Below are 112,200 nucleotides of genomic sequence, written 5' to 3'. Positions count from 1 at the left end.
AGCGGCAGGACGTCCGTGAACGCGTCGGTGGGCACGCCCGTGAGCCAGGCGTCCACGAGGCCGAGCAGCCGTTCGTCGTGGAGCAGCAGCATGCCGCCACCGGACGCGCCGCCGACGAAGCCCTCGATCCAGGCGGCGGCGTCGGCGGGCGGGGTGCCGGGCGACAGGGCGAGGCTCATCAGGGCGGCGGTCTCGTCCTCGGCGAGGCGCCCGTCGTCGAGCAGCAGGCGGGCGGCCCGGCCGCGGACGACGCCGGCGACGGTGTCCCGGGCGGCCAGCCGGTGCAGCACGGCGCCCCAGCGGTCGGCCAGCTCTTCGGCCGTCGGCAGCAGGCCCATCGCGCTGTGCACGGCGTCCAGGTGCACGCGCATGACGGCGGCGCCGTCCGCGTCCAGCCCCGTGCACGCGGGGGGCAGCCCGACGCAGATCCGCTCGGCCAGCCCGGATGCGACCTCCGTGAGGGCGGCCGTGTCGGTGGACCGCACGTCCCCGTACCGCAGCGAGCGGGCGAGGGCGGGCAGGGCCTGGGCGAGGTGGCTGACGTCCGTGTCGAGCGCGGCCCGGTCGGCGAGGGTGCGCATCACCACGGGCAGGGCGTCGGCCAGCCCGGCGAGGAGGCAGTCCTCGGCCAGCTCGGTGACCTCGACGAGCGCGGTGGCGGTGAGGGCTCCGTGTTCGGCCTTGGCCGTGGCGGCGGAGGGCACGGTGGTGCCCCAGACGCCGGCTTCGGCGACCCTCACGTACAGCTCGGGCTCCCAGCGCAGCCGCCAGGTCTCGCGGAAGGTGCCGGTGCTGCCGCGGCCGGTGACGGGCTCGCCCCAGCCGACGCCGAGCAGCCGCAGCCGGTGCAGCAGGCGGCTCTTCTCGGCGTCGGTGTCCTTGCGCAGGTCCAGCTCCAGCTCGCGCTCCAGGGCCTCCGGCTTCAGACGCAGGCTGCGCTGACGGCGGTTCAGGTCACGCTGGAGCGGGACGGCGGGGGCCGCGTCCGGCACCTCCCCCAGCACGTCACCCACCACGAGCCGGTCCCTGACCAGGGCGAGCTGGACGTCGGAGCCGTCGCACATCACGGACCTGACGGCGTCGGTGGTCTCCGTCAGTCCGGCGAGCGGGCGCCCGCGCATCACGGCCAGCGCCTCCGCCAGCCGTACGGCCTCGATGACGTGAGCCGGTGACACGGGCACGTCCTCGTCCCGGAGCAGTCCCGCGACCTTGGTCAGCCACCGCTCCACCGGCCGGTCCGGCGCCGTGAAGAGGTGTCCGTACCAGCCGGGCGAGTCGATGCCGGCGCCGTACCCGCTGCGGCGGGCCAGCCTCCGGTGCGTCCAGGGCACCCAGGTCGTCTCGACCTTGAGTTTGGGCAGCCCCTTCAACTGCGCCCGGTCGGCGGCGAGCGTGGTCCGCTCCCCCAGCGCCGGCACGTGCCAGGCGCCGCAGACCACGACCACGTCGTCGCGGAACTCCTTGCGGGCGGCGCGCAGTTGCAGTCGCATGTGGGCCTCGCGGGCCAGGTCCCGCTCGTGGCCCCCGTGCCCGTACGCCTCGCGCAGCGCCGTCATGGCCTCGGCGAGCGCGGCGAAGGCGGCGAACGGGTCGGCCGCGCCGCGCAGTTCGACGGCGTCCTCCCACCAGCGCTCGGGGTCGTCGTACCCCGCGGCCTCGGCGAGCACGGCGATCGGGTCGACCCGCATCCGCGCCGGATCGGCGACGGGCTCCACGGGTGCGGGCGCGGGCGTGCCGGCCGCGGAGCCGCGCGGTGCGGTGTCCCACCCCGGATCCCCGACCCGCGCCCGGGCCGGGGCGGCGCCCTGCCCGGGCACGACGTCCCATCCGGGGTCGACGACGGCTGCCGGGACCGCGTCCCACTCGGGGTCGGCACTACTGACGGCCGGCGCACCGGGCTCGGTGCCGCCCGTGGGATCGAGCGCCGGAGCCGTGGCCACGGCCTGCGTCGGGGCGACGTCCCACTCCGGATCGACGGCCGCCGCGGGGCGGGACGCGCCGGTGCGGGATGCGGATCCCCCCGGAACCACATCCGACACCGGCCCGTCCTCACCCGCACCGCTGCCCTCCGTGGCTTCGTCCTCGGCCGCGAGGGCGAGCGAATGGGCCGCGGGGAGGTCGATGAACCGCACCGGCACCCCCTCGGCGAGCGCCCAGCGGACCGCCACCCACTCGGGGGAGAACTCCGCGAAGGGCCAGAACGCGGCCCGCCCCGGGTCGTCCACCGCATGGGCGAGCAGGGCGACGGGCGGTCGCATCCCGTCGTCGGCGGCCAGGTGCAGCAGGGCGTCCCCCTCGGGCGGCCCTTCGACGAGCACGACACTCGGGCGCCTTGCCTCCAGCGCGGCGCGTACGGCACGGGCTGAGCCCGGTCCGTGGTGCCGCACTCCGAGGAACAGGGGCCCTGCGGGCGGAGCGGTGCTCATGCGCTCACCTCGCGGCAGGCGCGGTAGAAGTCCTTCCACCCGTCGCGCTCGCGGACGACCGTCTCCAGGTACTCCTGCCAGACGACCCGGTCCGCTGCCGGGTCGCGGACGACCGCGCCGAGGATGCCGGCCGCGACGTCGGCGGGGCGCAGCACCCCGTCCCCGAAGTGCGCGGCGAGGGCGAGGCCACCGGTGACCACGGAGATCGCCTCGGCCGTGGAGAGCGTGCCGGAGGGGGACTTGAGCTTGGTGCGGCCGTCGAGCGAGACGCCGCCGCGCAGTTCGCGGAAGACGGTGACGACGCGGCGGATCTCCTCCAGCCCTTCGGGGGCGGCGGGCAGCTCCAGGGAGCGGCCGATCTGGTCGACGCGGCGGGAAACGATGTCCACTTCGTCGTCGGCGGTCGCGGGCAGCGGCAGGACGACGGTGTTGAACCGGCGGCGCAGCGCGCTGGAGAGGTCGTTGACCCCGCGGTCGCGGTCGTTGGCGGTGGCGATGAGGTTGAAGCCGCGGACGGCCTGGACCTCCTCGCCCAGCTCGGGGATCGGCAGGGTCTTCTCGGACAGGATCGTGATCAGGGTGTCCTGGACGTCGGCGGGGATCCGGGTCAGCTCCTCCACCCGCGCCGTCATCCCCTCCGACATGGCGCGCATCACGGGGCTCGGCACGAGCGCGTCCCGGCTCGGGCCGTGGGCCAGCAGCCGTGCGTAGTTCCATCCGTAGCGGATGGCTTCCTCGGGGGTGCCCGCGGTGCCCTGGACGAGCAGGGTCGAGTCGCCGCTGACGGCGGCGGCGAGGTGCTCGGACACCCAGGTCTTCGCGGTGCCGGGCACGCCGAGCAGCAGCAGGGCGCGGTCGGTGGCGAGGGTGGTGACGGCGACCTCGACGATGCGGCGCGGCCCCACGTACTTGGGGGTGATCACGGTGCCGTCGTCGTGGGTCCCGCCGAGGAGATAGCGGGACACGGCCCACGGGGACAGGCGCCAGCCGGCCGGGCGGGGGCGGTCGTCCGCCGCGGCGAGCGCGGCGAGCTCGTGGGCGAAGGCGTCCTCCGCGTGGGGACGGAGCACTTCGACGCCGTCACTGACGGTGTCGACAGCGCTGACGGGAGCGTCATGTGTGGTGGTTTCGGGCACGGTGCAGCATCCCCCTCCAGGTCGTTGCGACCGATGCGGTCCGACGTGGTTCCCAGCCTGCACCACCCCACTGACAATCGACCGTTTCCCCAGCTCAGGTCCGGTGTTGGGGCCGTTGTCAGTGGTGGGCCGTACGGTCGGATGCATGACTGGACCGGGGGTACGTTGGACGGCGGAGCAGGTGCTCGCGCTGGCTCCTGACGCTGCGTCACGCAAGGCGGGCGGCCGGCTCGCCGCGGCCGGGCCGTGGTCGGCGGCGGGCAGCAGCGGCGGGGGCGCCGTGTGGGGCCTGTGCAAGGGCAGCGGCTCGAAGCCGTATCAGACCGTGGTCGACACGACGGGGCCGGCTTACGCGTGCAGTTGCCCCAGTCGCAAGTTCCCCTGCAAGCACGCGCTGGGGCTGCTGCTGCTCTGGGCGTCCGAGACGGACGCGGTGCGTGACGGCACCGCGCCCGAGTGGGCCGAGGAGTGGCTCGCGGGGCGGCGCGGGCGTGCGGAGCAGGAGCGGTCGCCGGAGGGCCGGGGTCGGCCCGAGGGGACGGCCGCGCCCGATGCGGCCCGGCGCAGGGCGGAGCGCCGGGCCGCTCGGATCACTTCCGGGGCGCTGGAGTTGGAGCAGCGCCTCGCGGATCTGCTGCGCGGCGGCCTCGCCTCCGCCGAGCAGGCGGGGTACGGCCTGTGGGAGGAGACCGCGGCCCGCATGGTCGACGCCCAGGCGCCGGGCCTGGCCGCGCGGGTGCGGGAGTTGGGGGCGATTCCCGGGACGGGGCCGGGGTGGCCGGTGCGGCTGCTGGAGGAGTGCGCCCTGCTCCATCTGCTGGACTCGGCCTGGCTGGGGCGGGAGCTGCTGCCGGCCCCGTTGGCCGCCACGGTGCGCACCCGCGTGGGCCTCACCGCCCCCGCCGACGGCGCTCCCGTACGGGACCGGTGGCTGGTCCTCGCGCAGTACGACTCGTTCGACGGCAAGGTCACCACCCGCCGTGCGTGGGTGTACGGGCAGGGGTCGGGGCGCTTCGCGCTGCTGTTGTCGTACGGGGCCGCGGGGCGTGCCCCGCAGTTGGCGCTGCCGGTGGGCGCGGCCGTCGAGGCGGAGCTGGTGCCGTACGGGGGCGCGGGCCAGTTGCGGGCGGAGCTGCGGGAGGGTTCGTGGGCGCCGGCGCCGGTCGAGGGGCCGCCGCGGGGCGGCCCGGTCGCCGCGGCCCTCGATGCGTACGGACGCGCCCTGGCCGGGGATCCGTGGCTGGGCTCCTGGCCGGTGACGCTCACGGACGTCGTGCCGGTGCCGGTGTCGACCCCGGACGGCGACGGTTGGCAGTTGGCCGACGCGAGGGGGCATTCCGCGCTGCCGCTGACGCCGGTCGCGCTGACCCGGCCGGGGCTGTGGAAGCTCGTGGCCCTCTCCGGCGGCGGGCCGGTCACCGTCTTCGCCGAGTGCGGCCAGGCCGGGGTGACGCCGCTCGCCGCGTGGTCGGCCGCGACCGGAGCGGAGACGGTGCCCCTGATATGACCGCCCGCCCCCTGGGGCCTGTCTTACGGATCAGGCTGGATCAGTGGGGGCGCCCTCCGGGCGTAGGGGGAGGGGTCTGGTGTCGTGGATCGCAAGGCGGAGGACGGGGGTACTCCCCCACCGCTTCGCGTGGGGGTACCCCACCCGTGCCCGCAGGGCACAGGGGGCCATTGGCGACCGACGACAACGCGGCGTGGGGGCACCTTCCCCGGGCCGAAGGCCCAGGGGGAGCGGCACCAGGGCACGCGAGCCCAGCAAGATCCGAAAGACAGGCCCTACGCCCAGAGGGCGTGGGGGACCCCCAGCGCCTGACGGTCCGTCTCCAGGGGAGGACGCGATGACCCACACCGATGCCGACCACGCCGACGCCGGGCACACCAGCTCCGGGCACACCGGCTCCGAGCAAGCCGACGAGGCCGCCCGCTGGCAGGAGCTGGTCACCTCCGCCCTGCTCGGGACCGACCGCCGTACGCCGCCCGCGGAGTTCACGGCGCCGGGCAAGGAAGCGCCCGCCGCGCTGTTGGACGCCGCGGCCCTGCACACGGTTCGCCGTCGGGCCGGGCTGCTGCCGGCGCGGGCGGCAGCGCGACCGGAGCCCGCGCCCGAGGACGACCGCCCCCGGCTGCCCGCCGCCGCGCGCCGCCGGCTCGCGCTGCTGCTGGCCGACCGCAGCGCGCCGTCGTCGTCGGGCCGGCGGGGCGCGACGCCGGATCTGACGGAGCTGTTGCCGCAGTGGCTCGCCACCGCCAATGAACGGGGCTATCAGGCGCCGTCCGCGCAGTTGCCCGCCCTTTTGGACGCGGCCCGCGCCCGGACGGACCTCAGGCCGCAGGCGCTCGCCTTCGCCGGGGCGCGCGGGCTGTGGCTGGCCCGGTTCAATCCGGAGTGGAAGTTCGCCCTGCGGGGCTCGGCCGGCAGCGGCGTGCTGCTGCCGGACCCGGCGGACGAGGCGGCGGTGCACCGGCTGTGGGACGAGGGGCTGTTCGCCGAGCGCGTCGCCCTGCTCGGCGCCGTACGAGAGGACGACCCGGCCCGCGCCCTCTCCCTGCTCTCCGGGACCTGGGCGACGGAACGCGCCGAGGACCGGCTGATGTTCCTGGACTCCTTGCGCACGGGCCTGTCGGACGCGGACGAGCCGTTCTTGGAGCGTGCGCTCGCGGACCGCAGTCGCAACGTCCGGGCGACGGCCGCGGAGCTGCTGTCCGCGCTGCCCCGCTCCGCCCTCGCGGGCCGCATGGCGAAGCGGGCGGCGGCCTGCGTACGCCTCGCGCGGGCGGGCAGCGGGGAGCCGGCGATCATGGTGGCGGCACCCGAGGAGTGCGACGCGGCGATGCAGCGCGACGGCGTTGCGCCCACGCCGCCCACCGGCCGGGGCAAGCGGTCCTGGTGGCTGGGCCAGCTCGTGGAGGCGGCACCGCTCGCCGTGTGGTCCCGCGCGCTCGGTGGCCGCACGCCCAAGGAAGTCGTCGCGCTCCCCGCGGCGGACGACTGGGCCGGTGAGCTGCACGCGGCGTGGTGCCGGGCCGCGGTCCGCCAACGCGACGCGAACTGGGCCCGCGCCCTCCTCGGCGCCCCCGGCGCGCCCCCCGAGGTGGGCCCCGGCACGGCCTCCCTGGCCGAGCGGGCGAAGCTGCTGGCGACCCTCCCCGAGGGCGAACGAGCCCTCTGGGTCGCCGACTTCATCTCCGCCCACGGCCTCTCGGACGCCTTCCAGCTCCTCGGAGTCTGCACGGTCCCCTGGGCGGAGCCCCTGGGCCACGCGGTGGTCGACGCCCTGGAGATAGCCCGCGAGGCCGGTAGCTACCCGTGGAGCTTCAGCGGCGTCATGGGCCTGGCGGAGCGGTGCCTGGATCCGGCGGAGGCGGGGCGGTTGGCGCTGCTGACGTCGCACGGCGAGGACCCCGCGAATGCGTCGCCGGGGGCCTCGGCGTACTGGTCCGAGGCGTTCCAACGCCTCGTCTCCACGCTGCGCCTCCGCGCGTCCATGCACGAAGAACTCACCCCTGACACCACGTGACCCCCACGCCCCCTGCGGACGGGCTACTCCCTGCGCCCCGCCTGCGGCTGCTCACTCAGCTCCGAGGCCATGACCCCGGCGCCACCTGGCGTACCCGCCGTAGCCCCTTGGGAGCACCGGTCCCTGCGGGTGCACTGCGGCTGTTCGCGCAGTTCCCCGCGCCCCTCAAGACCCTCGTTCGTCCACAGGACGTGCTTGGTCGCTCGCGCAGTTCCGCCCCTCCACCCAGCGGGCGCGGGGAACTGCGCGCCAAGCCACCACGCACCCGCAGGGATCAGCGTTGCCGCAGGGCCACGGCGGGTACGTCACGTGGCGCTGGAGTTCAGGCGGGCCGAGCTGGGCGAGCGCGTGAGCCTCACCCGGTCGAGCCTGCCCGCAGGGCGCGGCGCGGTGCAGCCGGGCAGGAGGCGGCTCGGAAGCGCGGGGCCCAGGGGGCTCAGGTGCCGGCGGGCTCGCGGACGTTCGCGCGGACCCAGTCGACGATCGCCGTCGTCGTCGCGCCCGGGGTGAAGATCTCCGCCACCCCGAGCCCCTTCAGCGGTGCGATGTCCTCCTCCGGGATGATCCCGCCGCCGAAGACCACGATGTCCTCCGCGTCCCGCTCCTTCAACAGCTCGATGACCTTCGCGAACAGGGTGTTGTGCGCGCCGGAGAGGATGGAGAGGCCGATCGCGTGCGCGTCCTCCTGGATCGCGGTGGCGACGATCTGTTCCGGGGTCTGGTGGAGGCCCGTGTAGATCACCTCCATGCCCGCGTCCCGCAGCGCCCGCGCGATCACCTTCGCGCCCCGGTCGTGGCCGTCGAGACCCGGCTTCGCCACCACTACGCGGATCGGACCGGTCACACCCATCGCTGCCTCCAGACACAGACTCCGCCGCCGAGTGAACGAGCGTTATCTACAGCATCCCGCACGGCACCGTTTCGCGGTGGACCGGGAGGGGGAAATCACATGGTGGGACACGCAAAAAGGGCGTTGCCGCCCGACCGGGTCATGCCGGGCCCGGTTCGGGGCCCGTGGCGTCCGAGGAGCCGCAGCAGCGCCGGGCCGCGGGCCCGCGCCTGCGCGGCTCCACAAGGGCGCACGGGAGACAGCGTCGCCTCCCGGTGCCGGACGGAGGTGGGCCATGCAGGTCCTGCCCTGCTTCCCCCGAAGCCTCGGGCATCTCGGGCCGCTGCTCACCCGAGGACTCTCCGTCGACCAGCTGCGCGACCTCTGTGACCTGCCGCGCGACCTGCGGCTACCGTCCGTGACCCTGCCCGTTCCGCTGCGGGCCACCGCCTTCGAGCTGGCGATCCTCGCCGGACACCTGCTGCTGTACCCCTCGGGGCTCACCGCCGAGCACGCCGCGCCCAAAGCGCCCGCCGCCCGGAGCGGCAGCGACGAGCCGAAGGCAACCGTGGCGACCGGCCCCCGACCCGTGATCATGCTGCACGGCTTCGTGGACAACCGCTCCGTCTTCGTCCTGCTCCGCCGCTTCCTCTCCCGGCACGGCTGGAGCCATCTGGAGTGCCTGAACTACTCCCCCCTGACCTGCGACATCCGGGCCGCCGCCGATCTGCTGGGGAGGCACGTCGAGGAGATCGCCGCCCGGACCGGCCGGGACGACGTCGACATCGTCGGACACAGCCTCGGCGGCCTGATAGCGCGGTACTACGTCCAGCGCCTCGGCGGCGACCGCCGGGTGCGGACCCTCGTGACGCTCGGGACGCCGCACTCCGGCACCACCGTCGCGGCCCTGGCCAGCGCGCACCCGATCGTGCGGCAGATGCGACCGGACTCCCCCGTGATCGCCGAGTTGGGCGAGCCGACGCCGGGCTGCCGCACCCGTTTCGTCTCCGTCTGGAGCGAGTTGGACCAGCTGATGGCCCCGGTGGAGACGGCCCGGCTGGACCACCCCGACCTCGTCGTGGAGAACGTCCGGGTCAGCGGCATCGGCCATCTCGCCCTGCTGGTCCATCCCGCCGTCGCCGCCTGCGTCCGTCAGGCGCTCCAGGGCCCGGAGGTCGACGGCGGTCAGCAGGAGCACGGGACGACACGCCCCGACGACGCCGGCCGCGAGGACGGCACACCGACCGACCCGACGACCAGCCCAAGGCCCGACACGACGCCCGGCACCGACGTCATCTCGGTCGCCTGACCTCCTCGGTTCGGCCCGTTTCCCCTCGCCGGTTCGCCCCAAAGGCTCACGCCAGGTGACGATCCATCGAACGAATTTCGAACGTACGGCCAAAGCTGTCCCCCCGGCCCACCGAAAGGCGCTCGAATGCCCGTTTCCTGACCGCGCAAAACCAGCGGAAGATTGTCGACGTCGCGTACTGCCGGGTACAGTCGCCGCCACTGGTTCCCCTCTGGGTCCCGCCCGCTCTTCCGGCCCCAGAATCCAGCGGTCCTGTTGCCGAGGCGAGAGAGAAGTTGGTGAACGACCAGCACGCCCACGCCGGGTACGGCCACGACACCTACCCCACGGGCAGCTTTGACACCGACCCGCTCTTCGGTGCACTCCCCGGAACAGCGAATCCGACCCCGGCCGCCGACTACGACGCAGGCCACAGCGGTCAGTACGACGCCTCCGCATGGGACACCGGTTCCCATCACACCACTTCGGCCACCCCGACCGCCACGGGTTATGGCGGCTACGACCCCTACGCGTCGGCCCAGCACGGCGCCGCGGACGGGTACGACACCACCGGCCAGTGGGACGCCGCCGCGTGGAACCAGTCAGGGCAGACCGGCCAGTTCGAGAACGCCGCAGCCGCCTTCACCTACGACACCACCGGCACCTGGACGGGCCCGACCTTCGACTCCGGCAGCTACGACGCCACCGCCTGGAACGGCGCCGGCGAGGCCGAGCCCCTCCCGCTCGTACCGCCGCAGTACGCGCCGGAGCAGGAGTTCCCCGGCGCCGCACCGGAGTTCGCGCCCGAGGCGATGGAGGAGCTCGCGCCGCAGTTCGGCGCCGACCCGTCCGCCCTCGGCGGCGTCGACACCGCGGACGCCGTGAACGCCACGGCCGTCATCGACGTCACCGACCCCACCAGCGCAGCCGACGCCGCGGACCGCCTCGACGCCTCGTACGCCGACTCTCCGTACGCCCTCGACGAGGGCATCGGCACCGAGCCCGCCCGGACGCACGACACCGGCGCGACGCGCACGGCCCGCCGCAGCTCCGGCGGCGGCAGCCGCGGCCGACGCCGTACGCCCGCCAAGCGCTCCGCACTGCTCACCGTCGCCGTGCCCTCCGCCTGCGTCATGGGCGTGGCCGGCATCGCCGCCGCGTCCGTCGGCGGCCTCGGCGGCGCCGAGCAGAAGAAGGACGACACCACCACGCTGGCCGCCGCCGACACCACGCCCGTCGAGAACGTGGCGGCGAACAGCAAGATGGACACCCAGCTCGCCGCGCTCAGCGCCGACGCCCGCGACTTCGGCGACCGCGCCTCCCGCACCCAGGAGCGCATCGACCTGAAGGCCCGCCAGGAGGCGGAGCGGCAGAAGCGCGCGGAAGAGGCCAAGCGCAAGGAGGCGCTGCGACCCAAGTTCGCCCTCCCCGTGGCGCAGAAGGGTCTGAGCACCTACTACGGCGAGTCCGGCGTCAACTGGATGGCGCTGCACACGGGCATCGACTTCCCCGTGCCGTACGGCGCCGAGGTGATGGCCGCGACCGACGGCACCGTCCGCACGCAGATCAACCCGGCGTACGGGAACATGGTCATCGTCACCGCCCCCGACGGCACCGAGACCTGGTACTGCCACCTCGCGAGCGCCAAGATCCGCTCCGGCAAGGTGAAGGCCGGCGACGTCATCGGCTACGCGGGCGACTCCGGCAACTCCACCGGCCCGCACCTCCACTTCGAGGTGCGCCCCGGCGGCGGCTCGCACATCAACCCGCTGACCTGGCTGCAGAGCAAGGGCCTCAACCCCCTCTGACGACCGCCCCCGCATCTCGGAAGGCCGGGCGTCCCAGCCGCCCGGCCGTCACGGCGGATGCCTCCTACAGCTTCTCGACGGGTGCGTAACGCAGCAGCAGGCGCTTGGGCTTGGCGTCCCCGAAGTCGATCGTCGCCTGGGCTTCCGAGCCCGTCCCCTTGACCTCGACGACGGTCCCGAGGCCGAACTGGTCGTGCGTGACGCGGTCGCCGATCGCCAGCGCGATCACCGGCTTCTCGGACGCCCCGCGCCCGGTGGCGAACCGGGTCTGCGCGGCGCGCCGCGACGAACCGCCCGACGCCATCGACGGCATGGACGGCATGGACGGCAGACGCGACCCCGACCCGGACGTCGCCCCGGCGGGCGCACCCATCGGACCGGTGCGCTTCCACTCCAGGTGCTGGCCCGGGATCTCCTCCAGGAAGCGCGACGGGGGGTTGTACGACGGCTGGCCCCAGGCGCTGCGCATCGACGAACGCGTCAGGTACAGCCGCTCGCGGGCGCGCGTGATGCCCACGTACGCCAGGCGCCGCTCCTCCTCCAGCTCCTTCGTCTGGCCGAGGGCGCGCATGTGCGGGAAGACGCCGTCCTCCATGCCGGTCAGGAACACCACCGGGAACTCCAGGCCCTTCGCGGTGTGCAGCGTCATCAGGGTGATGACGCCCGCGCCCTCCTCGTCCTCGTCCGGGATCTGGTCGGAGTCGGCGACGAGGGCGACCTGCTCCAGGAACTCGGCGAGCGTGCCGGCGCCCTCCTCGTCCGTACGGGCCTGCTCGAACTCCAGGGCGACGGCGGCCAGCTCCTGGAGGTTCTCGATGCGGGTCTCGTCCTGGGGGTCGGTGGACGCCTGGAGTTCGGCGAGGTAGCCGGTGCGCTCCAGGACGGCTTCGAGGACGACGGCCGGGCCGGCGCCGGAGTCCACGATCGTGCGCAACTCCTCCATCAGCGCGTTGAACCGCTTGACCGCGTTCGCCGAGCGGGCGGCCATGCCGTACGCCTCGTCCACGCGCCGCAGCGCCTGCGGGAAGGTGATCTTCTCGCGGAGGGAGAGGGCGTCGATCATCGCTTCAGCGCGCTCGCCGATGCCGCGCTTGGGGACGTTGAGGATGCGGCGCAGGGGGACGTTGTCCTCGGGGTTGGCGAGGACCCGCAGATAGGCGAGGACGTCCCGGACCTCCTTGCGCTCGTAGAAGCGGACGCCGCCGACGACCTTGTACGGCAGGCCGACGCGGATGAAGATCTCCTCGAAGACGCGGGACTGGGCGTTCGTCCGGTAGAAGACGGCGACGTCGCCGGCCTTGGCGTCGCCCGCGTCGGTGAGCCGGTCGATCTCGTCGGCGACGAACTGCGCTTCGTCGTGCTCGGTGTCGGCGACGTAGCCGGTGATCCGGGCGCCCTCGCCGGCGTTCGTCCACAGGTTCTTGGGGCGACGGCTCTCGTTGCGCTCGATGACGGCGTTGGCGGCGGAGAGGATCGTCTGCGTGGAGCGGTAGTTCTGCTCCAGCAGGATCGTGGTGGCGTCGGGGTAGTCCTCCTCGAACTGGAGGATGTTGCGGATCGTGGCGCCGCGGAAGGCGTAGATCGACTGGTCGGCGTCGCCGACGACGCACAGCTCGGCGGGGGCCAGGTCCTCGTGGCCGGTGCCCACCAGCTCGCGCACCAGGGTGTACTGGGCGTGGTTCGTGTCCTGGTACTCGTCGACGAGGACGTGGCGGAAGCGCCGCTGGTAGTGCTCGGCGACGTCGGGGAACGCCTGGAGGAGGTGGACCGTCGTCATGATGATGTCGTCGAAGTCCAGGGCGTTGGCCTCGCGCAGCCGCGCCTGGTACATCCGGTACGCCTCGGCCAGCGTCTTCTCGAAACCTCCCCCAGAGCCTTCGGCCTGGGAGGTGCCCCCAAGCCTGTCCGCGAACGTCTCCTCGTCGACGAGTTCGTTCTTCAGGTTCGAGACCTGGGCGCTGAAGGACTTCGGCGGGAACTTCTTCGGGTCCAGGTCGAGGTCGCGGCAGACCAGGGCCATCAGCCGCTTGGAGTCGGCTGCGTCGTAGATCGAGAACGACGAGGTGAAGCCGAGCTTCTTGGACTCGCGGCGCAGGATGCGGACGCAGGCGCTGTGGAAGGTGGAGACCCACATCGCGTTGGCCCGGGGGCCGACGAGCTGCTCGACGCGCTCCTTCATCTCGCCGGCGGCCTTGTTGGTGAAGGTGATCGCGAGGATCTGGCCGGGGTGGACCCGGCGGGTGCCGAGGAGGTGGGCGATGCGGTGGGTGAGCACCCGCGTCTTGCCGGAGCCGGCACCGGCGACGATGAGCAGCGGGGAGCCGGTGTGGACGACGGCGGCGCGCTGCTGCTCGTTCAACCCCTCCAGCAGGGCGTCGGGATCCACGACGGGGCGGGCGGCGCCGTCGCGGTAGTACGCGTCGCGGGCGGGCGGCACGTCGTAGGCGCCCTGGAAGAGGTCGTCCGGGACCTCCTCCCGGGCGTGGCCCTCCGGGTCCTCGGGCGGCGGCGGGGGCTCCTCCGCGGAGGGCTGGAGGTTCGCCAGGAAGTCTTCGTCAAAGAGGCTGCTCATCGCTCTCTGAGTCTATGCCTCGGCACTGACAGTCCGCGGCCCCCTGGCGAAAGGGGCCGCACCGCCCGTCCGGCGTCACCGGAGGGCGGTCTTCCGATTCACGGGGTGACCAGCGCGTCTCAGGTCCCGGGGTGTGCCCCGGGCCGATCGGGCGCGGCTCAGGTCTGCTCGGGTCCGCTCACGTCCACAGGGTGGCGATGAAGATGTTCGCCGTGGTGAGGCCGCCGACCGCGCCGAAGACGGCCTTGTCCACCTGCTCGTCCTCCCGCTTGACGTACACCAGCGCGAGGATCACCACCAGGACGGCCATCTTGATGCCGATCTTGACGTTGTTCACCGCCTGGTCGTCGGCCTGGTTGAGCCCGACCAGGGCGACGCCGGTGATCAGCATCGTCAGCGCGCCGTGCAGCATCGCCGGGTTGAAGCGGGCGGTGCCCGCGCCTATCGCCTTCATCTGGGTGAGGAACCCGCCCAGCAGGGAGGCGATGCCGATGACGTGCAGCGCCACGAAGACATTGATGAGTACGTCCATGAGCGGAGCCTAACCAGCGCCATATCACCCCCTTCAGGTCAGGTGGACCTCATTCGCCGCATCGGTCACTCCGGCACACGTGACGCACACCCATGGTGACCGACCGTTCACCGAACGTGCCAGAGGTTGGCCACCTTCGGACAGAACCGGTCGTTCCGCCTCCGGTCCGTTACCTCCCGCCTAGCGTCCTGCCCCGGACGCACCCGGGCGTCCAAGACCTCATCCGTCAACCAACCGCTCAACCGATCGATCGCCCGACCCCGGAAGGACGTGGACGCCGCCGTGGCAGCGCACCGCAAACCCAGGCAGCAGCGGCGGTACCCGTTCGCCGCGCGCCCCGCCGCCAGGACCGCCACCACCCTGGCGCTCGCGGGCGCGGCGACCGCCACGGCGTTCAACGGCACCGGAGCGGCCGACACCGCGCCCACACCCGCGCAGATCAAGGCCAGGGTCGACAAGCTCTACCAGGAGGCGGAGGCCGCGACCGAGGAGTTCAACGGCGCCAAGGAGCAGGCCGACCGGGCGCGCCGGGAGCTCGACCGGCTGCGCGACGAGGCGGCCCGCAGGACGGACCGGCTCAACGCGACCCGCAACGCCCTCGGCTCGATGGCCACCGCCCAGTACCGCGCCGGCACCATGGACGCCGGGCTCCGCATCGCCCTGACCTCCGACCCCGACGAGTACCTGGAGCGGGCCGCGCTCGCCCAGCGCGTCGGCGACCGGCAGGCGACGGCGGTCTCCCAGGTGCGGCAGCAACTCGTCGGGATCGACCAGCTCAAGGAGACGGCGGACCGCCGGGCCGCCGAACTCAAGGCGCGCCAGGGCGAGCTGGCCGGTCACAAGAGCGTGGTGCAGCGCAAGCTGGCCGCCGCCGAGCGCCTGTTGGCCAAGCTCACGGCGGAGCAGCGCGCGGCCTACGACGCGCCGCGGGACGACCCTTCAGCGGCGCGACCGGCGGCTCCGGCCGCGGCCGGGGCGACGAGCCAGCGGGCGGGCCGGGCCGTGGCGTACGCGTACGGGGCGCTCGGCAAGCCGTACGTGTGGGGCGCGACGGGGCCCGCTTCGTACGACTGCTCCGGGCTGACCCAGGCGGCGTGGCGGGCGGCGGGCATCTCGCTGCCGCGGACGACGTACACGCAGATCAACGCGGGCAAGCGGGTGTCGCGGTCCGAACTCGCCCCCGGTGACCTGGTCTTCTTCTATCCCGGGATCAGCCACGTCGGGCTGTACGTCGGGGGCGGTCGGATGGTCCACGCGCCCCGGCCGGGCGCGCCGGTGCGGATCGCGTCGATCGACGCGATGCCCTTCGCGGGCGCGGCCCGCCCGGCGTGAACCCAGGAGTCCCGCGCCTGCGCTGCTTCTGGACAGGCCCGCCACCGGGCCGCAGACGCCGACACCGCACACCCCCGCGGCGGCACCGCGCCCGGCTGGATGACCGCGTCAGACGAGGCGGCGTGCGGTCGCCCAGCGGGTCAGTTCGTGGCGGTTGGAGAGCTGGAGCTTGCGCAGGACCGCGGAGACGTGGGACTCGACCGTCTTCACGGAGATGAAGAGCTGCTTGGCGATCTCCTTGTACGCGTACCCGCGGGCGATCAGCCGCAGCACCTCGCGCTCGCGCTGGGTGAGCCGGTCGAGGTCCTCGTCGACGGGCGGGGCGTCGGTGGAGGCGAAGGCGTCGAGGACGAAGCCGGCGAGCCGCGGCGAGAAGACGGCGTCCCCCTCCTGGACGCGGAAGACCGAGTCCACCAGGTCCGTGCCGGTGATCGTCTTGGTGACGTAGCCGCGGGCGCCGCCGCGGATCACGCCGATGACGTCCTCGGCGGCGTCGGACACCGACAGCGCCAGGAAGCGCACCGGGTGCTCGGACGCCGCCATGAGGGGCGCGCAACGGCGCAGCACCTCGACGCCGCCGCCGCCCGGCAGGTGCACGTCCAGCAGGACGACCTCGGGGCGGGTGGCGGTGATCACGGTGACGGCCTGGTCCACGTCCGCGGCCTCGCCGACGACCTCGACGCCGGTGCGCTCGGTCTGTCCGATCTCGGCCTGGACGCCGGTGCGGAACATGCGGTGGTCGTCGACGAGGACGACCCGCACCCGGCGGCCCGCGCCCCCGTCCGTCGCCCCGCCGGGGCCCGTCGCGTCCGTCGCGCCTGTCTTGGGGTGCGTCATCCGTCCGCCCTCTCCATGCTCAGCTCCACTTCGGTGCCCTCCCCGGGCGCCGAGGTGAGCCGGGCCGTCCCGCCGTTGCGCTGCATCCGGCCGATGATCGATTCCCTGACGCCCATTCTGTCGTCCGGCACGGAGTCCAGGTCGAAGCCCGGTCCCCGGTCCCGTACGGAGACGAACACCGTACGCCCCTCGACCTCCGCGAAGACCTGGACGGCGCCGCCCTCGCCACCGTACTTGGCCGCATTGACCATCGCCTCGCGCGCGGCCTGCATGCACGCGGACAGCTTGTCGTCGAGGGGGCAGTCGCCGACGACGACGACCTCCAGCGGGACGCCGTGCTTGTCCTCGACCTCGGCCGCGGCCCGCTTGACGGCCTCCGCCAGGGTCTCGGGCTCCTCGGCCTCCTCCTTGCCGGTGCCCTCCGGCTTGTACAGCCAGTTCCGCAGCTCGCGCTCCTGGGCGCGGGCGAGCCGGCGGACCTCGCCGGGGTCCTCGGCCCTGCGCTGTATCAGGGTGAGCGTGTGCAGTACGGAGTCGTGGACGTGGGCGGCGACCTCCGCCCGCTCCTGGGCCCGGATGCGCATGGTCCGCTCCTCGGAGAGGTCCTGCGTCATCCGCACCAGCCAGGGGCCGGCCAGCAGGGCGATCCCGGCGACGACGGCGACGGCGGCCGTCAGGACGTTCCCCAGCTGGGCCGCGGAGCCGCGGACGACCATGAAGACGGTCAGGCCCATGCCGACGAGCGCCACCCCGGCCAGCGCCCGGACGACCTGGAACAGCCGGCGGCGGCGGGAGGCCGCGGCCGTCCAGCTCGCGCGCCGGGCGTTGTCCGCCTGTCGCCACACCAGCACCACGCCGGCGCCGATCAGCAGCGTCGGCCAGACGTAGCGGTTGGCGCGGCTGGTGTTGTTCAGGTCGCCGATGAAGATCAGACAGCCGACGGCGAGGGCCATCAGCGCGAACACCTGCCCCCGGTCCGGTTTGCGGAGCCGGCGCCGGCCGTCGTCGGCGACCTCGAAGAGGGAGCGCGGCTCGACGGTGCGCCCGCCGACGCCGAGCGGGACGACGACCCAGAACGCCGCGTACAGCAGTATCCCGAGGCCGTCCGCCATGAGCAGGGCGAGGAAGACCAGCCGCACCCAGACCACCGGCACGCCGAGGTGTCCGGCCAGCCCGCGGGCCACGCCGCCCAACAGCCGCCCGTCGGCGCTGCGGTAGAGCCGGCGCAGCGGCACGTCTTCGGGCGCGGTGGCGCGGGAGGACGCGGGGGGCGTGCGGGGCGGGGCGACGGGCATGCGTCGATCGTCACACGGAAGGGCCCGGGACCGGTATCAGGGGCGCCCCGGAGAACGACCCTGAGGTGGGGCGGGGGGACGCCCTGAGCCGTCGGGGGTCGTCGGGGTCCGGATATCAGGGACGGGCCAGGGTCGCCCCCGCTCCCGCCGGCGGCCCGCGGCCGTCACCATGGACGTATGAACCAGCAGACCAGCGCCGCCCCTCCCGGGGCGCAGGACGACACGGCTGCCGCGGTGCCCCCGGCCGAGCAGCCCGGCGGCCTCCGCCAGCTGCGCCGCGACCCGGACCACAAGGTCATCGGCGGTGTCTGCGGCGGTCTCGGGCGGTACTGCGACGTGGATCCGGTCATCTTCCGGGTCGTGATCGGCGTGCTCGCGGTGACCGGCGGCATCGGTCTGATCTTCTACGGGTTCGCGTGGCTGCTGGTCCCGATGCTGGGCGAGGAGGAGAGCGAGGGCCGTCGGCTGCTGGGCGGGCGGGTCGACGGGGCCGCGCTGACGGCCGTGTTCCTCGCCCTCATCGGCTGCGGCCTGTTCCTCACGATGCTGAACAGCCGGGGGACGCTCGCCTTCGCCGCCCAGCTGGCGGTGGCCGCCGTCGGGGTCGCCGTGTGGTCCCGGCGCCGTACGGCCCCGCCCGACGGCGCCCCGCTCGACGCGGCGACGGCGCACGCGGTGTCGGACGCCCCGCCGGAGACGAAGGCGCCGCCCGTGCCGGAGAGCCCGTCCTGGTGGCGGGACCCGGTCGCCAAGGCCGGGGTGGCGCCGCCGGGCACGCCGACGGCGTACCTGTGGGGCCCGGAGGAGGAGGCCGACGCCCGGACGCGCAAACCGCTGTGGGGCGGGGGGACCCGCAAGTGGAGCCCCCGGATCTCCCGAGGCCCCCAGTCGATCGGCGGCGCGGTCGCCAATCTCGCGATCGTGGCCTGCGTGCTCGGCATCGCGCTGAGCTGGGACCACCATCCGCTGGGGACGAGCTTGCAGTTCGGCTTCACGGCCGCGCTGGCCGTCCTCGGCCTCGGTCTGGCCCTCAGCTCCTTCCTGGGGCGCACCGGCTTCGGCACGGTCCTGCTGACCGTCGTCACCGCCCTGCTGCTGGCGGCCTCCGCCGCCCTGCCCAAGGACATCAGCACGAACTGGCGGGAGACGTCCTGGAAGCCCGCGTCCTCGACCGCCCTCCAGCCGCGGTACGAGTTGGGCTCGGGCGTCGGCACGCTCGATCTGTCCGCCCTGGTCGTGCCGCCCGGTCAGACCCTGTCGACGACGGGCCAGGTCGGCCTGGGGAAGCTGAGGATCGTGCTCCCCGCGGACGCCCCGGTGAAGCTGAACGCCGAGGCCGGCGTGGGTGACATCACCTTCCCCGACGACCCGAGGAACGACATCGACGTCTCCCCGGGCCAGCAGCGGTCACAGACCCTGGCGGCGCCGAAGGGGGCCAAGGAGTCCGGGAGCGTGGAGCTCCACCTCCAGGTGGGCATCGGACAGGTGGAGGTGACCCGTGCACCGCGCTGACGTGGCGTTCGACGCGACGGTCGACGGTCGACCCCCGGGGGGCGGGCCGGGCGGCGACCGGCCGCGCCGTACGTATCTGCACCCCTTCCGGCTGGGGAAGGCGCTGGCGGGTCAGTCGGTGCTGGCCGCGGCGGTGCTGTTCGCGGGCGACGCGGCCGACGTCTGGCACACCCCCTGGTTCGTGGTCTTCCCGGTGGTCTTCGGCGGGCTGGCCCTGGCCGGCACGGTGGGCACCGTGCACTACGTGATGCGCCGCCGCCGGTCCGCGATCAGCGCGTCCACCGACAGCACCGAGGCTCCGGCGAGCAGCAGCGGCAGCCAGGCCATCAGATAGACCAGGTCGTTTCCGTAGTAGTACGGCTCGACCTGCCAGCTGACGGTCAGCCACAGGCTCAGCGAGATCAGCGCTCCGCCGAGCGCGGCGATCCGGGCCAGCAGGCCGATGAGGGTGCCGATGCCGACGGCGAGTTCCCCGAGGGCGATGGCGTAGCCGAAGCCCTCGGGGTTCTTGAGCGCCAGGTCCACCAGCCAGGGCACGGCCGAGGTGTCGCGCACGCCGCGCATCAGGTCGCCGACGGAGCCGGCTCCGCTGGCGGCGAAGAACTTGCTGTCGGTGAGCTTGTCGAGCCCGGCGTAGACGAAGGTGACGCCGAGGAAGATCCGCAGCGGCAGCAGGGCGTACCGTGCGGCCTGGTCCTTCGCTCCGCGGACGCCGCCCGGCCCGCCGTATCCGGACGTCGGCGTGTGAAACGTGTGTGTCATCGCTGGTCCTGCCTTTGATGGGCGCGTCCGAGCCGTCGGACTCGCTGTCGACCTATACGTATCCCTGTTGGACCGGTCTCTGTTGACCCATACGTACGGCGGCGCCGTACGGATCGATGGTGGTACGGGGTTTTTCCCCGGGTGGCCGATTCACCGGGGAGGGACGTCAGTGCGGACCTTCGGGAGCGCCCCAGCGGCGCCACAGGGGTTGGTAGCTGATCCAGGCGACGAGGTCGGTGCCGAGCTGGTCACGAGTGGCCACCGCGTCCCGGTGCTGGATGGGGGTGGGCTTGCCGGCGGCCCGGGCGGTGAGCTGCACCCGGGCGCAGCGCTCCATGGTGATGAACCACCAGGCCGCCGCGTCCACGGAGGTGCCGACGGTCAGCAGTCCGTGGTTGCGCAGCACGAGTCCTTTGTGCGGGCCGAGCGCGTCGGCGACGCGGCGGCCCTCCAGTGCGTCCACGGCGACCCCGGTGTACGCGTCGACCAGGGCGTGGTCCTCGTAGAAGGCGCACGCCTCCTGGGTGAGGGGCTCGACGAGTTCGCCGAGGGCGGCGAGGGCGCGCCCGTGGACGGTGTGGGTGTGGGCGACGGCGACCACGTCCGGGCGGGCGAGGTGGACCTGGGCGTGCACGGTGAACGCGGCCTGGTTGACGTGGTGGCCGCCCTCGACGACCTGCCCCCGTTCGTTGACCAGCAGCAGGTCGTCCGCCGTGACCAGGGCGAAGGGCATGCCGAACGGGTTGGTCCAGAAGCAGTCCCGGTACACCGGGTCCCGTGCGGTGACATGGCCGGACACCCCGTCCTCGTACCCCAGGCGCGCGAAGATCCGGAGTGCTCCGGCGAGGCGTTCCTTGCGGTGGGCGCGTTCGTCCTCGGGACGGTCGTGGCTCGGCGGGAGGGCGAAGGCGAGCCGTTCGACGGGCACGGGCACGGGGGCGGGCAGCGGGGCGGACGAAGCGTGCGGGGACGGGGGCGGAGTACGGGCGGGCGTCTGCGTCATGCGCGGAAGTTAGCGCGCGTCCCCGCGGGTGAACAGAGACGTGCGCGGCCCCTGCCGGAGCCGCGCACGCGCGTACGTCTCAGTGGGCCCGAAGGCTCACTCCCATTCGATGGTGCCCGGCGGCTTGCTGGTGACGTCCAGCACGACCCGGTTGACGTCGGCGACCTCGTTCGTGATCCGCGTCGAGATCCGGGCGAGCACGTCGTACGGCATCCGCGTCCAGTCCGCCGTCATCGCGTCCTCGGAGGAGACGGGCCGGAGCACGATCGGGTGGCCGTACGTGCGGCCGTCGCCCTGGACGCCGACGCTGCGGACGTCGGCGAGCAGCACCACCGGGCACTGCCAGATGTCCCGGTCGAGACCGGCCGCCGTCAGCTCCTCGCGGGCGATGGCGTCGGCCTCGCGCAGCAGGTCGAGCCGGTCGCGGGTGACCTCGCCGACGATGCGGATGCCGAGGCCGGGGCCGGGGAAGGGCTGCCGCTGGACGATCTCGTCCGGCAGGCCCAGCTCCTGGCCGACCATCCGGACCTCGTCCTTGAACAGCTGGCGCAGCGGCTCGACGAGCTGGAACTCCAGGTCCTCCGGGAGCCCGCCCACGTTGTGGTGGGACTTGATGTTCGCGGTGCCGGTGCCGCCGCCGGACTCGACGACGTCCGGGTAGAGCGTGCCCTGGACGAGGAAGGCGACCTCCTCGCCGTCGGCCGCGCCCTCGGCGACGATCTCGGCCTGCGCGTTCTCGAAGACGCGGATGAACTCCCGGCCGATGATCTTCCGCTTCTGCTCGGGGTCGGAGACCCCGGCGAGGGCGGACAGGAAGCGCTCCTGGGCGTCGACGACCTTCAGCTGCACGCCGGTGGCCGCGACGAAGTCCTTCTCGACCTGCTCGGTCTCGCCCTTGCGCATCAGCCCGTGGTCGACGTACACGCAGGTCAGCTGGGAGCCGATGGCCTTCTGCACCAGGGCGGCGGCCACGGCGGAGTCCACGCCGCCGGAGAGCGCGCAGATGACGCGCTTGGTGCCGACCTGCTCGCGGATGGCCGCGACCTGCTCCTCGATGACGTTGCCGGTGGTCCAGGTGGGCTGGATGCCGGCGCCCCGGTAGAGGAAGTGCTCCAGGACCTGCTGGCCGTAGGTGGAGTGCATCACCTCGGGGTGGTGCTGGACGCCGTACAGCCGCTTCTCGTCGTTCTCGAAGGCGGCGACGGGCACCAGGTCCGTGGAGGCGGTGACGGTGAAGCCCTCGGGCGCGGCGGAGCAGGCGTCGCCGTGCGACATCCACACCTCCTGCTCGGCCGGGGTGCCCTCGAAGAGCGTCGAGCCGGTCTTGGAGACGTGCAGGCCGGTGCGGCCGTACTCGCGCGCGCCGGTGTTGTCGACGGTGCCGCCGAGGGTGGTGGCCATCAGCTGGAAGCCGTAGCACATGCCGAAGACGGGGACCCCGGCCTCGAAGAGCGCGCGGTCGAGGGTGGGCGCCTGGTCCGCGTACACGGACGAGGGCCCGCCGGAGAGGATGATCGCCTTGGGGTTCTTGGCCAGCATCTCGGCCACGGGCATCGTGGACGGGACGATCTCGCTGTAGACCCGTGCCTCACGGACGCGGCGGGCGATGAGCTGGGCGTACTGCGCACCGAAGTCGACGACGAGAACGACATCGGCGACGGTGGGCACGGCAGCGGGGGACGCTGATGACACTGGCGGCCTTCCGGCGGGGGCTGGGCGGGGGTCGGTGTAGCCGATTCTACCGGCCCCCGCGTTGTCCCCGGCCGGAGACCGGGGCCATACTGTCCCCCATGCGTCACCACACGACCTCCGTCTTTACCTATGGCAACCGGCCCGTCCGGCTGCCACGGTCGTGCTGTGTGATCCGCTGACACACGACGTCCCAGGCGCCCCGGGCCGGCTTCGGCCCGGGGCGCCCGTCGTTTCCGGACCGCAGTGACCGGCCCGGGTGCTCCAGGGAGACCGCGACGTCGCGACCGATTCGCGACGAACCCCGAGGAGCCACACCATGACCACGAGCACCACCACCGAAGTGACGGAGACCACGGGCGCCCGCACCCCCGAGGCCGCGGAGCTGATCGACTCCGCCCGGCAGCGCATCGACGCCCTCGACGACCGCATCATCGGCCTCGTCCAGGAACGGATGGCGGTCTCCGCGGTGATCCAGGACGCCCGGATCGCCTCCGGTGGCCGCCGGGTGAACCTCTCCCGCGAGATGGAGGTCCTCGGTCACTTCCGCGACGCCCTCGGCAAGCCCGGCACGGCGCTCGCGATGACGCTGCTGGAGCTGTGCCGGGGCCGCATCTGAGTTCGGGTCCGCTCTCACCCGTACGGCGCGTGACCGTCGGCGACGGGGCTTCGTTGGTACCGGTGTCCGTGCCAGCCAGGGGCGGCCCGAAAGGGAAATCCACGCGTGGCTCGCTGGAGCGTGTGACGTACTCAGTACGTCGTGGGACCTCGCACCAGCGCGCGTGACCGGACGGCAGGGGACAGCAGCCCGGTCACCCCCGCGGCCGGTTCCGGGGACGCCCGGAACCGGCCGCAATCCGGTCCCCCCGGTTGCGCGGCGCACCGCCGCACCCCCACGATGCCTCCACGTCCGGCACGGTCCAGGCCGGGCGGGGCACCGGATCGACCGGCCCCTCCAGACCATTTCCGTCGCGGCGCAACCCCCCGGTGCCGCGCCTCGGCACCGACGACGCCCTGACGTCGGTGCTGACCACCAAGGGCCCCGCGGTGCGCGCACCCCGCGGGGCCCTTGTCGTGCGCCGCCGGCGGGCAGCGACGCACGGAGCCGGAAGTCCGGCGACCCGGAGTCCAGTGACCCAGACCACATAAAGTTTTTGTCAGTTCAACTGCAACCGTTTCGGCGGGACAGGGGTCGTAGAGGTCATCCACCGCGCACCAACAGCCACGTCCGTGTGCTCGCACCACGCGCGGGTCGTGGGGGCCGCTGCACTCGGAGGGGGGTGCAGCGGCCTCCTCCTTTCCGGGCCGCCCTTCCGGGCCGGGCCGCACCGCGCTCAGGGCCCGCTCGGGGGTCACCGGGGGTCAGGCGTCGATTTCCGGCCGCGTGCGTCCGGCGCCCTCGGCTCCGCTTCCCGTTCCGGTCCCGTCTTCCGGGGGGCGTACGGACCCCGCGGGCGGCATCGCCGGCATCCCGAGGTCCGGCAGCCGCAGCGCGCCGAAAGCGTCGGCGGGCACCGCCGGCGAGCGGGGCGCCACCGCTGCCAGCCGCCGGTACGGCTCCCCCGGCGCGGGCCGCGCGTCCGCCTCGCCCCGGTTCGGCCACAGCGCCATCGCCCGCTCCGCCTGCGCGGTGATCGTCAGGGACGGGTTGACGCCGAGGTTCGCGGTGACGGCCGAGCCGTCGACGACCGAGATGCCCGGGTGCCCGTACAGCCGGTGGTACGGGTCGATGACGCCCGACTCCGGGCCCGCGCCGATCGGGCAGCCGCCCAGGAAGTGGGCCGTCAGCGGGGTGCCCATCAGCTCCCCGACGTTCGAGCCGGCGAAGCCGTTGATCTCCTCGGCCAGCGCGGTCGCCGCCCGCGTCGCCGCCGGGATCTGGGTCGGGTTGGGCGCGCCGTGGCCCTGGCGGGCGGTCAGCAGGCCCTTCCCGATGCCCGCCGGCTTGCGGTACGTGGTCAGGGAGTTGTCCAGCGACTGCATGACGAGTTGGATCAGGGTCTTCTCCGACCAGCGGCGCTGCGAGAGGGTGCGCAGCGCGAGCACCGGATGGCGGACCATGCCGCCGAGCCAGCCGGTGACCCGGCCGCGGGCGGTGGTGCGGTACGGGACCTGGAGGGTCGTCAGCAGCCCCATGGCGTTGGAGCCCCTGCCGTAGCGCACCGGCTCGATGTGGGTGTCGGCGTCGGGGTGGATGGAGGAGGTGATGGCCACCCCGCGCGTGAAGTCCACCCGGGGCGCGCCGTGGCGCTTGCGGTAGCGCCGGTCCTCGGTCTGCGCCCCCACCAGGGCCTCGGAGTTCGTCCGGGTCAGTTCGCCGAGGCGGGGCGAGATCCGGGGCAGCAGCCCGGTGTCCCTCATCCGGTGCAGCAGGCTCTGGGTGCCGTACGTGCCGGCGGCGACCACCACCCGCCGGGCGCGCAGCACACGCCCCCTGCCCTTCCTGCGGTCGTCGGTGGGCAGGGTGCCGACGGCGTAGCCGCCGCGGGAGTCCTCGGTGAGGGTGACCGCGGTCGTCATCGGATGGACGACGGCGCCCGCGCGTTCGGCGAGGTGGAGGTAGTTCTCGTTCAGGGTGTTCTTGGCGCCGTGGCGGCAGCCGGTCATGCACTCGCCGCACTGGACGCAGGCGCGGCGTTCGGGGCCGGCGCCGCCGAAGTACGGGTCGGGGGCGCCGGCCCCGGGGGCCGCCGTGACGCCGCAGCCGTCGGCGCCGTCGCCGAAGAAGACGCCGACGGGCGCCAGGTGGAAGGTGTCGCCGATGCCCATCGCCTCGGCGGTCGCCTTCAGGTGCACGTCGGACGGGGTCGTCGTCGGGTTGAGCCGGACGCCGAGCATGCGCCGCGCCTGGTCGTAGTACGGGGCGAGTTCGCCCTGCCAGTCGGTGACGTCCTTCCACTGCGGGTCCTGGAAGAAGGCGGCGGGGGGTACGTAGAGGGTGTTGGCGTAGTTGAGGGAGCCGCCGCCCACGCCGGCGCCCGCCAGCACCATCACGTTGCCGAGCAGGTGGATGCGCTGGATGCCGTAGAGGCCGAGCGCCGGGGCCCACAGGAAGTTCTTCAGGTCCCAGGAGTTCTTGGGCAGGGTGGCGCGGGTGAAGCGGCGGCCGGCTTCGAGGACGCCGACGCGGTAGCCCTTCTCGGTGAGCCGCAGGGCCGAGACGGAGCCGCCGAAACCGGACCCGATGACGATGACGTCGTAGTCGAAGTCGAAGTCACCGTCGCCGTCGTGCTGCTCCTCGTTCGTGGCGTCGGTCCCGTCGTGCTCGTCCGCTGCCGGCTCCCCGGGGTGTTTTCGGGCAGGGGGTACCTCGGGCATGGCTCTCCTCCGTACGAAAAGGGGCGGCTGGGGCGAGCTGCGGAGCGGACGGTCCGTTCCGTCGGGAGGTCAGCGCAGCCGGAGGGTCTTCATCAACCGCAGCGAACGGCTCATCAGCTCCGCGTACTTCTCGTCGTCCATCCCGAACGCCGGCCCCATCGGCACCAGCCGCTGCTGGGACACCGTCTGCGCCTCGGTGAACTTGAGGATCCCCTCCGAGCCGTGGCGCCGGCCCAGGCCGGAGTCCTTCATGCCGCCCATCGGGGACTGGACGCTGCCGTACGCCGGGGCGTACCCCTCGTTGATGTTGACCGTCCCGGTGCGCAGCCGGGCCGCGATCGCGTGGCCCCGCTTGCCGTCGCGGGTCCAGACGCTCGCGTTCAGCCCGTACGACGTCGCGTTGGCGCGCTCGACGGCGTCGTCCTCGTCGGTGAAGCGGTAGATCGACACGACGGGACCGAAGGTCTCCTCGGTGCACACCGCCATCGGCGGCTCGACCCCTTCGAGGATCGTCGGCTCGAAGAAGAGGGGGCCGACGTCGGGGCGGGCGACGCCGCCGGTGACGACGGTCGCGCCCTTGGCCACGGCCTCCTCGACGTGCCGGGTGACGGTCTCCAACTGCCGCTCGCCCACCAGGGAGCCCATGTCGGCCCCGTACGCGAGGGAGGTGCCGAGGCGCATCGCCCGGGTGCGCGCCGCGAACCGCTCCACGAAGTCGTCGGCGATCGACTCGTGGACGTACAGCCGCTCGATGGAGATGCAGAGCTGTCCCGCGGAGGAGAAGCAGGCGCGGACCGCGCCCGCCGCGGCGTTCTCCACGTCGGCGTCGTGCAGCACGAGCATGGCGTTCTTGCCGCCCAGTTCCAGGGAGACGCCGACGAGCCGGGCGGCGGCGGCCTGGGCCACCTCGCGGCCGGTGCGGGTGGAACCGGTGAACGAGACGTAGTCGGCGTGCTGGACGACCGCGGGGCCCACGACCGGGCCCTCGCCGAGGACGACCTGGAAGACCTCCGGCGGAAGTCCGGCCTCGATCAGCAGGTCACGCGCCCACAGGGCGGTCAGCGCGGTCTCCGTGTCGGGCTTCATCACGACGGCGTTGCCGGCGACGAAAGCGGGCAGCGCGTCGCCGACGGACAGCTCCAGCGGGTAGTTCCAGGGGGCGATCTGGCCGACGACGCCGCGCGGCTGGCGCAGCTCGGTGGTCTTCGTCAGCACGGGGACGACGCCGGCGTGCCGCTTGGGGCGCAGATAGGCGGCGGCGCGGCGGCCGTAGTGCCGGGCGGCGACGGCGACGGCCTGGATCTCCTCGTGGGCGTGCATCCGGGCCTTGCCAGTCTCCAGCTGGATGAGGTCGAGGACCTCGGCCTGCCGCTGGAGCATCAGGTCGTGGAAGCGCAGCAGGACGGCGGCGCGGGTGCGCACCGGGGTGGCGGCCCAGACGGGTTGGGCGGTACGGGCCCGGGCGAACGCCTCGGCGACGTCGTCGGGCGTGGACTCGGGCAGGTCGGCCAGCTTGGCGCCGGTGAAGGGCGTGTGGTTGGCCGTACGGCCGGAACCGACGACCCCGCGGGTCAGCTGGGCCACCACCTCGGGCGTCACCACGTCGGCCGCGGTGCGCACACCGGGCGGTGCGGGGGCCGTGGGGTTGCTGCCGGGGGTGGCGCGGTCGGCGTCCTTGCCTTCGTCGCCGTCGAGGGTGGTCGGGGCCTTCGAGTCCGTCATGTGACCGAGCGTATGCCCCGACCGACCCTTTGGGTACCCGTCGGTAACAGCATTTGGCCGAACCCTGGACCACGCCAGCGTTCACTGGCCGGATAAGCCCTGATCAGGGGCGTCGTCGCGGGCGGGCGGGCGCCGACGAGGACGGCGGGCCGGTGTGGAGATGGTGTGGCGACGGCGCGGACGCACCCGCACGGCGCCGACCGGCACGGCCCGGTCCTACGCCGTCCACCGCAGTCCGCCCCCTAGAGGTCCTCGATCTTCAGGTTCTCCACCATGGTGTCGAAGATCCGTTCGCCCTCCTCGGCCGCCCACCCGTCGGCGGGCCCGGCGACCCGCAGCCGCCAGTAGACCTCCTTGCCCTCCGCACCGGTGGAGACCAGGCGCTCCATCCAGCGGTCGCGGGTCTCGGACTCCTTCGCCGTGGCGTTGTACGGCACGTGCTCGACGACCGTGTCGAAGGCGGGCGTGCCCTGGTGCCGGGTGTCCTCGATCGTGACGTCCACGCTCTCGATCTCCCGGCCGTCCACCCCGCCCCTCTCGTAGTGCCGCTGCCACGCCTCCTTGGTGGGGGCGAGTTCGTCGTCGAAGGCGGTGGTGTCGACCTCCTCCACGAAGACGGAGAACACGCCGCTGGGGTCGCGGTAGGTGACGGTGAAGCCGTCGTCGTCCTGCTCGCGGCGGTAGTCGGAGGGCACGGCGACGCTCGCGGAGACCACCTCGCGGTCGTTGCGCACCTCCCAGCCCTCGGGCAGCCCCTCCTTCGCGAACGGGTTCACGAAGACCAGCGTGAGCGCCGCGGCCAGCGCCAGCACCCCGCCGCCGATGCCGTACCGCGCCTTCTTGTTGCCGTGCAGCACCGGCGGCACCCAGCGGCTGCCGCGCCCCCGCGGACCCTGCCCGCCGGCGCGGCCGACCTGCGTCAGCTCGTGCATCGACGTCTGCGGCCGGGCCAGGGACTCCAGCGTCTGCCGGACCTCCGCCACGTCCGGCCGCATCGTGGGCTCCTTGCGCAACAGGCGCATCACGAGCGTGCCGAACGCACCGGCACCGCGCGACGGCGGCGGCGGTTCGGCGGAGACGACCGCCTGGAGCGTCGCGTGGATGTTGCTGCGCAGGTACGGCGAGACGCCCTCGACCGCCGCGTACAGCACCACGCCCAGGGACCACAGGTCCGCCTCCGGGCCGGGGGCCTGGCCGAGCGCCCGCTCCGGGGCGATGAACTCCGCCGTGCCGACGAACCCGCCCGTCTCCGTGAGCCGCTGCTCCCCCTCGACGTGCGCGATGCCGAAGTCGGTCAGTACGACCCGGTCGGCGCGGCCCAGCAGGATGTTGTCCGGCTTGACGTCGCGGTGGAGCACCCCGGCCGCGTGGGCGGCGGCCAGCGCGCCGAGCACGTCGGCCCCGACCCGGGCGGCCTCGCTGACGTCGAGCGTGCCGTCCTTCAAGCGGGTGGCCAGCGATTGGCCCTGGACCAGCTCCATCACGATCCACGGCTGCCCGCCCTCGACCACGACGTCGTGGATGGTGACGACGCTGGGGTGGTCGATCCGGGCGGCGGCGCGCGCCTCGCGCTGCATCCGCAGATGGGCCGTCTCGCGTTCGAGCTGGCTCAAGTGGTCGGGCAGCCGGGGCTCCTTGACGGCGACCTGCCGGTCCACGACCTCGTCGCGGGCCTGCCACACCGTGCCCATGCCGCCCTGGCCGAGCCGGCTCAGCAGGCGGTAGCGCCCGCCGATCAGCCGTCCGGAGCCGGAGGCGTCCGACGCGCGGGGCGTACGGGCGGCACTCTCAGACGGAGCGGACGGAGCGGACGGAGCGGACGGAGCGGCGTCGGGCGCGGCGCGGTGGTCCGTCGACAGCGTCGGCGAAGGCCCGTCGGGCGGCGGCACCGGGGCGGGCTGCGCGGCCGGTGCCTGCGGAGGGGCGGGGGTCCCGGTCGCCTGCGCCGGCACCTGCGACGCGTTCGGCGGCTTGAGTACGTAGCTGGTGGGCTCGGGTGCCCGTCCTCCGTCGTTCGTCATGTTCACCATCCTCGTGACCTCGTGCAGGCGGATGCTACCCACGGCGGACAGCGGATGCAGAGCCGTGACAGTGGCGGACCGGGGACCGGCCGTACGCCCGCCGCACGACCGCCGCGAGCGCGCCGTCCGTGCGCCGCCCCGCGCCGGGCTCACTCCGCGTCGGGCGCCCGCCAGCCCTCCAGCATCGTGTCGAAGTCGCCCCGGGTCTTCGCCCACGTGGCCGCCGGCCCCGACAGGTACAGCGCGTACTCCGTGCCGTCCGCGGTCTGGTACAGCTGGTCCACGCCGTGGCGGTCACCGGGGAACGCCTGCCGCTCGGTCCAACTGAACTCCCACAGCGCGGCCTTCTCGCGCCCCTGGAAGGTGTTCCGTTCGAGCTCGGTCCGCTCGTAGTTCGGCAACCGGCGCAGCTCGCGCTCCAGCTGGAGGGCGAGGTCGTACGGATCGTCGTGCTCGGGCTCCTCGTTGACCCCGATGCGCAGCAGGTGCTTGCCGCCGTCGGGCGAGTAGTCCGCCTGGCCGTTCTTGGCCGCGATGCGCCGCCAGCCCTCGGGGACGACGACCGAGAAGCCCAACGGGTCCTTGAGGCGCTGCCAGCCCTCCGGCACGGCCTCTCCGCCGTTGGGTCCGCCGGACGACGCTCCTGCGGAGGGTCCGGCGGGGGCGGGCGCCCCGTCGGAGCCGGTTGCTCCCTCGGTGGAGGCGCCCGTACGGGTCTGTTCCTTGCCGTCGCCGGAGTCCGCGTACTTCATCGCCGCGAAGCCGGCGCCGCCGCCCACGACGGCGGAGAGCAGGACGACGATCGCGGCGCGGCGCAGCCGACCGCCGCGGCGCTTCTTCGGCTGCCCGGCCGGGAGCTCAGGGGATGCCGGCTGCGGGGGCACGGCGGGCGGTGCGGCGCCCCGGTCCGGCTCGCCGGCGGGGAGCGGGGTGGTCGGGACCCGCGCATCGGGCGGGGTGGCGGCCGTGGAGGCGTCTCCGGCGTCGGAGTGCGGGACGGCCCGGGTGGGGGCCGAGGTGTCGTGGCCGGCAGGGGCGACGACGGGCGCGGCAGCGGCGGAAGCGGCGACGGCGGGCGCGGGCTCCGGCCGCGTGCGTATCGCGGCGGTCTGCGCGGGCGCGAGCCGTACCGTGCCCTCCAGCTCCGCCACCACCGCCCTGAGCATCCGCTCCACCTCGGACCCGACCGGTCGGGCCTCCGGGTCCTTGGCCAGCAGCGCCATGATCACCGGCTCCAGCGGCCCCGCGTGCGCCGGCCTGGCCGGCTCCTCGCTGACCACGGCCTGCATGCTCGACAGCGGTGACGTGCGCCGGAACGGCGACTGGCCTTCCAGGGCCGCATACAGCGTCGCCCCCAGGGACCACAGGTCGGACGCCGGCCCCGGATCGGCGCCCCGGACGCGCTCGGGCGCCAGGTAGTCGATGGAGCCGATGATCTCCCCGGTGCGGGTGATGGTCGAGTCGCCTTCGATGGCCGCGATGCCGAAGTCGGTGAGCAGGACGTTGCCGTCGCGGGCCAGCAGCACGTTCGCCGGTTTGACGTCGCGGTGCAGCACCCCGGCCGCGTGCGCGGCGCCGAGCGCACGCAGCACCCGCAGACCGATCCGGGCGGCCTCCAGCGCGGACAGCCCCTCGGCCTCCTTGGCCGCCTCGGCGAGCGAGGGGCCGTCGACGTACTGCATCACGATCCAGGGGCGCTGGTCGTGTTCGAGCACGTCGTGGACGGTGACGACGCCGGGGTGGGTGATCCGGGCGGCGGCCCGCGCCTCCTTCTGCGTACGCGCGTGGAGCACGATCCGGTCCGCGTCGGAGGCGTACTTGCCGGCCGTCAACTCCTTGACGGCGACGACCCGGTGCAGCACCTCGTCCCGGGCGCGCCACACGCGGCCCATGCCGCCGCGGCCGATGGACTCCACGAGCCGGTAGCGGCCCGCGAGCAGCACTCCGGCGCCGACCTGCACGCCCTGTTCGTTCTCCACGTCCGCGAAGTCCCCCTGCCCCATTCCTTGGTGCCCAGACTACGGAAGGGGTCCGTGAGTCGGAAACGCCGGTGTGCTCCGTGGTGCGCCGGCGCGCTCAGCCGTTCTTCCGGTAGGCGTCGACGGCCAGTTCGTACGCCTCCGTGACCTTGTCCTGGCGGTCGCTCGGGCCGATCACCTGGAGGACGTGGTACCGGCCCTCGATGACGATGACCCGGTTGCGGACGAAGACCTCGCGTCCGCTGCCGTCCTGCCAGGTGTACTGCCCCTCGGCCATGACGCGGCGCCCGACCTCGATCCGGCGCAGTCCGCTCGACGACGACCACGACGAGTCGCGGAACGGCTGGAGTTCGCGTTCGCGTTCGCGTTGGTAGACCAGCGGGTCCTCGTCCGGGGTGCGGACGGTGTCCCGGCCGGGGACGATGATCAGGACGAAGTCGTCGTCGGCGTAGCGGACCTGGCCGGCGTCGTTCATGGGGCGGCGCTGCCAGGTGCGGTCGACCGCGACGCTGAAGCCCTCGGGGTCGCTGCGCAGTTCGTACCCCTTCGGCAGCTTGCCGGCGGAACCGGCCGCGGGCGCGGAGGTCTGCGCCTGCTCGGAGCCGGGGCTGCTGCTCGGGGCCTTGGTACCGGTCCGGCCGCCCTTCGCCCCGGGATCGGGGGTGCCGCCGGGCGTGGCGCGGGGGTCGCCCTGGGAGGCGGTGCGGTCCCCGGACTCGCCCGACTTCGGCATGAACAGCACGGCGTACGCCACGGCGGCGGCGAGGAGCACCAGCACCAGCACCAGCAGCCGGCGGCCGAGGGACTTCGGGCCGCGCTCGCGCCGGGGCTTCTCGGCCCGGCTCTGCTGCCGGGTCTTGCGGTGCCGATGGCGGCCGTGCTCCACCTCGGCGGGCGCGCTGCGGCGGCGCCGGCGCACCAACTCGCCCTTGCGGCGCAGGATGGGCAGCCGTTCGCCGCCGACCGCGGCACCGGCGCCGGACGGCAGCGCCACGACGTCCGTGCCGGCTTCGGGCTCGGGCGCCGAGCGGACGAGCGAACGCAGCCAGCCGCGCAGCTCCTCGACGTCCGGGCGCTCGGTGGGGTCCTGGCGCAGCAGCGACTCGACGACCGGGCGCAGCGGACCGCACTCCTCCGCGAAGGCGGGCGGTTCGGAGCACACGAGCTGGACGAGCTCGGCGGCGTTCTCCTCGGGGTAGGGCGCGTGGCCCTGGACGGCCCGGTAGAGCAGAGCGCCGAGGGCCCAGAGGTCGGTGGCGGGGCCGACGGGGGCGGCCAGCTGCCAGTTCTCGTGGACGGGGCCGGCCTGCTCGGGCGCCCAGCGCTCGGTGACCGCGCCGACGATCGCGATCCGGGCCTGGCGTGCGCGCTCGGCCGCGAGCGGGGTCGTGGGGCCCTGGTAGGCGGGCGGGCCGTCGTCGTCCGACGGCACGTCCCAGCCGGCGGCGGACCGGGGCTGCCGGCTCGACGGCACGGCGGGCGGCGCGGGCGTGGCGGGGACCGGCGGGGTCGGGGGAGGCTGGCGCCGTGCGTCCGCGCCGAGCGCGCCGGCGCCCGTACGGTCCTGCCAACTGGACTCGGCGCTGCGGTGCGGTGCGTACGGCTCCCCTGCCTGCGGCTCGCCGGCCGGTGGCGGTGCAACCCCGGAGGCTGCGGGGCCGGCCGGCGGTGTCGGTCCGGGCGCCGGCGCACCGCCCGGTCTGCCCGCGCGGGCCACCGGCAGGGCGGGCAGCCCGCCGGACGCGGGCGGCAGGGCCCGTACGCCGTAGGGGTCGCTGTCACGCTGCGGACGACGGGTCGACGCACCGTCGTCGGGAGCCACGGGGCCGGGCGGTCCGCCGCCCGCGCTGAGGGGGCGCGGGCCGTCGTGGCCGGGCAGCGGGGCGTCGTGCCAGGTGCCGGCGAGGCGGGCGTGGCCGGGGGCGGCGGAGTCGCCGTCCTGGTCCGGGCGGTCTTCGGGGCCGGGGGTGACGTGGTCGTGGTAGCGCGGGCCGGCGGGCCCGGGGTCCTGCGGGCCCTCGCCGGGCTTGCGCGCCCACCAGTCGGGGTCGGAGCCGGTCTGCACCGGTGGGTCGTCGGCCCGGTGCTGCTCGTCGTTGACGCGGGCCGCGGCCCGGGCGCCGGCGCGGTACGCGGCGATGGCGCCGGCTCTCGCGGCCCGTACGTCCGGCACGGCGGGCGGGGCCGCGTCGTCGTACGGGTCCGCCGACTGCTCGCCGCCGTCCTCCGCGCCGCCGCCGTCGCCTTCCACGTCGACGTACGCGCCGGAGTCCTCGCCCGGGTCCTCGTCGGACCAGCCCTGGTCGTCGACGGGCCCCTCGACGAAGGGGTCGTGATCGGGGTCGTGCGCGGTCGGCACCGTGGCATAGCCGCACAGGGCCTCCTCGGCGGCGCCGGACGCGAGGCCGGTGAGCACCACCCGCCCGTCGTCGCAGACGAGGACCGTACGGGCGGAGATGTTGCGGTGGATCCAGCCCTGGGCGTGCAGCACGCGCAGCGCGGTGAGCACGTCGGAGGCGATCTCGGCGGCCCGGTAGGGGGTGAGCGGCTTCTCCGCGAGGAGCGCGGCGAGCGGGCGGGAGGCCACGCGCTCGCTGACTATCCACAGCGAGCCGTCTTCGGCGAAGACGTCGAAGACCTGGTCGAGCCGGGGGTGGTCGGGGACCTGCGCCGCGGCGCGGGCCGCCTCGATGGCGCGCACGACGGCCGGGTCCGTGGCCCGTCGGGCCGCCCGACTGGCGGCGTAGCCGAGGTGTCGCCCGGATCCGGGGGCGCCGGGCGGGACGTCCGGATCGACCACTTCCGCGTCCACGACCTCCGGCAGCGGCACCTGGCGCACCAGGACTTCCTGGCCGCTGTACGTGTCGAAGGCCCGGGTCTCGATCAGCTCGTACTCGTCGGACGGGAGCAGCGGAAGGCGGTAGCGGTCGGCCAGCACCCTGCCCGCGTAGTCCTGCATGTCGCCTCCCCTCCTGCCAGGCTCCTCGGCCCCGCGCATCCGACGGCTGGTCATGCCCGGTCGGTCAGGGGCGCGGTGTGGTCGTGGCCCGCCCGCGACCTCTCACGATACGTGTACCCACTCAGTCCTTGGGCTTGAATGTCGCGAACGCGGTCTCCCGCAGCGTCTTGCACTCCGCGGCGTCCCACTCGCCCGCCTTGCAGGAGACCATGATCGAGTAGCCCCGCTTGGCGTCGACCTTGAAGCCGCGGTTCAGGACGCGTATGCGCTCGCCGCCCTGGTTGCGCTCGAACTCCCAGTCCGCGACGGTCGGGTAGCCGTTGTACTCGACCGCCTTGATGCCTATGTGCCGGTAGCCGTTGCTGGCGCCCTTGGTCGCGGCGACCGCGGCGGACCAGGCGGCAGCGGCGTCGTCCTTGGGACTGTTGTTGAAGTCGACCTGGACGCGGGGGAAGGCGCCTTCGGCGCTGTTGAAGATGCCGCCCGAGTTCCGTCCGGCGATGTCCGTCATGCGGAAGCCCTGGGGCATCGCCATGGTGAATCGGAACTGGTCGTTCGACACGCTCTGGTAGCCGGCGGGCACACCGCCCTTCACCGGATCCTGGCCCTTGGGCGGGGTGATGCCGGTGCCCGAACCCGAACCGCTGGGCTGGCCGCTCTGCTTGCCGGCGTCCTGGCCGGTCTCCTTGCCGCTGTCGCCCTTGGGCTGCTCCTTGGTGCCCTCGCCGCCCTTGCCCGCGCCGCTGGGAGCGGTGGCACCGGCGGACGAGGTCCGGTCGCCGCCGGTGGCGCTCTTGTCGTCGCCGTCCTCGCCGTCGAGCGTCAGGTACAGGATGACGCCGACGACCACCAGCACGATGCCGACGGCCAGGAAGACCAACGTGCGCCGCGGCACCACGTCCGTCAGCGGCGCGCGCGTGGGCGCGGCCCGCTGCACGGGCGGCTCCGCCGGCCGGGGGGCCTGCGCGGGCGTGCGGGGGCCGGTCGCGCCGTGCGCGGCGGCGGGGCGGGCGGCCTGGCCCGCCGACGCGTTGCGCACGGACCGCAGGGCGCCGCGCACCCGGTCCACGGCCGGCGCCTCCGCGCGGGGCGCGGGTGCCGGGGCGGGCGGCGGCATCACCGGCAACGCCATGGCGCGGGTGGCGTCCGCCGGAAGCACGGCCTCGTCGGGGGCGTTCACCACGCCGGTGAGCAGCGCCCGGGCGCCCGCGTCGTCGAGCCGCTGCTCCGGGTCCTTGGCGAGCAGGCCGTAGATGACCTCCTCCAACGGACCGGCCTTCTTCGGGCGGTCCAGCGGCTCGGTCATGACGGCGGTCAGCGTCGCGATCGCGGACCCCTTGTCGTACGGCGGGGCGCCCTCGACCGCCGCGTACAGCAGGCCGCCCAGCGACCACAGGTCCGCCGCGGGCCCGGGCCGGTGGCCCCGCGCCCGCTCGGGCGAGATGTACGAGGGGGCGCCGACGAGCATGCCGGTGGAGGTGATGGAGGGGTCGCCCTCGACCTGCGCGATGCCGAAGTCGGTGAGCACGACGCGGCCGTCGTCCGAGATCAGGACGTTGGACGGCTTCACGTCCCGGTGCAGGATGCCCTCGCGGTGGGCGGAGCGCAGCACGTCGAGGATGGCGAGGCCGACCTCGGCGGCCCGGCGCGGCGTCAGCGTGCCGTCCTCGCGGATGACTTCGGCGAGGGACTTGCCCTCCACGAGCTCCATCACGATCCACGGCCGGTCGTCCTCGTCGACGACGTCGTACACGGTGACCGCGCTGGTGTTGCGGATCCGGGCGATCGCCTTGGCCTCGCGGAGGGTACGGGTGATCAGCCGCCGCTTCTCGTCCTCGTCGATGCTGGTGGGGAAGCGCAGCTCCTTGACGGCGACGGTCCGGCTGAGCGTTTCGTCCACGGCGCGCCAGACGGTGCCCATGCCGCCGCGGCCCAGAACTCCGCCGAGCCGGTAGCGCCCGGCGAGCAGCCGCCCCTCGCTCTCCTCCGTCCCGGAACTCCGCCCGGACGCCCCCGCCTTGCCCGCGGACCTGGCGCCCGAACCCTTAGCAGCTGCAACTTTCCCGCTCGGCGCCTTCTCGCCCCGGGCCTTCTCCCCCGTGGCCCTTCCGTCTTGCGCCTTCTCTCTCTGCGCCAACTCGCCCTGGGACTTTTCAGCCCGGGTCCTTTCGGTCTGGGTCCGACCGGCCCGGGCCTTCTGGCCGGCTTCCGCCGTGCCCGTGCCCTTGTCGCCCGCCCTCTTGTCGCCGGCGCCCGACGTGCCCGCGTCGGGCTTCTCGGCGGCGTCGCTGGATGCACCCTTGGCGGGCCGGGTCGCTCGGGCCGCCGAACCGCCTTGGGCCGCTGCCCCCTTGGCGCCGGCCGGACGCACCGCGGAGTCGGAGGGGGACTCCGGCTCGGACGCGGTCTTCGACGGCTCGCCGGACGCCTGACGGGGCACCCGCCCGGCCGTCTTCTTCGGCGCGTTCTCGCCCTTGGCCGGGCCGGAACCGGCCCCTGTGGCCGCGGCGCCGTCACCGTCCTTGTCGTCGCCCTGGTCCATGGCCGCACGGCCGACCGCATCCGACGTCGACTGGTCGTCGCGCTTCCCGCCGGGCTCGACCGCCGCCGCAGTCCCGTGCTCCTCGGAGCCGTCCCGCTGGGGCTTCCGCGACTGCTCTGCCTCCGACATGCGTCCCCTCTGCGATCCCTGGTCTTCGCCCGCGCCTGCCGCTCCCGCGCGATGCGGTAACACGCCCTGGCAGAGCTTTCATTGTCCCTCACTGCGGGACTGGCGCGTCTTCCGGGTCCGTCACGCGCCCGGGGTGGTGGCGAGGGTAGTACGGAAGACACCGGGCGCCCACCATGCCACCGATCCTCGCGAAGCTCACCGTCCGGATGGTCACACCCCGATGAACTCTCCACGCAGCGGCGCCCGGTTCACCCCCGAACCACCAGGGTTGTCCAGGAGGGACAGGAGGGGCACCAGCCCGCCGGGCTCGTCAGGCCCGTCGGGCTCGGCGGACTCGGCGGACTCGGCGGACTCGGCAGAACGCGTCGGCAGGGGCGCCCTCCGGTCGCGTCACAGCGGCACGATGTCCGGCGCCCCCAACCTCGCCGCGTCCGCCGTCAGATCGTCCGGCTGGCGCTGCGACTCCCGCTCCGCTTCGACGCGCTTTTGGTAGTGCTCGACCTCCTTCTCGATCTGCTTGGCGTCCCACCCCAGCACCGGGGCCATCAACTCGGCGCACTCGCGCGCACAGCGGGTGCCCCGGTCGAAGGTCTCGATGGAGATGCGGGTCCGCCGGGTCAGCACGTCGTCGAGGTGGCGGGCGCCCTCGTGCGAAGCCGCGTACACGACCTCGGCACGCAGATAGTCCTCCGCGCCGGCGAGCGGCTCGCCGAGGCCGGGGTCCTCGGCGATCAGGGCCAGCACCTCCTGGGCGAGCGATCCGAACCTGTTCAACAGGTGCTCGACGCGCACGACGTGGATGCCGGTCCGCGCCGCGATCCTGGCGCGGGCGTTCCACAGCGCGGCGTACCCCTCCGCGCCGACCAGGGGCGTCTCCTCGGTGACGCAGGCGGCCACCCGTTGGTCCAGGCCGTGCACCGCCTCGTCCACCGCGTCCTTGGCCATGACGCGGTAGGTGGTGTACTTCCCGCCGGCGACGACGACCAGCCCGGGAACCGGGTGGGCGACCGTGTGCTCGCGGGAGAGCTTGCTGGTGGCGTCCGACTCGCCGGCGAGCAGCGGGCGCAGCCCCGCGTACACCCCCTCGACGTCGTCCCGGGTGAGGGGGACGGCCAGCACCGAATTGACGTGCTCCAGCAGATAGTCGATGTCGGCGCTGGACGCGGCCGGATGGGCCTTGTCGAGGTCCCAGTCGGTGTCGGTGGTGCCGACGATCCAATGGCGGCCCCAGGGGATCACGAAGAGGACGGACTTCTCCGTGCGCAGGATCAGTCCGGTGGTGGAGTGGATGCGGTCCTTCGGCACGACGAGGTGGATGCCCTTGGAGGCGCGGACGTGGAACTGGCCGCGCTCGCCGATGAGCGCCTGGGTGTCGTCCGTCCACACACCGGTGGCGTTCACGATCTGGCGGGCGCGGATCTCGTACTCCCCGCCGCCCTCGACGTCCTGGACTCGGGCCCCCACGACCCGCTCGCCCTCGCGCAGGAAGCCGATGACCCGGGCGCGGCTGGCGACGTGGGCACCGTACGTGGCGGCGGTGCGCACCAGGGTGGCCACGAAGCGGGCGTCGTCCATCTGCGCGTCGTAGTACTGCAAGGCGCCGACCAGGGCGTCCTTCTTCAGGCAGGGGGCGACGCGCAGGGCACGGCGCCGGGAGAGGTGGCGGTGGACCGGCAGGCCGCGGCCGTGGCCCGAGGAGACCGACATCGCGTCGTACAGCGCGACGCCGGATCCCGCGTAGAAGCGCTCCCAGCCCTTGTGCTGGAGGGGATAGAGGAACGGAACCGGCTTCACCAGATGGGGCGCCAGCCGCTCCAGCAGCAGACCGCGCTCCTTCAACGCTTCGCGGACGAGCGCGAAGTCCAGCATCTCCAGATAGCGCAAGCCGCCGTGAATGAGCTTGCTGGATCGGCTCGACGTGCCCGAGGCCCAGTCCCGGGCCTCCACGATCGCGGTCGAGAGCCCTCTGGTCACCGCGTCGAGCGCGGTGCCCGCGCCGACGACGCCGCCGCCGACCACCAACACGTCCAGCTCCCGCTCGGCCATTGCGGCGAGCGCCTGCGCGCGCTCCTCGGGTCCCAGTGTCGCTGTCCTCACTGCGTGCCTCCCGTCGCCCCCGTCTGTCGTGCCCGGGCCCGGAACCCGGCCCCGGCGTCGCCGGGGCCTCGTCCACGGACGCCCGCGTCCCGTGCGCGCGTCCAAGTCCCGTACTGCACGCGCGCGGCCCGCACGTCCCTGCGCTCATCGCGCGGACGTACGCACCGTGCACCTGCCCGCACGGGCCCGGCCCATGTGCCGCACGCCCGACCGACCGGGCGGACGACACGGCCCACTGCTGCGCCCACCTCCGGGAATCCGCCCCGGTGGCCCGGCTCACAACATCGATTCTGTCCGCACTCGCCGACTTCAGCCACCGCCTGTGGATAACACTCGGTCGGCCACGCGCGCGCAATGCCGCATATCGGTCATATTTACGCCTAGTCTGACATTGCGCCCGCCCATTCCGCCCACAGGGCTTGCGCCAACGCCCGTCATCGGTTAAGGGAAGGACGGCCAACGCCATGCCCGCAGATCTCGCCGTCATCGGACTCGGTCACTACGGTCTGCCGCTGGCCCAGGCCGCCGTGGCCGCCGGAATCCAGACCATCGGCTACGACACCGACCCCCGCCAACTCACCGAACCCGCGGCCGGCCGCACCCCCGCCGACATCCGCCGCATGGTCTCCAACGGATTCCGGACCGTCGCCGACCCCGCCGAACTCGGCCGGGTCCGCACCGCGGCCCTCTGCGTCCCCACCCCGCTCGGCGCCGACGGCAACCTCGACCTCACCGCCCTCGCCGACGCCGCCCGCGCCCTCGCCGCCCACCTGCGCCCCCACACCACCGTCCTGCTCGAATCGGCGGTGCAACCCGGCACCACGGAGGGCTTCCTGCGCCCCCTCCTCGAAGAGGGCTCCGGGCTGCGGGCCGGCCGGGACTTCCACCTCGCGCACTCCCCCGGACGGGTGGACCCCGGCAGCCGCACCCACGGCTACGCCAACACCCCCAAGGTCATCGGCGGACTCACCCCCGCCTGCACCGAAGCCGCCGCCGCCTTCTACGGCCGGCTCAGCGACAAGGTCGTCCGTGCCCGCGGCCCCCGCGAGGCCGAGACCGTGCAGGTCCTGGAGACCAACTTCCGCCACGTCAACATCGCGCTCGTCAACGAGATGGCGATCCTCTGCCACGACATCGGCGTGGACCTGTGGGACGTCGTCCGCTGCGCCGAGACCAAGCCGTACGGCTTCCTCGCCTTCCGCCCCGGGCCCGGCGTCGGCGGCCACGGCGTCCCGATCGACCCGGGCGTCCTGCCCCGCCCCGGCCGCACCCCCGGCCCCCCGCTGCGGATGGTGGGCCTGGCGCAGGAGATCAACAACCGGATGCCCCAGTACGTCATCCAGCGCTGCGCCACCCTCCTGAACGAGCACGGGAAGTCCGCCCGCGGCGCGCGCGTGCTGCTGCTCGGCGTCACCTACCGGCCCGACATCGCCGACCTCCAGGGCTCCCCCGCGACCGAGATCGCCCGCCGCCTGATGGACCTCGGCGCCTCCGTCAGCTACCACGACCCGTACGTCCCCGGCTGGCACGTGCACGAGCGGCCCGTGCCCCGCGCCGACTCCCTCTACGAAGCCGCGTCCGGCGCCGACCTGACGGTCCTCCTCCAGCACCACCGCACCTACGACCTCCAGGGGCTGGCCGTGAAGGCGCAGCTCCTCCTGGACACCCGCGGCGCGACCCCCGTCGGCGCCGCACACCGACTGTGACCGGTAAATGCCGCGGCGCTGTCGGTGGCCGCTGTTAACCTCCCGAGCATTGCCCCGCACGCCCGTGCGGGAGCCAGTCTTGGGGGGATCCACCGATGAGCCAGTCCGTTCCACCGCCGTCCGGCAACCCGTTCGGGCAGGGCCCCGACGGGCAGGGGCCCCAGGGCGCGCCCTTCGCGCCGGGCGTCCCGTTCGCCCCGGCCCCGATGCCCGTGCGCCGCAATCCGGGCCTCGGCATCGCAGCCGGCGTCGCCGCGGCCCTGGTGGCGACGATCGCGTACGGACTGGTCACCGGCTCCTTCGAGCGCGATTTCGGCTTCGCCGCACTCGGTGTCGGCGCCCTGATCGGCTTCGCCGCCAACAAGGCCGGTGGACGCCACCCGCTGTTGCCCTTCATGGCCGCCGTGCTGGCGCCTGCCGCGGTCTACCTGGGTCAGCTCATAGGGCTCTCGATGGTCCTGGCCGAGTTCTTCAAGGTGTCCTTCAGCGAGGTCTTCTTCGAGCAGTTCGGCGCGGTGCGGGACGCCTGGAGCGAAGAGGCGGACTTCGGGACGTACAGCTACATGATCGTCGGCGCCCTCATCGCCTTCGGCACCGCCAGGCGCAGCGACTGACCGACGCCCGCGCGCACGGACAGCACGAGGGCCCGTGGTGGACCGGATCGGTCCACCACGGGCCCTCGCCCGCCCATGGGCGGTGTCAGCGCGAGTGCTGGGAGTCCGCGACGGTCACCTCGACGCGCTGGAACTCCTTCAGCTCGCTGTAGCCCGTGGTCGCCATGGCGCGGCGCAGGGCACCGAAGAAGTTCATCGAGCCGTCCGGGGTGTGCGAGGGGCCCGTCAGGACCTCCTCCGTCGTCCCGACGATGCCCAGGTCGACCAGCTTGCCGCGCGGTACGTCCTCGTGCGCGGCCTCCATGCCCCAGTGCCGGCCCCGGCCGGGCGCGTCCGTCGCCCGGGCCAGCGGCGAGCCGATCATCACGGCGTCCGCACCGCAGGCGATCGCCTTCGGCAGGTCGCCGGACCAGCCCACGCCGCCGTCGGCGATGACGTGCACGTACCGGCCGCCCGACTCGTCCATGTAGTCCCGGCGGGCGGCGGCGACGTCGGCCACCGCGGTCGCCATCGGCACCTGGATGCCCAGCACGTTGCGCGTGGTGTGCGCGGCACCGCCGCCGAAGCCGACGAGCACGCCCGCCGCACCCGTGCGCATCAGGTGCAGGGCCGCCGTGTACGTGGCGCAGCCGCCGACGATCACGGGGACGTCCAGCTCGTAGATGAACTGCTTCAGGTTCAGCGGCTCGGCCGCGCCGGAGACGTGCTCGGCGGAGACCGTGGTCCCGCGGATCACGAAGAGGTCCACCCCGGCGTCCACCACGGCCTTGGAGAACTGCGCCGTGCGCTGCGGGGAGAGCGCCGCGGCGGTGACGACGCCCGAGTCGCGCACCTCCTTGATGCGCTGCCCGATCAGCTCCTCGCGGATCGGCGCGTCGTAGATCTCCTGGAGGCGGCGGGTCGCGATGTCGGCCGGCAGCTCGGCGATCTCGTCCAGCAGCGGCTGCGGGTCCTCGTACCGCGTCCAGAGCCCTTCGAGGTTCAAAACGCCCAGACCGCCCAGCTCGCCGATCCGGATCGCGGTCTGCGGGGAGACCACCGAGTCCATCGGGGCGGCCAGGAAGGGCAGGTCGAAGCGGTAGGCGTCGATCTGCCAGGCGATCGAGACCTCCTTCGGGTCCCGCGTGCGCCTGCTCGGTACGACGGCGATGTCATCGAACGCGTACGCCCGCCGCCCGCGCTTGCCGCGCCCGATCTCGATCTCAGTCACCTGTTTGGGCCTTTCCCTCTGTGTCAGCGTCTACCAGTATCCCCGACTCATGCCGAAGGGGCGGTGCCGGGCGGCCCTGGGGACCGCTCCGCACCACCCCTGTGCTCATGCGCGGGGAGTGCCGGCGCGCGCCTACTTCCTGCTGTAGTTCGGCGCCTCGACCGTCATCTGGATGTCGTGCGGGTGGCTCTCCTTGAGGCCCGCCGAGGTGATCCGGACGAACCGGCCGTTGGCCTGGAGGTCGGGCACGGTACGGCCGCCGACGTAGAACATCGACTGGCGCAGTCCGCCCACCAGCTGGTGGACGACGGCCGACAGCGGACCCCGGTAGGGCACCTGGCCCTCGATGCCCTCGGGGACGAGCTTCTCGTCCGAAGCCACGCCCTCCTGGAAGTACCGGTCCTTGGAGAAGGAGCGCTGCTCGCCGCGGGACTGCATCGCGCCCAGCGAACCCATGCCGCGGTACGACTTGAACTGCTTGCCGTTGATGAACAGCAGCTCGCCCGGGGACTCCTCGCAGCCGGCGAGCAGGGAGCCGAGCATCACCGTGTCGGCGCCGGCGACCAGCGCCTTCGCGATGTCGCCGGAGTACTGCAGGCCGCCGTCGCCGATGACCGGAACGCCGGCCTCCTTCGCTGCGAGCGACGCCTCGTAGATCGCGGTGACCTGGGGAACGCCGATGCCGGCGACGACGCGCGTGGTGCAGATCGAGCCCGGGCCGACGCCGACCTTGATGCCGTCGACACCGGCGTCGATCAGGGCCTGGGCTCCGTCGCGCGTGGCGATGTTGCCGCCGATGACGTCGACGTGGGACGCATTGGACTTGATCTTGGCGACCATGTCGCCGACCAGCCGGGAGTGGCCGTGGGCGGTGTCCACGACGATGAAGTCGACGCCCGCCTCGATCAGGGCCTGGGCGCGCTCGAAGGCGTCACCGGCGACGCCGACGGCGGCGCCGACGAGCAGCCGGCCGTCCTTGTCCTTGGCCGCGTTCGGGTACTGCTCGGCCTTGACGAAGTCCTTGACCGTGATCAGGCCCTTGAGGACGCCCGCCTCGTCGACCAGCGGAAGCTTCTCGATCTTGTGGCGGCGCAGCAGCTCCATGGCGTCCACGCCGGAGATGCCCACCTTGCCGGTGACCAGCGGCATCGGGGTCATGACCTCGCGCACCTGACGGCCGCGGTCGGTCTCGAAGGCCATGTCGCGGTTGGTCACGATGCCCAGCAGCTTGCCGCTCGGGTCGGTGACCGGGACGCCGCTGATGCGGAACTTGGCGCAGAGCTGGTCGGCCTCGGCGAGGGTGGCGTCGGGGTGCACCGTGATGGGGTCGGTGACCATGCCGGACTCGGAGCGCTTCACCAGGTCGACCTGGTTGGCCTGGTCGGCGATGGAGAGGTTGCGGTGCAGCACGCCCACGCCGCCCTGACGGGCCATGGCGATCGCCATCCGCGACTCGGTGACCTTGTCCATGGCCGCGGAGAGCAGCGGGATGTTCACCCGTACGTTCTTCGAGATGTACGAGGAGGTGTCGATCTGGTCGGGAGCCATGTCCGAGGCGCCCGGCAGCAGCAGCACATCGTCGTAGGTCAGCCCGAGTGTCGCGAACTTTCCGGGCACTCCGTCGACGTTGGTCATGACACCTTCCCCAAATGGCCTTGATCGGTGCGGATGTCCATGCTAACGGCCCCGGGGACCGTCTCATTCCACGATCAAGATCACCCGGCGGGTTTGTGCGTTGACACACATCCGCTACGGAGGGGTACGGAGGAAGGCGCCGTGCGACTCAGCCCCGGCGCACAAGGGGGCGGCCCGGGCCCTACCCGGACCGCCGGTCGCGGGGGCTACTGGCCGGCCAGGGCGCGCAGCCGGCTGAGCGCACGGTGCTGGGCGACCCGTACGGCACCGGGCGACATGCCCAGCATCTGCCCGGTCTCCTCCGCGGTCAGCCCCACCGCGACCCGGAGCACCAACAGCTCGCGCTGCGTCTCAGGAAGGTTGGCGAGGAGCTTCTTGGCCCACTCCGCGTCACTGCTGAGCAGGGCGCGCTCCTCGGGGCCGAGGGAGTCGTCGGGGCGCTCCGGCATCTCGTCGGAGGGCACGGCCGTCGAACCCGGGTGACGCATGGCGGCGCGCTGGAGGTCGGCGACCTTGTGGGAGGCGATGGCGAAGACGAACGCCTCGAAGGGGCGGCCGGTGTCGCGGTACCTCGGCAGGGCCATCAGCACGGCGACGCAGACCTCTTGGGCGAGGTCTTCGACGAAGTGCCGCGCATCGCCGGGCAGGCGGCTCAGTCGGGTGCGGCAGTAACGCAGCGCGAGGGGATGGACGTGCGCGAGGAGATCGTGCGTGGCCCGCTCGTCTCCGTCGACGGCACGGTGAACGAGGGCACCGATCACCGTGCTCTTGTCGTCACGCATCGGTCCATGGTGCCTCGGTGTCCGTTGTTCCGTGGCACCGCGTCCCATGTTGTGCACCGAAGCGTTATGAGCAGGTGCGCTGGAACTCATCTCCTGCGCCCTCCCCTTCCGCTCGACCGACTCCCCGAGGAACTCCACATCTCAAGGATGCGGCATCGCGCGGGAAACGGGCGCCCGAAGCGGTCCGTCTCCCCGCCCACCACCGTAAGGCGAGCGGGGTTCACGACACCTTCGGGGGACCCGGGCCCCGCCGCGGCGCGTCCTCAGCGCACCAGACCCCAGCGGAATCCGAGCGCGACGGCGTGCGCCCGGTCCGATGCGCCGAGCTTCTTGAAGAGCCGGCGGGCGTGGGTCTTCACGGTGTCCTCGGAGAGGAACAGCTCGCGGCCGATCTCCGCGTTCGACCGGCCGTGGCTCATGCCTTCGAGCACCTGGATCTCCCGCGCGGTGAGCGTGGGCGCGGCGCCCATCTCGGCCGAGCGCAGCCGGCGCGGGGCGAGCCGCCAGGTGGGGTCGGCGAGGGCCTGGGTGACCGTCGCCCGCAGCTCGGCGCGCGAGGCGTCCTTGTGCAGATAGCCGCGGGCGCCGGCGGCGACCGCGAGCGCGACGCCGTCGAGGTCCTCGGCGACCGTGAGCATGATGATCCGGGCGCCCGGGTCGGCCGAGAGCAACCGCCGTACGGTTTCGACGCCGCCCAGGCCGGGCATGCGCACGTCCATCAGAATCAGGTCCGAGCGGTCCGCGCCCCAGCGGCGGAGGACTTCCTCGCCGTTGGCCGCGGTCGTCACGCGCTCGACGCCGGGCACGGTAGCCACCGCACGGCGGAGCGCCTCTCGGGCAAGCGGGGAGTCGTCGCAGACGAGGACGGATGTCATGACTGACCTCCGTGGCTCTCGCAGCTGATGCGCGTCACCTTGAGCCTCCAGGCTGGGTACGTATCGTCACCTGAGCGGTTGAACGCCCTCGGACATGTGCCCGAGCGCTCGTTCCTTCAACCGCCTCGACCTACCAACGACGGTCACTCGAAAGAGTTACGGGTTTCGCAGCCTTCTTCCGCATCTCGCCCGGAACCGCGTGTCCAGCAGGTTTACCCGGAGGCAATGCCCCATTTAGATGCTTTTTCTTCACTTTGGGTAGTGTCTGGGGCTAGATTCGCAATGAATCATATTTACATCTACTTAGATAGTAGATGTACGGTCGTGGGGCATGGTGCGGATGCCTGATGCGGCCCGTATCGCTCACCCGCACGACCCGACCGGATCCACTCAGCACGGTTTCAAGGGGCAAGCGCTATGGCAGATTTCTCCCGCCTTCCCGGACCCAACGCCGACTTGTGGGACTGGCAGCTCCTCGCGGCCTGCCGTGGGGTGGACAGTTCGCTCTTCTTCCATCCCGAGGGCGAGCGGGGTGCTGCACGGAGTGCGCGCGAGAACTCGGCGAAAGAGGTCTGCATGAGGTGCCCGGTACGCGCGGAGTGCGCGGCACACGCACTGGCGGTCCGAGAGCCGTACGGCGTGTGGGGCGGACTGACCGAAGACGAACGTGAGGAGCTGATGGGGCGCGCACGCCACCGGCTGGTCCCGGCGACGAGCGGCGCACCGGGGGCGCGGCACGACTGACCCGCCGCCCTCCCGGAACATCGCAGAAACGTTTCTCTGCGTCCCCCCGTGGACCCTGACCGCCGTCACCGACGGCGCCGGACCACCGGGGTGGACCACAGGGAGTTACCCGGAGGGGGACGGACAGGCCGGGGGACGGGGCGGACGCGTGCCCGGACGGGCCTGGAGGGTGTCCGACCCGGGCCGCGGTCAGCGGGCGGCGGCCAGGGTCAGCTGGTCGAGGGTGGCGGCCACCGCCGGCACCTGGGAGAGGTCGGGGAGGGTGAGCGCGACGATCTCACGGGCCACCTCGGGGGCGAGGGTGACGGCCACGACCCCCTTGGGACGTACGGACTCCAGCGCCAGCTCGGGCAGCACCGCCACGCCCAGGCCCGCGCCGACGAGCCCGACCACCGCGGGGTAGTCGTCCGTGGCGAAGTCGATGCGCGGGGTGAAGCCGGCGGCCTCGCAGACGTCGACGAGCTGTCGGCGACAGCGCGGACAGCCCGCGATCCACGGGTCGTCGGCGAGGTCCCCGATCGAGACCGTGCCCGCCTCGGCGAGCCGGTGGCCGTCGGGGACGAGCGCCACGAGGCGGTCGGTGAGCAGGGGCCGTACGACGAGGTCGTCCCACTCGGTCTCGGTGCGCTCGGCGCCTCCGTCGCGCTCGCCGTCGGCCGCGGCCGGGGCGGCGTCCCCGTACCGGAAGGCCAGCGCCACGTCGCAGTCGCCCTCGCGCAGCATCTCGACGGAGCGCGGGGGCTCGGCGTCCACGAGGGAGACCCGGGTGCCGGGGTGGGCGGCCCGGAGCGCGGCGAGGGCGGCGGGCACGAGGGTGGAGCTGCCGCTGGGGAACGAGACCAGGCGCACCCGGCCGGCCCGCAGACCCGCGATGGCCGCGACCTCCTCCTCCGCGGCGGTGAGCCCGGCGAGGATGCCGGTCGCGTGGCGCACCAGCGCCTCGCCGGCCTGCGTCAGCCGCATCTCGCGGCCCGTGCGGATCAGCAGGGGGGTGCCCGCGGAGCCTTCCAGGGCCTTCATCTGCTGGCTGACGGCGGGCTGGGTGCAGCCGAGGGTCCGGGCGGCGGCGGAGAAGGAACCGGTGCTGGCCACGGCGCGGAGCACTCGGAGGTGACGTGCCTCGATCATGCTTCAAATATAAGAGACGCTTGGATCCCGGGCGACTAATCGTCTCGAACGTTTGAGACCGTGGGGTTTAGCGTGGGGACATGAAACTACTGACCGTGAACGTGGGCCGTGCGAAGACCGTGGAGTACACGAGTACGCCCAGTGGTCTCACCGGCATCGACAAGCAGCCGGTGGACGGGCCGGTGCGGGTGGCCGACCCCCAGGACCGCGGGCGGACCGACGGCGGCGGCAGCGGGCTGGACGACGACGCGGTCTGCGACCCGAAGAGCCACGGCGGCACGCACCAGGCCGTGTACGCGTACGCCCGGGAGGACCTGGACCGCTGGGAGCGGCGGGTGGGGGCGCGGATCGGCAACGGAGCGTTCGGCGAGAACCTGACCACCGTCGGGCTCGACGTCTCCGGGGCGAAGATCGGCGAGCGGTGGCGGATCGGCGACCGGGTCGTCCTGGAGGTCACCAGCGGTCGCGTGCCGTGCCGGACGTTCGCGGGGTGGATGGGGGAGCTGGGGCTGCCGGAGAAGGGGTGGGTGAAGGAGTTCACCCAGCAGGGGGAGCCCGGGGCGTACCTGAAGGTCGTCGAGCCGGGTGAGGTCCGCGCCGGCGACCCGATCGAGGTGGTGCACCGGCCGGATCACGACGTGACGGTCACCGTCGCCTTCCGGGCCCAGACGGTCGAGCGCTCGCTGCTCCCGTCGATCCTGGTCGCCGGGGACGCGCTCAACCCCGACCTGGTGAAGCTGGCCCGGGAGTACCTGGCCAAGTACGGGGGCGAACAACTCCCGGCGTAGGGCGTTGCGGAAGACCGCAACTCTCGGTCCAGGGGGCAATCAACCGAGGGCTTAAGGGATCTGTCGGGGATTCAGGGCGGTCGGCTCAGGGACGGATGGGGGCTCGTCCCTGATGACCTGGTGGCGGCGGTTTGCCACGCTGGTCGTACGTTCCGGACGGGGCTCGGACGACGACCGCGACAAGATCGCGGGAAGGGGGTGTGACGGGGGAACGGTGCAGGCGCGGAAGGCGCGCGAGGGGCACTAACGTGCCGTCTATGACGACCGCACTGATTACGGGAGCCACCGCGGGCATCGGTGCCGCGTTCGCGCGGCGACTCGCTGCCGACGGACGCAATCTGGTCCTGGTGGCCCGCGACACCGCACGCCTCCAGGAGCAGGCCACCGAGCTGCACGACCGGCACGGCATCGAGGCGGAGGTGCTGACCGCCGATCTGTCGACGGACGACGGGATCGCCGCCGTCGAGCGTCGGCTCGGCGACCGTAGGAACACGGTGGACCTGCTGGTCAACAACGCGGGCTTCGGCAACAGGGGTCGCTTCCTCGAAGTGTCGATGGCCGACGAGTTGACGATGCTGAAGGTGCACTGCGAGGCCGTGCTCCGACTCACGGCGGCGGCGGTCGAGCCGATGCGGGAGCGCGGCAGGGGCGGTGTGGTCAACGTGGCGTCGGTGGCGGCCTTCGTGCCCCGCGGGACGTACGGCGCGTCGAAGTCGTGGGTCGTCCAGTTCACCCAGGGCGTGGCCCGGGACATGGCGGGTTCCGGGGTGCGGCTGATGGCGCTCTGCCCCGGCTTCGTACGCACCGAGTTCCACCAGCGGGCCGGGATGGGGACGGACAACATCCCCGGCTGGATGTGGCTCGACGCGGACAAGGTGGTGGAGACGGCCCTCGCCGACCTGGCCCGCGGCAAGGCGGTCTCGGTCCCCGACCCCCGCTACAAGGCGCTGATGGGGGTGGTGAAGGTGACCCCGCGCGGGCTGCTGGGCGGAGTCACCTCGAAGACCGGAAGGAAGTACGGACCACAGTAGGAGTGGGGAAGCAGGAGGAGCATGGGAGCCGGTACGAGTGCGGGCACGAGCGGGGCGCGACGGCCGAAGGTGCTGTTGGCCATGGGCGTCGGGGTCGCCGAGGGGCTGTTCGGCGAGCGGCACCTTCGACGGTTGACCGCCCTGGCGCACACCGATCCCCGGGTGATCGCCCACGACCTGGCTGCTCCCCCGCCCCGGGTCCGGGAGGCGCTCGCCTCGGCGGAGGTGCTCCTCACCTGCTGGGGAGCGCCCGTGCTGAGCGCCGAGGTGCTGGGCGCGGCGCCCCGGCTGCGCGCGGTGGTGCACGCGGCCGGGTCGGTGAAGGGCCACGTCACCGCGGCCTGTTGGGAACGCGGCCTCGCGGTGTCGTCCGCGGCTGCGGTCAACGCGCTCCCGGTCGCGGAGTACGCGCTCGCGGCGATCCTCTTCGCGGGCAAGCGGGTCCTGCCGGCGGCCCGCCTCCACGAGCGGCTGCGCACCCGGCACGACTGGCGGGTCGAGTTGGCGGACGCCGGCAACTACCGGCGCACCGTCGGCGTCGTCGGTGCGTCCCGCGTCGGCCGGCGGCTGATCGAGCTGCTGCGCCCCTTCGACCTGGCCGTTCTGTTGTACGACCCGTACGTGGACGAAGCGGAGGCGGCGGCGCTGGGGGTGGAGCGGGTGGGGCTGGACGAGTTGTGCGGGCGGAGCGACGTGGTGTCGGTGCACGCGCCGGAGCTGCCCGCGACGCGCCGGATGCTCGACGCGCGGCGGCTGGCGCTGTTGCCGGACGGCGCGACGGTGGTGAACACCGCGCGCGGTTCGCTGGTGGACCAGGACGCACTGGTGCGGGAGCTGGTGACGGGGCGGCTGTACGCGGTGCTGGACGTGACGGACCCCGAGGTGCCGGCCGCGGACTCGCCCCTGTACACGCTGCCGAACGTCCTGCTGACCCCGCACGTCGCCGGCTCGCTCGGCACGGAGCTGCACCGGATGGCGGACTTCGCGCTGGACGAGTTGGAGCGGTACGGGCGGGGGGTGTCGTTCGCCGAGCCGGTCACCGCGGGCGACCTCGGGCGTTCGGCGTGAGCTGCCCGCACCGCGCAGGGGCGGGAACGGCGGAGCCCGGCGCCCCCGCGACGGGGGCACCGGGCTCGGTCGCCTGAGGCGAGCGTCAGTGGGAGTGGCCGTGGCCGCCGTGACCGGCGTCCGCGGGCTCCTCTTCCTTCTTCTCGACGACCAGGGTCTCGGTCGTGAGCAGCAGGGAGGCGATGGACGCGGCGTTCTCCAGGGCGGAGCGGGTGACCTTGACCGGGTCGATGACGCCGGCCTTCACCAGGTCGCCGTACTCGCCGGTGGCGGCGTTGAAGCCCTGGCCCTTGTCGAGCTCGGCGACCTTGGAGGTGATGACGTAGCCCTCCAGGCCGGCGTTCTCGGCGATCCAGCGCAGCGGCTCGACCGCGGCGCGGCGGACGACGGAGACGCCGGTGGCCTCGTCGCCCTCCTTGTCGAGGTTGCCGTCGAGCACCTTCGCGGCGTGGACGAGCGCGGAGCCACCACCGGAGACGATGCCCTCCTCGACCGCGGCGCGGGTCGCGGAGATGGCGTCCTCCAGACGGTGCTTCTTCTCCTTCAGCTCCACCTCGGTGGCGGCGCCGACGCGGATCACGCACACGCCGCCGGCCAGCTTCGCCAGACGCTCCTGGAGCTTCTCGCGGTCCCAGTCGGAGTCCGTGGCCTCGATCTCGGACTTGATCTGGGCGACGCGGCCCGCGACGTCCTCGGCGTTGCCGCCGCCGTCGACGATGGTCGTGTCGTCCTTGGTGATGGTGACGCGGCGGGCGCTGCCCAGCACGTCCAGACCGGCCTGGTCGAGCTTGAGGCCGACCTCCTCGGCGACGACGGTGGCACCGGTGAGGGTGGCCATGTCCTGGAGCATCGCCTTGCGGCGGTCACCGAAGCCGGGCGCCTTGACGGCCACGGCGTTGAACGTGCCGCGGATCTTGTTGACGACCAGGGTGGAGAGCGCCTCGCCCTCGACGTCCTCGGCGATGATCAGCAGCGGCTTGGAGCCACCCGCCTGGATGACCTTCTCCAGCAGCGGCAGCAGGTCCTGGATGGAGCCGATCTTGCCCTGGTTGATCAGGATGTAGGGGTCGTCGAGGACGGCCTCCATGCGCTCCTGGTCGGTGACCATGTACGGGGACAGGTAGCCCTTGTCGAAGGCCATGCCCTCGGTGAAGTCCAGTTCGAGGCCGAAGGTGTTGGACTCCTCGACGGTGATGACGCCGTCCTTGCCCACCTTGTCCATGGCCTCGCCGATCAGCTCGCCGACCTGCTGGTCCTGAGCGGAGAGCGCGGCGACGGCGGCGATGTCGGACTTGTCCTCGATGGGACGGGCGGTGGCGAGCAGCTCGTCCGAGACGGCGCGGACGGCGGCGTCGATGCCCTTCTTCAGGGCGGCCGGGGAGGCGCCGGCGGCGACGTTGCGCAGACCCTCGCGGACCAGCGCCTGCGCCAGGACGGTGGCGGTGGTGGTGCCGTCACCAGCGATGTCGTTGGTCTTGGTCGCCACCTCCTTCACCAGCTGGGCGCCCAGGTTCTCGTACGGGTCCTCGATCTCGACCTCGCGCGCGATGGTGACGCCGTCGTTGGTGATGGTGGGCGCGCCGAACTTCTTGTCGATGACGACGTTGCGGCCACGGGGGCCGATGGTCACCTTGACGGTGTCGGCCAGCTTGTTGACGCCGCGCTCAAGGGCGCGACGGGCGTCCTCGTCGAACTTCAGGATCTTCGCCATGGGAGCGTTACTGTCCTCTTCTGAAATGCGTCTGAATGAGAACCGCGCCCCCAGCGCCCGGACGTGAGTCCCAGTGGGTGCCAGGGGCGCGGATCAAGACAAGCGGTGCGCGGTTCGCTCGGGTTCCGTCGCGGCGAGTCGGAACTCGCCTCGGGGAACCCTCGCTTCCGGGCCTAGGCTCGACTTACTTCTCGACTACTTCTCGATGATCGCGAGAACGTCGCGAGCCGAGAGGACGAGGTACTCCTCGCCGTTGTACTTCACCTCGGTGCCACCGTACTTGCTGTAAAGCACGACGTCGCCGGTCTTCACGTCGAGCGGCAGGCGCTCGCCGTTCTCGAAGCGACCCGGGCCCACTGCGAGGACGACGCCCTCCTGGGGCTTCTCCTTCGCGGTGTCCGGGATGACCAGGCCGGAAGCGGTGGTCTGCTCGGCGTCGAGCGGCTGGACCACAATGCGGTCCTCAAGCGGCTTGATGGCAACCTTGGAGCTGGCGGTCGTCACGATCCGACCTCCCCCTTCGGAGATCTCACGGGGTTAACTGTCTGAGGTGGCGACCAGGTCGATCCGTCGTCGCGGGTGCCGGACCTGCCCGTCGCTGTGTTGGCACTCTCCTGCGGGGAGTGCCAGAGCCGAGACTATGACCGCGATTAGCACTCGGTCAAGCGGAGTGCCAATCTGCTCGTACGTGGCGGCCCGGATCGGCTCGTGCGCGACGGGATGCGACGGATCCACACGGTGGCTCCGCTCAGCGAGGAGCGTGCCGCTCCGGCGGTGCGCCGGGGGTCCTCGGAGGCCGCTGCGGGCCGTGGATCCGGTCCAACAGCCGCGTAGCGGAATCGGCCAGCACCGGGGCGCGCAGGACGGGCGTGCGCGAGGGGCGCGCGGTGCGGACGGACGTCGCGGAGTGCTCCGACGCCACCGGGTCGACGGAGGGCGTGCGCGCCGGGGCGTGCCGCTCCCCCACCGGCGCCCCCTGGGCCCCCACCGCTCCCCCGACCGTGGGCCGTGCCGGCTGGACGGCCCGGCGCCCCAGGCGCTCGATGGGGTCGACGGAGACCGACGGGTCCACGGACGGCGAGGAGCAGCCGCCGCAGCCGAGCACGACGGCCGCGACCGCCGCCGTACGCCACCTCGCGACCGCCCCCGCCGCCGTACGCCGACCCCCGCCCGGGGCCGTGCCCGTCACCGGCCGGGCCGCCGCGGAATCACACGTAGTCCTCAAGGCGCGCAACGGCGTACCCCTTGTCCGTGACCACCTTCATGACCTGTCGGACCATGTCGGTCATGGAGCCCTTCCAGTCGTCCGCGCCCCGGAAGTGGGTCAGGATGATGTCCCCCGGGTGCAGGTCTCGGTCCCACTCCCGCCACTCCATGTGGTCCGGGAACGCCTCCGCCGCCCACAGCGGCACGGCCTTGACGCCGCAGGACTGCGCGGCCCGCAGGGTGTCCGCGTTGTAGTTGCCGTACGGCGGGCGGAAGAGCGGCGGGCGCTTCCCGTAGAGCTTCTCCAGCTTCTCCTGCTGGCCGCAGATCTCCTGCTGCTGGGCGTCGTAGGAGAGTCCGGGCATGTAGCGGTGGTTCAGGGTGTGGTTGTGCAGGGCGGCGCCCTGTTCGCGCATCCGCTTGAAGTAGCCGTAGTCGTCGTCGATGACGTAGTCGCTGAGGAAGGCGCTGTAGGGGATCTGGAGTTCGTCCATCATCCGGAGGAAGTCGGGGTCCTTCTCCACGCCGTCGTCGATCGTCAGGAAGACGATCTTCTCCTTCACCGGCACGGTCGTGAAGACCGGCGGCAGGGTCGCGCCGCCTTCGACCTCGAAGCCCTTGCGGGTGGTGAGGAACGGCTTCGACGCAGGCGGCTGGGGCGCCGGCAGCGGGGTCTTGGCCAGGCCCCACTTCTGCGCGGCGACCGCCCGCGCCTTCTGGTTCCGCTTGACCCGTTCCACGTACGCGGCGAGCGATCCGGCCGGGCCGGCCTGTTGCGCGGCACGCTCCGTCTTCTCGATCTGGGACTCCTCGGCCTGCTGGCCGGAGTGCGGGACCGCGCCGCCCTCGTCCGGCGCCTGGAGGCCGCACGCGGAGCCCAGCAGGCCCACCAGGACGGCGGCGGCGAGCACGCCGGCCCGCCGGCCCCCGCCCCGCGGCCGTCCCGTCCGATTGATTTGTCTTACTTGTTGCATTTGTCGTACTAGCTGCATGGCGCTGAATCCTGGCAGCACGGCTCCGCAGGACCCGGACGACACCGCCGTCAGCGACGGACCGTGACCCTCCTGGCCCACAATGGGCCAGGTGAACGACCTCCCCGAACCCCTCGCCGCACTTCTCTCCGCCGAGGGCCGCGACCTGCTCGACGCCCTGCGCGACCACGACCCGTCCCAGGAACTGGCGCTCGCGACACGGCTGCGCCGGGACCATCCGGCCGCGCTCGTCTCGGCCGCGCTGGGGCAGGCGCGGCTGCGGCAGCGGGCGGCGGCCAAGTTCGGCGCGGAGGACGCGTACCGCATGTACTTCACGGCGAACGGCGTGGAACAGGCCACCCGCGGACCCGTCGCCGCCTACCGGGCCGCCCGGTTCGCCGCGCTCGGCGTGCGCAGCGTCGCGGACCTGTGCAGCGGGATCGGCGGCGACGCGATCGCGCTGGCCCGCGCGGGCATCCGGGTGCTCGCGGTCGACCGCGACCCGCTGACCGTCGCGACCGTCCGCGCGAACGCCGCCGCGCTGGGCCTGGACGACCTGGTCGAGGTGCGGTGCGCGGACGTCGCCGAGGTGGACACCGCCGGGTACGACGCCGTCTTCGTCGACCCGGCGCGCAGGGGCGGACGCGGTCGGGTCTTCGACCCGGAGGCGTACTCACCGCCGCTGTCCTGGGCCCTCGACGCGGCCCGGTGCCGTCCGCACGCCGCGCTCAAGATCGCGCCGGGCATCCCGCACGAACTGGTGCCGGCGGACTTCTCGGCCGAGTGGATCTCGTACGAGGGGGACGTGAAGGAGGCGGTGCTGTGGTGCGGCGCGGGGGCGCCCGGGACCGTTTCGGCCACGCTGCTGACGGGGTCGGGCGCCGACCCGTGCACCCTGGCCGGGCGCGGTCTGCCGGACCCGGCCGTACGGCCCGTGGGCCGCTATCTGTACGAGCCGGACGGCGCCGTGATCCGCGCCCACCTGGTCGCCGAGGTCGCGGCCGAACTGCCGGGCGGGGGGCTGGTGGACGAGACGATCGCGTACGTCACCGCGGACGGGCTGCGGGCGCTGCCGTACGCCACCGCGTACGAGATCACCGACGTGCTGCCGTTCAACCTGAAGAAGCTGAAGGCGCTGCTGCGCGAGCGCGGGGTCGGGGTGCTGACGGTGAAGAAGCGGGGGTCGGCCGTCGAGCCCGAGGAGCTGCGCCGGAAGGTCAAGCCGCAGGGGCCGAACGCGGCGACGGTCTTCCTGACGAGGGTCGCCGGCGCGCCGACGGTGCTGATCGGGCGGCCGGCGGAGCGCTGACGGGGCGTGTCAGCGGTGCGCGCCGCCGCGCGCGCGGGCCGCGGGCCGGGGATCGAGCAGGCGCGCCGCCCAGCGGTGGTGCGCGACCGCCTTCGCCACGCCCAGCAGGCCCGGTACGGCCAGGGCGACGCCGGCGCCGAGCGTGTACGCGAAGCGGCTGTACGCCGTGTCGTCGCTGGCCAGGTAGCCGGCACCGCCGCCGGTCGCGGAGGCGGAGGCGGCGACCAGTACGCCCGCGGTGACCAGCGCGAGGGAGACGAGCAGCCAGCACACGGTGAGCGCGGCCCGGTTGAAGCGGGCGTCGCCGATCGGGTCGCGGTCCTGCGCGGCCAGCTCCTTCAACTCCGCGCGTACGACCCGGTCCTGGCCGACCCCGCGCACCAGGAAGACGGCGGAGGGGACGAGGGCGAGCGCGCCGACGAGGGTCAGGAAGGCGGCGAAGACGACGGTGAAGGCGTCCACGATGTCGTCGAGCGCGACGAGGGCGGTGCCGACGAGCACCCAGCCGAGTTCGAGGCCGGCGACGAGGAGCAGAAGAAGACCGAGCCTGGCGGGGCCGACGGATTGGCGGGTGAGTTCGTGAAGCGCGTCCTCGCGGAGCTCGCGGGGCGGGGCGGGGAGGTCCGCGTCGCCCTCCGGGGGCGTTGCCGGGGCGTCTGTGGCGCTTGCCTCGCCGCTCGCGGTGTCGCCCGAGAGGGCGGGGCGTTCCGTGTCCTCGTCCTCCGGCTGGGCGGGGGGCGCCACGTCGTCTGCCGCCACGGGCGTGGCCGGGTCGGGCGGGGATATGCCGGGGGGTGGTGAGGGTGGGGGGTGCGCGGCCATGGGGCGGAGACTACCGGCCGTCAGGGGCGGGCCGCGCAGCCCCGCCCCTGGTGCCCTTGCGGGCACGTGTGGCCCTCTGCGCCCCTGGACGCCGGCGCCGTTGCACTGCGGGCGGCTCCGCCGGTGCGGCCCGGTGGATGGCTTGTCGCGCAGTCCCGCCCCCTGTGCCCTGCGGACACGGGGGGACCCCAGCGCCCCTGTTTCGCTGCCCCCGTCACTTGCCTGCCCGGGTGAGGCAGGGGTTTTGCCCACGCCCGCAGGACGGGGCATTTAGCGGCGCTGGAGGTCCCTCCACGCCCTCCGGGCGTAGGGGGCCGTCGGTGACCGACGACAACGCGGAGAGGCACGGTGCCAGGGCACGCGAGCCCAGCAAGATCCGTAAGACAGGCCCCAGGGTTGGGGCCCCGTGCCCGCAGGGCAACGACGCAGGTGTCCAGGGGCGAGGGGCCCACGCCCTCCGGGCACAGGGAGCGCGGAACTACGCGGCAGTCCGCGCGCGGGCCGCAGGCGGCGGTGAGCGCTACGCCGGGCCGCACATCGCCGCGCGGGTCAGGAGGAGGGTGCGTTCACGCGCGTTGTGGGTCAGGGCCGCGGCCCTGGTGAACTGGGCGGCGGCCTCCGCCGGGCGGTCGAGGCGGGCCAGGAGGTCGCCGCGGACGCTCGGGAGCAGGTGGTAGTCCTTCAGCGCCGGGTCGTCGGCGACCGCGTCCACCAGGGCGAGGGCCGCCTCCGGGCCGTCCGTCATGGAGACGGCGACGGCGCGGTTGAGTTCGACGACCGGGGAGGGGGCGACCGCGGCCAGTTGCCCGTACAGCACGGCGATCGTGCGCCAGTCGGTGTCCTCGTAGTGCACGGCGCGCGCATGGCACGCGGCGATGGCCGCCTGGAGGACGTACGGCCCCGGCGGCGTCCCCGCCGCGGTCGTCAGGGCGCTCGCCCGGGCCAGGGCCTCGAAGCCGCGGTGGATCAGGAGGCGGTTCCAGCGGGCCCGGTTCTGGTCGGCGAGCAGCACGGGCTGCCCGTCGGCGCCGGTGCGGGCCGGGATCCGGGACGCCTGGACCTCCAGGAGCGCGTTCAGCCCGTGGACCTCCGGCTCGTCCGGCATCAGCGCCGCGAGCTGTCGGCTGAGCCGCAGCGCGTCCTCGACGAGCCCGGGCCGGACCCAGTCGTCGCCCTTGGTGGCGGAGTACCCCTCGTTGAAGACCAGGTAGATCACGTCGAGCACGGAGCCGAGGCGGGCCGCGCGGTCGGGGCCGTACGGCACCTCGAAGGGGACGCCCGCCTTTGCGAGGGATCGTTTCGCCCGGACGATGCGCTGGGCGACCGTCGCCTCCGGGGCGAGGAAGCCACGGGCGATCTCCTCCGTGGTGAGCCCGCCCAGCAGCCGCAGCGTGAGGGCGATCCTGGCGTCCGTCGACAGCACGGGGTGGCAGGCGGTGAAGATCAGCCGCAGCAGGTCGTCGTCGATCTCGTCCGCGTCCGGCGGTTCCTCGGGCGGCGGGACGTCCTCCAGGGCGCGCCCGACCTCGGCGAGCTTGCGCGCATAGGTCTCCTTGCGGCGTACGAGGTCGATCGCGCGCCGCTTGGCGACGGAGACCAGCCAGGCGCCCGGCTTGTCCGGGACACCCGATTCCGGCCACTGTTCGAGCGCGGTGACCATCGCGTCCTGCGCGATCTCCTCGGCTATGCCGACGTCCCGGACGATGCGGGCCGCGGCGGCGATGATCCGTGCGCGCTCGATCCTGAATACCGCTTCCACCGCGTTCGCTGCCGTCACGGCCACCCATCAGAGCAGCCGTGATCGGCAGCGGCAAGTCGGACCGGCCGGCGGGATCAGCCCTCGGCGATCTGCCGGACCTCGCAGGTCACGGTGAACGCTTCGTCGTGGACCTGGAGGAAGCGCTTGGCCCACTCCTCGGCCTCCGCCATGTCCTTGCACTGGGAGATGGAGTAGCCGCCGACGACCTCCTTGGTCTCGGTGAAGGGGCCGTCGGTGGTCGAGAGCTTCCCGCCGGACCAGGTGATCCGCCTGCCCTCGGAGGTGGGGGCCAGGCCGGCGGTGTCCAGCATGACCCCGGCCTTGGTGATCTCCTGGAACAGGGCGTCCATGCGGGCGGCCATCTCCGGGGAGAAACCGGCGGCGTGGGTGGGGTCGTTCTCTTCGATGCGGACCAGCGTCAGAAAGCGGGGCATGTCGAGCTCCTGGGTCGTTCGGTGCGCGGGGCGTTTCCCGCGCCTCACCCTTGCGTCGAACGACCGACCCCCGGATCGACACCCCCGCGAAGGAATCTCGAAGATCTTTTTCGCGGGGCGTCCTCAGTCGAGGCCGACCGACTCGAAGCGCCAGCGGTGCACGGGGCGGGTGATCAGCTCCGCGGCCGGTTCCGGCAGCTCCGGCAGGTCCCCGGCCGCCGCGGGCGGCGTCCGCCACCAGGTGATGACCAGGACCCGGTCGTCACCGGCGCGGAAGGTCTCGCGCCGCAGCACGGCGCGCGGCAGCTCCTGCGCACGGGCCCACTCCAGCAGCTCGGCCCCCCGGCCGCGGACTGCCCGGGCCTCCCACATCAGGGCGATCGTCGTCGTCCCGGTCACCGGTCCACCTCCGTCGGGTCAGGAGTACAGGTTCTTCTTGCTGATCTCGTGCACGTGATCGTGCGAGTGCGCGTGCGCGTGCCCGTGCGCATGGGCGTGTCCGTGTGCATGGGCGTGTCCGTGCTCCGCGGGCACGTGCGGGTCCGTCACCGGCAGCGACGAGTCCGCCGAGAGGTCAAGCGCCGACGCCGGCCGGTTGCGCGCCACCATCTCCGCGCCCAGCGCCGCCACCATCGCGCCGTTGTCCGTGCACAGCTTCGGCCGGGGCACCCGCAGTCGGATGCCCGCCCGCTCGCAGCGCTCCTCGGCCAGCGCCCGCAGCCGCGAGTTCGCCGCCACTCCGCCGCCGATCATCAGGTGGTCGACGCCCTCGTCCAGGCACGCCCGGACCGCCTTGCGGGTCAGCACGTCGACGACCGCCTCCTGGAAGGACGCCGCCACGTCCCGTACCGGCACGTCCTCCCCCGCCGCCCGCTTCGCCTCGATCCAGCGGGCCACCGCGGTCTTCAGCCCGGAGAAGGAGAAGTCGTACGCGGGGTCGCGGGAACCGCTCAGGCCGCGCGGGAACGCGATCGCCGTCGGGTCGCCCTCCTTCGCCAGCCGGTCGATCACCGGGCCGCCGGGGAAGCCCAGGTCGAGCACGCGCGCGATCTTGTCGAACGCCTCGCCCGCAGCGTCGTCGATGGTGGCGCCGAGCGGTCGTACGTCGCTGGTGATGTCGGGGGCCAGCAGCAGCGAGGAGTGCCCGCCGGAGACCAGCAGCGCCATCGTCGGCTCGGGCAGCTTGCCGTGCTCCAGCTGGTCCACGCAGATGTGGGAGGCGAGGTGGTTCACCCCGTACAGCGGCTTGCCGAGCGCGTACGCGTACGCCTTCGCCGCCGACACGCCGACCAGCAGGGCGCCCGCGAGGCCCGGGCCCGCGGTGACCGCGATGCCGTCGAGGTCGCGCGGCGAGACGCCCGCCTCCGCCAGCGCGCGCTCGATGGTGGGGACCATCGCCTCCAGATGGGCGCGGGAGGCGATCTCGGGGACGACCCCGCCGAAGCGGGCGTGCGTGTCCACGCTGGACGCGACCGCGTCCGCGAGCAGGGTCGTGCCGCGGACGATGCCGACGCCGGTCTCGTCGCAGGAGGTCTCGATACCGAGTACGAGCGGTTCGTCAGCCATGACTCAACATTCCCTTGCGTTGCCTTGCACCTGGTGCCGCATCACGAGCGCGTCGACGTTGCCGGGCTGGTAGTAGCCGCGGCGGATTCCGATGGGCTCGAAGCCGAAGCGCTCGTAGAGCTTCTGGGCCCTGGTGTTGTCCACCCGCACTTCGAGCAGGACCTCGTCGCACTCGAAGGCGGTGGCGTGTTGGAGCAGGTCGGACAGGAGGCGGGCGCCGAGGCCGGTGCCCCAGCTCGCGCGGGCGACCGCGATCGACAGGACGTCGCCGATGCCGCCGACCGCGGCCAGCGCCGCGTACCCGACGATCCGGCCGGTCCCGCCCCCGTCACCCCCGTCGGCCCGGTACTCGGCGACGACGAAGCGGCGGGTGGCGCGCGGGCCGCGCGACTGGGCGAGGTCGGCCCAGAACATCCCCGCCGTCCAGGCGTCCTCCGGGAAGAGGTCGTCCTCCAGGACGAGCACCTGCTCGATGTCCCACCAGCGCATCTCGCGCAGGACGACGGCGCCCCGGGCGGGCTGCGGATCGTGCGGGTCGGTCACTGCGGCGTGACCACCTTGTAGTTCTTCGGCACCTGCGCGTCCGGCCGGCGCAGATAGAGCGGCTGCGGCGGCAGGAACTCCTCGCCGGCCGCCAGCTTGGCCGCCGCGAGCGCCGCGAGGGCGCCGGCACTGGCGTGCTCCGGCGGCCCGCCCGCGTCGTCGCGGGGGACGTCGGCGAACGCGTCCGGGTACAGCAGGGCGCCCGCGCCCGTCGCCGGAAGGCCGGCGACCTCCGCCGCGACGTCCGCCGGCCGGTCCACCGAGGGTCCGGCCACGCGCTCGCGCGGCGATGCGTAACGCGCCCAGTAGACCTCCTTGCGGCGGGCGTCGGTCGCCACCACGAAGGGGCCGTCGAAACGACCGTCGAACCGGCCGCTGGTGCCGGCGGCGTACGCGATGCCGTCCAGCGAGCAGAGCCCGTACACCGGCACGCCGAGCACCGAGCCGAAGGTGGCGGCCGTCACCAGGCCGACGCGCAGTCCCGTGTACGGGCCGGGGCCGACGCCCACGACCACGGCGGTGACGGCGTCGAGGGTGACGCCGGCCTCGGCGAGGACGCGGTCGACGGCCGGTAGGAGCAGTTCCCCGTGGCGGCGCGCGTCCACGCTGCTGGACTCGGCGACGACGGACGAACCGTCGTGGAGGGCTGCGGTGACGGCGGGTGTGGCGGTATCCAGAGCGAGCAAGAGCACGCGAACAGCCTACGGCGCCGGCGACCGGGGCACGGCTCACCCTCGAACGGGGGAGCCTGCTGCTACCGTCGCCACGGAAAGCATCCAGTTCGACAGTCGTTCAGTTCGAGAATCGGCCCGTTGGACAGTCGTTCCGTTCGACTGTCGGTCCGGACCGGACCCCTCCGTCTCGCATGCGAAAGGTGGCGCACGGTGGCACGCAGCTCGGGAATCGTGGCCGGGCTCACGGCAACCGCCCTGGTCGGCGTGTGTTTCCTCGCGTACCAGGCGCAGGCCAGCGTCTCCGACGCCAAGGCGAAGCCGGGAGCGAGCGCGGCACCGGCGAAGACCCCGGCCAAGCCCGTCGATCCGCTGCTCCTGCCCGCGAACTCGGGCGCCGGCGTCCGGGTCGTCTACGCGCTGGAGTCGCGCCGCGTCTGGCTGGTCGAGGCGAGGAACAAGGTGTCGAAGACCTTCGAGGTCCTGCCGTCGACGGTGCACCCCAAGCCGGGGCAGTACGCGGTGACCTCGCGCTCCGGGCAGGTCCCGGGGTCGGACGGGCTGACGATCGAGCACGTGGTGCGGTTCACCAAGGCGGACGGGGTCACGATCGGCTTCAGCGCCGCGGTGGACGGCTCCATGAAGGCGCCGGACCCGAAGAAGAAGACCGGCGGGGTGCGGATGACGCGCGAGAACGGCAAGGCGATGTGGAGCTTCGCGACGGTCGGGACCAAGATCGTCGTCGTTCCCTGACGACCGTCTTCGCGCCGCCGCGAAACCGCCCGTACGAAGGACACGTCGTCCCGCGGGACGTACGAACGCCCCAGGCGCCTGGCCGCAACGTCCACGTTCCCTTGCACCTCTGGACGGAGCGCGCCGTTTCCCTGCGGGAGCGTTGGTCTCTGCGGCCCGGTGGGTGGCTTGTCGCGCAGTTCCCCGCGCCCCTCAATGCCCCGCCCTGCGGGCGTGGGCGAAACCCCTGCCTCACCCGGGCAAGCAAGTGACGGGGGCAGCGAAACAGGTGGCGCTGGGGGTCCCCCACGCCCTCTGGACGTAGGGGGCGGAACTGCGCGAGCAACCACGACGCGCCCGCAGGGAAACGGCGCGCTCCGTCCCACGGCACCGCGCGGGACGCGACTACGCGGCGTGGCGGCGCGTTCTGGTGGCCGGGGACTCGGGCTGCTCGACGCCGTCCGCGTCCGCCGCGTCCTTGAGGCTCTCGCGCCGCTCCGCCCGGGGCGGCGTGGAGACCGCGTTCGCCGCCGCGCAGGCCGCCAGTAGTTCCCGCATGGACGGCGGTCGGGACGCGCGCTCGGATGCCGACATGGCTGCCTCCTGGAGTACGGGGGCCAGATTAGTTAGGTACACCTAACCAAGCTTCCGTACCATGGGACCACGCACCACGGGCCCGACGCAACTTTTTCCCGACGTCTTGTCGGAAAATCCACGGGCAGCCGCAAACATGCGGCGGACGCGGCCCGCGGCCGGCTCAGACGGACGCCAGGTCCGCGTCCGCCCACCGCTGGCCGTACCCCCGCAGCGACACCGTCCGCCGGTCGTCGTCCGTGTCTCCGACGACCCGGTGGATCACCACGTGCAGCCGGTCCTCCGACAGGTCCTCGACCTTTCCGTCGCCCCACTCCACGACCACCACCGAAGCGGGCAGCGACACGTCGAGGTCCAGGTCCTCCATCTCGTCGAGCCCGCCGCCGAGGCGGTACGCGTCCACGTGCACCAGCGCGGGGCCGCCCGTCAGCGAGGGGTGGACGCGGGCGATGACGAAGGTGGGCGAGGTGACCGCGCCCCGCACCCCCAGCCCCTCGCCGAGGCCGCGGGTCAGGGTCGTCTTGCCGGCGCCCAGCTCGCCCGTGAGCATCACCAGGTCCCCGGGGCGCAGCAGTTTCGCGAGCCGTCGGCCCAGTTCCTGCATCTCGCCCGCGGAGTCCACGGCGCGGCGGTGGTCGACGGCGGGACCGGACGGGGCGGGGGGCGCGGCCGAGGCGTCAGCCGGGCGGTGCGGTGCTTCCATACGGGCCAACGTTAGCCGCTGGCGACACGGCGCCGACCCGCGCGAGCAGGTCCGCCAGCCGGTCGGTGACCACCTCCGGGTGCTCCAGCATCACCAGGTGCCCGGCGTCCGGCACGATCACCAGCTCCGCATCGGGCAGCAGGTCGGCGATGGCCTCGCTGTGGGAGCTGGGGGTGACCAGGTCCCGGTCCCCGGCCAGCGCCAGCACCGGGACCTCCAGGAAGACGCCGAGGGCGAGGGCCTTGTCGTGTTCGTCGAAGGCCGGGTAGAACTCGGCGACCACGTCGATCGGGGTGGACTCGATCATCCGCTCGGCGAACCGGGCCACCGCCGGATCGACGTCCCGCGACGAGAACGAGTACCGCTTGATCAGCCCGGCGAACAGGTCGGCCGTGGCGCGCCGGCCCCGTTCCACCAGCTCCGCCTGCGACCCGAGGGCGCGCAGCACCCCGGGCAGCACCCGGCGCACCGCGGCGACCCCGGCGACCGGCAGGCCGTAGTTCACCTCGCCGAGCCGTCCGCTGGAGGTGCCGACGAAGGCGGCGGCGACCACCCGGTCCCGTACCAGCTCGGGGTACTGCTCGCCGAAGGCCATCACCGTCATCCCGCCCATCGAGTGCCCGACGAGCACCAGCGGGCCCTCGGGCGCCGCGGTGTCGATCACGGCCTTGAGGTCGCGGCCGAGCCGGTCGATGGAGACGGGTTCGCGGTCCGGGCCCTGCTGGGCGGCGCCGCGTCCGGAGCGGCCGTGGCTGCGCTGGTCCCAGTGGACGGTGCGGACCAGGCCGCGCAGGGCGGCGCGCTGGAAGTGCCAGGAGTCCTGGTTGAGGCAGTAGCCGTGGCTGAAGACGACCGTGACGGGGGCGGGGGCGCGGCGGCCGAAGAGCCGGCGGCGGCGCGGGCCGCGGTCCGGGTCGGCCTCGTCGACCTCGTCCACTTCGTAGTAGAGCGTGGTGCCGTCGTCGGCGAGGGCCTTGCCGGGGGTGCCGCGCAGGGCGCCGTAGGGGCCGGTGGCGTCGAGGGCGAGCCGGGCCTTCTTGCGGATGCCGCGGCCGACGGTGAGGCGTTCGATGGCGACGCCCGCCGCGGCGCCCGCGGCGATCACTCCTATCGCGGCCCCGGCGATGCCGGCGCGGCGCCAGGTGCCGGTGGCGGAAGCCGCCGCCGCTGCCGCGACCACGGCGTCCCCCGTGCTGCTCTCGCTCACCGTGCTGCTCCTCGCTCGTCCTTCGCTTCGGCCCTGCTCAGGCCGACGTCACGACCTGACCTCTTTTCCTCGATCAGGCGTTCTCATGCACGGTCGGGCCGACCGCCGGTGCGGGCAGTTCGTTGAGGTGGACCCGCGGCACCCGCTTCCCGATGCGGGTGACGATCTCGTACGCGATGGTGTCCGCGGCCCGCGCCCAGTCCTCGGCGGTCGGTTCGCCGCGGTCGCCGGCGCCGAAGAGCACCGCCTCCGCGCCCTCCTGGACCTTGCGTCCGCCGAGGTCGACCACGAACTGGTCCATGGCGACGCGGCCGGCGACCGTGCCCCGCTCGCCGCCGACGAGGACGGGGCCGCGGCCGGAGGCGTGCCGCGGGATGCCGTCCGCGTAGCCGACCGGGACGAGCGCGAGCGTGGTCTCTTCGGTGGTGGCGTACGTGTGGCCGTAGCTGACGCCGTGGCCGGCGGGGACGCGCTTGGCGAGGGCGACGTGGGCGACCAGCCTCATCACGGGGCGCAGCCCGAGCTCCTGGTGGGTGCCGACCTCCGGGGACGGCGAGACGCCGTACATCGCGATGCCGGTCCTGACCAGGTCGAAGTGGGACTCGGGGAGGGTGAGGGTGGCCGGGGAGTTCGCCATGTGGCGGATCTCGGGGTCGACGCCCTCGCCCTCCGCGTACGCCAGCATCTCGCGGAAGGTGTCGAGCTGGTGGCGGATCGAGGGGTGGCCGGGCTCGTCGGCGCAGGCGAAGTGCGACCAGACGCCGGTGACCTTGAGCGCGCCCTCGGCTTCGGCGGCGCGGGCGGCGGCGACCAACTCGCGCCAGTCGGCGGGCTGGCAGCCGTTGCGGCCGAGGCCGGTGTCGGCCTTGAGCTGGACGCGGGCGGTGCGGCCGGTCTCGCGGGCCGCCGCGATGACCTCGCTCAGCGCCCACATGCCGCTGACGCCCATGTCGAGTTCGGCTTCGATGCCCTCGCGCCAGGGGCCGCCGGGCGTCCACAGCCAGCACATCAGACGGGAGTCGATGCCGGCGGCGCGCAGCGCCAGCGCCTCCTCGGGGGTGGCGGTCGCCACCCAGGTGGCGCCGGCCTGGAGGGCGGCCCGGGCGCAGGGCACGGCGCCGTGGCCGTACCCGTCCGACTTCACCACGGCCATCAGGGCGGCGCCGCGGGCGCGGGCGCGCATGGTCTCGACGTTGGCGCGCAGGGCCGCCAGGTCGATCTCCGCCCGGGCCCGGGGGTCGCGGGCATTTCGGGGATGTGTGGTGGTCGGTGTGCTTTTCATCGGGCCCAGTCTCTCAGGCGCTGCCGCGCCGCTGCTCGGGCGACTCCCGGTTCCCACCGGTGGCGGCGTGTGCTCGGTCGTGTCCGCTGCCGGCGGTACGGCTCGGGTACCCGGTCGGCGGCTCACCTCGTGGAACGGCGGTGCGCGCCCTTGCGCAGCCGGGCGGCGGGACCGCGGCGGGCGTCACCGGCGTCCCGTACGGATCACGCGCGTGCGCGTGTCATGCGTCCCGTACGTCCCGCCAGGCGCGGCCCAGTCCCTCCGCCACTTCGTAGGACGTCACGGGGACGCCTTTGGATGCAGCGTGGCGGGCGGCGAGTCCGTGCAGGTACGCCGCGGCCGATCCGGCGTCGCGGGCGGTGAGGCCGGCGGCGAGCAGGGAGCCGGCGAGGCCGGCGAGGACGTCGCCGCTGCCCGCCGTGGCCAGCCAGGGCGTCCCCATCGCGTTGACCCGTACGGGTGAGCGGGGGTCGGGGTCGGCGACGAGGGTCGTGGACCCCTTGAGCAGCACGGTCGCGCCGTAGCGGCCGGCCAGTTCGCGCACCGAGGCGAGCCGGCGCGCCTCCACGTCCGTGCGGGCGCCGCCGAGCAGCGCCGCGGCCTCGCCGGCGTGCGGGGTCAGCAGGGTGGGCGCGGAGCGGGCGCGCAGCCGGTCCGGGTCGGCCCGGCGCAGCCCGTCGGCGTCGACGAGTACGGGCACGTCGGAGTCGAGCACGGAGTCCACGGCGTCCAGGTCGTCCCCGAGGCCGGGCCCGACGATCCACGCCTGGACGCGGCCCGCGCGCTCCGGCGGCCCGGCGTGGACGAGGGTCTCGGGGAAGCGGGCGATGACGGCGTCGGCTGCGTGGCCCACGTACCGCACCGCCCCCGCGCCCCCGCGCAGCGCGCCGGCGACCGCGAGCACCGCGGCGCCGGGGTAGCGGGCCGAGCCGGCGACGACGCCGACGACGCCGCGGCGGTACTTGTCGCTGGTGGCGTCGGGCTCGGGCAGCAGCCGGGCCACGTCCCCGTGTTGCAGCGCCTCCAGCGCCGGGACGGAGGGCAGCACGGCGTCCAGCCCGATGTCGACCGGCCGCACCGCGCCGGCGAGGGTGTGCGCGGGGTCGACGAGGAGCGCCGGCTTGTACGTGCCGAAGGTGACGGTGAGGTCGGCGGGCACGGCTTCGCCGTGGACCTCGCCGCTGTCGGCCTCGACGCCGCTCGGCAGGTCGACGGCGACGACGACCGCGTTCGAGCCGCGGGCGGCGCGCACGACGGGGACGGCGTCGGGGCGCAGCCCGCCGGTGCCGCCGATGCCGGTGATGCCGTCGAGCACCAGGTCGGCGGCGGCGAGCACGTCGAAGGGGTCGTCGTGTGCGCCGACGACGCGACCGCCGGCGGCGGTGAGCGCGGCGAGGCCGCCCGGGTGGGCGCGGTCGGGCGCCAGCAGCACGGCGTGCACGCCGGCGCCCCGGCGGGCCAGGCGGGCGCCGGCGTACAGCGCGTCGCCGCCGTTGTCGCCGCTGCCGACGAGGACCACGACCCGTGCCCCGTACACCCGCCCGAGCAGTTCGGCGCAGGCGGCGGCCAGTCCGGCGGCGGCGCGCTGCATCAGCGTGCCGTCGGGGAGACGGGCCATCAGCTCGGCCTCGGCGCGACGGACGGTGTCCACGGTGTGGGCGGTACGCATGGTCCCGAGTCTGCCCCAGGAGGGGCCGCTGCGCGCTACGAGGCCCAAGTGGGGCCCGACCCGACGCAGTTGTCCGTACGGGACCGGGCTCCGGTGCAGGTCGCCCGGCCTGCGAACACGGGGTTGACGACACCTCAAGTCGAACTTAGGTTTGCCTTACCTAACCGGCCGCTTCCCCGGCCGGCCACCTGCGAAAGGTGTCCTGACCCATGCGTTCTGCCGCTCGCACCACCGCCCGTGCCACCGTCGCCCTGCTCGGCGCCACCGCCCTCACGCTCGGCCTCGCTTCGTCCGCATCCGCGGCGACCGTCACCAGAACCGTGACCGACGGCGCGACGTACAACCTCTCCCTGACCGCGCCGAGCACCGCCGCCGCGGCCGGCCAGAACGTCACCGTGAGCGGCAGCGGCTACAACACCAGCCAGGGCGTGTACGTGGGCCTGTGCGCCGTCCCCGCGGGCGTGGACGTCAGCAACCCGGCGACGTGGAACTCCAAGCCCACGCCGTGCCTGGGCGGCCAGGACCAGTCGGGCACCACCGGCGCCTCGCACTGGGTCAACAGCGACTGGTGGTGGATGGCCCCGAACAACTCCTCGCCGTACACCGTCTCGAACAACCGCGGCAGCTTCTCCGTGCAGATCCACGTCAAGGCGCAGGTCTCCGCGGGCGTCACCTGCGGTCAGTCCGGCGTCACCTGTGCGATCGTCACCCGCGCCGACCACTACGACACCAACGACCGCAAGTACGACGTCTACGTCCCGGTGACGTTCTCGTAAGCCATGCCCAACACTCGTCCCACAGGCACCACGAGCCCCAGCCGCGCCCGCCGTCTTCGGCGGTGCGCGGCCGGGGCCGTGGCCGCGCCCCTGCTGCTGTTCGCCGCGGCCACGGCTGCCCCTTCGGCCGCTTCCGCCGCTTCGGCCTCCGCGGCGTCGCCCGGCGGGGCCACCGGCCCCACCGGCCAGAAACTGACCGTCTCCGCGACGCAGGACATCGACCCCGCCGGCCAGAAGGTCACCGTGACCGGCACCGGCTACGACGTCACCAAAGGCATCTATCTCGCCGTCTGCCACGTCCCCGAACGCGGCAAGGAACCGAGCCCCTGCCTCGGCGGCAGCGACTTCTCCGGCGCATCCGGCTCCTCGTACTGGATCTCCAACAACCCGCCCGACTACGGCCGGGACCTCGTCAAGAAGTTCACCGTCGGCGCCGACGGCAAGGGCAGCTTCACCCTGGAGCTGACCGTCAAGGCCAAGGACAGCAGCGCCGACTGCACCCAGGCCCGGTGCGCCGTCGTCACCCGCGCCGACCACACCCATCTGGCCGAGCGCGACCAGGACGTCGTCGTCCCGGTCGCCTTCGCCGCCGGCGGCGGGACGCCGGCGCCCGAAGTCCCGCCGGGCACCGTGCGCCACCAGACCGTGCGCACCCTCGCACCGGCCGGCGGCGCGGCGCAGCACGTGGCCGTCGACGCGAAGGCGGGCCGGCTGTACGTCGCCGTCGACAGCGGCAGCGCACGCCGGCTCGTCACGTACGCCACCGCCACCGGCGAGGTCGTCGGCGCGCCCGTCCCGCTGCCCGACGCCGTCACCGCGATGGCGCTGGACACCGGGGCGCGCACCCTGCACCTGGCGCTGGGCAGCCGGCTCGCCACGTACGACACGGCGAGCGGACGCCTCACCGACGGCCGGGCGGAACTGCCGGGCAACGTCAACCTGCTGGCCGTCGACGCGAAGGCCGGCCGCCTGTACGTCGCCGTCCAGCCCACGAAGTCGGTGGCGGTGTACGACACCGGGAACTGGCGGCCCGTCGGCGCACCCGTCGCGTACCCCTGGCCGGTGGCCGGGCTCGCCGTCGACACCGCGGCGGGCCGCGGCTACGCCACGTACGTCGGCCCGAACACCTCGACGAGCCCCATGACCTTCTTCAACATGCTGAACGCGGTCGACGGGCGGACCGGGAAGGCCGTGGGCACCCCGCTCAGCCTCGGCACCACCGCACTCGGCAGCATGGGCGTCACGGTCGACCCCACCACCCGCACCGGATACGTCGCCAACCTGGCGGCGGGCACCGTCTTCTCCGTCGACCTGGCGGCGAACAAGGTGACCGGCACGCTCGCGGTGGGCGCCAACCCGAAGGCGCTGGCGTACGACGCCGGGACCCGCACGCTGTACGCGGCGCAGACCACGGCACCGACGGTCGCGGCGGTCGACGTGCGGAAGGGCGCGATCAGCGAAGCGCTGAAGGTCGGGGACCGGCCGTCCGCGCTGGCCCTCGACGACCGCACGCACACGCTCTTCACGGTCGCGGACGGCAAGGTGACCCAGACGCAGCGCCGGGTCTCCCCCGCGGTGACCGCGGCGCCGAAGCCGACCACGGTCACCGCCGGCAAGCAGGCCGTCTTCACCGCGGCCGGCACCGGCACCCCGGCGCCCAGCGTGAGCTGGGAGGTCAGCGCGGACGGCACGGCGTGGCAGCCGGTCGCGGGGGCGACGGGCCGCACCCTGACGTTCACGGCGACCCAGCAGCACGACGGCAACCGCTACCGGGCGGTGCTGTCGAACCCGGTGGGTTCGCTGCGGACGCAGCCGGCGGCACTCAAGGTGACGGCGGCGCCCACGCGTCCGTCGCCGCAGCCGTCCTCGCCGCCGTCGGGTGGCCCGCCGGGTGGGGACCCGCCGGCCGCCACGACGGGTGGCACCGGCACCAGCGGTGGGCTCGCGCCCGCGGGCAGCGTGGGCGGTACGGGTAGTACGGGCGGTACGGGCGGCGGCGGTTCGCTCGCCGCAACGGGCTCGACCGCCCTCCCGCTGGCGGCAACGGCGGCTGCCCTGACGGCCCTCGGCGGCGCGCTCCTCCTCCACCGCCGCCGGCGCGCCCGCGGGTAGCTGTGTGGTCCTTCCCGCGTGGGGGGCGGGAAGGGCCACCCATCCAGGGCACCCGCGGTTCCCTGCGGGTGCGCTGGCCTGTCCGCCCCGTCCGTGACTGCTCGGCAGTTCCTGGGCCCCACGGCACGGAGGCACCCCAACGCCACCTGACCTTCTCGCCGTATCTCCACGGATGCGTTGGTCTCTGAGAACCATCCACGGTCCTCAGAGACCAACGCCCCCCGGCAGAGCAACGGCACAAACGTCCAGGGGCGCGGGGAACTGCGCGAACAACCCACCACCGGGCCGCAGGGACCAACGCCCCCTGCGAGGCAACGGCGCAGACGTCCAGCCGCCCGCAGGGCACAACACCCTCAACCCTCCGCGATCACCACCGCGGAGGCGACCCCCGCGTCATGGCTCAGCGACACGTGCCACGACCGCACCCCCAGCGCCTCCGCCCGCGCCGCCACCGTCCCCCGCACCCGCAGCCGCGGGCGGCCCGAGTCCTCCACGTACACCTCCGCGTCCGTCCACAGCAGGCCCGCCGGCGCGCCCAGTGCCTTCGCCACCGCCTCCTTCGCGGCGAAGCGGGCCGCCAGCGAGGCGTATCCGCGCCGTTCGCCGCTCGGCAGCAGCAGTTCCCGCTCCAGGAAGAGCCGCGCCGCCAGGCCCGGCGTGCGCCGTAGCGACGCCGCGAACCGGTCGATCTCGGCGACGTCGATCCCCACCCCGATAATCATGTGCTCACTCCACCGTCACGGACTTCGCCAAATTGCGCGGCTGATCGACCTCATTGTCCCGGGCCGTCGCCAACTCGCACGCGAAGACCTGGAGCGGCACGGTCGCCACCAGCGGCTGGAGCAGCGTCGGGGTCACCGGCACCCGGATCAGGTGGTCCGCGTACGGCACCACCCCCTCGTCGCCCTCCTCCGCGATCACGATCGTGCGCGCCCCGCGCGCCCGGATCTCCTGGATGTTGGAGACGACCTTGTCGTGGAGGACGGAGCGCCCGCTGGGCGACGGCACCACGACGACCACCGGCAGCCCCGGCTCGACCAGCGCGATCGGCCCGTGCTTCAACTCGCCCGCGGCGAAGCCCTCCGCGTGCATGTACGCGAGTTCTTTCAGCTTCAGCGCGCCCTCCAGTGCGACCGGGTAGCCCACGTGCCGCCCCAGGAAGAGGACGGTGTCCTGGTCGGCGAGGGAGCGGGCGAGTTCCCGTACCGGCTCCATCGTCGACAGGACCCGTTCCACCGCGTCGGAGCTGCGGGCCAGGTCCTTGACGACCGCCCGGACCTCGTCGCCCCAGGTGGTGCCGCGCACCTGCCCCAGGTAGAGCGCGACGAGGTAGCAGGCCACCAGTTGGGTGAGGAACGCCTTCGTCGACGCGACGGCGACCTCGGGCCCGGCGTGGGTGTAGAGCACCGCGTCCGACTCGCGCGGGATGGTCGAACCGTTCGCGTTGCAGATCGCCAGCACCTGCGCGCCCTGTTCGCGCGCGTGCCGCACCGCCATCAGCGTGTCCATGGTCTCGCCGGACTGGGAGATCGCGATGACCAGGGACCGCCGGTCCAGGATCGGGTCCCGGTAGCGGAACTCGCTCGCCAGCTCCACCTCGCACGGGATCCGGGTCCAGTGCTCGACGGCGTACTTGGCGATCAGCCCGGCGTGGAAGGCGGTGCCGCACGCCACGACGACGACCTTCTCCGTGGACCGCAGCACCGACGCCGGGATGCGCACCTCGTCCAGCGTCAGTGCGCCCTCCTCGTCGATCCGGCCGAGCAGGGTGTCCGCCACCGCCTTCGGCTGCTCGGCGATCTCCTTGAGCATGAAGGACGGGTAGCCGCCCTTCTCGGCCGCGGAGGCGTCCCAGTCGACGTGGTACGGGCGGACGTCCGCGGGCGCCCCCTCGAAGTCGGTGACCCGGACCCCGTCCCGGCGCAGCTCCACCACCTGGTCCTGGCCCAGCTCGATCGCGGAGCGGGTGTGGTCGATGAAGGCGGACACGTCGGAGGCGAGGAAGGACTCGCCCTCCCCCACCCCCACCACCAGGGGGGAGTTGCGGCGCGCCCCCACGACCGTGTCCGGTTCGTCCGCGACCACCGCGACGAGGGTGAACGCGCCCTGGAGCCGTCGGCACACCTGCCGCATGGACTCCGTCAGGTCGCCGCAGGACGAGAAGGACTCGGCGAGCAGGTGCGCCACGACCTCGGTGTCCGTCTCGGACGCCAGGTCGTGGCCGCGGGCGGCCAGCTCGGCGCGGAGCGCGGCGAAGTTCTCGATGATGCCGTTGTGGACGACGGCGACCCGGCCGGCGTTGTCGAGGTGGGGGTGGGCGTTCGCGTCGGTCGGTGCGCCGTGGGTGGCCCAGCGGGTGTGTCCGATCGCCGTGGAGCCGGTCGGCAGGGGCCGCTCCACCAGCGCCTTTTCCAGGTTGACCAGCTTGCCGGCGCGCTTGGCCGCGGCGAGTCCGCCGTCGACGAGGACGGCGACGCCCGCGGAGTCGTAGCCGCGGTACTCCAGCCGCCTCAGCCCGGCGACGACCACGTCGAGCGCCGACTGGCCTCCGACATATCCCACGATTCCGCACATGCGGCGCAGCCTACGTCCGCGGCGGCGCACGGCCCGGGTGCGACCCGGACGGCTCCCGTCGGCCACCCGCGTGACCGAGCGGGCGCCCGCGCCGCCGGCCGGCCCGTACGCACCGCACGCCACCCGCGTGACCGAGCACACGGCCCGCGCACCGGCCGGTTCCCCGACAATGTCCCTGTGATCACGTCGCCGCCAAGCAACCATCGCCGGGCCACCGAGCACGCGGCCACCCCGTACGTCGACCTGACCCGCGCCGAGTGGAGCGCCCTGCGCGACCGGACCCCGCTGCCGCTGACCGCCGACGAGGTGGAGCAGTTGCGCGGCCTCGGCGACGTGATCGACCTGGACGAGGTGCGGGACGTCTATCTGCCGCTGTCCCGGCTGCTGAACCTGTACGTACGGGCCACCGGCGAGCTGCGGGGCGCGCTCAACACCTTCCTCGGGGCGGCGGGCGACGGCCAGGGTGCCCAGCGCGGCACGCCGTTCGTCATAGGGGTCGCGGGCTCCGTCGCCGTCGGCAAGTCGACGGTCGCCCGGCTGCTGCGGGCGCTGCTGGCGCGCTGGCCCGAGCACCCGCGCGTGGAGCTGGTCACCACGGACGGGTTCCTGCTGCCGATGAAGGAGCTCCAGGCCCGCGGGCTGACGTCGCGGAAAGGTTTCCCCGAGTCGTACGACCGGCGCGCCCTGACCCGTTTCGTCGCCGACATCAAGGCGGGCAAGGACGAGGTGACCGCGCCCGTCTACTCGCACCTGACGTACGACATCGTCCCCGGCGAACGCCTGGTCGTGCGCCGCCCCGACATCCTCATCGTCGAGGGCCTGAACGTGCTCCAGCCGGCGCTGCCGGGCAAGGACGGCCGCACCCGGGTGGGCCTCGCGGACTACTTCGACTTCTCCGTGTACGTCGACGCCCGCCCGGAGGACATCGAGCGCTGGTACCTCAGCCGCTTCCGGGCGCTGCGCGAGACCGCGTTCCGGGACCCCTCCTCGTACTTCCGCAAGTACACGCAGGTGTCCGAGGAGGAGGCGCTGGAGTACGCCCGCACGATGTGGCGCACCATCAACAAGCCCAACCTGATCCAGAACGTGGCGCCGACCCGCGGCCGTGCCACTCTGATCCTGCGCAAGGGCCCCGACCACAAGGTCCAACGGCTCTCCCTGCGCAAGCTCTGAGGAGTCCCGGCGTGCTGCACGTGCGACTGATCACCCCCGTCGACCGCACCGACGAGGTCGTCCGGCTGATCGAGGCCACCGCGGGCACCGCCCACGTGGCGGTCCTCGCGAACGCCGCCCGCAACCCCGTGGGCGACGTGGTCCTGTGCGACGTGGCGCGCGAGGCGGGGGACGAGCTGATCGTCGGCCTGCGCGCCCTCGGCATCGACGAGACCGGCTCGATCGCCGTCGACGACATCCACCTCTCCCTCTCCCGCCGCGCGGACAAGGCGGAGGCCGAGGCCCCCGGCGAGGCGGCGGACGCGGTGCTGTGGGAGCACCTGGAGGACGCCACCCACGAGGAGTCCACGCTCTCGGCCACGTACCTCGCCTTCATGACGGTGGCCACGATGATCGCGGCCTGCGGCGTCGTCCTGGACAACGCGATCCTCATCGTCGGCGCGATGGCGGTCGGCCCGGAGTTCGGCCCCCTGGCGGGCATCTCCACCTCCCTGGTCCGCCGCACCCCCCGCCTGGCGGTCCGCTCCCTGCTCGCCCTCCTCATCGGCTTCGCCACCGCGATGGCCGTCACCGTCGGCTTCAGCCACCTGATGACCGGCCTCGACCTCTTCCACGCCGCCGACCTGGAAGCCCCCCGCCCCAACACGAACTTCATCTACCAGCCGGACGCCTTCTCCTTCGTCGTCGCCATCCTCGCGGGCATCGCCGGCACCCTCTCCCTCACCTCGGCGAAGTCCGGCGCCCTCGTCGGCGTCGCCATCTCCGTGACGACGATCCCGGCCGCGGCGAACGCGGCGGTCGCCTTCAGCTTCGACGAGTACCGCCAGGCGTGGGGCTCCACGGAACAACTCCTCCTCAACCTCTTCGGCATCACCCTCGCCGGCACCCTGACGCTCCTGGCCCAGAAACTCTTCTGGGCCCCGCGCAAGCCGTGACCGGCCGGCGGTCACCGTGCCTCACCGGGCCTCCCCGTCGCCCGCCCGCACGCGCGCACGTAATCGTGCACCAGCCCGCGGCGGTCGTCCGCGCGCCAGGCCAGGGCGAAGCGGCTGGGGGCGAGGTCGGGGACCGGGCGGGTGGTGACCTCGCCGAGGGTGATCAGGGGGGCGTTGCCGGCCGCCAGGAGGACCACGCCGAGGCCGGCCACCAGGGCTTCGTACGTCTCCTCGGTGCTCGCCACCTCCGCGCCGATGCGCGGCGGACGGCCGGCGCGGGCGTCGAGGGCGAGCCAGTGCTCGCGCAGCGGGCCGGCGCTCGCGGGGAGGGCGAGGAAGGGCTCGTCCAGGAGGTCGGCGAAGGGGACCTCGGGGCGGGCGGCCAGCGGGTGGGTTTCGGGGAGGGCGACCAGCCGGGGCTCCTCGGCGACCACGAGCCACCGGTAGCGCTCCGGGTCGGGCAGCGGCAGCCAGACGAACGCGGCGTCGCTGGAGCCGTCGGCGAGGCCGGCGGTCGGGTCGTGCCAGGTGACCTGGCGCAGCGATACGCGGACGTCGGGGCGGGCCGCGGTGAAGCGGGAGCGGATCGCCGGCAGGACGCCGCCGCGCCCGGGGCTGGTGCTCATCCCCAGGACGAGGACGGCGGCCCGGTCGGCGACGGCCCGCGCGACCGCGTCCCGCGCCCCGTCCCACTCGGCGAGCATGCGCCGTGCGTACGGCAGGAGCGCCGCGCCGACCTCGCTGAGGCGGACCTCGCGCCGGTCGCGCTCGAACAGCGCGGCGCCCACCCGTTTCTCCAGCATTCTGATCTGCTTGCTCAGCGCGGGCTGCGAGACGTACAACCGCTCGGCCGCGCGGGTGAAGTGCAGTTCCTCGGCGACTGCGACGAAGTACCTCAGGTCCCGTCCGTGAACGTCCATAACCATCGGCTATCACGACGCGTCTTGGACGGACAACTGCCTTTCCCAGCAGCGTGGTTCACACGATCAACGGGACGAGACAGGGAGCAGCACATGAACAGGGTCTGGCTGGTCACCGGTGCGAGCAGCGGCTTCGGACGGGCCATCACCGAGGCCGCGGTGGCCGCCGGTGACGTCGTGGTCGCCGCCGCCCGTCGCACCGCGCCCCTGGACGACCTCGTCGCGGCTCTGGACATACTCGCCGTAGCCCTGCGGAAGTACTGGTCTCCGCGGCCCGGTGGTGGGTTGCTCGCGCAGTTCCCCGCGCCCCGGAAAGCCTCCGTGCCAGCCCGCAGGCGGGAATGACGGGCGCGGCGAGACAGGGACGCTGGAGGTACCTCCGCGCCCTCCGGATGGAGGGGGAACCGCGCCGACAACCACAGCGCACCGCAGAGACCGATGCTCCGCCGAGGGCCTACGGCGAGTACGTCCAGGGGCGCGGGGAACTGCGCGCACAGCCACAGCGGACCTGTAGAGACCAATGCTCCCGCAGGCCTACGGCGAGTACGTCTCGCGGGGCTCCGGGGGACCGCAGCGCATCGAGGAGCTGGCGCGGGCCTCCGCGAGCCTGGTGCTCTTCCTGGAGCACGTCCCCCGCACCCTCCACGACCACCTCGCCGAAGAGCTGCGCCCGGGCGACGAGGAGCGGGCCGACGAGGCCGTACGACAGGCGGAGCGGCAACTCGCCGCCGGGGTCGCCGCCATGAACGACCACGGGCTGCTGCACTTCGACGGCCACTTCCGCAACGTCCTCACCGACGGACGGCGCCTGTACTTCGCCGACTACGGCCTCGCGCTCTCGTCCCGCTTCGACCTCTCCCCCGCCGAGGCCGACTTCCTCGCCGCGCACGACACCCACGACCGCGCGTACGCCCTGAGCTATCTGGTGAACTGGCTGATCAGCACCGTGTACGGGCACGACCGTACGGAGCGCGAAGCGCTCGTCCACGCCTGCGCGCAAGGAGACCGGGCGCCGGACGGGCCCGCGGCGGTCCGGGCCGTGATCGAGCGTCACGCGCCGATCGCCGCGCTCGTCACCGACTTCTACGGCCGGTTCACCGACCGGAGCCGCGAGACGCCCTACCCCGCCGACGCGATCCGTCGAGCCCTGACGGCCTGACGCCGGACGCACGACGGGGCCCGCACCACCGTGCGGACCCCGTCCCACAAGAACTGACCGGTGCTCAGCCCAGCGCCGACTTCACCGCGTCCGCCAGCCGCTCCGCGACCGCACGCGCCTGCTCCAGGTCGGCCGCCTCGACCATGACCCGCACCAGCGGCTCCGTACCGGAGGGACGCAGCAGTACGCGACCGGTGGCGCCCAGCTCCCGCTCCGCCTCGGCGACCGCCGCCGCCAGCTCACCGGAGGTGCGGACCCGGGACTTGTCGACGTCCGGCACGTTGATCAGCACCTGCGGCAGCCGCTCCATCACCGCGGCCAGCTCCGCCAGCGAACGGCCCGTCGCGGCCACCCGCGCCGCCAGCATCAGCCCGGTCAGCGTGCCGTCGCCGGTCGTCGCGTGGTCCAGGACGATGACGTGGCCGGACTGCTCGCCGCCGAGCGCGTACCCGTGCTCCTTCATCGACTCCAGGACGTAGCGGTCGCCCACCGCCGTCTGCACCAGCGCCAGGCCCTCCCGCTCCATGGCGAGCTTGAAGCCCAGGTTCGACATCACGGTCGCCACGACGGTGTCGCCGCGCAGCGTGCCCGCCTCGCGCATCGCCAGCGCGAGCACCGCGAGGATCTGGTCGCCGTCGACCTCCTCGCCGGCGCCGTCGACGGCCAGGCAGCGGTCCGCGTCGCCGTCGTGCGCGATGCCGAAGTCCGCGCCGTGCTCGACCACGGCCGCCCGCAGCTCCTCCAGGTGCGTGGAGCCGCAGCCCTCGTTGATGTTGAGCCCGTCGGGGGCCGCGCCGATCGTGATGACCTCGGCACCGGCCCGGGCGAACGCCTCCGGGGAGACCCGGGCCGCCGCGCCGTGCGCCTCGTCGAGGACGACCTTGAGGCCGTCGAGCCGGTTCGGGAGCACCGCGACGAGATGGGCGACGTACGTGTCGAAGCCCTCGTCGTAGTCGGTGACCCGACCGACGCCCGCGCCGGTCGGCCGGTTCCACGGCGCACCGGTGCGGTGCTGCTCGTAGACGGTCTCAATGCGGTCCTCCAGCTCGTCGGCGAGCTTGTGGCCGCCGCGGGCGAAGAACTTGATGCCGTTGTCGGGCATGGCGTTGTGGCTGGCGGACAGCATCACGCCGAGATCGGCGCCGAGCGCGCCGGTGAGATGCGCCACCGCGGGCGTCGGCAGCACGCCGACCCGCAGCACGTCCACGCCCGCGCTGGCGAGCCCCGCCACGACGGCCGCCTCCAGGAACTCTCCCGACGCACGCGGATCTCGCCCGACCACCGCGGTGGGCCGGTGGCCCTCAAAGGTCCCCGCCTCGGCGAGCACGTGCGCCGCCGCGACGGAGAGGCCGAGCGCGAGCTCCGCCGTCAGATCCGCGTTGGCGACACCGCGCACGCCGTCCGTGCCGAAGAGTCGTCCCACAACCGTCCTCCGAAAGTGCCTCGTGAGCCATGCTCCGAACAGAAAGCCTGACGGACCGGGCGGAGCCGCACGCTCCGCCACCACCAAGCCTGGGGAAAACGTACGCCCCGGTGGCATGGAACGGAGCCACCGGGGCGTACGTACGAACAGCCGAGCAGGCGATTTAGCGCTTGCTGTACTGCGGGGCCTTGCGGGCCTTCTTCAGACCGGCCTTCTTGCGCTCGACCGAACGGTCGTCGCGGCTCAGGAAGCCGGCCTTCTTCAGCGCGCCGCGGTTGTTGTCCACGTCCGCCTCGTTCAGCGCACGGGCCACGCCGAGGCGCAGGGCGCCGGCCTGGCCGGAGACACCGCCGCCGGAGATGCGGGCGACGACGTCGTAGCGGTCGTCGAGCTCAAGCACCTTGAAGGGCTCGTTGACTTCCTGCTGGTGCACCTTGTTGGGGAAGTAGTCCTCAAGGGTGCGACCGTTGATCTTCCACTTGCCGGAGCCCGGAACGATCCGGACACGGGCGATGGCGTTCTTGCGACGGCCCAGGCCGGCGGCCGGCTGCGGGTCGCCGAAGTGGGAGGCCAGCGACTCGCTGGTGTACTCGCCCTCGACGGGCGCCTCCGACTCGAAGGTGGTGACCTCTTCGTAGGTCTCTTCGCCCTCGACGGGGATCTCGGTGGTGGTCTCGGCCACGGTGTTCCTCAGATTCTCTTCAGTCTTTGGGATGGCCGGACTTACTGCGCGACCTGGGTGATCTCGAACGGAACCGGCTGCTGAGCAGCGTGCGGGTGGTTCTCGCCCGCGTAGACCTTCAGCTTCGAGAGCATCTGACGGCCCAGGGTGTTCTTGGGGAGCATGCCCTTGACGGCCTTCTCGACGGCCTTCTCGGGGCTCTTCGCCAGCAGCTCGTCGTAGCGGACGGAGCGCAGACCACCCGGGTAGCCGGAGTGGCGGTACGCCATCTTCTGGGTCCGCTTGTTGCCGGACAGGTGCACCTTGTCCGCGTTGATGATGATGACGAAGTCACCAGTGTCGACGTGGGGCGCGTAGATCGGCTTGTGCTTGCCCCGGAGAAGGGTGGCGGCGGTGGTGGCCAGACGTCCCAGGACAACGTCCTGCGCGTCGATGATGTGCCACTGGCGCGTCACATCGCCGGGCTTGGGGCTGTACGTACGCACGGTCGTAGCCTTCGCTTCTTCAGTGAGTGAGTCTCCCCCCGTCCACAGGGGACAGGAAGAGGAGGTCCTGACAAGGCCACCCGAACGATCACGACAGCCTTGGCGGCACGCCGGGGACGCAACCCGTGTGCTCGCCGCTGGTCATCGGTCCGGTGAACCGGCGTAAGGGCCTCTCACGTGAGATAGAGCAAGCCAATACGCATAACGAAGCAGAAGCTTACCCGGCCCCCTCCGGACGGGTCAAAGTCGCCCGGCGCTACCCCCGCGTCACCCACCGGACATCCCACGCAAAGCGACCGTACGGCTACCGTACGCGCTGGACCCGGCGCTCGTCCCACACCGGCTCCCGCGTCTCCCGCACCACCCCGTCCGAACCGAAGACCAGATAGCGGTCGAAGGAACGGGCGAACCACCGGTCGTGGGTGACGGCGAGCACCGTCCCCTCGTACGCCTCCAGACCGTCCTGGAGCGCCTGCGCGGACTCCAGGTCCAGGTTGTCCGTCGGTTCGTCCAGCAGCAGCGCCGTCGTCCCCGCCAGCTCCAGCAGCAGGATCTGGAAGCGCGCCTGCTGCCCGCCGGAGAGCCGGTCGAAGGGCTGGTCGCCCTGGCGCTCCAGCTCGTACCTGCGCAGGACGGACATGGCGCCGCCGCGGTCCTTGGCGTGCTCCGTCCACAGGATGTCCACCAGCGGGCGGCCCAGCAGCTCCGGATGGGCGTGGGTCTGCGCGAAGTGGCCGGGCACCACCCGGGCGCCCAGCTTCCACCGGCCCGTGTGCGCCACGGAGCCGTCGCCCGCCAGCAGTCGCAGGAAGTGCGACTTCCCGGAGCCGTTCGACCCCAGCACCGCCACCCGCTCGCCGTAGAAGACCTCCAGGTCGAACGGCTTCATCAGCCCGCTCAGCTCCAGCGCCTCGCAGGTCACCGCCCGCACCCCGGTCCGGCCGCCCTTCAGCCGCATCCGGATCTCCTGCTCCCGCGGCGGCTCCGGCGGCGGACCCGCCTCCTCGAACTTCCGCAGCCGGGTCTTCGCCGCCTGATAGCGCGAGGCCATCTCGTCGCTGCGCGCCGCGTACTGCTGGAGGTCCAGCACCAGCTTCTTCAGCTTCGCCCGCTGCTCGTCCCAGCGCCGTCGCAGCTCCTCGAAGCGCGCGAAGCGCTCCTTGCGGGCCTCGGGGTACGTGGCGAAGCCGCCGCCGTGCACCCACACGTCCGAGCCCGCGGCGCCCGGCTCGACGCTGATGACCTTCTGCGCGCTGCGGGCCAGCAGCTCCCGGTCGTGGGAGACGAAGAGCACCGTCTTGCGGGTCTCCGCGAGCCGCTCCTCCAGCCAGCGCTTGCCCGGCACGTCGAGGTAGTTGTCCGGCTCGTCCAGCAGCAGCACCTCGTCCGGGCCGCGCAGCAGCGCCTCCAGCGCCAGCCGCTTCTGCTCGCCGCCGCTGAGCGTCTTCAGGTCGCGGAACTGGGCGCGCTCGTACGGCACCCCCAGCGCGGCCACCGTGCACATGTCCCAGAGCGTCTCCGCCTCGTAGCCGCGCGCCTCCGCCCAGTCGCTGAGCGCCTGCGCGTACGCCATCTGCGCGGCCTCGTCGTCCACCGTCATGATCCGGTGCTCGGCCGCGTCCACGGCGGCGGCGGCCTCCCGGATCCGCGGCGACGCCAGCGAGACCATCAGGTCGCGCACCGTGCGGTCGTCCCGCACGGAACCGATGAACTGCCGCATCACGCCCAGTCCGCCGCTGGCGGAGACCGAGCCGCCGTGCGGCTGCAACTCCCCGGAGAGCAGCCTGAGCAGGGTCGTCTTACCCGCGCCGTTCGCCCCCACCAGGGCGACCTTGGCACCGTCGCCCACCCGGAAAGAGGCGTCGCCGAGCAGCACCCGGCCGTCGGGTAGGTAGTACTCCAGGTGCGCGGCTTCGAGATGTCCCATCGTCCGATGATGCGGGCCGGGACCCCTCATGCCCAACCGGTTTAGGATTCCGGGCATGAGCTTTGGTCAGGGGGGGCCTCAGTGGGGGTCCGGTGAGGGACAGAACCAGAACCCGTGGAACGGCCGGGATCCGTACGGCCCGGGGCAGGGCGGGGACCCGTACGGGCGCCCTGGCGACGGCGCCTTCGGCGGCTCGTCGGACACGCCGGACTGGGCCGCCCTCGCGGACGCCTCCGCGGACCGCGCCCGGAAGAAGCGCCTGCTGATGATCGGCGGCGGCGGGCTCGCCACCGTCGCCGTCGCCGCGGTCGTGGCCACCGCGATCGTGCTGTCCAACGGGTCCGACAGTCCCGGTACCACCGCCACCGGCTCCCCCAGCGGGAGCATCGCCCAGGACACCCAACCCGGGCCGTCGTTCGCCTCGGTCGCCCCGGCCCCGCCCCCGAACCCGTCGGACTTCATCTCCGACGAGAAGAAGGACAAGGCGCCGCTGAGCCTGGACAGCTTCTTCCCCGGCACCACGATGACCATGGCCGACCGGAAGTACGCCAAGGGCGCCGCCAACAGCACCGACGCCTGCGCCTCCGCGGCCCAGGGCGCCCTCGCCGGCGCCCTCACCTCCAACGGCTGCGACCAGGTCTTCCGCGCCACGTACCACAAGGACGGCGTCGCCGTCACCGTCGGCGTCGCCGTCTTCGGCACCCAGGCGGAGGCGCAGCGGGCCGCCGAGACCAAGCGGAACATCGCCCCGCTGGCCGGCGCCGGCGTCCCCTCGTTCTGCAAGGGCGGCCCGGTCTGCCTCTTCAGGTCCTCCTACGCCGGCCGGTACGCCTTCTACACCAGCACCGGCTTCACCAACGGCAAGTCCGTCACGGCGCAGGACGCGAAGGTGTACCAAGCCGCCAAGGACATCACGGACCTGACGTTCCAGCAGGTCCGCGCCCGCGGCGAGGCCCAGGCGTCAGCCGCAGCAGCCACCGGCGGCTGACCCGCCCGCCACCGGCAACGACCGCTTGTTGCGGGCCTCCTTGCTGCGGGCGGCCAGCAACTCGTCCGACGGATAGCCGACTTCCTCCAGCGTCAGCCCGTGCGGCCGCACGACGTGCACCGCGGAGTCCCGTACGCCGGCGGCCAGCACCTCGGCCGGCCACGGCGCCGGCCGGTGCCCGTCGCCGACGAAGAGCAGGGCGCCCACCAGCGAGCGCACCATGTTGTGGCAGAAGGCGTCGGCCCGCACGGTCGCGGTGATCACCCCGGCCGCGTCCCGCTCCCACGACAGCTGCTGGAGGGTGCGGATCGTCGTCGCGCCCTCGCGCTTCTTGCAGTACGCGGCGAAGTCGTGCTCGCCGACGAGCCCGCGCGACGCCTCGTTCATCGCGTCCACGTCCAACGGCCAGTCGTGCCACAGCACATGGCCGCGCAGCAGCGGGTCGACCCCTCCGGGGTGGTCGCAGACCCGGTAGGCGTACCGCCGCCAGATCGCGGAGAAACGCGCGTCGAAGCCGGCGGGCGCCTCGGCGACGCGCCAGATCCGCACGTCCCGGGAGAGCCGCCCGGCGAGCCGCTTCAGCAGCTTCTCCCGGTGCTCGGCCCACACCTCGACGGGCAGGTCGACGTGGGCCACCTGGCCGCGGGCGTGCACCCCGGCGTCCGTGCGGCCGGCGACGGTCAGCTCGTACGTCGTGGCGGACCGGGTCACCGTGCGCAGGGCGTCCTCGATCTCGCCCTGCACGGTGCGCCGCCCCCCGGCCTGCTTCGCCCAGCCGGAGAACTCCCGGCCGTCGTACGACAGGTCCAGCCGCAGCCGGACGACCCCGGGCCCGATGCCCTCAGCACTCACGTGTAGATCCTCCTGTCACGGGAACGGGCCCGCTCCCCCGAGGGGGAACGGGCCCGTCCACCAGCCTTGCGACGCGATCGGCGGACCGATCAGGCGTCCTTGGACTCCGCGGCCTCGGCGGCCGGCTTGGCGTCCTCGACCGGAGCCTCGGCGGACTCCTTCTTCAGGGCGTCCTCCTTGACCGCGCGCACCGTCGCGGCCTCGGCCTCGGCGACGGTCGCCTTCTTCGCGATCTCGCCCTCGACGAGCTCGATCACGGCCATGCGCGCGTTGTCACCACGGCGGTTGCCGATCTTGGTGATCCGGGTGTAGCCACCCGGGCGCTCGGCGTACCGCGGGGCGATCTCGGTGAAGAGCGTGTGGACGATGCCCTTGTCCGTGATCGTCTGCAGGACGATGCGACGGTTGTGGATGTCGCCCTTCTTCGCCTTGGTGATCAGCCGCTCGGCGACCGGACGCAGGCGGCGGGCCTTGGCCTCGGTCGTGGTGATGCGGCCGTGCTCGAACAGCGCCTTCGCGAGGTTCGCGAGGAGCAGCCGCTCGTGCGCTGCGCTGCCGCCCAGACGGGCGCCCTTGGCGGGCTTCGGCATGGTGTTTCTCCTTGTGTACTGCACCGGCCGTGTCAGGTACCGGTGTCAGGGCCCCGCAGGCGGCTGCCCACGGGCAATTCAGGGGTCGCGCCCCCGGAGGTGCTTTGGGGCGCTGGGGGTCCCCCCACGCCCGCTGGGCGTAGGCGGGGGTGCCCCCGTGCCCGGAGGGGACAGGGGGAGGAACTGCGCGATCAACCAGCCACGGTCCGCGGCCGGCCGCGAAGCTCAGGCCCCACGGCGATCAGCCGCACAGTCCCCGTCGCAGTCGCTTAGTACTGCTCGGTCTCCACGAAACCCGCATCCGCGTCGTCGTCCGCGCCGAAGGCGTCGGCAGCGGCGGTCGGGTCGAATCCGGGCGGGCTGTCCTTGAGCGCCAGGCCCATGCCGGCCAGCTTCGCCTTGACCTCGTCGATCGACTTCGCACCGAAGTTGCGGATGTCGAGCAGGTCCGCCTCGGAGCGGGCCACCAGCTCGCCCACCGAGTGGATGCCCTCGCGCTTGAGGCAGTTGTAGGAGCGGACCGTGAGCTCCAGCTCCTCGATCGGCAGGGCCAGGTCCGCGGCGAGCGCGGCGTCCGTCGGCGACGGGCCCATGTCGATGCCCTCGGCGTCGATGTTCAGCTCGCGGGCGAGACCGAACAGCTCGACCAGGGTCTTGCCGGCGGAGGCCATGGCGTCGCGCGGACGCATCGCCTGCTTGGTCTCGACGTCGACGATCAGCTTGTCGAAGTCGGTGCGCTGCTCGACTCGGGTGGCCTCGACCTTGTACGTGACCTTGAGCACCGGCGAGTAGATGGAGTCGACCGGAATGCGGCCGATCTCCTGGCCCACCTGCTTGTTCTGCACGGCGGAGACGTAGCCGCGACCGCGCTCGACGGTCAGCTCCATCTCCAGCTTGCCCTTGCCGTTCAGCGTGGCGAGGACGAGGTCGGGGTTGTGGACCTCGACACCGGCCGGGGGCGCGATGTCGGCGGCGGTGACCAGACCCGGGCCCTGCTTGCGCAGGTACATCACGACGGGCTCGTCGTGCTCGCTGGAGACGACGAGCTGCTTGATGTTCAGGATCAGGTCGGTGACGTCCTCCTTGACGCCGGGCACGGTGGTGAACTCGTGCAGGACGCCGTCGACGCGGATGGACGTGACCGCCGCACCCGGGATCGAGGAGAGGAGGGTACGGCGGAGGGAGTTGCCGAGGGTGTAGCCGAAGCCCGGCTCCAGCGGCTCGATCACGAACCGGGAGCGGTACTCGTCGACGACCTCTTCGGTCAGCGAGGGACGCTGAGCGATCAGCATGCGGATCGTTCCTTCAGTCGGGGGCGCCCGCTATTTGACGCCCGACAGGTGTTGCACAGAACAAAGGGTACGGGCGGTACGCCCCGAATGGACCGTACCGCCCGAACAAACGGCCAAGCAGCCGAGCCGTGCGTCAGACGCGGCGGCGCTTCGGCGGACGGCAGCCGTGCTGCGACATGTGGGGGATAACCCCCACACCCCCAGCCGGACGGCGTCCGCCAGCACGCATCAGACGCGGCGGCGCTTCGGCGGACGGCAGCCGTTGTGCGGCGTCGGGGTGACGTCCTGGATCGAGCCGACCTCCAGGCCCGTGGCCTGGAGCGAGCGGATCGCGGTCTCACGGCCGGAGCCGGGACCCTTGACGAAGACGTCGACCTTGCGCATGCCGTGCTCCTGCGCACGACGCGCGGCCGACTCCGCCGCCATCTGCGCGGCGAACGGCGTGGACTTCCGGGAGCCCTTGAAGCCGACGTGGCCGGCGGAGGCCCAGGAGATCACGTTGCCCGCGGGGTCCGTGATCGACACGATGGTGTTGTTGAACGTGCTCTTGATGTGCGCGTGGCCGTGAGCGACGTTCTTCTTTTCCTTGCGGCGCACCTTCTTGACAGCGCCCTGACGTCCCTTGGGGGGCATCTTTTAACTCCTACGGGAGGTGGTCGGTCCTACAGCGAAGACCGCGGATGAGCGTCCGCTGAGGACTACTTCTTGCCCGGCTTCTTCTTACCGGCGATGGCGCGACGCGGACCCTTGCGGGTACGGGCGTTCGTGCTGGTGCGCTGACCGTGGACCGGCAGGCCACGACGGTGACGCAGACCCTGGTAACAGCCGATCTCGACCTTGCGGCGGATGTCGGCCTGGATCTCGCGGCGGAGGTCACCCTCGGTGCGGAGGTTGGCGTCCACGTACTCGCGGATCTTGACCAGGTCCTCTTCGGACAGGTCACGAACGCGGGTGTCCGGGTTCACGCCGGTCGCGGAGAGGATCTCCTTGGACCGGGTGCGCCCGACACCGAAGACGTAGGTGAGTGCGATCTCCACGCGCTTTTCGCGCGGGATGTCGACACCGGAAACGCGTGCCATTCAATGGCTCCTGTGTGCTCGGGGGTCTTCCGCAGAACCGCTCCCGACCGCCGACCGCCCTGGTGGGCAGTGGTACGTCCGGGTCCCCGGCCCCCGCCGGAGGTGTCGCCGGCCCTTTCGAGCTGGGCGGGCTCTGCGTATGTACGAATGCGTTGCTTGCGTCGCGCGAAGTACTGCGAAGTACAGGTCGGCGTGCGTCAGCCCTGGCGCTGCTTGTGGCGCAGGTTGTCGCAGATGACCATGACCCGGCCGTGACGGCGGATCACCTTGCACTTGTCGCAGATCTTCTTGACGCTCGGCTTGACCTTCATGGGATGTGAGGTTCTCCGGGTCAGTGCCACCGTCCTCCGGGAGGGGAGGACGGGACAAGATCTACTTGTAGCGGTAGACGATCCGGCCACGCGTCAGGTCGTAGGGAGAGAGCTCCACCACGACCCGGTCGTCCGGAAGGATTCGGATGTAGTGCATCCGCATCTTGCCGGAGATGTGCGCGAGGACCTTGTGACCGTTCTGAAGCTCCACCTTGAACATCGCGTTCGGGAGGGACTCGATCACGGTGCCCTCGATCTCGATGGCACCTTGCTTCTTGGCCACGCTTCGCCCTTCGAATCGGCTACCTTGATCGACTCTCGTTGCCCCGCGGTCGCCCGCGAACGGGCAGACGGGTACACGAGAGCCGACGCATCAGTCTACGTCAGGCCATCCGAAAAGACGAATCCAGCAAGCCTGCCCGCTCGGCAAGATCCTTACGCCCCCGGTCCCCCGGGTGCGCCGTCGATCGGTATGACCGGCTTCGGACGGATCAGGACGCCAGCGGGTCCGGCGCCGCGGTGATGCCCAGCTCCGCCAGCTTCGCCTTGCCGCCGTCCGGCGCGGTGAGCACCAGCGGCCCCTCCTCGGTCAGCGCGACCGAGTGCTCCCAGTGCGAGGACCAGGTGCCGTCCGTGGTGATCACGGTCCACTCGTCCGCCAGCACCTCGGTCTTCGGGGTGCCGAGCGAGACCATCGGCTCGATCGCCAGGCAGAGGCCGGGCACCAGCCGCGGGCCCTTGCCGCGCTTGCGGGCGACGTAGTTCAGGAGGTGGGGCTCCATGTGCATCTCGGTGCCGATGCCGTGCCCGCCGTACTCCTCGATGATCCCGTACCGACCGCCGCCCGGCTTGGGCTGGCGACGGATGTACGTCTCGATCGCCCGCGAGACGTCGACGAGCCGGTTGCCCGCCTTCATCGCGGCGATGCCGGCCCACATGGACTCCTCGGTCACCCGGGAGAGCTCGACCAGCTCCGGAGCGTGACCGGTGCCGACGAAGGCGGTGTAGGCCGCGTCGCCGTGCCAGCCGTCGACGACGGCGCCCGCGTCGATCGAGATGATGTCGCCGTCCTTGAGGACGGTCTTGTCGTCCGGGATGCCGTGGACGACGACCTCGTTGGCCGAGGTGCAGATGGTGGCGGGGAAGCCGCCGTACCCGAGGAAGTTCGACTTGGCGCCGTGCTCGGCGATCACCTTGCGGGCGACCTCGTCCAGGTCCTTGGTGGTGGCGCCGGGCACCGCGGCCTCCCGGGTCGCCGCGTGGATCGCGGCGACGACCAGCCCCGCCGCGCGCATCTTCGCGATCTGCTCCGGGGTCTTGAGCTGCACCATGCCCGAATCCTTGCCTTTCACCTTCAGTCACCCGTGCGACCGGTCACCCGTGTGACGCCGACGGCTCTTCTCTGGCTCAACAGTACGGCCGCGGCGTCCGTCAGACACCGCGGCCGTATCGCGCACTACGGGGGCCCATCGGCCCCGGGCGGGCTCCTCAGCCCTTCGCCTTGTCCTTGTCCAGCGCTTCCATCGCCCGCTGCGTCACCTCGGTGACGGGACCGAGCGCCGTGATCGTCACCACGAGGCCCTGGCCCCGGTAGTAGTCGATGATCGGCTCGGTCTGGGTGTGGTAGACCTCCAGGCGCTTGCGGACGGTCGACTCGGAGTCGTCGTCGCGCTGGTACAGGTCACCGCCGCAGACGTCGCAGACGCCTTCCTGCTTCGGCGGTTGGTACGCCACGTGGAAGACGTGGCTGGAGTCGTTGCGGCAGATGCGGCGACCCGCGATCCGCTTCACGACCTCGTCCTCGGGGACCTCCAGGTCCAGCACCGCGTCCAGGGTCATGCCCTCGGACTTCAGCATCGCGTCCAGCGCTTCGGCCTGGGAGACGTTGCGCGGGAAGCCGTCGAGGAGGAAGCCTCCGACGGCGTCCGGGCGTCCCATCCGCTCCTTCGCCATACCGATGGTGACCTCGTCGGGGACCAGTTCACCGGCGTCCATGTAGGACTTGGCCTGACGGCCCAGGTCGGTGCCCTGGCTGATGTTGGCGCGGAAGAGGTCGCCCGTGGAGATGTGCGGGATCGACAGGTTCTCGGCAAGGTACGCAGCCTGCGTTCCCTTGCCGGCCCCGGGAGGTCCGACGAGGACGATTCGCATCAGCGGAGGAACCCTTCGTAATTGCGCTGCTGGAGCTGGCTCTCGATCTGCTTCACGGTCTCCAGACCCACACCCACGATGATGAGGATGCTCGTCCCGCCGAACGGGAAGTTCTGGTTAGCGCCTCCGAAGCCCACCAACGCCATCGTCGGGACGAGAGCAATCAGACCCAGGTACAGCGAGCCAGGCCAAGTGATCCTGTTGAGCACGTAGCTCAGGTACTCGGCGGTAGGTCGACCAGCCCGGATGCCCGGGATGAATCCACCATACTTCTTCATGTTGTCCGCGACTTCCTCGGGGTTGAACGAGATGGCCACGTAGAAGAACGCGAAGAAGACGATCAGGAGGAAGTACGTGATGATGTAGTACGGGTGGTCGCCCTTGACCAGGTGTGCTTCGATCCAACGCTTCCAGCCGGACGAACCGCTGGAGAACTGCGCGATCAGCGCCGGGATGTAGAGCAGCGACGACGCGAAGATGACGGGGATCACACCCGCCTGGTTCACCTTCAGCGGGATGTACGTGGAGGTGCCGCCGTACGAACGGCGTCCGATCATGCGCTTCGCGTACTGGACGGGGATCCTGCGCTGGGCCTGTTCGACGAAGACCACCAGCGCCACCATCACGAAGCCGATCAGGATGACGGTGCCGAACTCGATCCAGCCCTTGGCGAGCGTGCCGCTCTCCTTGATGGCCCACAGCTGGCCGGGGAAGGCCGAGGCGATCGCGATGAACATCAGGATCGACATGCCGTTGCCGATGCCGCGGTCGGTGATGAGCTCGCCCAGCCACATCGTGACGGCGGTGCCCGCGGTCATCGTGATGACCATGACCACGGTCGTGAAGATCGATTGGTCTGGCACGATCTGCGAACCGACCGAACAGCCCTGGAACAACATGCCGCTTCGGGCCGTTGCCACCAGACCCGTGCCCTGGAGCACTGCCAGCGCGACCGTCAGATAGCGGGTGTACTGGGTGATCTTCGCCGTACCGGACTGGCCCTCCTTCTTGAGGGCTTCCAGACGTGGGATCACCACGGTCAGCAGCTGCAGAATGATGCTCGCCGTGATGTACGGCATGATGCCGAGCGCGAAGATGGTGATCTGCAGCAGCGCCCCACCGCTGAGCACGTTCACCAGACCGAACAGACTGTTGTTGCTCTTGGACGCCTGGTCGACACAGATCTGGACGTTCTGGTAGTCGACGCCGGGGATCGGGATATGCGACCCGAGGCGGAACAGAACGATGATGCCCAGCGTGAAGAGCAGCTTCTTGCGCAGGTCGGGCGTCTTGAACGCTCGGGCGAACGCGGTGAGCACGGTGCCTCCTGCGACCCCCGCGCTACTGCGTCAGAGGTGACGGTCTTGAGGATCGACGGATACTTATCAGCTAACTAACAGCAGAACGCCCGGTGAGGTTCCCGTCGGGAACCAAACCGTACGGAGTTCTCCACAGCAGTGGACGCCGTTACCTTACCGGCGACGGTGCCACCCTTGGAACGACCAACCGGGGATGCCCCTTTTGGGAGGCATCCCCGGTCGTTTCAGCCTGTGGCCACTGAGCCCGTCTCAGACGAGTTCGGTGACGGTACCGCCGGCAGCGGCGATCTTCTCCTTGGCGGAGCCGGAGACGGCGTCGACCGTCACCTGCAGCGCCACGGAGATCTCACCCTGGCCGAGGACCTTGACGAGCTGGTTCTTGCGAACCGCACCCTTCGCGACCAGATCGGCCACCGTGACCTCGCCACCCTCGGGGTAGAGCGCGGCCAACTTGTCCAGGTTCACAACCTGGTACTCGGTGCGGAACGGGTTCTTGAAGCCCTTGAGCTTCGGGAGGCGCATGTGGAGGGGCATCTGCCCGCCCTCGAAGCGCTCCGGAACCTGGTAGCGGGCCTTGGTGCCCTTGGTGCCACGACCGGCCGTCTTACCCTTCGACGCCTCACCACGACCGACACGGGTCTTGGCGGTCTTGGCGCCCGGGGCGGGACGGAGGTTGTGGACCCTCAGCGGGTTCTGCTCCGCCATGTCAGTCGACCTCCTCGACCGTCACGAGGTGGCGGACGGTGTGCACCATGCCGCGGAACTCGGGACGATCCTCCTTGACGACCACGTCGTTGAGCTTCTTCAGCCCGAGCGAACGCAGCGTGTCACGGTGGTTCTGCTTGCTGCCGATGTACGACTTCGTCTGCGTGATCTTGAGGCGGGCCATTACGCACCCGCTCCCGCACGCGCACGCAGCAGGGCCGCCGGGGCGACGTCCTCCAGCGGCAGACCGCGGCGGGCCGCGATCTCCTCCGGACGCTGAAGGCCCTTCAGGGCCTCAACGGTCGCGTGCACGATGTTGATCGCGTTGTCGGAGCCGAGCGACTTCGACAGGATGTCGTGGACGCCGGCGCACTCCAGAACGGCGCGCACCGGACCACCGGCGATAACACCCGTACCGGGGGAAGCCGGCTTGAGCAGGACGACGCCCGCAGCCTTCTCGCCCTGGATGGGGTGGGGGATGGTGCCCTGGATGCGGGGGACCTTGAAGAAGTGCTTCTTGGCCTCCTCAACACCCTTGGCGATGGCGGCCGGCACCTCCTTGGCCTTGCCGTAACCGACACCCACGGTGCCGTCACCGTCGCCCACCACGACCAGCGCGGTGAAGCTGAAGCGACGACCACCCTTCACAACCTTGGCGACGCGGTTGATCGCGACCACGCGCTCAACGTACGCGGTCTTCTCGGCGGCAGACGCGCCGCCGTCACGGCCCTTCCGGTCCCGCCGCTCGCCGCCACCGGCACCGCTTCCGCGGCGCTGGGGTCCAGCCATTGGAATTACCTCTCTCTGTTACGTCCGCTAGCTCCGGAACCGGGGCTCAGAACTTCAGCCCGGCCTCGCGGGCGGCGTCGGCCAGAGCGGCAATCCGCCCGGCGTACTGGTTGCCACCGCGGTCGAACACGACGGCCTCGACACCGGCAGCCTTGGCGCGCTCGGCGACCAGGGCGCCGACCTGCTGGGCCTGGGCGCTCTTGTCGCCCTCGCCACCGCGGATCGAGGTGTCCAGGGTCGACGCCGACGCGAGCGTGTGACCCGCGATGTCGTCGATGACCTGCGCCACGATGTGGCGGTTGGAACGCGTCACGACCAGGCGCGGGCGCTCCGGCGTACCGGAGATGCGCTTGCGGACGCGGATGTGGCGGCGCTTGATGGCGGCGCGCTTGTACGCGTCACCCTTGGCGATCTTCACACCGAATGCCATGGCTTACTTACCCGCCTTTCCGACCTTGCGGCGGATGACCTCGCCCGCGTACTTGACGCCCTTGGCCTTGTACGGGTCGGGCTTGCGCAGCTTGCGGATGTTCGCGGCGACCTCGCCGACCTTCTGCTTGTCGATGCCCTCGACAGAGAACTTGGTCGGCGACTCGACCTTGAAGGAGATGCCCTCGGGGGCCTCCACCAGGATCGAGTGGCTGTAGCCGAGCTGGAACTCCAGGTTGGAGCCCTTCGCGGCGACGCGGTAACCGACACCGCTGATTTCGAGCGCCTTCGTGTACCCCTTGGTCACGCCGGTGATCATGTTCGCCACCAGCGTGCGGGACAGGCCGTGGAGGGCCTTGTTCTGACGCTCGTCGTTGGGACGGGAGACGTTCAGCACGCCGTCCTCGCCCTTCACGATCTCGATCGGCGCCGCGACGACGTGGGTGAGGGAGCCCTTGGGGCCCTTCACCGAGACCGTACGACCCTCGATGGTGACGTCCACACCGGCGGGAACCTGGATGGGGAGCTTGCCGATACGCGACATTGCTATTCCTCCGTTCCCGTACTACCAGACGTAGGCGAGGACTTCCCCACCCACGCCCTTCTTCTGCGCCTGCTGGCCGGTCAGGAGGCCGTGGGACGTGGAGATGATCGCCACGCCGAGGCCACCGAGCACCTTGGGCAGGTTGGTGGACTTCGCGTACACCCGGAGACCCGGCTTCGAGATCCGCTTGATGCCCGCGATGGAGCGCTCACGGTTCGGGCCGAACTTGAGCTCCAGGACGAGGTTCTTGCCGACCTCGGCGTCCTCGACCTTCCAGCCCGTGATGAAGCCCTCCTGCTGGAGGATCTCCGCGATGTGCGACTTGATCTTGCTGTGCGGCATCGTCACGGAGTCGTGGTACGCCGAGTTCGCGTTTCGCAGACGCGTCAGCATGTCTGCGATGGGATCAGTCATGGTCATGAATTGGCCTTCGGCCTCTCTCGCCGGGGTTTCCTGTATGCGCCATCCCTCTCCCCACACAGGGGCGGGACGGGTGCGGCGCGGGGACCTACGGCGTAGTAAGTCTGACGGGCGGCGGACGCCCAACCCTCCAAGCCTAAGCCATGGAGAGCCGGGCCTCCGCCACGCCTCTGCTTACCGAGAGACTCCGGTCGTTCCCTTGAGCGGGAACTACCAGGAGCTCTTGGTCACGCCCGGCAGCTCGCCACGGTGAGCCATCTCACGAAGGCACACGCGGCAGAGGCCGAACTTGCGGTACACGGAGTGCGGACGGCCGCAGCGCTGGCAGCGGGTGTACGCGCGCACACCGAACTTGGGCTTGCGGGCGGCCTTGGCAATGAGAGCCTTCTTCGCCATCTCGCTTACGCCTCCTTGAAGGGGAAGCCGAGGTGACGAAGGAGGGCGCGGCCCTCGTCGTCGTTGGTCGCCGTGGTGACCACGGTGATGTCCATACCCCGGACGCGGTCGATCTTGTCCTGGTCGATCTCGTGGAACATGACCTGCTCCGTGAGACCGAAGGTGTAGTTGCCACGGCCGTCGAACTGCTTGGGGGACAGACCGCGGAAGTCGCGGATGCGCGGCAGCGCGAGCGACAGGGTGCGGTCCAGGAACTCCCACATGCGGTCGCCACGGAGCGTGACGTGGGCACCGATCGGCTGGCCCTCACGCAGCTTGAACTGCGCGATGGACTTGCGGGCCTTGGTCACGGCCGGCTTCTGACCGGTGATCGTGGTGAGGTCCTTGATGGCGCCCTCGATCAGCTTGGAGTCGCGGGCGGCGTCGCCCACACCCATGTTGACCACGATCTTGACGAGGCCGGGGACCTGCATGACGTTCTCGTACGAGAACTCCTCAAGCAGCTTGCCCTTGATCTCCTCGCGGTACTTCGCCTTGAGGCGCGGAGTGGTGGTGGTAGCCATCAGATGTCCTCACCCGTCCGCTTGGCAACGCGGATCTTGTTGCCCTCTTCGTCGAAGCGGTAACCGACGCGGGTCACGACCTTGTTGCCGTCCTTCTCCACGACGAGCTGAACGTTGCTCACGTGGACGGGGGCCTCGGTGGTCACGATCCCGCCGGCCTGCGAGGCGCGGCCGGGCTGGTTCGCCTTGGTGTGCTTCTTGACCCGGTTGACACCCTCGACCAGGACGCGGTCCTCGCGGGGGAAGGCCGCGATGACCTTGCCCTGCTTGCCCTTGTCCTTACCGGTGATGACCTGGACCAGGTCGCCCTTCTTGATCTTCATGCTTACAGCACCTCCGGCGCGAGCGAGATGATCTTCATGAACTTCTTCTCGCGCAGCTCACGGCCGACGGGGCCGAAGATACGGGTGCCGCGAGGGTCGCCGTCGTTCTTCAGAATGACGGCGGCGTTCTCGTCGAAGCGGATGTACGAGCCGTCCTGGCGGCGGCGCTCCTTGACGGTGCGAACGATGACCGCCTTGACGACGTCACCCTTCTTCACGTTGCCACCGGGGATCGCGTCCTTGACGGTGGCGACGATGACGTCACCGATGCCCGCGTAGCGGCGGCCCGAGCCACCGAGAACACGGATGCAAAGGATCTCCTTGGCACCAGTGTTGTCGGCGACGCGCAGCCGCGACTCCTGCTGGATCACGTCTTATCTCCTGTGTGTCTGCCGGTTCCCCGGGGGCCGCTCGGAAGCGGCCCCCGGAGCCTGGCGGAACTGACCCGAGGGGAGTTGCCCCTCGGGCGATTACTTGGCCTTCTCGAGGATCTCGACGACGCGCCAGTGCTTGGTCGACGACAGCTTCCGGGTCTCCATCAGGAGGACGCGGTCGCCGACGCCGGCAGCGTTCTGCTCGTCGTGGGCCTTGAGCTTGTTCGTACGGCGGATGACCTTGCCGTACAGAGCGTGCTTGACGCGGTCCTCGACGGCGACGACGACGGTCTTGTCCATCTTGTCGCTGACGACCAGGCCCTCGCGGGTCTTGCGCGCGTTGCGCTCGTTCTTCTGCTCAGTCACGTTGTTCTCGCTCATCAGGCGCTCTCCACCGTCTCGATGCCCAGCTCGCGCTCGCGCATCAGGGTGTAGATCCGCGCGATGTCCTTACGGACGGCCTTGAGCCGGCCGTGGTTCTCAAGCTGACCGGTCGCCGCCTGGAAGCGGAGGTTGAACAGCTCTTCCTTGGCCTCGCGGAGCTTGGCGACAAGCTCCTCGTTGCCCAGCTCGCGCAGCTCGGACGCCTTGGTTCCGGCCGACATCACGCCTCACCTGCCTCGCGCCGAACGATGCGGCACTTCATCGGAAGCTTGTGAGCAGCGCGGGTGAGCGCCTCACGAGCAATCTTCTCGTTCGGGTAGGACAGCTCGAACATCACCCGACCGGGCTTGACGTTCGCGACCCACCACTCCGGGGAACCCTTACCGGAACCCATGCGGGTCTCGGCGGGCTTCTTGGTCAGCGGGCGGTCCGGGTAGATGTTGATCCAGACCTTGCCGCCACGCTTGATGTGGCGGGTCATCGCGATACGAGCCGCCTCGATCTGGCGGTTGGTCACGTACGCCGGCGTGATGGCCTGGATGCCGTACTCGCCGAACGCAACCGTCGTACCGCCCTTGGCCATACCACTGCGCTTCGGGTGGTGCTGCTTGCGGTGCTTGACCCTACGGGGGATCAGCATGGCGGTCAGGCCTCCGTTCCGGTGCTCTCAGCAGCCGGAGCAGCGGCAGCGGCCTCGGCCTTGGGGGCCTCGGCAGCGGCGCTCTGCTGCGGCTTACGACCGCGACCGCCACGCTCGCCACCGCGGCCACCACGGCCGGCCGGGCGGTCGGAACCGCCACGGGCCGGGCGGTTGCCGGCGCGGGCAGCGGCGTTCTCGGCGCGGACCTCGGCGATGTTCTTGACGTCGCCCTTGTAGATCCAGACCTTCACGCCGATGCGGCCGAAGGTGGTCTTGGCCTCGAAGAAGCCGTACTCGACGTTCGCGCGGAGCGTGTGCAGCGGCACACGGCCCTCGCGGTAGAACTCCGAGCGGGACATCTCGGCGCCGCCGAGACGGCCACCACACTGGATCTTGATGCCCTTGGCGCCCGCCTTCATCGCCGACTGCATGCTCTTGCGCATGGCGCGGCGGAAGGAGACGCGGGAGGACAGCTGCTCGGCCACGGCCTGGGCCACCAGCTGAGCGTCCACCTCGGGGTTCTTGACCTCAAGGATGTTCAGCTGGACCTGCTTGCCGGTGAGCTTTTCGAGGTCGCCGCGGATGCGGTCGGCCTCGGCGCCACGGCGGCCGATGACGATGCCCGGACGGGCGGTGTGGATGTCCACCCGCACGCGGTCACGGGTGCGCTCGATCTCCACCTTCGAGATGCCGGCGCGCTCCATGCCGGACGTCATCATCCGACGGATGGCGACGTCTTCCTTGACGTAGTCCTTGTACAGCTTGTCGGCGTACCAGCGGGACTTGAAGTCCGTGGTGATGCCGAGCCGGAACCCATGCGGGTTAACCTTCTGGCCCATTACCGGGTTCCTTCCTTGCTGCTGACGACCACGGTGATGTGGCTGGTCCGCTTACGGATCCGGTAGGCGCGGCCCTGGGCGCGCGGCCGGAACCGCTTCAGGGTCGGGCCCTCATCCACGTACGCCTCGCTGATGACCAGCGTGGAGGCGTCGGTGTGGTCGTAGTTGTGCGCGGCGTTGGCGATGGCGCTGTCCAGCACCTTGCCGACCGGCACGCTCGCGGCCTGCGGGGCGAAACGCAGGACGGCCTGAGCCTCCGTGGCGTCCATGCCACGGATGAGGTCCACCACGCGGCGGGCCTTCATGGGCGTGACGCGGATGTACCGCGCCTGGGCCCTGGCTTCCATGGTTGTCCCTTCAGTGTCTGACACGTTCGTCATAGTCGTTCACACCCCGCGATTAGCGGCGCTTCGACTTCCGGTCGTCCTTGACGTGGCCGCGGAAGGTGCGAGTCGGCGAGAACTCGCCGAGCTTGTGGCCGACCATCGACTCGGTGACGAACACCGGGACGTGGATCTTGCCGTTGTGCACCGCGATCGTGTGGCCGAGCATGGCCGGGACGATCATCGAGCGACGGGACCAGGTCTTGATGACGTTCTTGGTGCCGGCTTCGTTCTGGACATCCACCTTCTTGATCAGGTGGTCGTCGACGAAGGGCCCCTTCTTGAGACTGCGCGGCATCTAAACCCGCTCCTAGCGCTTCTTGTTCGTCTTGCGGCGGCGGACGATGTACTTGTTGCTCGCCTTCTTGGGAGAACGAGTACGGCCCTCCTTCTGACCCCACGGGCTGACCGGGTGGCGACCACCGGAGGTCTTGCCCTCACCACCACCGTGCGGGTGGTCAACCGGGTTCATCGCGACACCGCGGACGGTCGGGCGAACGCCCTTCCACCGCTTGCGGCCGGCCTTGCCCCAGTTGATGTTCGACTGCTCGGCGTTGCCGACCTCGCCGATGGTGGCGCGGCAGCGGACGTCGACCAGGCGGATCTCACCGGACGGCATGCGCAGGTGGGCCATGACGCCCTCCTTCGCCAGCAGCTGCACGGAGGCACCGGCGGAGCGGGCGAACTTCGCTCCGCCGCCGGGCCGCAGCTCGATGGCGTGGATGGTCGTACCGACCGGGATGTTGCGCAGCGCCAGGTTGTTGCCGGGCTTGATGTCGGCGCCGGGGCCGTTCTCGACCCGGTCGCCCTGGCTCAGGCCGCGGGGCGCGATGATGTAGCGCTTCTCGCCGTCCGCGTAGTGCAGGAGCGCGATGCGCGCGGTGCGGTTGGGGTCGTACTCGATGTGAGCGACCTTGGCCGGCACGCCGTCCTTGTCGTGACGACGGAAGTCGATCACGCGGTAGGCGCGCTTGTGGCCACCGCCCTGGTGACGGACGGTCACACGACCGGTGTTGTTACGGCCGCCCTTGCTGTGCAGGGGACGGACCAGCGACTTCTCCGGCGTGGACCGCGTGATCTCGACGAAGTCGGCGACGCTGGAGCCACGACGGCCCGGGGTCGTCGGCTTGTACTTGCGGATACCCATTGTCTCTCAGTCCTCGGAAGAATCCGGACTATCCAGACGCTCCGACCTCCGTCAGGAGGTCGGACCGCCGAAGATGTCGATGCGGTCGCCCTCAGCGAGGGTCACGATGGCGCGCTTGGTGTTGGCGCGCTTGCCGAAACCGGTGCGGGTGCGCTTGCGCTTGCCCTGGCGGTTGATCGTGTTGACCCCGGTGACCTTGACCGAGAAGACCGCCTCGACGGCCTGCCTGATCTGGGTCTTGTTGGCGCGCGGGTCGACGACGAACGTGTACTTGTTCTCGTCCAGCAGCGCGTAGCTCTTCTCGGAGACGACCGGCTTGACGAGGATGTCACGCGGGTCCGAGAAGGTCTTGCTGGTGACGACCGCCGTGGTGTTCTCAGACATCAGGCGTCGCTCCCTTCGGTCTCAACGGCCTTGTCGGGGCCAGACACGAAGGACTCGAAGGCGGCCTGGGTGAAGACCACGTCCTCGGAGCGGATCACGTCGTACGTGTTCAGCTGGCCCGGCTCCAGGATGTGCACCTGGGGCAGGTTGCGGGCGGACAGCCACGCGGCCTCGTCGGCGCGGTCGACGACCAGGAGCAGGTTCTTGCGCTCCGAGATCTTGCCGAACAGCGTCTTGGCGGCCTTGGTGGAGATCTCACCCTCGACCACGCCGGTGACGACGTGGATACGGGAGTTGCGGGCCCGGTCGGTGAGGGCGCCACGCAGGGCGGCGGCCTTCATCTTCTTGGGGGTCCGCTGCGAGTAGTCACGCGGCACGGGGCCGTGGACGACGCCACCGCCGGCGAACTGCGGGGCGCGGGTCGAACCCTGGCGGGCGCGGCCGGTGCCCTTCTGGCGGTACGGCTTCCGACCGCCACCACGGACCTCGCCACGCGTCTTGACCTTGTGCGTGCCCTGACGGGCAGCGGCCAGCTGCGCGACGACGACCTGGTGGATCAGCGGGATGCTGACCTTGGCGTCGAAGATCTCGGCCGGGAGCTCGACGGTCCCGGTCTTGTCGCCCGCGGGCGACAGAATGTCAATGGTGCTCATAGTCCCTTAGGCCCCCTTGGCGGCGGTGCGGACCAGGACGAGGCCGCCGTTCGGACCAGGAACCGCGCCCTTGATGAGCAGCAGGCCCTTCTCCGCGTCAACGGCGTGAACGGTCAGGTTCTGGGTGGTGACCCGCTCGTTGCCCATGCGGCCAGCCATGCGGAGGCCCTTGAACACGCGGCCCGGGGTGGCGCAGCCACCGATGGAGCCGGGGGAGCGGTGCTTGCGCTGGGTGCCGTGACCGGCGCCGAGGCCCTTGAAGTTGTGACGCTTCATGACACCGGCGAAGCCCTTGCCCTTGCTCTTGCCCGTGACGTCGACCTTGACGCCGGACTCGAACACCTCGGCAGTGACCTCCTGGCCGAGCGCGTACTCGCTGGCGTCGGAGGTACGGATCTCCACCAGGTGGCGGCGGGGAGTCACGTCGGCCTGGGCGAAGTGACCCTTGAGGGGCTTGTTCACCTTGCGCGGGTCGATCTCGCCGAAGGCGATCTGGACCGACTCGTAGCCGTCCCTGTCATTGGTGCGGACCTGGGTGACAACACAGGGCCCGGCCTTGACGACGGTGACCGGGACGACACGGTTGTTCTCGTCCCAGACCTGGGTCATGCCGAGCTTCTCGCCCAGGACGCCCTTGATCTGCTTTGCCATCTTCTCCCGGCCTCTCAGAGCTTGATCTCGATGTCAACGCCGGCCGGAAGGTCCAGGCGCATCAGCGAGTCAACGGTCTTGGGCGTCGGGTCGAGGATGTCGATCAGGCGCTTGTGCGTGCGCATCTCGAAGTGCTCGCGCGAGTCCTTGTACTTGTGCGGCGACTTGATGACGCAGTACACGTTCTTCTCAGTGGGCAGCGGCACCGGGCCCGCGACCGACGCACCAGTACGGGTCACCGTCTCGACGATCTTCTTCGCCGAGGAGTCGATGACCTCGTGGTCGTAGGCCTTGAGCCGGATGCGGATCTTCTGTCCCGCCATGGCTACTCAGTAGTCCTGTCTCTCGATGAACGCTCTGGTACCCGGCGGGCTGATGCGGCCTTCTCCGACCCCCGCGGTCGGGCGTGTCGCACTCCCTCTACGTAGATGTCCCAAGGGACGTCCCAACCAAGGGGGTGCGGGCTCGGCCCGCGGGTTCGGGGTGAAGACCACCCACCGGGTGCCTGGTCGGTACCCCGCTGACACTTCCCGGAAGATTCCCGTACGTCCGCCTCAGCGCTGCCGTGCGGGCCCTGGGGGCCTTGGGGCAGTTGGGGCGACGAGTACTGTGGGACTCGCTTCCGGTCCTCCCGGCGGGAGGCGCGCAGCATTGGCACTCAACCGAGCAACCCGGACAGTCTGCCACATGGCCGTGCGGCCTGGCCAATCGGGCGGAAGAGGTTACCCGCCGATCCCCTTCTTTCAAACTCCGCCACGCGCTGCGCGGCGCTGCGCTGGGCGGGGCGGGGTGCGCCGAGCGCCGTGCCCTTGCCGCCCTGCCGGCGCCGACGGGCCGCCTGTGCCCGTTCGCGCCCCGCGCGACGCGGGGTGCCCCCTCGCCCGGGCGACCGCTTCCCCAGAGGCGGGCAGCACGAAGCGACGTCGGCGCCGTTGCCCTGCGGAAACGTTGGTCTCTGCGACCCGTCTGTGGTTGTTCGCGCAGTTCCCCGCGCCCCTGTTTCGCTACCCCCGTCGCTTATCTGCGGGCTGGAGGCGGAGGTATTCAGGGGCGCGGGGAACTGCGCGACAAGCCACCCACCGGGTCGCAGAGGCCAACATTCCGGTAGGGGAACGGCGGTAGGGCCAGGGGCCCTGGGGGTCCCCCCGTGCCCGCAGGGCACAGGGGGCGGAACTGCGAGACAAGCCACCCACGGGCCGCGGACGAACGGGGGTTTCAGGGGCTCGGGGAACTGCGAGACAAGCCACACACGGGTCGCAGACGCCAGGCGGCCGGCAGAGCGACGGCGGATCGGCGCATCCCGCAGCCCGCGCAGCACAGCGCGCTAATTCGATCGAGCCCGAGCAGGCTCGGCTCCTACAGTGGCCGCACCCCCTCACCCCGCAGCCCCGGAGGGTAGCCGCATGCGTACGCACTACCCCCGCACCCCGCACCTCCCCTGGTCACCAGGGGCCACCCCGGACGACCTCCGGGCCCCGGGACCACCGCCCGGATTCGCCGGCCGGGACGTCGTCGTCACCGAGAAGCTCGACGGCGAGAACACCACCCTCTACCGGGACGGCCTGCACGCCCGCTCGCTGGACTCCGCGCACCACCCCTCCCGCGCCCCCGTGAAGGCGCTCCAGGCCCGGCTCGCCCACGCCGTCCCCGCCGGATGGCGGATCTGCGGCGAGAACCTGTACGCCCGCCACTCCCTCCCCTACGACGACCTCGACGGCCACTTCTACGGCTTCTCCGTCTGGGACGAGCGGGGCGACTGCCTCGACTGGGACCGCACCGTCGCCTTCCTCCACGGCCTCGGCATCCCGACCCCGCGCGTGCTCTGGCGCGGCACGTACGACGCCCGCGCCGAGAAGGCGCTGCGGGCGCTGAAGGTCGACACCGCACGCCAGGAGGGGTACGTCGTCCGTACGGTCGAGGGCTTCGGGTACGCCGACTTCGCGGCCCGCGTCGCGAAGTGGGTGCGGCCCGGGCACGTGCAGACCGACACGCACTGGATGCACGCCGCCGTCGTACCGAACCGCCTCGGCACCCGGGCCACGCTCTGGGACGTACGCTCCGGCGCCGCCGTGGACGCGGCGGCGCTGGCGCGGGCCGTCGGCTGGGCACCGGACGGCGCCGGCAGGGAGGTGCCCGAGGACGCCGTCGAAGGCTTCGGCGTCCTCGGCGACGACCGCCTCGCCGGCGCGCTCGCCCTGCTGCTGCCCACCCAGCCACGGGCCCGCCTCACCGCCCGCCTCGCCCCCGGCGTCGGCATGCGCACCGCCCGCCGCACCGCGGACCTCGTCGGACTGTGTCCGAACCTGCACCGTCCGTACCCGGACGAGGCGCGGCGCACGGGACTCGTCCGGATGGCACACGCGGCCGACCCGCGGGTGCTGCACGCCGTCGCCCGCGCGCTCGCGCCGGACGCGGCGGCGCAGGAGCAGGTGGAGTGGTCCGCGCTGTACGCACAGGACGCCGGCCTGTTCGACGCGCCGACGCCGTGGTCCGCGTGGCCCTTCCCCGACCTCGCCCCGGACGCGGCGGCCCGCTGCCGCGCGGAGGCGCGGGAGGCGTACGCGCAGGGCCGCGTCCACGGCCCGGACGAGGCCGTCGCGGCGACCTGGCGCTGGCGCGACGGGGCCTTCCCGCACCTCATCCACCTGGCCGGACCGCCCGGCAGCGGCAAGAGCAGCTTCGCCGCCGGTCTCCGCGCCGACCGGCTGGTCTCGCTGGACGCCCTGCGCGAGGCCGCCGGCTCCCGCGCCGACCAGCGCGGAAACACGGACGTCCTCCGGGCCGGGCTGGACGAACTGGACGCGGCACTGGCGCACGGCGGGACGGTCGTCTGGGACGCCACCTCGCTCAACCGGCACCAGCGGTCCCTGGTGCACGCCGTCGCCGCGCGCCGGGACGCGCTGGTCACGCACGCCGTCGTGCTCGTCGACGAGGACGAGCTGCTCCGGCGCAACGGCACGCGACGCCACCCGGTCCCGCCGGCGGTGCTGACGGCCCAGCTGCGCCGGTTCGCCCCGCCGTATCCGGGCGAGGCGCACCGCACCTGGTACGTCGGCGTGACGGGCCGCGTCGAAGACACGGACACCACGGACACGGGGGACGAGCATGCGTACCAGTGAGGAGATCTACCACCGGGTGCGGTGGGACGCGCGGTTCGACCCGGCGCGGTTCGTGATCGGCGTCGCCCAGCGGAGCGCCGACCCGAAGCGGATGCCGTTCACCTCCTTCGTCCCCGGCGGGGACGTCCCCTGGCACCGGGTGCTGTTCATCGAGGCGGACGACGAGGTGGTCTGGGACCGCGCGAGCGGCACCGACCGGATCGACGCGACGGACGCGGGCCGGGTGCGCGAGCCGCGCCGGCTGCGCCCGCCCTTCTTCGAGCCGCGCCCCGTCCCCGACTCCCAAGGTCACACCCGCTCCGACCTGCGCGTACTGACCTGGAACACGCTCTGGGACCGCTACGACCCCCACCTCCTGGACACCGCCCGCCGCCGCCCGCTCCTCCTGGACGCGCTGCGCGCCGCCGACGCGGACGTCATCGCCCTCCAGGAGGTCCAGTCGCCGCTGTACGACCTGCTGCGGGACGCGGACTGGCCCGGCGCCGGCTACACCCTGGCGCCCGGCCGCCGCGAGGCCGACGAGTACGGCCTGCTGCTGCTCAGCCGGCTGCCGGTGCGGGAGGCGGGCCTGCACGTGCTGGGCCCGCACAAGGCGGTCGCGGCGATCGTGGTGGAGACGGGCGATGGCCCCCTGACGGTGGCCGTGACCCATCTGACCAGCGACCACTCCCCCGAGGGCCCGGCCCTGCGCGCCTCTCAACTCGCCTCCCTGGCCGAGGGCTTCGCCACCGTCGAGGGCGACCTGATCCTCATGGGCGACTTCAACGACGCGACGGACGCACCGGAGAAGGCGCTGTCCCTACAGGACGCGTTCCCGGACGGCCCCGCCACCTTCGACCCCCGCGCCAACCCCCTGGCCGCCCTCTCCTCCACCACGGGCCGCCCGGGCCGCCTGGACCGCGTCCTCCTCCGGGGCCGCCCCCGCGCGACACGTGCGGACCTCCTGGGCGCCACCCCGGTGAACGACCTCTTCGTCTCGGACCACTTCGGCGTCGCGGTCAGTTTGACGACGGAGCCTGCGCATCAGGGCCGCGAAGTGCTGCGCGACCGAGCGCAGACAGCCCGTACCCAACTCGCCGCCGCCTTCCCGGAAGGCACCCTCCACCTCGCCGGCTCCCGCCGCATGCGCTGCGAACTCCCCGGCGCCGACCTGGACTTGATCCTCGCGCTCCCCGGCGCGGTCGCCGTCGAGGACGTACGCGACAGGGTGCGGGCCGCGCTCCCGGCAGCGGAACGCCTCCGCGCGGTCACCCGCGCCCGTACGGACGGCGTGAAGTTCTCGCTCCAGGGCCTGGACGTGGACCTCGCGGTCGTGGCCACGGGCGACGTCCCACCCGCCGAAGCCGTGCCCCGCCGCACCGAACTGCCGCCGCCCGCCGCGATCGCGCTGAGCGCCGTCAGCGACGCGGACGCCGTCCTGACCCTGGCGGGCGCCGCGCGCCACGACGCCTTCGCCCGCCTGGCCCGCCGCGTCAAGGCGTGGGCCCGCGTCCGCGGCCTGGACTCGGCCCCCTTCGGCGGCCTGCCCGGCCTGGGCTGGGCCGTACTCGCCGCCCGTACGGTCCACGACGCCGACGCCGCCCTGTCCGACGACGCACTCCTCAGGGACTTCTTCGCCACCTGGGCCGCGTGCGACTGGGACACCTTCGAGGTGCTGACGCCCAGCGCGCCGATCCGCCCGCTCACCGACGGCATAGGCCCGAGCGGGCGGGACCTGATCGCCAGGGAGCTGTACGACGCGTGGGAGATGGTCGATGCGGCACAGTCGTCCGGCACCGCACCAGAACCGCGGCTCCTGACCGCCCCACCGCTGGCCGACCGGCACTCCGCCTGGGCAGTGATCACCGTTCTGACCCCCGACGACGCCCTGATCGGCCGCGTCCGCGGCCGGATGCGCGCCCTGATCACCTGCCTGGAGGAGGCGGGCCTCGCCGGCGTCCAGGGCTGGCCCCACCCGTACGGCACCACCCCGCTGCACTTCGCCGTGGGCCTGGGCCCCCACCCCCCGGACGTGCGCCAGTTCACCGAGGCGACGTCGGATTGGGCCCGCGGCCTGCGAGGCGTGACGGTCACGCTGGAGCGGTCCGTCCCCCGTTGGTGTCCGCCGCGTCTGGAGCCGTGAGTCAGCGCGTGACGGCGTACGGGAGGAAGGCGGTCCAGGCGCCCGGAGTGAAGTCCAGGTGCGGCCGCTCGGTGTCCTTGGAGTCGCGGACGTGGATGGTGCCGGGGGTGGTGGCGACCTCGACGCAGTCGTTGCCGTCGCTGCTGTCGCTGTAGCTGCTCTTGAACCAGGCGACCTCGACGCAAGAGTCGATCTCGCTGCTGTTGCTGTAGCTGCTCTTGAACCACTCCAGCTCGGCAGCGTTCCCGGAGGGCTTCAGTGTCATGTCTCTCCCAGCACTTGCTCGATGAAGGTCAGTGACTCGCAAGGCGTAAGTGCCTGACTTCGGATGGTGCCATATTGCAGCTCGATGATCCGGAGCTGTTTCGGATCAGAGACGGCCCGACCAGCGAACGTCCCCTCACAACGGCCAACCGCCGTACCGTCCGGGAACTTCAGCACCTGCATCTCTCCGCCCATGCCCGCATGAACCTCGCGGTTGGTCGGCATCACCTGGAACGTGATGAAGCGCAACTGGGCCACCTCCAAGAGGTGTTCGAGTTGTCGACGCAGCACCATTCTGCCCCCGATCGGACGCCGGAGGGTCACCTCTTCCTGGACGAAACACAGCTCCGGAGCCGGGGAGCGCTCATAGATCGAGCGCCGTGCCATTCGTGCAGCCACTCCGCGTGCGACCTGGTCGGGCGAATTAGCGGGACGTCGCATCTCGAACAGCGCCTTGGCGTACTCCTTGGTCTGGAGCAGGCCATGAAGGTTGTGGCTGCCGTATGCCTGGATCTCGACGGCCTGTGCCTCCAGCATCGCCAGCTCCCGAACCTTCTTCGGGTACCTCGCGTCCGCCGCCTGCTTCTTCATCGCCGCGATCTTGCCGTGAGCCTCCAGCACCCGGTCCGCCTTGTCCAGGTACTCCGGCCGGGGAATGCGGTGGCCCCGCTCGACCTTCCGGACCATGTCCTCGCCGTATCCGATCTGGCGCCCGAGGTCCGCCGCGCTGAGCCTCGCCTCCTCCCGCCAGAGCTTCAGTTGACTGCCGACCATCGCGACCATCGGCGCGATCTCGTCGCCCGGATCGACGTCCCAGCCCGGTTCGTCGACCTCGCCCGTAACGTCCGCCGCAACGTTCGTCGCATCGTCCACTTCACACCCGCTTTCGACGTGTTGGCCGTGTCCAACGGCCGCCGTACCCCCAGGTCACGCGGGACAGCCGGGACAGCTCGGGACAACGGCGAGACAGAATCCGTACGTACCGAGCGGATCCCTGTTCCGGCGCTGTGCCCTTCGTCACGCTGGTCTGCGTGAACAAAGAGATCGCCCAACCCCCCACCGTCACCCGCCAGTTCTCCGTGCAGCTCTCCGCGACCCGCCGCGGCGCCCGGCTCGCCCGACTGCTCGCGGTCCAGCAGCTCCAGTCCTGGGGCTGCGAGCACGCGAACGTCAGCCACGTCGTCGCCGAGCTGGCGGCGAACGCGGTGATGCACGGGCGCGTGCAGGGACGCGACTTCCGACTGAGGCTCCTGATGACGCCGGGAGTCATCCGCGTCGAGCTGATCGACGCCCGGAGCGACCGCGCCCCGGTGCGACGCCACCGGAACGAGGACGAGCCGGCCGCGGAGGGCGGGCGCGGGCTCCTCATCATCAGCGGGCTCGCCGACCGCTGGGGCGTCTCGTCCGGCCCGCCCCCCTGCAAGACGGTCTGGGCCGAACTGGACCTCCCCACCCACGCCCCACGGCACAACCCACCGGCGCCCTGACGTCAAGATCGGCACCTCCCATCACTCGTCTGCATGAATATACTGGATTCAGTATCCTTATGCAGCCTCTCGGTCCTAACGTTCATCGCATGGTCACCTCCTCGCACGAGGCCGCGCACCGGATCTTCCAGGAGTACCCAGGACTCTTCTCCGGGGTCTCCCAGGTCCTGGGGCTCGGCCTCTCCCCCATCGCCTCCGTCTCGGTCCTCCCGACCGACCTCACCGAGGCCCGACCCGTCGAACGTCGACTCGACACCCTCTTACGGTGCGAGACGGAAGACGACGGCTCCTTCCTGCTCGCCGTCGAGGCGCAGGGCAAGAAAGACCCGGACAAGGCCGGGAGCTGGGCTTACTACTTGTCGTGCCTGTACTCCAAGTACCGACTGCCGCCCCTGCTCCTGGTGGTCTGCCAGGACCGCGCCACCGCGGAATGGGCGGAGCGGCCGGTCCACATCGGCCCGTCGAAATGGCCGGCACTCACCCTGCGCCCCCTGGTGGCCGGCCCGCAGAACATGCCCTCGATCAAGGACCCGGCAGAGGCCAGGAAGGACCTGGCACTCGCCGCCCTCTCCGCCATCACCCACGCCGACGATCCGGACGTCGGTGCCATACTGAAGGCACTGTCCAAAGCACTCCAGGACACGCCGGAAGCCGTCGCCGACCCCGTCATCGAACTGATCTCACAGGGCTTGGGCAAGCGCCCGGCCGCAGAGCACTGGAGGAACCTCGTGGCTACGGACCTCTCCTTCTACACCTCGCCGATCTCGGAAGAAATCCGGGACGAAGGCCGCGCCCAAGGTCGCGCCGAAGGCCGCTCCCGAGCAATCCTCCGCGTCCTGGACAAGCGCGACATCCCCCTCACCGACGACCAGCGCGAGCAGGTCACCACCTGCACCGACCTCGACGTGCTCGACGTCTGGCTGGACCGCGCGATCACCGTCACCAGCGCCGACGAACTCTTCACCGAAGAGTCCGAGCCCCAGGACTGACGCCGCAACACCCCTGACCGACTGACAGCGCCGCACCGGCGGAGAGACCGGTGCGGCGCTGTCGTGCGTGCGGGCGGCCGACACACCCACCCCCGGCGCAACAAAACTCGCCGCCCCAGGCAACCCCGGATCACGATTATCCGTCTAGAGGATCGCGGAAGCGGTCTGACCAGCCTTTTCGACGCACATGCACACCCATCACCACCAGCGACACCACAGCAACGCAGAACGCACAACGGGGGCAGCCTGCCCGCTGCCGGGGAAGCGGACGGAGCACAGAACAACATGCGCATGACATTCACGTCTGCCGCGCCCAGGGGGGACCGCGACGGCGGTCGAGCGCGGACGCCGCGGCGGCGGACCGTGGTCGCCGCGCTCGGAGCACTCGTCGGGGTCGGGATGGCCACCGGTGCGTGCAGCGTCCCGCCCGGGCGCAAGTCCGTGCCGACCGCCGACCCCGCCCCCGGGATGCCGATAGCGTCCTCGCGCCGTGCCCAGCTCATGCAGGTCCTCGCCCACCCCGACGACGACCTGTACTTCATGAACCCGGACACCCAGCAGATGCTGGACGCCGGCGTCCCGCTGGTCTGCGTCTACGTGACCGCGGGCGAGCACAACGGACTCAACCGCATACCGGGCCACAAGGGCGAGACGGTCGCCGACCGCCCCGCGTACTCCTCCGCCCGCCACCAGGGCCTGCGGCAGGCGTACGCGACGCTGCTCGGGCTGCACCAGTTCACCGCCTGGTCCAAGGGCGTCGTCTCCCTGCGCGGCGACCGGCTCGCCGAGGTCAACACGCTCACCAACGGCGCCCGCCGCGTCGAGCTGGTCTTCCTCAACCTGCCGATGCGCACCGCCCGCCGCCACTCCGCGCTGCCCAGCCTGTGGAAGGACCGCGGCATGATCGTGCAGACGGTCATGGCCAAGGACTCCCCGCTGCGCAAGGCCGTCCCCTACGACTACGAGGGGCTCATCGACGTCCTCGTCGGACTGATGGAGCAGTACCGGCCGACGGTGATCCAGACCCTGGACCCGGACCCGGACATGCAGCACAGCGACGAGGCGACCCGCAAGAAGGACTCCGAGCAGCGCGGCTACTCCGACCACGCCGACCACACCGCGACGGCCTGCTTCAGCTGGGCCGCGATGGTGCGGTGGGTGCGGGACGCGACGGCGAACGGCGGTGAGGTGCCGGGCTTCGTCGCCACCGCGTTCCGCGGGTACTACAACCGCCACTGGCCGAAGAACCTCCCCGGCGAGGTGCTGAAGGAGAAGGCGTCCCACCTCGTCCCGTACGGCGGCGACCCCTCCTGGCAGTGCGGCAACGCCTCGGGCTGCGGCGACTACGCCGTCGGCGGGGTGCGTCCGCTGCGGAACAAGAAGGGCTGGGTGCGCTCCACCCACCACCGCTACCCCGGCCCGCGCCCCGTCGCGGTCGCGGAGGCGGACGGACGGCTCACCGCGTACGGCGTGCTGGGTCTACGCGCGGTGCGCTGGCGCGAGACGAAGCCCGGCAGCGGCACCTGGGAGAGCCCGGCCGACCTCGGCGGCGGACCGCTCGCGCCCACGCTCGGGCGGGCCGCGCTGCGCGACGGGCGGCAGCTCCTCTTCGGCCTGCGGATCTCCGCGATCGGCGGGCGGGGCGCGGACAACAACCGCGAGGTCGTCCTGCTGGAACAGCGCACGGCCGGCGGCGACTTCCTCCCCTGGAAGGGCCTCGGCAACCCGGAGCACACCGACGACCGGGGCCGACGGATCGGCGTGCCCGTCGCGGTGACCGGCGGCGACGGACGGGTGCACCTGTTCGTACGCAACGCGGACAAGGGCGTGAGCACCCGGGTGCGGAGCGCGGACGGCGCGTGGGACCGCTGGCACGACCTCGGCGGGGCGGACATCCAGGACGGGCTGTCCGCGGTCGTCGACGCGGAGGGCCGGGTGCACCTCTTCGCCGCGGGCCGGGAGACCGTCCACCACTGGACGCAGGACGCGCCGGAAGACGACGTCGCCTTCCACGAGCGGGAGGGCGAGCCGCTGCCGGTGCCGGGCGACTGCGTCACGGCGCTGGCGCTGCCGGGGGGTGGCGTCGAGACGTACTACCGGCAGCCGGCCTCGGGCCGACTGATCGCCGTCCGCGCGGACGGCGACGAGCCGCGGACCCGCATCGTCGACAAGGCGGACGGATACGGCCCGGTCGCCGGCAGCGTCGACGCTGCGGGCAGACCGGTTCTCCTCGGACGCGACCTCAAGGGGCGGATCCAGGCGCAGGGGAAGCCGTGGCGGGCGGACGCGGTGGGCTTCCCGACGCTGGTGGCGAAGGGCGGGGCGGTGTCGGCGGTCGGCATGGGCTACGCCGCCCAACCCTGGCTCCTCCACCCCACGGGCAAGCCCCTCCCCGTGGCAGCGAGCTAGCCCGGAGCCCCCAGGTCACAGGGCGCTCGCACCGCTGGACCTACCCGCCGTTCCCCTGCGGAAGCGTCGGTCGCCGCGGACCACGGGTGGTTCTCACGCGGTTCCCCGCACCCCGAGGCCCCGCCGTGGCATCAGGGGAACACTGGTCCCTGCGGCCCGGCGGTGGGCCGTTTCCATAGCTCCGTCCCTGGCGCCACGAGGGCATGGGGACTCCCAGCGCCTCTGTTTCGCTCCCCTTGTCGGCCACCTGCGGGTCGCGCGCGGGTTCCCTACGCCCGCAGGGCGTGGGCTATGAGGGGCGCGGGGAACTCGCGATCAGCCACCCACCGGGCCGCGGGGACCAACGTTCCCGCAGCGCTACGGCGGGGTGGTCAAAACCGCGTCCGCGCGGGGGCGTGGGAGACCCGGCCCGTCAGTCCTGCGGCGTGGCTTCGCGCGGACCGCCCTCGTGGTGGACGTGCAGTTCGCCGTTCTGGACGGTGTAGAGGGAGGCGTTGTCCTTCGCCACGTTCTCCTGGGTAGAACCGCAGTCGTCGCCGGCGGGCCCCGAGGGCTCCGGGAGCTCCGCGCGGGACCGGCCGTTGACCTCTACGCGGTTCTTGTGGCCCGCGACGAGGGGGCCGCTTGCGTCACGGCCGACGCTGATCGTGAACTTGTCGCCCGACGAATTCGTCATGGTGGGACTTCCTTTCAAGGCGTGGAGGGGCGCACGGCAGATCAATCGACACGGGTCCAGGTGTCGGTCTCCGTCCCGCAGGTGGTGCACTCCCACGTGCCGTCCGTTTCCGCGCTGTCGGTCGTCACGACGTCGGCCGACTGCCCGTCGGACGCGAGGGTGACTGTCATCTCCTTCGTCCCGAAGAACGTGCAGGACTGGGTGTGCAGCTTCGTCCTGGCGCTGTACCTGCCGTTGCTGCCGGTGAACTCCATGCTGTCGTCCCCGCAGGTCGAGGTCAGCCCCAGAGCGTACGAGCCGTCGCCCGACTCGGTGACGTCGAAGGTTTCGCCCGCTCCGTTGCGCCACTTTCCCGCGAGGCCGTCGGGCTCCGTGGGTTCGTCGGACGGCGTGGGCTCGTCCGGCCACGTGGGTTCCCCGCTCCCGCCCGCCCGCGCGGCGTCTCCGAACCCGGTGCCCGACCGGGACGTGCCGGAGCCGTCCGAGTCCCGGTTCCACTCCTGGATCTGTTGGACGCCGAGGCCGATCACGACGAGCGCGGCAGCGCCCGCCAACAGCAGGCCCATGCCCCCGCTCGCAGCGGCAGCGCCTCCCGCGGCGGCCCCGCTCGCGGCGGCTCCGCCTCCGGCAGCCGCGCCGCTCCCGCCGGACGCCGCCGAGCCGGATGCCGCGCCGCTGGACTGGCCGACG

General features: G+C 72.2%; 107 protein-coding genes and 1 pseudogene (2 of these 108 cut by a window edge). 28 read left to right on the top strand and 80 right to left on the bottom strand.

Annotation, left to right across the window (positions count from 1 at the left end; translation table 11 throughout):
• Window positions 1-2,426: the 5' portion of a DUF5682 family protein gene (locus AB0E05_RS01605; RefSeq protein WP_361956921.1), read on the bottom strand. The gene continues 271 nt to the left of window position 1, outside the view; the window shows 2,426 of its 2,697 coding nt (coding positions 1-2,426); it begins with the start codon at window positions 2,424-2,426; its stop codon lies off the left edge, out of view.
• The gene (locus AB0E05_RS01600; protein WP_361957256.1) at window positions 2,423-3,496 is read right to left on the bottom strand and encodes an AAA family ATPase; all 1,074 of its coding nucleotides are present in this window, start codon (window positions 3,494-3,496) and stop codon (window positions 2,423-2,425) included. The genes AB0E05_RS01605 and AB0E05_RS01600 overlap by 4 nt, the downstream gene beginning before the upstream one ends.
• Window positions 3,497-3,707: 211 nt before the next feature.
• Between AB0E05_RS01600 and AB0E05_RS01595 the strand changes: the two genes are divergently transcribed.
• Together AB0E05_RS01595 and AB0E05_RS01590 are read left to right on the top strand one after the other, a co-directional pair.
• Window positions 3,708-5,069: an SWIM zinc finger family protein gene (locus AB0E05_RS01595; protein ID WP_361956918.1), complete on the top strand. Its 1,362-nt coding sequence runs from the start codon at window positions 3,708-3,710 to the stop codon at window positions 5,067-5,069.
• A 337-nt stretch (window positions 5,070-5,406) separates the two neighbouring features.
• Window positions 5,407-7,086, top strand: coding sequence for a DUF5691 domain-containing protein (locus AB0E05_RS01590; RefSeq protein WP_361956915.1), 1,680 nt, complete (start codon window positions 5,407-5,409; stop codon window positions 7,084-7,086).
• A gap of 436 nt (window positions 7,087-7,522) precedes the next feature.
• Here AB0E05_RS01590 and AB0E05_RS01585 read toward each other — a convergent pair whose 3' ends face one another.
• Window positions 7,523-7,936, bottom strand: a complete 414-nt coding sequence (locus tag AB0E05_RS01585; protein WP_361956912.1) for a cobalamin B12-binding domain-containing protein — start codon at window positions 7,934-7,936, stop codon at window positions 7,523-7,525.
• 274 nt (window positions 7,937-8,210) lie between these two features.
• Here AB0E05_RS01585 and AB0E05_RS01580 point away from each other — a divergent pair, with 274 nt between their 5' ends.
• Both AB0E05_RS01580 and AB0E05_RS01575 read left to right on the top strand, forming a co-directional pair.
• Window positions 8,211-9,224, top strand: coding sequence for an alpha/beta fold hydrolase (locus AB0E05_RS01580; protein ID WP_361956909.1), 1,014 nt, complete (start codon window positions 8,211-8,213; stop codon window positions 9,222-9,224).
• A gap of 278 nt (window positions 9,225-9,502) precedes the next feature.
• On the top strand, window positions 9,503-11,011 hold the full coding sequence (locus tag AB0E05_RS01575) for a M23 family metallopeptidase (RefSeq protein WP_361956906.1): 1,509 nt from the start codon (window positions 9,503-9,505) through the stop codon (window positions 11,009-11,011).
• A 64-nt stretch (window positions 11,012-11,075) separates the two neighbouring features.
• Here AB0E05_RS01575 and pcrA read toward each other — a convergent pair whose 3' ends face one another.
• Together pcrA and AB0E05_RS01565 are read right to left on the bottom strand one after the other, a co-directional pair.
• Entirely contained in the window at window positions 11,076-13,583 is a 2,508-nt protein-coding gene (gene pcrA, locus AB0E05_RS01570; protein WP_361956903.1) for a DNA helicase PcrA, read from the bottom strand.
• A gap of 178 nt (window positions 13,584-13,761) precedes the next feature.
• On the bottom strand, window positions 13,762-14,115 hold the full coding sequence (locus AB0E05_RS01565) for a hypothetical protein (protein ID WP_361956900.1): 354 nt from the start codon (window positions 14,113-14,115) through the stop codon (window positions 13,762-13,764).
• A 282-nt stretch (window positions 14,116-14,397) separates the two neighbouring features.
• On the opposite strand from AB0E05_RS01565, the gene AB0E05_RS01560 reads away from it, so the two are divergent.
• Complete coding sequence (locus AB0E05_RS01560) at window positions 14,398-15,447, top strand: NlpC/P60 family protein (protein WP_361956897.1); 1,050 nt, start codon at window positions 14,398-14,400, stop codon at window positions 15,445-15,447.
• A gap of 108 nt (window positions 15,448-15,555) precedes the next feature.
• Here AB0E05_RS01560 and AB0E05_RS01555 read toward each other — a convergent pair whose 3' ends face one another.
• Window positions 15,556-16,284, bottom strand: coding sequence for a response regulator transcription factor (locus tag AB0E05_RS01555; protein WP_361956894.1), 729 nt, complete (start codon window positions 16,282-16,284; stop codon window positions 15,556-15,558).
• A complete protein-coding gene (locus AB0E05_RS01550; RefSeq protein WP_361956891.1) occupies window positions 16,281-17,579 on the bottom strand; it encodes a PspC domain-containing protein in 1,299 nt (432 codons plus the stop codon). Before AB0E05_RS01550 ends, AB0E05_RS01555 begins: the two co-directional genes overlap by 4 nt.
• A gap of 177 nt (window positions 17,580-17,756) precedes the next feature.
• Here AB0E05_RS01550 and AB0E05_RS01545 point away from each other — a divergent pair, with 177 nt between their 5' ends.
• Both AB0E05_RS01545 and AB0E05_RS01540 read left to right on the top strand, forming a co-directional pair.
• Complete coding sequence (locus AB0E05_RS01545) at window positions 17,757-19,091, top strand: PspC domain-containing protein (RefSeq protein ID WP_361956888.1); 1,335 nt, start codon at window positions 17,757-17,759, stop codon at window positions 19,089-19,091.
• Window positions 19,078-19,425 carry a hypothetical protein gene (locus tag AB0E05_RS01540; protein ID WP_361956885.1) on the top strand — a complete coding sequence of 116 codons (348 nt, stop codon included), beginning with the start codon at window positions 19,078-19,080 and terminating at the stop codon, window positions 19,423-19,425. The genes AB0E05_RS01545 and AB0E05_RS01540 overlap by 14 nt, the downstream gene beginning before the upstream one ends.
• Here AB0E05_RS01540 and AB0E05_RS01535 read toward each other — a convergent pair.
• The 3 genes from AB0E05_RS01535 to guaA form a co-directional block, all read right to left on the bottom strand.
• Window positions 19,332-19,853, bottom strand: coding sequence for a DoxX family protein (locus AB0E05_RS01535; protein ID WP_361956882.1), 522 nt, complete (start codon window positions 19,851-19,853; stop codon window positions 19,332-19,334). The two genes, AB0E05_RS01540 and AB0E05_RS01535, sit on opposite strands and share 94 nt — an antisense overlap.
• A 166-nt stretch (window positions 19,854-20,019) precedes the next feature.
• Window positions 20,020-20,856 carry a class II aldolase/adducin family protein gene (locus AB0E05_RS01530; RefSeq protein ID WP_361956879.1) on the bottom strand — a complete coding sequence of 279 codons (837 nt, stop codon included), beginning with the start codon at window positions 20,854-20,856 and terminating at the stop codon, window positions 20,020-20,022.
• 96 nt (window positions 20,857-20,952) lie between these two features.
• Window positions 20,953-22,548, bottom strand: coding sequence for a glutamine-hydrolyzing GMP synthase (gene guaA, locus AB0E05_RS01525; RefSeq protein ID WP_361956876.1), 1,596 nt, complete (start codon window positions 22,546-22,548; stop codon window positions 20,953-20,955).
• Window positions 22,549-22,864: 316 nt separating this feature from the next.
• On the opposite strand from guaA, the gene AB0E05_RS01520 reads away from it, so the two are divergent.
• Window positions 22,865-23,164, top strand: a complete 300-nt coding sequence (locus AB0E05_RS01520; protein ID WP_361956873.1) for a chorismate mutase — start codon at window positions 22,865-22,867, stop codon at window positions 23,162-23,164.
• A 743-nt stretch (window positions 23,165-23,907) separates the two neighbouring features.
• Here the strand turns inward: AB0E05_RS01520 and AB0E05_RS01515 are convergent.
• The 7 genes from AB0E05_RS01515 to AB0E05_RS01485 all read right to left on the bottom strand — a co-directional run bounded on the left by AB0E05_RS01515 (window position 23,908) and on the right by AB0E05_RS01485 (window position 39,312).
• Window positions 23,908-25,863: a GMC family oxidoreductase gene (locus AB0E05_RS01515; RefSeq protein WP_361956870.1), complete on the bottom strand. Its 1,956-nt coding sequence runs from the start codon at window positions 25,861-25,863 to the stop codon at window positions 23,908-23,910.
• A gap of 69 nt (window positions 25,864-25,932) precedes the next feature.
• Entirely contained in the window at window positions 25,933-27,585 is a 1,653-nt protein-coding gene (locus tag AB0E05_RS01510) for a succinic semialdehyde dehydrogenase (RefSeq protein WP_361956867.1), read from the bottom strand.
• A 242-nt stretch (window positions 27,586-27,827) separates the two neighbouring features.
• Window positions 27,828-29,606, bottom strand: coding sequence for a serine/threonine-protein kinase (locus tag AB0E05_RS01505; RefSeq protein WP_361956864.1), 1,779 nt, complete (start codon window positions 29,604-29,606; stop codon window positions 27,828-27,830).
• 149 nt (window positions 29,607-29,755) lie between these two features.
• Entirely contained in the window at window positions 29,756-31,609 is a 1,854-nt protein-coding gene (locus AB0E05_RS01500; protein WP_361956861.1) for a protein kinase, read from the bottom strand.
• A gap of 73 nt (window positions 31,610-31,682) precedes the next feature.
• Window positions 31,683-34,544, bottom strand: a complete 2,862-nt coding sequence (locus AB0E05_RS01495; protein ID WP_361956858.1) for a protein kinase — start codon at window positions 34,542-34,544, stop codon at window positions 31,683-31,685.
• A gap of 121 nt (window positions 34,545-34,665) precedes the next feature.
• Window positions 34,666-37,215: a serine/threonine-protein kinase gene (locus tag AB0E05_RS01490; RefSeq protein ID WP_361956855.1), complete on the bottom strand. Its 2,550-nt coding sequence runs from the start codon at window positions 37,213-37,215 to the stop codon at window positions 34,666-34,668.
• Window positions 37,216-37,605: 390 nt separating this feature from the next.
• A complete protein-coding gene (locus tag AB0E05_RS01485; protein ID WP_361956852.1) occupies window positions 37,606-39,312 on the bottom strand; it encodes a glycerol-3-phosphate dehydrogenase/oxidase in 1,707 nt (568 codons plus the stop codon).
• A 464-nt stretch (window positions 39,313-39,776) separates the two neighbouring features.
• Here AB0E05_RS01485 and AB0E05_RS01480 point away from each other — a divergent pair, with 464 nt between their 5' ends.
• Window positions 39,777-41,018: a nucleotide sugar dehydrogenase gene (locus AB0E05_RS01480; RefSeq protein WP_361956849.1), complete on the top strand. Its 1,242-nt coding sequence runs from the start codon at window positions 39,777-39,779 to the stop codon at window positions 41,016-41,018.
• A gap of 95 nt (window positions 41,019-41,113) precedes the next feature.
• Window positions 41,114-41,632 (top strand): hypothetical protein, encoded by a 519-nt coding sequence (locus tag AB0E05_RS01475; protein ID WP_361956846.1) that lies wholly within the window; start codon window positions 41,114-41,116, stop codon window positions 41,630-41,632.
• Window positions 41,633-41,717: 85 nt separating this feature from the next.
• Here the strand turns inward: AB0E05_RS01475 and AB0E05_RS01470 are convergent, their stop codons facing one another.
• The 4 genes from AB0E05_RS01470 to AB0E05_RS01455 form a co-directional block, all read right to left on the bottom strand.
• A complete protein-coding gene (locus tag AB0E05_RS01470; RefSeq protein ID WP_361956843.1) occupies window positions 41,718-42,842 on the bottom strand; it encodes a GuaB3 family IMP dehydrogenase-related protein in 1,125 nt (374 codons plus the stop codon).
• A gap of 132 nt (window positions 42,843-42,974) precedes the next feature.
• Window positions 42,975-44,477, bottom strand: a complete 1,503-nt coding sequence (gene guaB / locus AB0E05_RS01465) for an IMP dehydrogenase (RefSeq protein ID WP_361530134.1) — start codon at window positions 44,475-44,477, stop codon at window positions 42,975-42,977.
• 206 nt (window positions 44,478-44,683) lie between these two features.
• Window positions 44,684-45,259 carry a sigma-70 family RNA polymerase sigma factor gene (locus tag AB0E05_RS01460; protein ID WP_361530137.1) on the bottom strand — a complete coding sequence of 192 codons (576 nt, stop codon included), beginning with the start codon at window positions 45,257-45,259 and terminating at the stop codon, window positions 44,684-44,686.
• Window positions 45,260-45,522: 263 nt separating this feature from the next.
• Entirely contained in the window at window positions 45,523-46,134 is a 612-nt protein-coding gene (locus AB0E05_RS01455; RefSeq protein ID WP_003948568.1) for a response regulator transcription factor, read from the bottom strand.
• Between the two features lie 417 nt (window positions 46,135-46,551).
• Between AB0E05_RS01455 and AB0E05_RS01450 the strand changes: the two genes are divergently transcribed.
• Window positions 46,552-46,878 carry a WhiB family transcriptional regulator gene (locus AB0E05_RS01450; protein ID WP_361956838.1) on the top strand — a complete coding sequence of 109 codons (327 nt, stop codon included), beginning with the start codon at window positions 46,552-46,554 and terminating at the stop codon, window positions 46,876-46,878.
• A gap of 189 nt (window positions 46,879-47,067) precedes the next feature.
• On the opposite strand, the gene AB0E05_RS01445 is transcribed toward AB0E05_RS01450, so the two are convergent.
• Window positions 47,068-48,006 (bottom strand): LysR family transcriptional regulator, encoded by a 939-nt coding sequence (locus AB0E05_RS01445; protein ID WP_361956835.1) that lies wholly within the window; start codon window positions 48,004-48,006, stop codon window positions 47,068-47,070.
• A gap of 80 nt (window positions 48,007-48,086) precedes the next feature.
• Between AB0E05_RS01445 and AB0E05_RS01440 the strand changes: the two genes are divergently transcribed.
• From AB0E05_RS01440 to AB0E05_RS01430, 3 genes are all read left to right on the top strand, one after another.
• Window positions 48,087-48,794, top strand: coding sequence for an MOSC domain-containing protein (locus AB0E05_RS01440; RefSeq protein WP_361956832.1), 708 nt, complete (start codon window positions 48,087-48,089; stop codon window positions 48,792-48,794).
• Between the two features lie 257 nt (window positions 48,795-49,051).
• Window positions 49,052-49,825: an SDR family oxidoreductase gene (locus AB0E05_RS01435; RefSeq protein WP_361956829.1), complete on the top strand. Its 774-nt coding sequence runs from the start codon at window positions 49,052-49,054 to the stop codon at window positions 49,823-49,825.
• A 21-nt stretch (window positions 49,826-49,846) separates the two neighbouring features.
• Window positions 49,847-50,893 carry a hydroxyacid dehydrogenase gene (locus AB0E05_RS01430; RefSeq protein ID WP_361956826.1) on the top strand — a complete coding sequence of 349 codons (1,047 nt, stop codon included), beginning with the start codon at window positions 49,847-49,849 and terminating at the stop codon, window positions 50,891-50,893.
• Between the two features lie 85 nt (window positions 50,894-50,978).
• On the opposite strand, the gene groL is transcribed toward AB0E05_RS01430, so the two are convergent.
• The 4 genes from groL to AB0E05_RS01410 all read right to left on the bottom strand — a co-directional run bounded on the left by groL (window position 50,979) and on the right by AB0E05_RS01410 (window position 54,784).
• The gene (gene groL / locus AB0E05_RS01425) at window positions 50,979-52,604 is read right to left on the bottom strand and encodes a chaperonin GroEL (protein WP_361956823.1); all 1,626 of its coding nucleotides are present in this window, start codon (window positions 52,602-52,604) and stop codon (window positions 50,979-50,981) included.
• Window positions 52,605-52,799: 195 nt separating this feature from the next.
• Window positions 52,800-53,108, bottom strand: coding sequence for a co-chaperone GroES (gene groES / locus AB0E05_RS01420; protein WP_003948573.1), 309 nt, complete (start codon window positions 53,106-53,108; stop codon window positions 52,800-52,802).
• Between the two features lie 244 nt (window positions 53,109-53,352).
• A complete protein-coding gene (locus tag AB0E05_RS01415; RefSeq protein WP_361956820.1) occupies window positions 53,353-53,793 on the bottom strand; it encodes a hypothetical protein in 441 nt (146 codons plus the stop codon).
• Window positions 53,794-53,812: 19 nt separating this feature from the next.
• Window positions 53,813-54,784, bottom strand: a complete 972-nt coding sequence (locus tag AB0E05_RS01410) for a polysaccharide deacetylase family protein (protein ID WP_361956817.1) — start codon at window positions 54,782-54,784, stop codon at window positions 53,813-53,815.
• Window positions 54,785-54,884: 100 nt separating this feature from the next.
• Between AB0E05_RS01410 and AB0E05_RS01405 the strand changes: the two genes are divergently transcribed.
• Window positions 54,885-56,090 carry an SAM-dependent methyltransferase gene (locus AB0E05_RS01405; RefSeq protein ID WP_361956814.1) on the top strand — a complete coding sequence of 402 codons (1,206 nt, stop codon included), beginning with the start codon at window positions 54,885-54,887 and terminating at the stop codon, window positions 56,088-56,090.
• A 9-nt stretch (window positions 56,091-56,099) separates the two neighbouring features.
• On the opposite strand, the gene AB0E05_RS01400 is transcribed toward AB0E05_RS01405, so the two are convergent.
• From AB0E05_RS01400 to tsaB, 7 genes are all read right to left on the bottom strand, one after another.
• Complete coding sequence (locus AB0E05_RS01400; protein WP_361956811.1) at window positions 56,100-56,912, bottom strand: hypothetical protein; 813 nt, start codon at window positions 56,910-56,912, stop codon at window positions 56,100-56,102.
• A 520-nt stretch (window positions 56,913-57,432) separates the two neighbouring features.
• Entirely contained in the window at window positions 57,433-58,689 is a 1,257-nt protein-coding gene (locus tag AB0E05_RS01395; RefSeq protein ID WP_361956808.1) for a sigma-70 family RNA polymerase sigma factor, read from the bottom strand.
• A gap of 56 nt (window positions 58,690-58,745) precedes the next feature.
• Window positions 58,746-59,105: a YciI family protein gene (locus AB0E05_RS01390; protein ID WP_361956805.1), complete on the bottom strand. Its 360-nt coding sequence runs from the start codon at window positions 59,103-59,105 to the stop codon at window positions 58,746-58,748.
• 123 nt (window positions 59,106-59,228) lie between these two features.
• Window positions 59,229-59,477: a hypothetical protein gene (locus tag AB0E05_RS01385; protein WP_361957253.1), complete on the bottom strand. Its 249-nt coding sequence runs from the start codon at window positions 59,475-59,477 to the stop codon at window positions 59,229-59,231.
• A gap of 45 nt (window positions 59,478-59,522) precedes the next feature.
• The gene (gene tsaD, locus AB0E05_RS01380; protein ID WP_361956802.1) at window positions 59,523-60,671 is read right to left on the bottom strand and encodes a tRNA (adenosine(37)-N6)-threonylcarbamoyltransferase complex transferase subunit TsaD; all 1,149 of its coding nucleotides are present in this window, start codon (window positions 60,669-60,671) and stop codon (window positions 59,523-59,525) included.
• A gap of 3 nt (window positions 60,672-60,674) precedes the next feature.
• A complete protein-coding gene (rimI, locus tag AB0E05_RS01375; protein ID WP_361957250.1) occupies window positions 60,675-61,160 on the bottom strand; it encodes a ribosomal protein S18-alanine N-acetyltransferase in 486 nt (161 codons plus the stop codon).
• Window positions 61,161-61,210: 50 nt separating this feature from the next.
• A complete protein-coding gene (gene tsaB, locus AB0E05_RS01370; RefSeq protein ID WP_361956799.1) occupies window positions 61,211-61,906 on the bottom strand; it encodes a tRNA (adenosine(37)-N6)-threonylcarbamoyltransferase complex dimerization subunit type 1 TsaB in 696 nt (231 codons plus the stop codon).
• Between the two features lie 192 nt (window positions 61,907-62,098).
• On the opposite strand from tsaB, the gene AB0E05_RS01365 reads away from it, so the two are divergent.
• Entirely contained in the window at window positions 62,099-62,638 is a 540-nt protein-coding gene (locus tag AB0E05_RS01365) for a hypothetical protein (RefSeq protein ID WP_361956796.1), read from the top strand.
• Between the two features lie 384 nt (window positions 62,639-63,022).
• Here AB0E05_RS01365 and AB0E05_RS01360 read toward each other — a convergent pair whose 3' ends face one another.
• The 5 genes from AB0E05_RS01360 to AB0E05_RS01340 all read right to left on the bottom strand — a co-directional run bounded on the left by AB0E05_RS01360 (window position 63,023) and on the right by AB0E05_RS01340 (window position 68,072).
• The gene (locus AB0E05_RS01360) at window positions 63,023-63,211 is read right to left on the bottom strand and encodes a hypothetical protein (RefSeq protein ID WP_361956793.1); all 189 of its coding nucleotides are present in this window, start codon (window positions 63,209-63,211) and stop codon (window positions 63,023-63,025) included.
• 163 nt (window positions 63,212-63,374) lie between these two features.
• On the bottom strand, window positions 63,375-63,914 hold the full coding sequence (tsaE, locus tag AB0E05_RS01355) for a tRNA (adenosine(37)-N6)-threonylcarbamoyltransferase complex ATPase subunit type 1 TsaE (protein WP_361956790.1): 540 nt from the start codon (window positions 63,912-63,914) through the stop codon (window positions 63,375-63,377).
• Complete coding sequence (locus tag AB0E05_RS01350; protein ID WP_361956787.1) at window positions 63,889-65,121, bottom strand: alpha/beta hydrolase; 1,233 nt, start codon at window positions 65,119-65,121, stop codon at window positions 63,889-63,891. The genes tsaE and AB0E05_RS01350 overlap by 26 nt, the downstream gene beginning before the upstream one ends.
• A 73-nt stretch (window positions 65,122-65,194) precedes the next feature.
• Window positions 65,195-66,403, bottom strand: coding sequence for an alanine racemase (gene alr / locus AB0E05_RS01345; RefSeq protein ID WP_361956784.1), 1,209 nt, complete (start codon window positions 66,401-66,403; stop codon window positions 65,195-65,197).
• 220 nt (window positions 66,404-66,623) lie between these two features.
• Entirely contained in the window at window positions 66,624-68,072 is a 1,449-nt protein-coding gene (locus AB0E05_RS01340) for an NAD(P)H-hydrate dehydratase (RefSeq protein WP_361956781.1), read from the bottom strand.
• Between the two features lie 209 nt (window positions 68,073-68,281).
• On the opposite strand from AB0E05_RS01340, the gene AB0E05_RS01335 reads away from it, so the two are divergent.
• On the top strand, window positions 68,282-68,848 hold the full coding sequence (locus tag AB0E05_RS01335) for a hypothetical protein (protein WP_361956778.1): 567 nt from the start codon (window positions 68,282-68,284) through the stop codon (window positions 68,846-68,848).
• A 78-nt stretch (window positions 68,849-68,926) separates the two neighbouring features.
• The gene (locus tag AB0E05_RS01330) at window positions 68,927-70,960 is read left to right on the top strand and encodes an endoglucanase (protein WP_361956775.1); all 2,034 of its coding nucleotides are present in this window, start codon (window positions 68,927-68,929) and stop codon (window positions 70,958-70,960) included.
• A gap of 353 nt (window positions 70,961-71,313) precedes the next feature.
• Here AB0E05_RS01330 and AB0E05_RS01325 read toward each other — a convergent pair whose 3' ends face one another.
• Window positions 71,314-71,682 carry a holo-ACP synthase gene (locus tag AB0E05_RS01325; RefSeq protein WP_361956772.1) on the bottom strand — a complete coding sequence of 123 codons (369 nt, stop codon included), beginning with the start codon at window positions 71,680-71,682 and terminating at the stop codon, window positions 71,314-71,316.
• A gap of 4 nt (window positions 71,683-71,686) precedes the next feature.
• Window positions 71,687-73,534, bottom strand: a complete 1,848-nt coding sequence (gene glmS / locus AB0E05_RS01320; RefSeq protein ID WP_361956769.1) for a glutamine--fructose-6-phosphate transaminase (isomerizing) — start codon at window positions 73,532-73,534, stop codon at window positions 71,687-71,689.
• Window positions 73,535-73,711: 177 nt separating this feature from the next.
• Here glmS and coaA point away from each other — a divergent pair, with 177 nt between their 5' ends.
• Window positions 73,712-74,707, top strand: coding sequence for a type I pantothenate kinase (gene coaA, locus AB0E05_RS01315; protein ID WP_361956766.1), 996 nt, complete (start codon window positions 73,712-73,714; stop codon window positions 74,705-74,707).
• Window positions 74,708-74,718: 11 nt separating this feature from the next.
• Window positions 74,719-75,642, top strand: a complete 924-nt coding sequence (locus AB0E05_RS01310) for a DUF389 domain-containing protein (protein WP_361956763.1) — start codon at window positions 74,719-74,721, stop codon at window positions 75,640-75,642.
• 11 nt (window positions 75,643-75,653) lie between these two features.
• Here the strand turns inward: AB0E05_RS01310 and AB0E05_RS01305 are convergent, their stop codons facing one another.
• Window positions 75,654-76,568, bottom strand: coding sequence for a LysR substrate-binding domain-containing protein (locus AB0E05_RS01305; RefSeq protein ID WP_361956760.1), 915 nt, complete (start codon window positions 76,566-76,568; stop codon window positions 75,654-75,656).
• Window positions 76,569-76,655: 87 nt separating this feature from the next.
• On the opposite strand from AB0E05_RS01305, the pseudogene AB0E05_RS01300 reads away from it, so the two are divergent.
• Window positions 76,656-76,790, top strand: a pseudogene (locus AB0E05_RS01300) (SDR family NAD(P)-dependent oxidoreductase); the annotation flags it as partial.
• A gap of 292 nt (window positions 76,791-77,082) precedes the next feature.
• Window positions 77,083-77,721 (top strand): hypothetical protein, encoded by a 639-nt coding sequence (locus AB0E05_RS01295; RefSeq protein ID WP_361956757.1) that lies wholly within the window; start codon window positions 77,083-77,085, stop codon window positions 77,719-77,721.
• A 64-nt stretch (window positions 77,722-77,785) separates the two neighbouring features.
• On the opposite strand, the gene glmM is transcribed toward AB0E05_RS01295, so the two are convergent.
• The 4 genes from glmM to AB0E05_RS01275 form a co-directional block, all read right to left on the bottom strand.
• Complete coding sequence (glmM, locus tag AB0E05_RS01290) at window positions 77,786-79,144, bottom strand: phosphoglucosamine mutase (protein ID WP_361956754.1); 1,359 nt, start codon at window positions 79,142-79,144, stop codon at window positions 77,786-77,788.
• 163 nt (window positions 79,145-79,307) lie between these two features.
• Window positions 79,308-79,826, bottom strand: a complete 519-nt coding sequence (rpsI, locus tag AB0E05_RS01285) for a 30S ribosomal protein S9 (protein ID WP_361956751.1) — start codon at window positions 79,824-79,826, stop codon at window positions 79,308-79,310.
• Window positions 79,827-79,867: 41 nt separating this feature from the next.
• Entirely contained in the window at window positions 79,868-80,311 is a 444-nt protein-coding gene (gene rplM / locus AB0E05_RS01280; RefSeq protein ID WP_361956748.1) for a 50S ribosomal protein L13, read from the bottom strand.
• Between the two features lie 304 nt (window positions 80,312-80,615).
• Window positions 80,616-82,238 (bottom strand): ATP-binding cassette domain-containing protein, encoded by a 1,623-nt coding sequence (locus AB0E05_RS01275; protein WP_361956745.1) that lies wholly within the window; start codon window positions 82,236-82,238, stop codon window positions 80,616-80,618.
• Between the two features lie 55 nt (window positions 82,239-82,293).
• Here AB0E05_RS01275 and AB0E05_RS01270 point away from each other — a divergent pair, with 55 nt between their 5' ends.
• The gene (locus tag AB0E05_RS01270) at window positions 82,294-83,226 is read left to right on the top strand and encodes a hypothetical protein (RefSeq protein WP_361956742.1); all 933 of its coding nucleotides are present in this window, start codon (window positions 82,294-82,296) and stop codon (window positions 83,224-83,226) included.
• Here the strand turns inward: AB0E05_RS01270 and truA are convergent.
• The 31 genes from truA to rpsJ form a co-directional block, all read right to left on the bottom strand.
• On the bottom strand, window positions 83,200-84,078 hold the full coding sequence (gene truA / locus AB0E05_RS01265; RefSeq protein WP_361956739.1) for a tRNA pseudouridine(38-40) synthase TruA: 879 nt from the start codon (window positions 84,076-84,078) through the stop codon (window positions 83,200-83,202). The genes AB0E05_RS01270 and truA overlap by 27 nt on opposite strands.
• An 89-nt stretch (window positions 84,079-84,167) precedes the next feature.
• Window positions 84,168-84,668 (bottom strand): 50S ribosomal protein L17, encoded by a 501-nt coding sequence (gene rplQ / locus AB0E05_RS01260; RefSeq protein ID WP_361956736.1) that lies wholly within the window; start codon window positions 84,666-84,668, stop codon window positions 84,168-84,170.
• A gap of 269 nt (window positions 84,669-84,937) precedes the next feature.
• The gene (locus tag AB0E05_RS01255) at window positions 84,938-85,960 is read right to left on the bottom strand and encodes a DNA-directed RNA polymerase subunit alpha (protein WP_146481858.1); all 1,023 of its coding nucleotides are present in this window, start codon (window positions 85,958-85,960) and stop codon (window positions 84,938-84,940) included.
• A gap of 228 nt (window positions 85,961-86,188) precedes the next feature.
• Window positions 86,189-86,593, bottom strand: coding sequence for a 30S ribosomal protein S11 (gene rpsK, locus AB0E05_RS01250; RefSeq protein ID WP_167986473.1), 405 nt, complete (start codon window positions 86,591-86,593; stop codon window positions 86,189-86,191).
• 65 nt (window positions 86,594-86,658) lie between these two features.
• On the bottom strand, window positions 86,659-87,039 hold the full coding sequence (gene rpsM, locus AB0E05_RS01245; protein WP_361530251.1) for a 30S ribosomal protein S13: 381 nt from the start codon (window positions 87,037-87,039) through the stop codon (window positions 86,659-86,661).
• Between the two features lie 197 nt (window positions 87,040-87,236).
• On the bottom strand, window positions 87,237-87,350 hold the full coding sequence (gene rpmJ, locus AB0E05_RS01240) for a 50S ribosomal protein L36 (RefSeq protein ID WP_003956441.1): 114 nt from the start codon (window positions 87,348-87,350) through the stop codon (window positions 87,237-87,239).
• Window positions 87,351-87,411: 61 nt separating this feature from the next.
• The gene (gene infA, locus AB0E05_RS01235; protein WP_003956442.1) at window positions 87,412-87,633 is read right to left on the bottom strand and encodes a translation initiation factor IF-1; all 222 of its coding nucleotides are present in this window, start codon (window positions 87,631-87,633) and stop codon (window positions 87,412-87,414) included.
• A gap of 208 nt (window positions 87,634-87,841) precedes the next feature.
• On the bottom strand, window positions 87,842-88,681 hold the full coding sequence (map, locus tag AB0E05_RS01230; protein WP_361956733.1) for a type I methionyl aminopeptidase: 840 nt from the start codon (window positions 88,679-88,681) through the stop codon (window positions 87,842-87,844).
• Window positions 88,682-88,838: 157 nt separating this feature from the next.
• A complete protein-coding gene (locus tag AB0E05_RS01225; RefSeq protein WP_361956730.1) occupies window positions 88,839-89,501 on the bottom strand; it encodes an adenylate kinase in 663 nt (220 codons plus the stop codon).
• Window positions 89,501-90,820, bottom strand: coding sequence for a preprotein translocase subunit SecY (gene secY / locus AB0E05_RS01220; RefSeq protein ID WP_361956727.1), 1,320 nt, complete (start codon window positions 90,818-90,820; stop codon window positions 89,501-89,503). The genes AB0E05_RS01225 and secY overlap by 1 nt, the downstream gene beginning before the upstream one ends.
• 249 nt (window positions 90,821-91,069) lie before the next feature.
• A complete protein-coding gene (gene rplO, locus AB0E05_RS01215; protein ID WP_361956724.1) occupies window positions 91,070-91,525 on the bottom strand; it encodes a 50S ribosomal protein L15 in 456 nt (151 codons plus the stop codon).
• Window position 91,526: 1 nt separating this feature from the next.
• Window positions 91,527-91,709: a 50S ribosomal protein L30 gene (rpmD, locus tag AB0E05_RS01210; RefSeq protein ID WP_006347219.1), complete on the bottom strand. Its 183-nt coding sequence runs from the start codon at window positions 91,707-91,709 to the stop codon at window positions 91,527-91,529.
• Window positions 91,709-92,314 (bottom strand): 30S ribosomal protein S5, encoded by a 606-nt coding sequence (rpsE, locus tag AB0E05_RS01205; RefSeq protein WP_358823840.1) that lies wholly within the window; start codon window positions 92,312-92,314, stop codon window positions 91,709-91,711. Before rpsE ends, rpmD begins: the two co-directional genes overlap by 1 nt.
• Before the next feature lie 46 nt (window positions 92,315-92,360).
• The gene (rplR, locus tag AB0E05_RS01200) at window positions 92,361-92,744 is read right to left on the bottom strand and encodes a 50S ribosomal protein L18 (protein WP_361530270.1); all 384 of its coding nucleotides are present in this window, start codon (window positions 92,742-92,744) and stop codon (window positions 92,361-92,363) included.
• Window positions 92,745-92,747: 3 nt separating this feature from the next.
• Complete coding sequence (rplF, locus tag AB0E05_RS01195) at window positions 92,748-93,287, bottom strand: 50S ribosomal protein L6 (RefSeq protein WP_361956719.1); 540 nt, start codon at window positions 93,285-93,287, stop codon at window positions 92,748-92,750.
• A gap of 21 nt (window positions 93,288-93,308) precedes the next feature.
• A complete protein-coding gene (rpsH, locus tag AB0E05_RS01190) occupies window positions 93,309-93,707 on the bottom strand; it encodes a 30S ribosomal protein S8 (RefSeq protein WP_006347222.1) in 399 nt (132 codons plus the stop codon).
• A 210-nt stretch (window positions 93,708-93,917) separates the two neighbouring features.
• Window positions 93,918-94,103 carry a type Z 30S ribosomal protein S14 gene (locus AB0E05_RS01185; RefSeq protein WP_003956452.1) on the bottom strand — a complete coding sequence of 62 codons (186 nt, stop codon included), beginning with the start codon at window positions 94,101-94,103 and terminating at the stop codon, window positions 93,918-93,920.
• Window positions 94,104-94,108: 5 nt separating this feature from the next.
• Window positions 94,109-94,666 (bottom strand): 50S ribosomal protein L5, encoded by a 558-nt coding sequence (gene rplE / locus AB0E05_RS01180; RefSeq protein ID WP_361530276.1) that lies wholly within the window; start codon window positions 94,664-94,666, stop codon window positions 94,109-94,111.
• The gene (rplX, locus tag AB0E05_RS01175) at window positions 94,666-94,989 is read right to left on the bottom strand and encodes a 50S ribosomal protein L24 (protein WP_361956715.1); all 324 of its coding nucleotides are present in this window, start codon (window positions 94,987-94,989) and stop codon (window positions 94,666-94,668) included. The genes rplE and rplX overlap by 1 nt, the downstream gene beginning before the upstream one ends.
• Before the next feature lie 2 nt (window positions 94,990-94,991).
• Window positions 94,992-95,360 (bottom strand): 50S ribosomal protein L14, encoded by a 369-nt coding sequence (gene rplN / locus AB0E05_RS01170; protein WP_003956455.1) that lies wholly within the window; start codon window positions 95,358-95,360, stop codon window positions 94,992-94,994.
• A gap of 99 nt (window positions 95,361-95,459) precedes the next feature.
• Window positions 95,460-95,744, bottom strand: a complete 285-nt coding sequence (gene rpsQ / locus AB0E05_RS01165; RefSeq protein ID WP_361956712.1) for a 30S ribosomal protein S17 — start codon at window positions 95,742-95,744, stop codon at window positions 95,460-95,462.
• Window positions 95,744-95,968, bottom strand: a complete 225-nt coding sequence (gene rpmC / locus AB0E05_RS01160) for a 50S ribosomal protein L29 (protein WP_017949657.1) — start codon at window positions 95,966-95,968, stop codon at window positions 95,744-95,746. Before rpmC ends, rpsQ begins: the two co-directional genes overlap by 1 nt.
• Window positions 95,968-96,387, bottom strand: a complete 420-nt coding sequence (rplP, locus tag AB0E05_RS01155) for a 50S ribosomal protein L16 (RefSeq protein ID WP_361530285.1) — start codon at window positions 96,385-96,387, stop codon at window positions 95,968-95,970. The genes rpmC and rplP overlap by 1 nt, the downstream gene beginning before the upstream one ends.
• Window positions 96,388-96,392: 5 nt before the next feature.
• Complete coding sequence (gene rpsC, locus AB0E05_RS01150; RefSeq protein ID WP_361151333.1) at window positions 96,393-97,226, bottom strand: 30S ribosomal protein S3; 834 nt, start codon at window positions 97,224-97,226, stop codon at window positions 96,393-96,395.
• Window positions 97,226-97,573: a 50S ribosomal protein L22 gene (gene rplV, locus AB0E05_RS01145; RefSeq protein ID WP_009997296.1), complete on the bottom strand. Its 348-nt coding sequence runs from the start codon at window positions 97,571-97,573 to the stop codon at window positions 97,226-97,228. Before rplV ends, rpsC begins: the two co-directional genes overlap by 1 nt.
• Before the next feature lie 52 nt (window positions 97,574-97,625).
• Complete coding sequence (gene rpsS, locus AB0E05_RS01140) at window positions 97,626-97,907, bottom strand: 30S ribosomal protein S19 (RefSeq protein WP_030351437.1); 282 nt, start codon at window positions 97,905-97,907, stop codon at window positions 97,626-97,628.
• A 12-nt stretch (window positions 97,908-97,919) separates the two neighbouring features.
• Complete coding sequence (gene rplB / locus AB0E05_RS01135) at window positions 97,920-98,756, bottom strand: 50S ribosomal protein L2 (protein WP_361530292.1); 837 nt, start codon at window positions 98,754-98,756, stop codon at window positions 97,920-97,922.
• A gap of 51 nt (window positions 98,757-98,807) precedes the next feature.
• Window positions 98,808-99,140, bottom strand: coding sequence for a 50S ribosomal protein L23 (gene rplW, locus AB0E05_RS01130; protein ID WP_361530295.1), 333 nt, complete (start codon window positions 99,138-99,140; stop codon window positions 98,808-98,810).
• The gene (gene rplD / locus AB0E05_RS01125; protein ID WP_361956706.1) at window positions 99,140-99,793 is read right to left on the bottom strand and encodes a 50S ribosomal protein L4; all 654 of its coding nucleotides are present in this window, start codon (window positions 99,791-99,793) and stop codon (window positions 99,140-99,142) included. The genes rplW and rplD overlap by 1 nt, the downstream gene beginning before the upstream one ends.
• A 6-nt stretch (window positions 99,794-99,799) precedes the next feature.
• Window positions 99,800-100,444 carry a 50S ribosomal protein L3 gene (gene rplC, locus AB0E05_RS01120; protein WP_361956703.1) on the bottom strand — a complete coding sequence of 215 codons (645 nt, stop codon included), beginning with the start codon at window positions 100,442-100,444 and terminating at the stop codon, window positions 99,800-99,802.
• 14 nt (window positions 100,445-100,458) lie between these two features.
• A complete protein-coding gene (rpsJ, locus tag AB0E05_RS01115) occupies window positions 100,459-100,767 on the bottom strand; it encodes a 30S ribosomal protein S10 (RefSeq protein WP_003948644.1) in 309 nt (102 codons plus the stop codon).
• 1,080 nt (window positions 100,768-101,847) lie between these two features.
• Here rpsJ and AB0E05_RS01110 point away from each other — a divergent pair.
• Together AB0E05_RS01110 and AB0E05_RS01105 are read left to right on the top strand one after the other, a co-directional pair.
• On the top strand, window positions 101,848-103,563 hold the full coding sequence (locus AB0E05_RS01110) for an RNA ligase family protein (RefSeq protein ID WP_361956700.1): 1,716 nt from the start codon (window positions 101,848-101,850) through the stop codon (window positions 103,561-103,563).
• On the top strand, window positions 103,550-105,685 hold the full coding sequence (locus AB0E05_RS01105; protein WP_361956697.1) for an RNA repair domain-containing protein: 2,136 nt from the start codon (window positions 103,550-103,552) through the stop codon (window positions 105,683-105,685). The genes AB0E05_RS01110 and AB0E05_RS01105 overlap by 14 nt, the downstream gene beginning before the upstream one ends.
• A 1-nt stretch (window position 105,686) precedes the next feature.
• Here the strand turns inward: AB0E05_RS01105 and AB0E05_RS01100 are convergent, their stop codons facing one another.
• Window positions 105,687-105,950, bottom strand: a complete 264-nt coding sequence (locus AB0E05_RS01100) for a DUF397 domain-containing protein (RefSeq protein WP_361956694.1) — start codon at window positions 105,948-105,950, stop codon at window positions 105,687-105,689.
• On the bottom strand, window positions 105,947-106,822 hold the full coding sequence (locus tag AB0E05_RS01095; RefSeq protein WP_361956691.1) for a helix-turn-helix transcriptional regulator: 876 nt from the start codon (window positions 106,820-106,822) through the stop codon (window positions 105,947-105,949). Before AB0E05_RS01095 ends, AB0E05_RS01100 begins: the two co-directional genes overlap by 4 nt.
• Before the next feature lie 158 nt (window positions 106,823-106,980).
• On the opposite strand from AB0E05_RS01095, the gene AB0E05_RS01090 reads away from it, so the two are divergent.
• From AB0E05_RS01090 to AB0E05_RS01080, 3 genes are all read left to right on the top strand, one after another.
• On the top strand, window positions 106,981-107,436 hold the full coding sequence (locus AB0E05_RS01090; RefSeq protein ID WP_361956688.1) for an ATP-binding protein: 456 nt from the start codon (window positions 106,981-106,983) through the stop codon (window positions 107,434-107,436).
• A gap of 89 nt (window positions 107,437-107,525) precedes the next feature.
• On the top strand, window positions 107,526-108,425 hold the full coding sequence (locus tag AB0E05_RS01085; RefSeq protein WP_361956685.1) for a hypothetical protein: 900 nt from the start codon (window positions 107,526-107,528) through the stop codon (window positions 108,423-108,425).
• Between the two features lie 399 nt (window positions 108,426-108,824).
• Window positions 108,825-110,834 carry a PIG-L family deacetylase gene (locus AB0E05_RS01080; protein ID WP_361957247.1) on the top strand — a complete coding sequence of 670 codons (2,010 nt, stop codon included), beginning with the start codon at window positions 108,825-108,827 and terminating at the stop codon, window positions 110,832-110,834.
• Window positions 110,835-111,246: 412 nt separating this feature from the next.
• Here AB0E05_RS01080 and AB0E05_RS01075 read toward each other — a convergent pair whose 3' ends face one another.
• Together AB0E05_RS01075 and AB0E05_RS01070 are read right to left on the bottom strand one after the other, a co-directional pair.
• Complete coding sequence (locus tag AB0E05_RS01075) at window positions 111,247-111,510, bottom strand: hypothetical protein (RefSeq protein WP_361956680.1); 264 nt, start codon at window positions 111,508-111,510, stop codon at window positions 111,247-111,249.
• A gap of 41 nt (window positions 111,511-111,551) precedes the next feature.
• On the bottom strand, window positions 111,552-112,200 hold the 3' portion of the coding sequence (locus tag AB0E05_RS01070; RefSeq protein ID WP_361956677.1) for an ATP-binding protein. 1,790 nt of this gene lie beyond the right edge of the window; the window shows 649 of its 2,439 coding nt (coding positions 1,791-2,439); the start codon falls outside the window, past its right edge — the gene reads right to left on this strand; it ends in the stop codon at window positions 111,552-111,554.

It is taken from the genome of Streptomyces sp. NPDC048057, assembly GCF_040653095.1.
Classification (GTDB): Bacteria; Actinomycetota; Actinomycetes; order Streptomycetales; family Streptomycetaceae; genus Streptomyces.
Note: the sequence above shows the minus strand (reverse complement) of the source record. Positions and strands in the feature narration are given on the sequence as shown.

Excerpts from the sequence above, each read along its gene's own strand:
- AB0E05_RS01555 (WP_361956894.1), bottom strand. The coding sequence starts at position 16,284 with ATGACGCACCCCAAGACAGGCGCGACGGACGCGACGGGCCCCGGCGGG.
- AB0E05_RS01475 (WP_361956846.1), top strand. The coding sequence starts at position 41,114 with ATGAGCCAGTCCGTTCCACCGCCGTCCGGCAACCCGTTCGGGCAGGGC.
- AB0E05_RS01590 (WP_361956915.1), top strand. The coding sequence starts at position 5,407 with ATGACCCACACCGATGCCGACCACGCCGACGCCGGGCACACCAGCTCC.
- AB0E05_RS01100 (WP_361956694.1), bottom strand. The coding sequence starts at position 105,950 with ATGACACTGAAGCCCTCCGGGAACGCTGCCGAGCTGGAGTGGTTCAAG.
- AB0E05_RS01360 (WP_361956793.1), bottom strand. The coding sequence starts at position 63,211 with ATGTCGGCATCCGAGCGCGCGTCCCGACCGCCGTCCATGCGGGAACTA.
- rplE (WP_361530276.1), bottom strand. The coding sequence starts at position 94,666 with ATGGCTACCACCACCACTCCGCGCCTCAAGGCGAAGTACCGCGAGGAG.
- rplQ (WP_361956736.1), bottom strand. The coding sequence starts at position 84,668 with ATGCCGAAGCCCGCCAAGGGCGCCCGTCTGGGCGGCAGCGCAGCGCAC.
- AB0E05_RS01390 (WP_361956805.1), bottom strand. The coding sequence starts at position 59,105 with ATGCCCCGCTTTCTGACGCTGGTCCGCATCGAAGAGAACGACCCCACC.
- rpsQ (WP_361956712.1), bottom strand. The coding sequence starts at position 95,744 with ATGAGCGAGAACAACGTGACTGAGCAGAAGAACGAGCGCAACGCGCGC.
- rplP (WP_361530285.1), bottom strand. The coding sequence starts at position 96,387 with ATGCTGATCCCCCGTAGGGTCAAGCACCGCAAGCAGCACCACCCGAAG.
- rpmJ (WP_003956441.1), bottom strand. The coding sequence starts at position 87,350 with ATGAAGGTCAAGCCGAGCGTCAAGAAGATCTGCGACAAGTGCAAGGTG.
- AB0E05_RS01325 (WP_361956772.1), bottom strand. The coding sequence starts at position 71,682 with ATGATTATCGGGGTGGGGATCGACGTCGCCGAGATCGACCGGTTCGCG.
- AB0E05_RS01565 (WP_361956900.1), bottom strand. The coding sequence starts at position 14,115 with ATGGACGTACTCATCAATGTCTTCGTGGCGCTGCACGTCATCGGCATC.
- AB0E05_RS01580 (WP_361956909.1), top strand. The coding sequence starts at position 8,211 with ATGCAGGTCCTGCCCTGCTTCCCCCGAAGCCTCGGGCATCTCGGGCCG.
- AB0E05_RS01110 (WP_361956700.1), top strand. The coding sequence starts at position 101,848 with ATGCGTACGCACTACCCCCGCACCCCGCACCTCCCCTGGTCACCAGGG.
- AB0E05_RS01595 (WP_361956918.1), top strand. The coding sequence starts at position 3,708 with ATGACTGGACCGGGGGTACGTTGGACGGCGGAGCAGGTGCTCGCGCTG.
- AB0E05_RS01085 (WP_361956685.1), top strand. The coding sequence starts at position 107,526 with ATGGTCACCTCCTCGCACGAGGCCGCGCACCGGATCTTCCAGGAGTAC.
- rpsC (WP_361151333.1), bottom strand. The coding sequence starts at position 97,226 with ATGGGCCAGAAGGTTAACCCGCATGGGTTCCGGCTCGGCATCACCACG.
- AB0E05_RS01455 (WP_003948568.1), bottom strand. The coding sequence starts at position 46,134 with ATGACATCCGTCCTCGTCTGCGACGACTCCCCGCTTGCCCGAGAGGCG.
- rplV (WP_009997296.1), bottom strand. The coding sequence starts at position 97,573 with ATGGAAGCCAGGGCCCAGGCGCGGTACATCCGCGTCACGCCCATGAAG.
- AB0E05_RS01075 (WP_361956680.1), bottom strand. The coding sequence starts at position 111,510 with ATGACGAATTCGTCGGGCGACAAGTTCACGATCAGCGTCGGCCGTGAC.
- rpsK (WP_167986473.1), bottom strand. The coding sequence starts at position 86,593 with ATGCCCCCCAAGGGACGTCAGGGCGCTGTCAAGAAGGTGCGCCGCAAG.
- pcrA (WP_361956903.1), bottom strand. The coding sequence starts at position 13,583 with ATGAGCAGCCTCTTTGACGAAGACTTCCTGGCGAACCTCCAGCCCTCC.
- AB0E05_RS01535 (WP_361956882.1), bottom strand. The coding sequence starts at position 19,853 with ATGACACACACGTTTCACACGCCGACGTCCGGATACGGCGGGCCGGGC.
- AB0E05_RS01410 (WP_361956817.1), bottom strand. The coding sequence starts at position 54,784 with ATGCAACAAGTAAGACAAATCAATCGGACGGGACGGCCGCGGGGCGGG.
- AB0E05_RS01225 (WP_361956730.1), bottom strand. The coding sequence starts at position 89,501 with ATGCGAATCGTCCTCGTCGGACCTCCCGGGGCCGGCAAGGGAACGCAG.
- rpmC (WP_017949657.1), bottom strand. The coding sequence starts at position 95,968 with ATGTCGGCCGGAACCAAGGCGTCCGAGCTGCGCGAGCTGGGCAACGAG.
- rplB (WP_361530292.1), bottom strand. The coding sequence starts at position 98,756 with ATGGGTATCCGCAAGTACAAGCCGACGACCCCGGGCCGTCGTGGCTCC.
- rplX (WP_361956715.1), bottom strand. The coding sequence starts at position 94,989 with ATGAAGATCAAGAAGGGCGACCTGGTCCAGGTCATCACCGGTAAGGAC.
- rpsJ (WP_003948644.1), bottom strand. The coding sequence starts at position 100,767 with ATGGCGGGACAGAAGATCCGCATCCGGCTCAAGGCCTACGACCACGAG.
- rplR (WP_361530270.1), bottom strand. The coding sequence starts at position 92,744 with ATGGCATTCGGTGTGAAGATCGCCAAGGGTGACGCGTACAAGCGCGCC.
- rpsS (WP_030351437.1), bottom strand. The coding sequence starts at position 97,907 with ATGCCGCGCAGTCTCAAGAAGGGGCCCTTCGTCGACGACCACCTGATC.
- AB0E05_RS01445 (WP_361956835.1), bottom strand. The coding sequence starts at position 48,006 with ATGATCGAGGCACGTCACCTCCGAGTGCTCCGCGCCGTGGCCAGCACC.
- AB0E05_RS01405 (WP_361956814.1), top strand. The coding sequence starts at position 54,885 with ATGGGCCAGGTGAACGACCTCCCCGAACCCCTCGCCGCACTTCTCTCC.
- rimI (WP_361957250.1), bottom strand. The coding sequence starts at position 61,160 with ATGCGCTGGTGGGACATCGAGCAGGTGCTCGTCCTGGAGGACGACCTC.
- AB0E05_RS01400 (WP_361956811.1), bottom strand. The coding sequence starts at position 56,912 with ATGGCCGCGCACCCCCCACCCTCACCACCCCCCGGCATATCCCCGCCC.
- rpsH (WP_006347222.1), bottom strand. The coding sequence starts at position 93,707 with ATGACCATGACTGATCCCATCGCAGACATGCTGACGCGTCTGCGAAAC.
- AB0E05_RS01295 (WP_361956757.1), top strand. The coding sequence starts at position 77,083 with ATGCTCCCGCAGGCCTACGGCGAGTACGTCTCGCGGGGCTCCGGGGGA.
- rplO (WP_361956724.1), bottom strand. The coding sequence starts at position 91,525 with ATGGCGGAGCAGAACCCGCTGAGGGTCCACAACCTCCGTCCCGCCCCG.
- AB0E05_RS01255 (WP_146481858.1), bottom strand. The coding sequence starts at position 85,960 with ATGCTGATCGCTCAGCGTCCCTCGCTGACCGAAGAGGTCGTCGACGAG.
- AB0E05_RS01545 (WP_361956888.1), top strand. The coding sequence starts at position 17,757 with ATGAACCAGCAGACCAGCGCCGCCCCTCCCGGGGCGCAGGACGACACG.
- AB0E05_RS01550 (WP_361956891.1), bottom strand. The coding sequence starts at position 17,579 with ATGCCCGTCGCCCCGCCCCGCACGCCCCCCGCGTCCTCCCGCGCCACC.
- AB0E05_RS01105 (WP_361956697.1), top strand. The coding sequence starts at position 103,550 with ATGCGTACCAGTGAGGAGATCTACCACCGGGTGCGGTGGGACGCGCGG.
- AB0E05_RS01495 (WP_361956858.1), bottom strand. The coding sequence starts at position 34,544 with ATGCAGGACTACGCGGGCAGGGTGCTGGCCGACCGCTACCGCCTTCCG.
- AB0E05_RS01335 (WP_361956778.1), top strand. The coding sequence starts at position 68,282 with ATGCGTTCTGCCGCTCGCACCACCGCCCGTGCCACCGTCGCCCTGCTC.
- AB0E05_RS01430 (WP_361956826.1), top strand. The coding sequence starts at position 49,847 with ATGGGAGCCGGTACGAGTGCGGGCACGAGCGGGGCGCGACGGCCGAAG.
- groL (WP_361956823.1), bottom strand. The coding sequence starts at position 52,604 with ATGGCGAAGATCCTGAAGTTCGACGAGGACGCCCGTCGCGCCCTTGAG.
- rplC (WP_361956703.1), bottom strand. The coding sequence starts at position 100,444 with ATGGCAAAGCAGATCAAGGGCGTCCTGGGCGAGAAGCTCGGCATGACC.
- AB0E05_RS01520 (WP_361956873.1), top strand. The coding sequence starts at position 22,865 with ATGACCACGAGCACCACCACCGAAGTGACGGAGACCACGGGCGCCCGC.
- rpsM (WP_361530251.1), bottom strand. The coding sequence starts at position 87,039 with ATGGCACGCGTTTCCGGTGTCGACATCCCGCGCGAAAAGCGCGTGGAG.
- AB0E05_RS01505 (WP_361956864.1), bottom strand. The coding sequence starts at position 29,606 with ATGACGAACGACGGAGGACGGGCACCCGAGCCCACCAGCTACGTACTC.
- tsaE (WP_361956790.1), bottom strand. The coding sequence starts at position 63,914 with ATGGAAGCACCGCACCGCCCGGCTGACGCCTCGGCCGCGCCCCCCGCC.
- AB0E05_RS01500 (WP_361956861.1), bottom strand. The coding sequence starts at position 31,609 with ATGGGGCAGGGGGACTTCGCGGACGTGGAGAACGAACAGGGCGTGCAG.
- AB0E05_RS01450 (WP_361956838.1), top strand. The coding sequence starts at position 46,552 with ATGGCAGATTTCTCCCGCCTTCCCGGACCCAACGCCGACTTGTGGGAC.
- map (WP_361956733.1), bottom strand. The coding sequence starts at position 88,681 with ATGGTGCAGCTCAAGACCCCGGAGCAGATCGCGAAGATGCGCGCGGCG.
- AB0E05_RS01490 (WP_361956855.1), bottom strand. The coding sequence starts at position 37,215 with ATGTCGGAGGCAGAGCAGTCGCGGAAGCCCCAGCGGGACGGCTCCGAG.
- AB0E05_RS01275 (WP_361956745.1), bottom strand. The coding sequence starts at position 82,238 with ATGGGACATCTCGAAGCCGCGCACCTGGAGTACTACCTACCCGACGGC.
- AB0E05_RS01435 (WP_361956829.1), top strand. The coding sequence starts at position 49,052 with ATGACGACCGCACTGATTACGGGAGCCACCGCGGGCATCGGTGCCGCG.
- rplD (WP_361956706.1), bottom strand. The coding sequence starts at position 99,793 with ATGAGCACCATTGACATTCTGTCGCCCGCGGGCGACAAGACCGGGACC.
- AB0E05_RS01385 (WP_361957253.1), bottom strand. The coding sequence starts at position 59,477 with ATGTGGGAGGCCCGGGCAGTCCGCGGCCGGGGGGCCGAGCTGCTGGAG.
- AB0E05_RS01510 (WP_361956867.1), bottom strand. The coding sequence starts at position 27,585 with ATGACGGACTCGAAGGCCCCGACCACCCTCGACGGCGACGAAGGCAAG.
- AB0E05_RS01585 (WP_361956912.1), bottom strand. The coding sequence starts at position 7,936 with ATGGGTGTGACCGGTCCGATCCGCGTAGTGGTGGCGAAGCCGGGTCTC.
- AB0E05_RS01305 (WP_361956760.1), bottom strand. The coding sequence starts at position 76,568 with ATGGTTATGGACGTTCACGGACGGGACCTGAGGTACTTCGTCGCAGTC.
- guaB (WP_361530134.1), bottom strand. The coding sequence starts at position 44,477 with ATGACCAACGTCGACGGAGTGCCCGGAAAGTTCGCGACACTCGGGCTG.
- AB0E05_RS01515 (WP_361956870.1), bottom strand. The coding sequence starts at position 25,863 with ATGCCCGAGGTACCCCCTGCCCGAAAACACCCCGGGGAGCCGGCAGCG.
- AB0E05_RS01460 (WP_361530137.1), bottom strand. The coding sequence starts at position 45,259 with ATGCGTGACGACAAGAGCACGGTGATCGGTGCCCTCGTTCACCGTGCC.
- AB0E05_RS01480 (WP_361956849.1), top strand. The coding sequence starts at position 39,777 with ATGCCCGCAGATCTCGCCGTCATCGGACTCGGTCACTACGGTCTGCCG.
- AB0E05_RS01270 (WP_361956742.1), top strand. The coding sequence starts at position 82,294 with ATGAGCTTTGGTCAGGGGGGGCCTCAGTGGGGGTCCGGTGAGGGACAG.
- tsaD (WP_361956802.1), bottom strand. The coding sequence starts at position 60,671 with ATGGCTGACGAACCGCTCGTACTCGGTATCGAGACCTCCTGCGACGAG.
- rpsE (WP_358823840.1), bottom strand. The coding sequence starts at position 92,314 with ATGGCTGGACCCCAGCGCCGCGGAAGCGGTGCCGGTGGCGGCGAGCGG.
- alr (WP_361956784.1), bottom strand. The coding sequence starts at position 66,403 with ATGAAAAGCACACCGACCACCACACATCCCCGAAATGCCCGCGACCCC.
- AB0E05_RS01080 (WP_361957247.1), top strand. The coding sequence starts at position 108,825 with ATGGCCACCGGTGCGTGCAGCGTCCCGCCCGGGCGCAAGTCCGTGCCG.
- rpmD (WP_006347219.1), bottom strand. The coding sequence starts at position 91,709 with ATGGCCCGCCTCAAGATCACGCAGACGAAGTCGTACATCGGCAGCAAG.
- glmS (WP_361956769.1), bottom strand. The coding sequence starts at position 73,534 with ATGTGCGGAATCGTGGGATATGTCGGAGGCCAGTCGGCGCTCGACGTG.
- AB0E05_RS01530 (WP_361956879.1), bottom strand. The coding sequence starts at position 20,856 with ATGACGCAGACGCCCGCCCGTACTCCGCCCCCGTCCCCGCACGCTTCG.
- rplW (WP_361530295.1), bottom strand. The coding sequence starts at position 99,140 with ATGTCTGAGAACACCACGGCGGTCGTCACCAGCAAGACCTTCTCGGAC.
- AB0E05_RS01340 (WP_361956781.1), bottom strand. The coding sequence starts at position 68,072 with ATGCGTACCGCCCACACCGTGGACACCGTCCGTCGCGCCGAGGCCGAG.
- AB0E05_RS01185 (WP_003956452.1), bottom strand. The coding sequence starts at position 94,103 with ATGGCGAAGAAGGCTCTCATTGCCAAGGCCGCCCGCAAGCCCAAGTTC.
- rplF (WP_361956719.1), bottom strand. The coding sequence starts at position 93,287 with ATGTCGCGTATCGGCAAGCTCCCCATCCAGGTTCCCGCCGGTGTGGAC.
- AB0E05_RS01440 (WP_361956832.1), top strand. The coding sequence starts at position 48,087 with ATGAAACTACTGACCGTGAACGTGGGCCGTGCGAAGACCGTGGAGTAC.